Below are 115,343 nucleotides of genomic sequence, written 5' to 3' on the forward strand. Positions count from 1 at the left end.
GTGTTAATGCCTTTGATTTAAATCGCGCTTTAGAAATCGATCCTAACTTCTTAGGCGAAGATGCCCACGAACATGACGAAACAGTTTATTCTGTAGCTTTGGTAGAACAAGGCGCAATCGATGGGCAAAAATTAAACAATTGGATGACCGAGTTACTACGTACTCAAGGCCCCGATATTTTCCGGATGAAAGGCATTTTAAATATTGCCGGGGAAGAAAATCGCTTTGTCTTCCAAGGTGTGCATATGATCTTTGATGGCAGACCCGATCGCCCTTGGAAACCCAACGAAACTCCCAAAAACGAACTAGTTTTCATCGGTCGTAACCTTGACGAAGCCAAACTCAAACAAGATTTCTTAGCCTGTTTAGTTTGAAAATATTGCTATAGGGCATGGGGCATAGGGCATAGGGCATTGTGTAATAGATAATTTTCCTTTCCCCCTTTCCCTTTCCCCCTTCCCCTTTTCCCAATCCCCCATCCCCAACCTATGAACCCCACAACCAGCAAAACCCAGGAATTTGAAGAATACTCTTCGGGACTGTTATCAGATTATGTTACTGCGATCGCTTGGTCGCCTGATGGCAAAAATTTAGCGGCAACTTCTGCGGCTGGGGAGGTGATCATGTGGAATGATGCTGATTTAATTACCTTGCAAGCTGCGAATGGTAAATCAGCAGACTGCATCGCCTTTTCCCCAGATAGCAATTTCTTGGCTATTGGCGGACAGGATGGACAGGTAAAAATTTGGCAAGGCGATCAATTAATTACCACCTTAGAAAATGCCCCTGCCTGGGTTGATAAACTAGCTTGGAACCACACTAGTAACCAACTAGCTTTTAGTTTGGGGCGTTATGTGCAAGTTTGGGATGCAGAGACTAATGATATTGTGGTTACCCTAAATTTTGATAACTCATCAGTCTTGGGGATTGACTGGCGCAAGGATGGGCAATACTTAGCCATTAGCGGTTATCAGGGTGTCAAGATTTGGCAAACTCAAGACTGGGATGATGAACCATATATTTTATCCATGCCTACAGTTAGTGTAGCTATGGCATGGTCACCCGATAGCAAATTCCTCGCTTCTGGCAATATGGATCGCAGCGTCACCGTTTTGGAGTGGGGGAACCCCGACCCTTGGGTAATGCGCGGCTTTCCTGGTAAAATTCGCCAATTAGCATGGTCAGAAGCTACCACCCAATTAGGCGCGCCAATCTTAGCCTCCTCCAGCGTCGAAGGTATTGTAGTTTGGGAAAAGCTAGAAGATGATTCCCAAGGCTGGGAAGCGCGAGTATTAACTAACCATGTAGAAGTAATATGTGCGATCGCATTTGCACCAAACAGCTTCCTTCTCGCTTCCGCCGCAGCTGATGGCTGGCTATGTCTATGGGATAAAGCCCAAGAAGTCAGTCAAATTCTTACAGGTGTATCAGCAGGATTTTCTTGCCTAGCTTGGCATCCCCAAGGTAATTATCTGGCAGCAGGTGGCGAACAAGGAGAATTACTTATTTGGTCAAAAGTATTGCCTGATTAAGCATTTCGGTATAAATTAAGTAATACAAAACAATAGCATACTTAAGTGTTTGTATTAGCATATCCAGGCTAATGTAGTGTATCGATAAGAATCTATCTTATCAAAGGTTTATTTCATAATTGTTTTACTATCAAGCCTGTTCAAACAGGTTTAATTTGTATAACCAAAGACTTTAGCTTTGATGCTGAAATCTAGGCAACAATTGAGAAATGTACCAGTCATTGATTTTAGTAATCGTTGTTGAACTATCCTCTATCAAAACTAGTCTGTATTTGCCAATTTATGAACATACTCAAATTGATTTTGCTGGCTTTTCCTGTTGTTCTAGCTTCTATCATGTGGGTAGCTAATCCAGCACAAGCATCTAGTCTAAAATCTGCATCTACTATACAAGTCACCTTAGTAGTATCTGCACAACAAAGCTCTGAATTAGTAGCTCCCAAAGTGGCTCCAGCTCCTCATACAATTCTAGATCAAGCTGGTTGCAGCTGTGCTAGTTGCACTCAGTCTAAATTTGATTTATTACAAGGTAAGCTACCTGCTGTCGGTATTTAATAACATTAGTTTTAAATAGGATTCATATTTGATTTTTGGAATTCACGTAGGGGAGCCAGTCGCTAGGGCGATGAGTGCAGCCACACGTGCAGTAATGCAGCCCATACTTGGGGAAACCCCAAGTAGAGGGACTGCTGCTCCCATAGCGTATGCGAAGGATTCACCCGAAAGAATTTCCCAGCTTAAGGCGGTTTTAAAGTTCTTATTTACAAATTAAAAGGTGGTTTGAAAGAGGTCACGAGTTCAATCTTCTTGGTTGAAAATAGAATTAGTAAGTAAACTCAACAATGATGATATTTAATGTGTTAAGAGCAGCAGTTATTTTGTCAGTGAACAAGTAATGCTTGTTAGCAGAAATTTGTCAGCACGGATAAAAAATCCAGACATCGATAGGAGACAAATTTAGATAGCTTTTACATAGCTTGTAATAAAAGCCCGTGACGAGGATTGAACTCGTGACCTCACCCTTACCAAGGGTGTGCTCTACCACTGAGCCACACGGGCAAACTTAAATTTGATTTTGAGTTAAGAGCTATAATCTTGTGAGCTTTACCAATCTCTCAGAGATTATAACTCTTACCTGTGAAGTGGTGGGCCGGGCTGGATTTGAACCAGCGTAGGCGTAAACCAACGGATTTACAGTCCGTCTCCATTAACCACTCGGACACCGACCCATTTGTCTCACGATTTATAATATTAGCGCCAATTTTTATAAATGGCAAGGGGTTAGGAAATAAAAAATATTTCATTGCTTTTCAGGCAAGGGGGAGAATATAACAAAGGCAGTCCCGATCAAAAAAGGCGGTGGTAGCTACCACCGCCTTTAAACTAACTCAGGAGTTCGCCTGTTTCTTGCAAGGAATGCAAGCGGCGATAAATACCTTCTTGGCGCAACAGTTCTTCGTGGCTACCCACTTCTACAATTCTTCCCGCATCGAGAACGACAATTTTATCGGCTTCTCGTACTGTACTCAGGCGGTGAGCAATGATAATTGTGGTGCGCGTACCTTGAATTGAACGCATTGCTAATTGAATGGAACGCTCAGACTCATAATCTAGGCTGGAGGTTGCTTCGTCAAAAACCAGCACGTCTGGTTCTACTAGCAAGGCTCTCGCAATTCCTAAGCGCTGTCTTTGTCCACCAGATAATCTCACACCACGTTCCCCAACAACGGTGTAATATCCTTGGGGTAGGTGTTGTACGACTTCATCAACTCTGGCAATTTTACAGGCTTCCTGAACCTCCTCCAATGTGGCATTTGGTCTACCATAGGTGAGGTTATCTAACACAGTGCCGTTGAAGATATCTACTTCTTGATGAACGATCGCTAGTCTGCGTCTGTAATTACCTACATCTAATGTGCGAATATCTTGACCATCAATGAGAATTTGACCTTGTTGCGGATCAAAATAGCGTAACAACAGCTTGACTAAGGTCGATTTACCAGAACCAGAACGACCAACTAAGGCTATTGTTTGGTATGGTTCAATCAATAAATTGATATCTTGTAGAACCAGACGTTTGGCATTATAGCCAAAAGTGACATGGGATAATTCGATTTTGCCGGTAAATTGATAAGGCGATTCTCTTTCGCTAGTTTCAGCTAACAAACTCTTCGCTTCAGCACCAACTGGCTCGTGCAAAAATTCGTGAAACCGTATCATTGAAGAATAGCGCCGCGCAAACACTTCTGCGAGGTTGCTGATAGGCTCTAATTCAGCATAAGCCATGCTGGAAAGAGTTAAAGTCATGACGAAATGACCAAGAGAAATCTTTCCACTTACTGTGGCTGCTAAAGTTAAACCCAAGATTGCAAATACGCAAAACTGAATTACAGTTTTTTGCCAAGTTAGGAGATTTACGTAACTTTTGTGGATGCGATAATCTACTACTTTTAGTTCCCTAGTTAAGCGTTGCTGTTGTCGCTTGAGTTCTTCCGCTTCTGTTGCAAATGCTTTCACCGTTTTGATATTGGTGATAAGTTCAGAAGTACGACTTTCGGTATTTTCCATGTACTTATCTAGGCGGCTTTCATACCCAATTATTCTTTGTAAATCTTTCAAACTGAACCAGAGAATAATTACAAAAGAAATTAGATATAAAGTCGCAATCCGCCAATCAATTAACATGATAAACACAAAAATTCCCAGCACTCGCAGCAATTTAGGAATTAACTGTCCGGCTATTTCGGGATATGTCCATGTGTGATTCGCAATACCTCTAGCTACTCTACCGGCAATACGTCCGGGGTTATTTTCATCATAAAATTCTAGTGGGAGAGTGAGAATTTTAGCGATTGCTGTTTGAGTTTTTTCTCGACGCGCTCTTAATGCTATATCCCAGTGAAACCAACTAGTTAACCAAGGCTGGGTAGGCGCTCTCACAACAGTTACAACAAAAATTATCCCCAGCAATATACCTAAAGATAGATTGTTATTAACTGGGTAATTAATTAGGTTGGAAAAATTTGCGATCGCAGCTGCCAGTGGTTTATCTAATGGTTGACTAGATAAGATGTTTAAAATTTGTCCAATGGCATAAGGTACAACCAAATCAATAATTTCGTAAATGCTGGATGCTGTAATACTGAATATACTCAGCCCCCAGTAGGGACGAAAGTAATGCAGAATATCTCTAAATTTGGTCATGATGCACTCTTTCCAAGGGCGTAAGCTTGAGCTTGGATTTTTATACTACATTTATGCTACAATGTAGTCAAGAGCAACATCACGAAATCATTCTTAAGGAATATTTAGTTATTAAATAGGAGAAAATTCTAGGCGATAACGGTAAAGAGCAACTGGCCTTGAGCCTGCAGTAAAGTAATCTGGATCTTGGGGTGATAAGTAAACAGCAGTTACTTGATCGGCTTCGATTGCTGGATTTGATGTAGAAAGTTTGTGATAGGAAGTTGTAGATTCTACAGAATTGAAATAAGGACGAGAACCACCTTTAAACAGTTGTTGAAAAACTTCTGTAGTGATGAATTTACCATCAGATGTAGTTTCTGTAGCGCGTGCTGTGACGATGGAAACTAGTTGCCGTTCTCCACGTAATAAAGTAATCTGACGATTTGGTGAATCTGGATCTACTTTTACTGATAATACTGCCGTATCACCTAAATAAGCTCGTGCCAAATTCAAGCTATTAAATGCTCTATCAGCTATAAAAGTTTTTGATTTACCATCATCTATCTGCGGAAGTATTTTTAATTGAGCAACAGGTAAATTTTCTTTAATAAATCTTACCAGAAAACTCACCGGCTGATTGAGTTGTTGGCGATTAGCTTCAAATCCAGGTGTAACAATATCTGGTGCTAAAGGTGCAACTAAATCCACCAATGTACTTGTAACTTGCCAAGAACCTCCCATCCATTCAGGATAAGCTAAATCCCCTACTGCTGGTTGCACAGAAGTTAATTTTTCCCATTGGGGAAAACTAGCTAGTCGTTGAGATAATTCCCCTGCAACAGCGTTTCCACTCCAGCCAAAGTACAAACAAGCAACCAAGCACAAACTCCAAATCGCCTTCATTTGTGAATCCAAACAAAATTTCTCTACAGAATAATTGTGTGGTATTTTGCTCGTTTCCAGGATTGCTAATTCAAAAACTCAGTAATTTGTAATTTGAGTTACATTGCTTAAATGCATATATTTGATGGAATTAGGATATAAATTTACATTTCTTGATTTTTTCACATATCTGAATCATGAAAAAGTTAGACGTGTCATCAAGCGACAACAATTGCTTAAGCTACATAAAAAGATATAAAAGCAGCTAAATACTGGTAATTACTGTTTATTCTTGCAAAGTAACTAAATACCGCAGAATATAGAGAATTAATGATGAGTATATTCATTATATATATAGGCAAAATAAGAAAATTTAATAGTTTAATGTTTGAAAAGGAAAATAATACTAGTGTAGAATCCGTTATTATACGGATATCAAAAATTTAGGGTGCAAATATCTGGTGCAATTGCTTTGTAAATTGCATCATTGAGGAAAAATATTTACTGACGTAATTCTCAAAGCAGAAGAAAACTACTGATGTACTCGCAGAGTATATTTGCATTCCTAAAATTCAGTGTGGGTAATGCTTGTTGCCTTACCTTCATAGAAAACAGATTTGCAATTATCTCAACTGTCCCAACGTTTCCTAGTAGCTAGGAAAGTAATATCCTTGCGGAGGTTTAAATGGAAATCCTACGCATTGCGATCGCAGGGAGCGTAGGTGCAGGGAAAACGAGCTTGATTCGCACTATTAGTGAAATTGAGGCCGTTGATACCGATAAAAACAGCACAGATGAATTAGCGCTACTGAAGACCAAAACTACGGTAGCGTTGGATTTTGGGCTGCTCACGCTAGTACCCAATCAAGTAGTTCACCTCTATGGCACACCAGGACAACCCAGATTTGATTTTATGTGGGATATCCTGATTCGCCAGGTTCAAGCTTGCATCCTACTTGTGGATGCTCATCGCCCAGAACATTTCCACTATGGGACTCAGATTCTCGATTTTGTTAACCAAAGGGTGCAGATTCCAATACTGATAGGGCTAACTCATACTGATTATCCCAGAACTGTAGAACCGGAAAAAATAGCGATCGCTTTAGGATTGCCAAATTTAAATCACCAACCACCTTTAATTGCTGTGAATCCTACTCAAAAAGCTTCAATTATAGAGGCTTTAAATCTCATCATCCCGAAAATAATTTAAACAACCATTTTGTAGTAAGCAGATGAGCATTGATGCATTTGGGAAATATTCTCAAGCTCCTCCCAAGAACATTTATCAGAATGTTTTTGATTGCAGATAAAACTGCCAAATTGTCAATAGATTCGCCAACAAATTTATTGGCAAATATTCAACCAGCTTTAGCAATAATCACTGAGGAAGAAAGCATGATTAATATTTCAATGTTACAAGAGGTTCTCCAAAACTTTGTTAGCGGAACATCTAACATTCAAGGTGCAGCTTTAGTTAGTCCTGATGGTTTAGCTTTAGCTTCTGTATTACCAGCAGAAATGGATGAAGACCGGACTGCTGCTATGTCAGCAGCAATGCTTTCTTTAGGCGAACGTATTGGTAGCGAATTAGTGCGGGGCACGATTGACCGGATTGTTGTTGAAGGGGAAAAAGGTTTTGGTATTGTAGTTAGCTGTGGCCCTGATGCAGTTTTATTGGTCTTAGCCAATGCTGCTGTCAAACAAGGCTTGTTATTTCTAGAAATTAAACGTGCCGTTGCTCAAATTGCACCTTTAATTAGCTAATTAACAGCCAAATATAGCTAATATTATGGTTTTTGGATGACATCCAAAAACCAAAACAAATTGCTGCGATAAATTTACGATTTCCAAAGTAAAACTAAATAATTTACTTTCTTTTGAATTGCCAGCCAACATTAATTTTTTGATTATTGTAGGAAAGCTGAACTATGACCTTAGATCCACATAAATTCTTCTCCATTTTAGAACGGCGTGTTGGCTTGACCCCTGAGGACAAAGAATTACTCAAATCGCAGGCAGATTGGGGTTTAGAAATAGCACCAAAGATGGCTGAATATTTCTATGATTACTTGGAACGCGATCCAGAAATGAGTGTGATTTTACATGATGGTAGTGGGCGCATACATCGCCTCCGGGAAACCTTTATTCAATGGTTTCACGAAATGTTTACAGGTATGGATAACTGGGGAGATGTTTACGCCGAAAGACGTTGGAAAATTGGTCTCATTCACGTCCGCATCGGTATTGGCCCACAACACGTTGTTCCTGCAATGGCGACTGTGATCTATGAAGTAGGTAAGCGTCTAACAAACGATGGTAAAAGCGCAGACCTCAAAGATGCTCTTGGTCGTATATGTATGATTGACTTAGCTTTTATTGAACAAGCTTATATAGAAGTATCTTCATCTGCAGTTTTGAAAGAAACAGGCTGGTCAGAAGGTTTGTTTAAGCGTTTGATTAGTACCGGTGCTAAAGCTATGTAATACCCTATCAAATAATGTTTGCTACACATCAATGATATTCTAGAGGGCACGGCAGTGCCCTTACAATCTGTCGCATTCTTTTTTCAAATTGGTATCAACAACTGAAATAAAGAAGATGTTGATAACAACTTATTTGCCCAATTCAGCAAAGATATTACCCACTTCTCCCATTTTGATAAAAATAAGTCAATCATGCTCTATCCTATCCCCAAAGAGTTGACTACGAATGGTTTTGAGGTTGGCTGGAATACACATCTGTCAGAAACAGATAAAGCGTTCATGGGGCAAATATATCCTGGGGTTACTAAGGGAAGAACGATAAGCTAATGGGTATTTAAGTTGCATGATCTGGGCAGGCAAGATGCCCGCCCCACAAGAGTTTGATTAAATTTAATATGCAAGTTAGATGTGTTTTAGCTTACTAGCTTCTGGTCAAACTTTACAGCCAGGGCAAAGTTTGCGATCGCCTAATCAGCTGCACAAACTGATTCTCCAAATAGATGGCAATGTTTTGCTTTACAATCGGTATTCTCAACCCCTGTAGGCAACTAATACTGGAGGATTAATTACGCCGGGTAAGTTGATCATGCAACCGGATGGAAATTTGGTTCTCTACAATACGAGCAATTATCCCCGGTGGGCATCGCAGACATTCGGTAACCCTGGAGCATTTTTCGATATTCAAGACGATGGTAATCTTGTAGTTTACTGCGCTGGTTCTCAAACTCAGACTGCGGATCATGCGTTAAGGGCATCCGCCAGTAATGATATGTGACGCATTCCCACGGATAAATCTGGGGGCTTTTATACCATTTCTCTAAATCCAGGCTACAGATAATTCTCCCCCTGCTCCCCTGCTTCTTCGGTAATCTCGCCTCTTCTGCTCTTTGCTTCATTGTCAAGCAGAAATATGCAAATAATTATGCATTAAATAGCCAGACTTAATAATCAAACATTCAGCATAATACAACACCAGGAAATCAATCAACACCTGCAAAAATTTGAGAAACTCTCAGGAATTTCTCAAAAAATAAATAAGTCTGTATTAAAAAGAGTAACAATATGGTTAGTAATTCAGCAAAAGTTGGTACCCGTAATTTATATGCTTTGCTTGTAGGTATCGATAATTATCCCCAGCCAATTAAGTCTCTCAAAGGTTGTGTAAACGACATTACAGCAATACAAGCCTATCTCAAAAACCAGATTGCTGGTGAATGGCAACTGAGAGAACCCAGAATTCTCACTAATGAGCAGGCTACTCGTGCGGCCATTATTGATGGTTTCCAAAATTATCTTTGTCAGGCTGGTAGTGAGGATATTGCTCTATTTTACTATTCAGGGCATGGAGGCCAAGAAAAGGCTCCAGAAGAATTCTGGCATTTAGAACCAGACCGTTTAGATGAAACTTTAGTATGCTACGACAGCCGTACCCCAGGGAATTACGATTTAGCTGATAAAGAACTTAGATATTTGCTGTTTCAAGTAGCCAAGAAAAATCCCCGTGTCATTGTGATTCTCGATTCCTGTCACTCAGGTTCGGGAACTCGAGATATCCCGCAAGGAGTACGTTTGGCTCCAGAAGATACAAGAGATCGCCCTTTATCTAGTTTTATTTTTGCTGAGGATGCAAGCTTTACAAATCTTCTATTAACTGCATCAGCAGTTAATAAGAAAAAGACAGGGTTAGAGTTGCCCAAGGGAAGACATATTCTATTGGCAGCTTGTCGAGATGACCAATATGCTAAAGAATATCAAGGAGATGATAATCAAACTAGAGGTGCTTTTTCTTACTTTTTTCTCAAAAGCTTAGAGCAAACTAATGGCAGTTTATCTTATTTAGATTTAGCTAGAAATATAGAAGCTTTAGTGAAGGGAAAATTCTCAGATCAAGTGCCTCAACTGGAAGCAACTAACCCAGAAGATTTAAAAGCATCCTTTTTAGGGGGCGCGATTCCCGAACGTCCTTTTTACTTCACTTTGCGCTACAATACTCGCCCTAACGAGCAGGGGTGGGAAATTGATGCTGGGGTAATTCACGGCATTCCCAAACCAGTTTCTGCTGATGAGACTACCCTATTAACTATATTCCCCGTCGGTATTACATCCGAACAGTTAAGCCAAGTGTTAAATGCTCCTGAAGCACGAGTGACTCAGGTATTAACCCAAAAAAGCAAAGTGGAAATTATCCAGGGTCAAGAGCGTTTGGACGAAAATAAAAGTTATTGGGCAGTCGTTACCAGTTTGCCTTTAAAACCTTTAAAGGTTTATATTCAGGGTAATTTAACAGAAGAAATAGGCATAGTCTTAGCAAAGAAAGCTTTAGAAAAGGCTAATTCTGGTCAAAATTCGCTCTACCTGAAGCAAGTTGAAAACCCCGCAGATGCTGATTTTAAGCTTGTAGCTCTCAACGGGCAATACTGGATTAATCAAGATGAACGACCTGTTGTCGCGCCTATTCCCAAACAACGCGGTTATAGCGAAAATGCTGCTAAAGAAGCAATTGAAGCTTTGGAAGCGATCGCGCGTTGGCACAATATTCTCAACTTGAAGAGTCCTCAAAGCAGCGAGATTAAAGCTAGCGATGTGGAGATGCAGATTCATCTGATTGGTTATGAAGGAAAAGATGGCGAGATTAAACCAGTTCAAGACTCAGATAAATCCCTAATCACAGATTCAGAACTGCGCCTAGAGTACAAGTATGAAGATGGGGAGTGGAGAAAGCCATTCATCCAAGTTAAACTACTCAATCACAGCAACCAGAAATTATATGCCAATGTCATCGATTTAGCAGAAGATTATTCTGTAGCAGTTCCTTTTTTTGATGAGAGAAGTAGTGTTGTGCTTCCAGCTCAAACAGCAGAGAGCGCAGGAATTGTTGAAGGATTTGATGATATTAGCTTCTCCATACCAGATGAGTTTTTAGAGCAAGGCATTACTGAATACAAAGATATTTTGAAGCTGATTGTGAGTAAGACTGATTTTAATGCCAGTTTACTAGAGCAAGAGGGACTCAAGCCTCCTATCAGAGGAACGCGAGGAACAGAATCCGAAAGCAGTCTCGACCGTTTAATGAATCGAGTTTATAGCCGTAATGCTGCTCGCGCTGGGAAAAAAATTGACGATTGGATTACCAAAGAAGTGGCAATTACTATTGTCAAGCCACGGGATGCTGAACAACTTCAACCAGGTAAAAGTGCAAAACTCCTGAATGGTTTGATTGAGGTGCAACCCCATCCTAGTTTGCAGGCACAAGTTACCCTAACCACTGTTTCCCAAACGACACGAGATATCGGTAATCTGATCGCTCCACCCATTCTGTGGGATGAACAAGGCGTGATTGAATCGTTTCAATTTACCAACAGTCGCGGTAGCAGTCCAGGGTTGAGTGGGGTGGAATTATTTGCAGTTAATGATGTCAACTCAGTCACCAAAGAAGCACCTCTAACTTTGCTGCTGAACCAAACCTTAGAAGAAGGAGAATATCTCTTACCTGTAAGCTATGATGGGGAATTTTTCTTGCCTCTTGGTGGTGGAGTCAACAAAGGAAAGCAAATAGAAATCAAGCTGGAACGCCTACCTCAACCGACTACAAGTAGCCGTAGTTTGATGGGTTCGATTAAAATTTTCTTTAAAAAGCTCCGCAGTCAAAAATTAGGAAATTCTTATGAATATCCTATCCTCGCTGCTGCTGAGGTGAAACAAACAGAAAATCAGACCGAGGTTATTTACGAAAAAGATCCACAAGCAGTAAAAAACCTAGTTGCTAATGCTCAGAAAATTGTCCTCTACATTCACGGTATTATCGGCGATACTGCAAGTATGGTTGGTAGTATTCAACAGGCAAAAGTAGAGCTAAACGGTCAACTACATCCGCTACGAGAAGCTTATGATTTAGTTTTAACTTTCGATTACGAAAATCTTGACACTACCATTGAAGAAAATGCGCGATCGCTCAAACAAAGATTGGAATCTGTGGGTTTAGGAGCGAATCACGGTAAACAATTACATATAGTTGCTCATTCAATGGGGGGATTGGTTTCTCGCTGGTTGATCGAAAGAGAAGGCGGAAATCAAATTGTTCAACATTTAGTAATGCTGGGAACTCCCAATGCTGGTTCTCCTTGGCCAGCAGTTCAAGATATGACTTTTACTCTTTTAGTGTGGGGTTTGAATCAACTCCCTGAGATAGTTTGGCCAGCAAAAGTTGTGGTTGATTTAGCAGCTAAATCACTAGAGTTTTTAGAAGCTCATGATAATGCACTCGACCAAATGCAACCTGACTCAGAATTTTTCCGTGCGATCGCTAATAACCCAGACCCTCAAGTTCCTTACACTATTATTGCTGGCGACAGGTCTCTGCCAACATTACAGTCTCCAGATCGCTTACGACGATTAATGGCAAAACTGTTGAATCCAGGCGTTAATCAGGTGGTTGATGATTTGGTGTTCGGGGGAGAACCTAACGATATTGCTGTTCGCTTAACCAGTATTAAAAGTGTAAGTGGCGATCGCACGCCGCAGCCAAAAGTTTTACCGAATGTTGCTTGCGATCATCTGACCTATTTCACCACCGCAGCGGGTTTAAAAGCATTGGCGGATGCTCTCCATCCATAGTTACAACAGCCCTTCTGATCCGCTTTGAATCGTCAGAAGGGCATCAAACATCAATAAAATTGCAAATTACTTCACTTTTTCTCCTAAAAAGGAGTATGTTGTGGCAAAGATTAACCGAAGTTTAGCGATCGTCATTGGCATTGACAAATATACCCATATTCCTACACTCAAGAATGCTGTTGCTGACGCTCAAGAAATAGCTAGTGTACTTCAAAAAAACTATGGCTATGAGGTCTTACTTTTACTCAATCAAAGAGCAACTAAAGAAAAACTGGATCAACTTGTAAGCAATCTTAAAAATAAGATTATTGAGTTCGATAGTCAATCAATTCAAGTTAAACCGACCGACCGTGTTTTATTCTACTTTGCTGGTCACGGATTTGCTGAGGAAGCACAAGATAGCGAAGATGGTAGACCGGCTGGTTATTTTATGCCTCAAGATGCAGATGATGGTAATTCCAATACCTGGCTATCCATGCAGAAGCTATATGCAGCTTTCTCTTCCTTAGACTGCCATCATTTATTAATGATTCTAGACTGCTGCTTTGCTGGCAGAATTTCTTGGGTTGGCAAAGGCAGAAATGCAGCACGCTCCCGTAAATTGTATCAACAAAGTTATGAGCATTTTATTAAACATCAAACTCAGCAAATCATCACTTCTGCCGCCTATGACGAGAAGGCACAAGATTCATTTCGTTTTGGACAAAGGGGAGATATTCATGGACATTCACCCTTCGCTTATTTACTGTTAAAAATCCTCCAAGGTAATTCTGATGGAGGTAAAGATAAATTCATTGAGGCAATTCTTGAAGACAAAGTAATTACTGTTCATGAGCTATTTACCTATCTCCAAAATCAACTGGGAAAAATCGCCCAAGGACAAACACCTGCTCTTTCTCAGCCTCGAAAATATGATCAAAAAACAGGTGAATATGTTTTCCTCAAGGGGGAATACCTCTTTCCACTTCACAACTTTAATCTCCAAGACTTAATACCCCTGAAGTTGGATGAAAATACTAATCCCTATAAAGGTTTAGCCTCATTTGAAAAAGAAGATAGTCAGTTATTTTTTGGCAGAAAACGGTTGATTGAAGAGCCAAAAGCAGGTTTGCACACAAAAGTGAGTAACCATCCGCTTACAGTAGTTTTAGGCACTTCTGGCTCAGGTAAATCTAGCTTAGTCAAAGCTGGTTTAATTCCGGCTTTAAAATTAGCAGAAGCATCTGGTCAGCAGCAATGGGTAATTCTTGATCCCATGCGACCTGGTGAGTCGCCATTAAATGCTTTGAACAAGATATTGCCGCAGTCAGGGTCAGCTTCTTTTACTATTCTGAATTTAAATTATCAAGAAAAAAGCAAGGTTATCTATAATAAAATTAACGATTTAATTACTAATAACTCTCAATTGTTATTAGTAGTTGATCAAGCTGAAGAATTATTTACTCTTTGTCAAAATCAAGAAGAACGTACAGATTTTATTAATCTATTGGCTCAGTTATTAAATAATTATCAACAACAGTTACGCATAGTATTAACTTTACGCTCGGAATTTGAACCTCAAATCAGAGATGCCATAAATGAAACCCACTGGCAAAAGCTTTGGAAAGATGGGAGGTTTATTGTAACTCCGATGAACAGGGAAGAGTTACAACAAGTAATCGAAGAACCTGCTGCCCAACGAGCATTATTTTTTGAATCTCCGAAGTTAGTCAACGATTTGATTGACGAAGTTGTCCAAATGCCAGGTGCTTTGCCCTTACTTTCTTTCACTTTGAGTGAGCTTTATTTAAAGTATCTCAAAGCGGAAGAAAATCTCGAAAGGAATGACCGAACAATTACTGAAGCAGATTATCAAGATATAGGTGGAGTTACACGCTCTTTAACCCAAACTGCTGATAAAACCTATGACAAGTTAGTGCAAGAACAAGTTGACGAGCAAACTAAAAAAGCTTATGAGTTAACTATTCGTGATGTTATGCTGCGAATGGTGGCTATTAGTGGTGGTGAACTAGCTCGCAGAAGAGTATTAACATCTGAACTGGAGTATCCAGAACCAAAAAACGAACAAGCAAAAAAAGTAATCGATCGTTTTATAGAAGCGCGTTTGCTTGTTAAAGGAGTGGATGCAGAAGGTCAAAAATATGTAGAAGGTCAAGAATATGTAGAAGGTCAAAAATATGTAGAACCTGTTCATGATGCTTTGATCATAGGATGGGCGAAGATTAAGTATTGGCTGGATGAGAAGCAAGAGATCGTCAAACAAAAAAGTGGGTGGAATCCAATCAAGAATTTGTTGATTGCTAGTAAAATCCCTCTGCCTTTAACATCGAAAAAAAATAGTGGTAAAAGCGATCGCCCTGAGGCTGAAAAGCAATTAAAAGTCAATCTTCCTTTACAAAGAGAAGTTAATACTTCTGCTAACAATTGGCGTAGCAAAAAAAACACTGACGGGAATAGAAAAGCTGTTGGTTTTTTTTGGAATGCTGATCCACGTCTTGATTTACTAAAACAGGTACTCAATTCGGAAAACAACTGGCTTAACAAAGTAGAAGCGGAGTTTGTACAGCGCAGTGTCGAGCGAAAAGTCTTTAATACTCGTCGAAATTGGAGCATTGCGATCGCAGTTATGCTGGGGTTAGGTACAGGTTTAGTATTTTCTTTGATAGGACAGAGAAATGCACTGATAGGTCAAATCAAAGCTACTGGACAATCTGCAGAATCGAACTTACCAAACCAAGAGTTAAATGCTTTACTTGAGAGCTTACGAGCAGGAAAATCTCTTAAAGATTGGCCTGGATACTTATCCTTATTCAAGCCAGAAAGTAAGCTACCGTTTTTAAAACCAGACAGTGAGCTTCAACTGCAAGTGTTACAAACTTTACGAAAGATATTCTATGTAGCTAAAGAACGTAACCGCGTAGAAGTGCCTCCAGACTTTAAGAAGATGTTTTTTACGCCTGATGGTACGTTACTAATTGCTACAGCAGGAAATGATGGTATTGTCCACTTACAAAACTTGAAGGGAGAAAAACTACCCAAAGTATTTTCAGGGCATAAAGATGAAGTAAAACTTGATGTTGATCGGGATGGTCGGTCATTAGCAACTATTGATCAACAAGGAACTGTTCGCCTGTGGAACTTAGAAGGCAAGCTGGAAGAGCCACCAAAGCTTGTAGCCTCTATCCCACAGTCTTCTTATTCCAATGTATATGAACGTGGAATTATTTTCAGCCCTGACGGTAAGAAGCTTGTAGCTTATGTAAATGGGGAGCTTAAGAGCGATACAAGTCTCCCACATACTGTCTATCTGTGGGACTTATCAGGAAATGAACCGAAGCTATTGAAAAAGGATCAACGCATTTTCAGTAGTATTAGCTTTAATACAAAAAACCAGCTAATTGTAGCTACCGACGAATCTAACGATACTCTCCGCTTGTCAAACTTTATGTCTGGAGAAAAGGTGGCGGAGTTCAAAGAATTTTCTGGAACCTTATTTGGCAATCTCGTTTTTAGCCCTGATGGTACAAACTTGGCAGCATATTTGGGAGCAGACTTGAGTACTGCCTACTTTGGAAGTTTAGATGATAAATCGTGGCGTGAGTTTAAACCTATAAACAGAGCTTCAAGTATTATTTTTAATGCCCGTGGTGATCTGATTATTGGTCAAGAGGGTGATGGTATTATCGGTGTTTATAATCCATCTTTGATTAAAGACAGTTTTTCAAACGGCTTGAAATTTGAACTGAAAGGGCATCAAGGTAGTATTCGTGAAGTTATTTCTAGCTCAAACGGCAGCAAATTTGCTAGTCGAGGTAATGATAATACCATTCGCTTGTGGGAAATAAATAACAAGCCAGTGGCAGAGTTAAGCAAAATTCCGAACTTAATAAGTATAAGCATCAGTCCCGATGGTAAGCAATTAGCTGTTGTAGAAAGTGATGGCACTGTCCGTCTGTTGGATTTGAATGCTAAGGAGTTGAAGCGATTTGTAGATTTTCAAGGCATAATTAGCCAACTCATTTTTAGCCCTGATGGTCAGCAATTGGCTGCGGTGGGTAAAGATAATAGGATTCGTCTATTGGATCTGAATGAGAAGGATTTGTATAAATCCCCAACTTTTGAAAAAACAATTAGCCAGTTTATTTTTCGTCCTGATGGTCAGCAATTGGCTGTCGTGGAGAATGATGGTACTATCCATCTGTTGAATTTGAACAATAAAACTTGGAAAACCTTACCCGACAAGGTAAGTCCTAAACATGATGGAACTAGCCGTATCGCTTTTGGCTCGGATGGTAAGCTGTTGGTGGTTAATTCACCATCTACTGACTCTAACCCAGCAGATGCAAACGATATAACTCTAAGTGAACTGAAGGCTGCGAAAGGGAAGGAATTAGTTAAGTTTAAAGGTGCGGTGAGAACCTTCAATAGTATCGGTCTTAATACTCAAGGTAACTTATTCGCTAGTGCGGATATGGTAGATGACAGCAATCCTATCCCTGATATCCATATATGGGATATGTCGGGAAGGCTATTGACTACTTTCAAAGATCAGCGTCAAGGCAAAATCACTAATATAAGTCTTAGTGCTGATGGCAACTTAATGGCTACTCTTGGCAAGGATGGCACTGCAAAGTTGTGGCGGATAGGAGGACTCGATGAACTCATAGAACAAGGTTGTAATTGGGTAAGTGATTATCTAGCCACCCTTGATGAGAACAACAGCGATCGCAAGTTATGCGAAGGTATTAGTGAGCCGGAAAAGCATGGGGAAATCAGCATGGGTGATAAAACCCTAGTGCCAACCCTCACGAGTTTTAACAAACAAGCTGGTGTAGAGGCGATCAGCAATGGTGATTTTGATACAACTATCAAACACTTGCAAGCTTACCTTAAAAATACCCCTAACGATCCAGAAGCCTTAATTTACTTAAATAATGCCCGAATTAAGACTCAAAAATCCTACACTATTGCCATATCAGCTCCCATTGGTAGTGATGTGAATGGTGCTTTAGAAATGTTGCGTGGAGTTGCTCAAGCTCAAAATGAAATTAACCAAGCAGGAGGTATTAATAAAGTACCGTTGCGAGTGTTAATCGCTGATGATGACAACAAAGCCGATACAGCCAAGAAAATTGCCGAAGAATTAGTCAAAAATCCTGACGTAATCGGAGTTGTCGGACACTACGCTAGTGATGTCTCCTTAGCAGCAGGGGAAGTTTATCAAGCCGGAAAACTGACGGCGATTTCCCCTGTCAGTACCTCCGTTAAGTTGACAGGTTTTGGTAATTACATCTTTCGCACTGTTCCCAGCGATTCTGTAGCAGCAAAAGCATTAGCAGACTATATGCGATCAAAGTTAGGGAAGAAGAATGCAGCTGTATTCTATAACTCCAAAAGTGACTATAGCGAATCTCTCAAGTTGGAGTTTGTAAAATTTCTTTCTCAAGAAGGAGGACAGGTATCAAAGGATTTAGTGTTTAACTTATCCGATCCCAATTTTAATGCGGCTCAAAGTGTAGAAAAGTCTATAGAGAACGGTGCTGAAGTTTTAGTATTACTGCCAAATTCTGAGAAACTAGATGATACCATGCAAGTCGTGAAAGCAAACAATCAGCGACTTCCGATTTTGGGTGGTGATGATGTTTATGCACCAAAAACATTACAAATTGGTGCAGCAGATGCAAATGGCATGATTGTTGCAGTTCCTTGGCACATTCTCGCCTCTGACCCCAATTTTCGAGCCACCTCCAGACGGCGTTGGAAAGCAGATGTTAACTGGCGGACTGCCATGTCTTACGATGCTACCATAGCCTTAATTACTGCTCTTCAACAAAACCCCACCCGTGAAGGATTAGCTCAAACCCTTCGTTCACAAGATTTTGTAGCGAAAGGTGCAACAGGGGAGGTTAAGTTTGATGCAAAGGGCGATCGCAGCAATCGGGGAATCCAACTTGTCAAGATTCAAGCTAATCCCCAATCTCGCTCTAAATATGGCTATGATTTTGAGCCTGTACCTTAGTAAGGTTAATGTATGGTGTGAAAGTGCGATCGCTTGCCAACAGATTTACTATGCCTGGTTGCGAAGTGCGAACAACTTACGTCGTGCAAGCCTCGCTCTTTTTGTGACAATGTACAACAGCCCTGTATTAGATTTGCACTTTTGTGCATAGATTAAAATTTTATCTCCAATTAAAATCAGCACATACTTCAATATTTGTATTCTTAAACTAAAAACTTCACCTTATTTAACAGGGTTAGAATTTAATGTCAGTAGTAAGCTTAGAAAAACATCAACTTTTTGGGCATTTACCAGTGGAAAAAAAGCTGAATATTTTGGTTGTCGATGACCATCAATTAATTTTGACTGGGACTTTTGATGTATTAAGTAGACAGTATCCAGAAGCGAATATACTGAAGGCGCAGACAGCCAAAGAGACACTAACTTTACTTCAATCTCAACAGTTTGACTTAATAATGATGGATTTGTCGATTCCCAGTCAGCAAGGGGAAACAGCAGAAATTGATACGGGAATTAAGCTATTGCAAACTTTGCTTAAGGAATATCCAAATCGCAATTTCATGGTGCAAACTAGTTACGTCAAGGCGCTAATCCGGATTAAACACGAGATTGATAATCATCAAGCAGGGTTTGCGATCGCAGATAAAGGATTACCGGAAGCCCAAATGCTGATGCGGGTTAATTTAGCACTTCAAGGTGGCACTCACACCAAAGACATCAAAACAGGTATCGAACTCAAACCCGAATGGTTGGAGGTGTTGCGGTTGGCTTTTGAAGAGAGTTTGACAGATAAAGCGATCGCCGAGCGAATGTATAAATCAGAACGAGCAGTACGCACTTACTGGACGAAAATTCAGGATGTGTTGGGAGTGTATCCCGAAGACTGCAAACAAAGCGGTAAGAATATGCGAATCCAAACCGAAGTTCGTGCCCGTGAAGAAGGTTTAATTGATTAATTATGATGGATGATTAAACCGGAAACAAGATGCAAAGGAGAATCTGGAATCGCATTCGCCAAGAATTGGGATTGTGGTCGCAGGCTGCACCGCCTGGGATAATGGTGCTGGTTGTAGTGATATTGATCCGGATCGCTGGAGGAATGCAATCTTTAGAATGGATGCTTCTTGATACTATGTTACGTCTGCGTCCGATAGAAAAAATCGATGACCGTGTCGTAATTGTAGGTATTGATGAACAAGATATTCAATGGGTTGGACAATATCCGGTTCCAGATGAAAAAATTGCCGAATTACTGACTAAACTGGAAACCTATCAACCATTAGCAATTGGATTAGATATCTTTAAAAACGTTCCTGTAGAACCTGGTGGTGAACAACTCCAACAGGTATTACAGAAAAATCGCAATATTATTGGAATTGAAAAAATATTATCACCAGGAGAAACTCCCCCACCCCAAAATTTGCCACCCGACCAAATTGGATTTGTTGATTTAGCGAATGATGAAGATGGCAAAAATCGCCGTTATTTACTGTATACATCGAATCCTAAAAACTTAACAGAGGATAAATATTCTCTAGCACTAACTTTAATTATCAAGTACTTTAAAAAAAAGGGAATTAATATAAACTCTGGTATAAATGATCCGAATACAATCATGTTTAATCGGGTCGAATTACCCCGCATTACTAAGAATTTTGGTGGATACGTCAATGTTGATGATGGCGGATTGTCAATTTTAATGAACTTCCGCAATAATTCTCAGCCTTTTATTGTTGTATCGCTACAAGATGTTCTCAATAATAAAGTTGATGAGAATTTGTTGCGCGATCGCATTGTGTTGGTTGGCAATCGCAATATGAGCGCAGGTGATTTATTTTATACCTCTGCTGTGCAAAAATTAGAATTAAGAGGTGTAATTTACGGCATTGACTATCACGCTCATGTCATCAGCCAAGTCTTGAGTACTATAATCGATGGTCGCCCCATGTTGCACAGTTGGGTTGATATAGGAGAGTACTCATGGATATTCATTTGGGGTTTTCTGCCGATGGTGATTGGCAGGCTGACTCAATCTGTGTGGGAAAATCTACTGAGTGTTGCTGTAGCTGTACTTTGTCTGTTTGGCTGCGGGTATGTAATGTTATGGGTGTGGGGGATCTGGATTCCTATAGCACCTAATTTGCTGATATTAGCGTTGAATGGTCTTGGTTTGAGTGCTTTTGCGTTTTACCAACATGATCGATTCTTGCGATCGCAAATTAGCGAACGTCAAAATACAATCCACCATACTTTCACCATAATTCATAATGGCCCTTTGCAAACTCTCGCCTATGGATTAAAACATCTGCGCGCTCAAGATATTCCCTACGAACAATTAGTTGGACAATTTGAAAAGCTGGATCGAGAAATTCGCGAAATTGGTGAATTTCTGAAACTTGAAGCATTAACAAAAGAAGAAAGTTTACGTTTGGGTAGCGGATTAATACTGGAATTAAACCGACCGCTTCACGATTTATTATATGAAGTTTATTCTAGTACTTTAGAACGTCAAGATTTTGAAAATTTTAAAACTTTAAAAGTTAAAATCCGCAATTTTGAGCCGATGGATGACAAGTATTTAACTCAAGAAGAGAAGCGGAGAATATGTCTATTCTTAGAAGAAGCTTTATGTAATGTTGGTAAACACGCTCAAGGAGTCAAGCGCGTTCAAGCATCGGGTATATATAGTGTGAATAAATATAAGTTGTCGGTCAAAGATAATGGTTCCGGAATTCAATCAAAGTCAGAAAGTAAAGGTACCAGAAATTCTAAAATCTTAGCCAAACAATTAGGCGGTGAGTTTCGGAGGGAATCGCTTTCTCCTCGCGGAACTATCTGCGAACTTAGTTGGACTCCTATGAGAAGATTTTAAATTTGAGATTTTATATCAATATAAATATTTTAAATATCACTTTAAAAAACTATAGCAATAATAAATATTTGTGAAATATTACAAAAAGTGCATTATTTGTTAAATTCTAACATTTCACAAATGAAATAGCATTGCTATATTTTTGTGTTTCAAAATTTGATTGTAAAAATAAATACTATAAATCAAAGCATTCTAATCTGCCGATGCTGTCCTAACCTAACCAGCAATATATAACAATCGAATACTACTCGGTTAAGGATTTTCAACTCGGAATTTGGCTTGGATAAAAGGTCAAAGGGTAGGAGTTAAAGGTTTTTTCTTGCCCCTTTTCCCCTTAACCGACAAGTGTTGTAAAAATTACTCATTCAGCCAGTGAAATCTCCACAGGGGACAGGAAAAAATCAAGTACGAATGTACTGATTATGTATAGCATTCAAAAGAATAATCACTAGATTTCAATCAAATATTCGATTGCATGAGAATTTTTTCCGAAAAATGTAAAAATCTATCTGTAGTGACTAAACAGCCCTGATTTTAGTTTTTTTCGCGTATTCTATTGCGTTTGCACTGTTAGATAACTATAAAATCAACAACAGCACTATGAGATATCATCATTGGCGAAATAGCCGCAGACTTACAAGCTTAGTTGTGGGAGTGCTTTTCTTGATGACGACATTCCCCGCATTTGCAGAGTTTAAGCCACGCGATCGCAAACCAGCTAGCGGTAATAGTCGTGCAGGTGGTTCACGTGGATGTTCAAATAATGCTCTAACGCAGCTTGCACCGCAGACATTTATTGGGAAAACTGCTTCTACACGTCCAATCTTTGTTTGGTATATGTTAATTTCCCAAAATGTGCAATTCCGACTGTTTGAATTTGATTCAGCAAAAAGTGTCAAACAAATCGGTAAAGTTCAAGAAATACCTACAATAGTGGGAATTAATCAGCTAAAACTTCCCCTAAATTACTCTGAACTCATAGTAGGTAAAACCTATTTATGGCAAATTGCCATTAACTGCAATAATAACACAATTATTAACCATGCAGAATTTACTGTCATTAACTCTCAATCACTTCCTCAGAAAAAATTTACTAGCATTCCAGAAAGTGTAAATTATTATGCTGTAAATGAACTGTGGTATGAAGCACTAGCAGCAGCATTGAAAGTTAGCGATCACGGTAAATTGGGGCCATTAGGGGCACAATTAGTTAAAGAGCTAGCAGAGTCAGAAATGCCAATGAATAGCGACAGTGAAATCAATAGAAAAAATATTCAGCAACGAATTGAATACCTCGAGAAAATCGCTAGCGAAAAAACAGAGAATTAGTAACGCTGCGCGGAAGTCAAAAATTGCAGAGACGCGATTAATCGCGTCTTTGAGTAGAGACGCGATTAACTTTTAAAGCCAATTACCGATGACAATCATGGGTGCCCAATATGCAGGATGATCGTATAGAGGATTGATATTTTCCGAAGAGGGTAATTTTTTAGCATTAATCATTCTAATTTGAGCTGTTTGCAGTGCCTCTGCAATACTCATACCAGCCTGACGATAGTTAGTGTAAAGTGTTTTGACCATTTCGGATGTCGATTCATCGGTGACACTCCACAAAGATGCGATCGCACTTTTCACCCCAACCTGCAATGCAACTCCAGCTAATCCTAGTGTGGCACGGTCGTCGCCCAATGCGGTTTCACAGGCGCTGAGTGTGAGTAGTTCAACGCTATGTGATTTGTTGTTGAGGTTTCGCAGAGATGTTTCTAATTGACTAATAGTCAGTTTTTGGTTTTTCCCTGTGACAATGAAGGTGTCTTCTGGAATGATGCCAAATTGAGCATGACTAGCTATGTGAATAATAGAATATGGGGTTTTTTCTAGCTTCTGCTGAAAACTTTCGGGGATAAAGTTATCGTCAATCAGGGGAGTACGATCGGGGAAGATACTTGCAACAGCACTGACTTCACTGGGAACAGCCAAAAGCCGATCAAAAGTCTTACCATCGATTGTGGCTGCTTGGGTTAAACCCAAAATTAATGCTTTTTGTGTACTGCGATCGCGTAATTTTGGATTGGTAACTCGTAAACTGGGAGTTGTGGCAACTGCATAGGTTTCGATTAAATATTTCTGTTGTTGGCTGTCATAAAGTGCTGCCATTGGTACGCTACGCAAAAACCCATCCTGAATAAATACTAGGGTTTTGACTTTCTGTGATTTGATATCTTCAGCAAAAGGGCGAATGATCCAATCATAAAGCTCTGCGGCAATTGTGGTATCGTAGTTAATCTCTGCTTTGCTAACTAGTCCTTTGCGAAACTCGGCAATTTTTTTCTCTAGAGTTTCACTGCTAACTATTTTATTTGCACCTGGTTGATAGGGGTCTTCAATCCATTTAAATTTGGTTGCTTGATTGGGTAACTGTAACAATATCCCAGTTTTGCCATCTAAAATTATGGAACTTAAAAACCCTGTATTTTGAAACGTGACACTATGATCTTCGAGGAGTTCACCTACTAATTTGGGGTTCAACCCACTCAAAATGCAATCATTGCCAAAATAATTCTGTAATTCTGCCAATCTCAAAGCATCAATGGTATTAACTATTTTTGATAGTTCCTTGGCACGTCGTTCGTCTGTAATTGCTCCTACTCCTAACAACTCCAGCCGCGACTGTGCCAATGTCCGATATAATGGTCTGACAACATCGCGTAAGTCAAACTGTACATCCCGTTCCGCAGTCAAAATATCCTGGCGTATATCTTCTAAAGTATCAAATGCGCGCTGATAAGATGCGATCGCTTCTTGTTTTCGCTTCTGTGCATCTAAAATCCGTCCCGCTTGCCACTCCCACAAATACAAGCTATCTTTTGCACTCAAATTGCTGTCTGCGGCGATAATTGCAGTTCGAGTATATTTTAATGCTTTTTCATAATCTTTCTGGCATTCCCAAAAATGCCCCAAAGCACCGTTAGCATAGGAACTTAAGCGATTATCTGGGATTTTTTTACTAGTTAATACTGAATTTTCTAGCAAATTTAAGGCTGTATTATTACCAGATAAAACCAGATCAGTTGGACAATAGATAAAAGGTGAAGTTACTTTAGCATGGCGCTGCAAGTATGCTAAATCAATTTGTCCATAGACCTTTGTTGCGGAATCTGGCAAATCTTGCAGAACATTTAAAGCATCCGCAAGAGTTTTGGAAAACTCCTCCTCATGAATAAATTGACCGCTTGTCTGGGAAGCCAGCTGAATTAAGTTTAATAATCCCCGCATCTCGGCTACAGCTTGCTTTTGGTTGCGGGCAAACTTTATACTATCCTGAAAATATTGGTAAGCTTTTTGATAATCATCCAAAGACTTTTGCGTCAATTCTTGTTCTTTACTAGAAATACCAGCCTTCATTGCGGAATCGGCTTGTAGTTCTCGCAATTGACCGCGACTTTTGTAAGCATTGCCCAAACTATTGAACACCAAGAATTGATATTCTGGAGTCACTTGTCGCGCTGCGTCTAAATATTTAATTGCTTGGTCGTAACTACCAATTAAGCGATAAGCTTCACCGAGAATCCCCAAAGCTGCAACCCGACCGCGTTGGTCGTTATATTTGGTAGCAATTTGTGCAGCACTATCTGGTGTGCATTCTATGTTCTGGTTGACTTGATATTTTGATTTATCTATTAATTGACCACATAAAAGCGCGATCGCTTTGCGAGGTTGTCCCAAATTGCTGTAAACTTGGGCTAGTTCTGACTTCATGCGTCCCAGTTGCTGGATATTTTCCACCACACCATAGTCACGAATTGCTGCTTCTAGAGATGCGATCGCTTGTTTATTGTCTCCTATTTGTTGGTAAGCACGCGCCAAATTTTCATTTACAACTGCCCTAGCTGAGGGATTATTTTTATACTGATTTAGTACTTCCTGCCAACGTGCGATCGCATTGGCAAAATTCCCCCCATTATAGTCTGTAATTCCTTGCTCAACTAATGCATTTGTATTTGGAGTTTTTGCCGTTACAACTTGTCCAAACAATAAACAAATTACCAGGGTTAGCAAAAATAATGATTTAATAACTTGATGACGATTTAGTTTTTTGTGTTGTTGAATACAAAAATAAATTATTATCTGGCAAAGGTTTTTCATCTTCTGCAATACATGAATATGTTTAAATGCAGAAAGTAATACTTTTAAATATTTATTTTTGGTTTTAATCTTGAAAATATGATGATAAAAGTTATGCTTATTCATATGTATAAAAGCAATATGCTGATATTTCCTGAATGATAGTGTAAGTAGGGTGTATCGCAACAAAGAAAAATACTCATATAAGAAATATCATGGATTTTTGATTTATCCAAGGTAAACTATTTATGAATTCAACACAGTAGCGAAAACAACTCAGTATTAAAAGCATTTTCGACAATAAAACTCATTTACGATTACAGGTTATAGTGCTTTACGCAATATTCCAGGATTCATATTAATTTCCTCCGATACAACTGGCGATGTGCGTAATTTTGAAGCAACATCCCGTCCTTGGAAAAGACAAAAATAACACATACAGTTTTCTGCAATCACGCGATCGCATTCATGCATTAAGCACTGTTTAATATTGCACACAAACAAGCAGGAAAGGTCGTATTTGTCACTAATTAATTAAGAGTAGTATTTATATTCAGAAAGAGCAGAAGGGTTGGCAAATAACCTTAAAAACTCTTTGAACATCTGAAAAATTAAAACATAAAGGAAGAAAATTATGAGTATGAATCTCCAAGTTGCCATTGACAAAGACACCACTGTGATTTCCGAAGAGATGGACAAAGCAACCACCCTGTTCGCCGAAGCAATCTCTCAAATTCTGCCCGATCTAGCTCAGTTATTCCAGCAATATCAGGTATCAGGAGTTTTAAAAACGAAGCTACTACCCGAAACTAGTCGTGGTTGCACATATATAGATGGTCGCGCCATATGTACTAAAGGCTTTCGTCTGGAACTAATGCGTGAATCTGTTAGTTTCGGCGAAACATCAACGCGAGATACTGAGACTGAGCAAAAATTTTGGACAGATATTGAATCAAAATTTCTTGAGATGGTGGATCTTTTAAGTCAATCTATCCAAGAAATGAGTGAAAGTTTTGAAGTTCAATTCTCTATCGAGACAGCCACAGTGAACATTGAACAACCAGTAGTGTGTCAATGGGACAGTAATAAAATTCTTCACTGCTCTTAAACTGTAACTATTCATTCCCTCCCGCTAAAATGCTAAAAATATTTATTTTTCGTTGAGAAGTAGGGGGGAGTGTAAAATGTTGTCTTAAACTGTGAATGTTGCCAATATTGTGTGAACATATTGCTTGTGTGATTCTGTCATTTTTTGTTAGATGTTCCTTCGAGTCAGTGGATGACTATGCTTCAAAGAAATATCAGCAAAGTCCAGATGCTAAAACTCCTAAGTCATTTAGCGATCGCAGGTACCTTTGTTATTTTTGAAGACCCAACCTTTGCCCAAGTAACACCTGACAATACTTTGGGCGTTGAAAAGTCCATAGTGACTTCTAACACTAATAATGATTCTCTCCGTCTGCAAATTGAGGGCGGGGCAATTCGCGGAACTAATTTGTTTCACAGCTTCAGCGATTTCAACATAGCTGAAGGGCAAAGCTTATATTTCCAGAACCCAAGCGGCATTACGAACATTATCAATCGAGTGACTGGGGGCAGTTCTTCAAGTATCGAAGGAACATTAGGTGTATCGGGTGGCACTGCCAATTTATTTCTCCTCAATCCAAATGGGATCATCTTTGGAGAAAATTCCCGCCTCGATGTTAAAGGCTCATTTGTCGCCACAACAGCAACTGCTATTCAGTTTGGTAATCAAGGCTTCTTTAGTAGCTCTACGCCTGATTCCCCGCCTTTATTAACTGTTAATCCATCTGCTTTTTTGTTCAACCAAGTCGCTGCTGCACCGATTGTTAATCGTTCCACTACTCCATTAGAAGAATCGGTTAGACGAGGGTTAAAAGTGCCAGATAGTAAGAGTTTACTCCTGTTAGGGGGTGAGATAAATTTTGCTGGGGGTGGTGTAAATGCGGCTGGGGGACAGGTGGATTTGGGAGCAGTTGCAGGCACAGGAACTGTAGAACTAAGTCTGGATGAGAACCGTTTGCGCTTGACTTTTCCCGCCACGCTTAATCGAGCCGATATTTCTCTAACTAATGGCGCTACAGTCAATACCAGTGGTGAAGGCGGTGGTTCAATCCAGATTTGGGGCAGAAGTGTTTTTATGAATGGCGGTTCTAAAGTTGCGGCTTTTACCCAAGGAGCAAAATCCGGAAGCAGCTTAACCGTGAATGCCTCTGAGTCGTTGGAAGTGAGAGGAATCGTCCCATATGGTAATATAACGACTTTGAGTTTCGGGGATGGAAAGGCTGGCGATCTGATGATCGAGACCCGAAGATTGAGTATTCGAGATGGTGCACAAATCATATCAGGGACACTTGGCAACGGTTCAGCAGGTCAATTAACTGTAAATGCCTCTGAATCTGTCGAGGTAGCAGGTCGAGATAGCAGCACTGGTAGCTCTAGCTTCTTGGCTAGTTTTACGGGCAATGCGGGGCAGGCAGGAAATCTAACCGTCAATACCAGAAGCCTAATCGTCAGGGATGGAGGAGCTTTATCCACGGAATCACTGATTGCATCCGATGATAGAAAGGCTTTCCCAAGAGATGGAGACAGTGGTAATCTAACGATTAATGCCTCTGATTCTGTGGAGTTGAGCAAAGAAGGATTCATTTTTACAAACACTGGAAACCCTAGAAAGGCTGGCAACTTAACGATCAACACGGGTAGGTTGCTGGTTCAAGATGGTAGTGTCATCGGCGCACCAGGCACAGGTTTGGGAAAGGCAGGCAACATCACAGTGCGGGCACGTTCAATCGTTCTGAGTAATCAATCACAAATAGACGCTACAAATGTTAGTCAGGGTGGCAATATCATATTAAAAGTGGGGGATATCTTGCTGTTGCGTGAGAATAGCTCTATTTCCACCAATGCTGGAACGGCTCAGGCAGGGGGAGATGGCGGTAACATCACCTTTGATGGCAAGTTCATCGTAGCAATTCCCAACGAAAATAGTGACATTAGCGCTAATGCCTTCGCTGGAAATGGTGGCAACATCCAAATCAACGCCCAAGGTATCTTCGGTATCGAGTCCCGTGGAAAACCAACTGATAAAAGCGATATTACTGCCAGTTCGGAACAAGGCATTTCAGGTGCAATAAATCTCAATCAACCCGATAACAGTTCAATTCAAAACAGCTTCAGCCAATTATTACCAAATGTAATTGATACAAATGCACTGATTGCCAATAGCTGTATTGCACGTGGCAGTAAGCGACAAGAAAATTCTTTTACCATCACAGGTTCTGGTGCTTTACGCAATAGTCCAGGTGATGCTTTAATTTCAACCTATTCAACTGGTGATGTACGTGGTGTTGAATCCACATCTCGTCCTTGGAAAAAAGGCGAACCCATCATTGAACCACAAGGATTATATCGATTACCTGATGGGCAATTACTGTTAAGTCGGGCTTGTAGTTAAGAGGTTATTTATAAAGTAATACCATTTTGAAAAAAGAACGCAACAGATGGGTAGGTAGGGAACATCCACCATCTTTTGGCATATCAAATATCTTATTGCTGCCCATTAGTGTCAACTTAACACCAAACCCGCTTTGTGCAAAGGTTTTGCCCTCACCCCCAGCCCCTCTCCCTCAGGGAGAAGGGAGCAAGAGATTCAATTCCCCTTCTCTTTCAGGGAGAAGAGGGGATGAGGGCGCGAGGTATTTGTACAACACGCGCCGTATATAGCTTTTAGCTTAAGTTGACACCAATGATTGGTGCCGTGCCCCTACAAAGAATTTATCTGTCGCAAACATAATTTGAATTGGTATAAACATAAAATTACTGTGGGGGAGCTAGTCGCTTGGGAAACTCGCTTACGCAGTGGCTCACCTACTGAAGATTTACTTTATAAATGGTCTCTAACGGAAATATTGCAGATTTAGCAAAGCTAGCAAATAGCACAGTGACGGTTGTCATTGTGCTATTTGTGCATTCATTATGCATTTTTCTGCAATGGTGCGATCGCTTTCATGTATGCACGAGGTAACAATCCTGCAATTAAACAAGCAGAAAAGGTCGCTGCTTAAGCAATTAACAAAGAATATTATTGCTATTAAGAAAGAGCGGAAGATTTAGTCAACAAGCTAAAATATCGCCTTTTCTCAAGACTCTATTCTTCCACATAGAAAATTATGTCTACTACTTCTCACCAATCTATGAAAAACAAACTTGCTCTAATTTTTTTTAGTTCAACCTTAGCTGTAAGTGCTGCTATACCTGCACTAGCTTATGCTGCCCACGAGCATCCTTTCCATCATAATGAGCGGATAAAATCAATGACTCAAATAGAAGGTAACGGATACTGTAGAAATCTTTTCCAACAATTAAAGGCTACAGGCGATCTCGGAGGAGGTTTTGACCCTAATCGAGTTAACCATGTCTGGGCACATATTCAGAATGGAGATTGTATTGCTAATACATAGTTGATTTTTAACTATTGCAGCATTTCAAAATTGGGCATAATTCAATCAGTTATTACGCCCAATTTTGTTGGAAGCATTAATAGTTTAATCTGCTAATGCATCTCAGAGATACCTCTCTACCGAAGACTAGAAAAGCATTTCAAAATTTGCTGTAGATAAAACCCAATTCCCTAATTTTCAGCCATTTTCTACACAACCCCTAATCACCAATCTCTTCTACTTGATACTTTGGAGGCAATATGACAACTCTTTTTCCTGGTCAAAGTCTATACCCAGGACAAAGTCTGCAATCAAATAATCAGATGCACAGGTTTATTATGCAATCTGATGGCAATGTTGTGCTTTATAATGGCAATTTTCAACCTCTTTGGGCAACGAATACTTGGGGAATTCAACCGCGTGAGTTAATCATGCAAGCTGATGGAAACTTAGTTCTTTATGATAGTTCAGGTTCTCCAAGATGGGCTAGTGATACATGGAACAACCCTGGAGCATTTTTCAAGATTCAAGATGACGGTAACCTAGTAGTTTATCGAGCTGATTCTCAAACTGAAACTGTGGATAATGCTTTATGGGCATCAGGTAGTAACGATATATGGGATTCAAGCGGGCAAGGCGGGCAGAATGCTCAAATTCAAGAAATTTTAGCAGCTCATAATAGGTACAGAGCTGAAGTAGGGGTTCCTCCACTGCAATGGTCAGAAAATTTAGCACTAAGTGCTCAACAGTGGGCAAATCATTTGGCAGCCATAGGAACATTGCAACATAGTCGTTCTGGAGAAAACCTAGCACAAGGCAGTACTGGCTTCTTTTCTGTCACGCAGCTAGTAGATATGTGGGGTGATGAAAAGCAGTATTTCAGTAACGCTGCTTTCCCCAATGTATCTAGTACCGGCAATTGGATGGATGTAGCTCATTATACTCAAGTTATTTGGAGAAATACAACAGAAGTTGGGTGTGGTTTAGCAAGTGGCAATGGTAACGATGTCTTAGTTTGTCACTACAACCCAGCCGGAAATGTCACGGAGCAAGAGGTTTTTTAAGCGTTCTCAGTCGAGTGAGGTGCAGATTTGATTTGTCTGTCTATCTATTGTGGGGTAGACATCTCTAAGTGTACCCATCAACTTCATTAGCAAACTCTCTAGAAATAAACAGAAGGAACAATATGCTTTTATTTTTTACAATGCCATTAGATGAAACCTCACAACTAAATAGAGGTAGATTATTTCTCGTAGATGATAATAAAGGAATTGTGGGTAGATGGGTGGCTACAAGTAGCACTGCGGATAAACAAGGTGTAAAAGATTGGAATATTCGCGGTGGTGTAATTCCTGCTACTCATGAATTAAATCCTCCATTGCCTTTTTACTCTGTTGCAGTGAAGCCTGTAGACCTGAGAAATGTTAAAGGTGTAGAAGGTAATGCTTACCCTATTTCACCCTTTGAAGTCAAAACTATTGATGGAGGAACCCGTTCTGACTTGCTGATTCATAAAGATGCAAATGTACCGGGAAGTATGGGCTGCATTGTGCTACCTGAATCAGAATTCACAGATTTTGAGAAAGCCTTTCAGAAATATTGTGCAGGAGAAGAGAGTGTTAAACTTCTTGTGGGCTATACTTATTAAGAGAAAATAAACATCAAACTCTTTAATCTTCTAATCATAACTGAGGCATCTGAAAAACAATCATTATTAGCCTCTTTGCTATCCAAACAAGGGCATATCTGTGCAGTTCTTACAGAGTAACTGATGCCCTAACAGTTTCAAAAAGCCATTTTTAGCAGCGATCCTTGCTAGAAAATGGCTTTTTATTTTTTCGGAAATCTATCAAGTATTACGAAAATCGCTGAATTATATATTTATGTAATTATTAAGCAAATATTGTGGTATTTTAATGAATATTAATCTTGTATAAAAACTTCAACGTTTCATAGATAAACAATGAGTTTTTACCTGCGGATTCAAACGCTATTTTTAACATTACTTGCTTTCCTTAGTATCACTTCGATGGCAACTTTTGCACAATCGAGACCCCCATCAGGTGTAACAATTCCTCCCGATACTCCAGGGAAAGTGGAAGAAACTCTACCCCAAGCAACGCCGAAGCCTCCTTCTCCTACACCATCTACACCAACTGTCCCGATACTTCCATCATCTCCACAAGAAAATCTACCCGACACAATCTTTCCTAGTAGTGAGACTTTCTTTGTCAAAGAAATTCAAGTTAAAGGCTATTCTGTTTTAAAGGATGAAATTTTTAAATTAAAACAACCTTTAGAGAATCAAAAAATTACATTTGAGCAGTTATTGCAACTGCGATCGCAAATCACTGAACTATATGTTAAAAACGGCTACGTCACTAGTGGCGCATTTATTCCCAACAATCAAAATGTCGCTAATGGTGTGGTGCAAATCCAAGTGGTGGAAGGTGAACTAGAGGGAATTGTAATTTCCGGGTTAAAAAGATTACAACTTGCATATGTGCGTTCCCGGATTCAACGCTTTGCAGGCAAACCCTTGAATCAAAAAAGCCTCGAAACAGCGCTGCAATTATTACAACTTGACCCAGCGATTGCAAGAGTTAATGCTGAGTTAACCGCAGGTAGCACTTCTGGAAGCAATATTTTACAGGTGAAAATTACTGAATCACCAGCATTCCATGCAGGAGTTATCTTTGCAAATAACCAATCAGCTAGCGTTGGTTCAGAACAAGGTAGTGTTTTTATTGCTCACGATAATTTATTAGGGTTTGGAGATCAATTCAGTGCTGAATATGGCATTACTGAAGGTTTAGATATTTACAATCTCAGTTATTCTATTCCCTTTAACGCCTTAGATGGAAGCATTGGTATTCGCTACAGCAACAGTAGTAGCCGCATTATCGAAAGCGAATTTCGTGACTTGAATATCAACAGCGAAGGCGAAACTCTTTCTTTTAATGTCCGTCAACCATTAACCTATACCCCGAACAGCGAATTTGCCCTTTCTCTCGCATTCGATTTACGGCGCAGCCAAACCTTCATACTCAATGATATTCCCTTCTCTTTTACCGAAGGCCCCGAAGATGGGAAATCCAGAGTGACGGTGATTCGCTTTTCCCAAGACTGGTTACAACGTAATGCTAATACTGTTTTAGCGGCGCGATCGCAATTTAGTTTTGGGATTGATGCCATAGATGCAACTATCAACAATAGCGGTACTGATGGGCTTTTTTTCTCGTGGGTGGGACAATTTCAATGGGTACAACGGCTGTCTCCCCGCATCTTGATGCTGGCCAAAATTAACACTCAACTTACACCTGATTCTTTACTGACGCTTGAAAAAATTAGCATTGGGGGAGTTGAGACAGTGCGTGGTTATCGTCAAAATCAACTTGTTGCTGACAATGGTGTAGTTGGGGGGATAGAAGTTCGGATTCCCCTGACATCGAATGTTGAAACCCTACAGGTATTGCCCTTTTTTGATATTGGTACCGTTTGGAACAATCGCGATCGCAACCCCGATCCACAAACCCTTGCTAGCTTAGGATTAGGGTTACAGTGGCAACCTATTAGTGGTTTTCTATTGCGTGTAGACTATGGTCTACCATTGATTGTCACAAGCGATCGCGGTAGTTCGCTACAAGATAATGGCTTTAACTTTTCAGTACGCTATCAGCCATTTTAATGCAAGTATGTATGCAAAATTTAGTTTATAAAACGTATTTGCGTTTTATCAGCAGCATAGCCAATAAATTTTGCATATTCGCTTATATCTCCCGGTTTCTCACTACCGAATCGCACTACGCATCACGACTCGTAACAGACAACTTGGGCGTGACATGACCATAATCTCAGCACCTATATTTCTATGCTAGGGAAACCCACGTTTTTAATGTGTGTTTATAGTAGTTAATTCTCCCTTTCCCAAGGGGGAATTCTATGTAAATTAGTAATCTTCAAATATTGTTTGCATAAAATACTGCTTTTTTATTACAATTTGTAAATTTTCTAAGAAAAAATGTAATCTTAATTTCTTTTTTATTGTTATTTTTGTGTTTACTAACACTTTTTTTATAGGTAAAGATTATTGTTTCACAAAATAATGAGCCAACAATAGTATTTTTGTCATAAAACTATAGCAAATTTTTATTTAATTAATTTACTAATTTAAAACAATATTAATTCGCCAAGTTCTTTATTCGCAGGACTTTACAGGTTTTAAGTTATAAAAATATTTTCGCATAAATGATTGTAAATCAATATAAAATATTAAAAATACAATTATCGAAAAATTGATTATACCTATTAGAATAATCATGAAACATTTCTTAATAAAAAATGCCAGCGAAGCATTATAAAAATAATTTGTAAGGGTTGAGAGGGAAAATCAAGTAAATAAAGACTCTAATTTTTTAGGTCTAAATACTTGACTTAAATAACTGAAAATCTTTCTAGAAAAAATGAAAGTATTTTCAGCCTTGACGCTAAAATCTATGTTTCAATCAAAACAAATTTGACTTTTTTTGAAACATGATGAAGCAGTCATAAAACAATAAAAGCTGAATGCTTCATTTTTCACTTAACCCCTCATCAATTAATTACTCAATTAATCAAAATTTAGGAGAATCACACTATGGTGCAAGATGCATTTTCCAAGGTTGTTTCCCAAGCTGATGCAAGAGGCGAATATCTAAGTGATGGTCAGTTAGATGCTCTCATCAACTTAGTTAAAGAAGGTAACAAGCGCGTTGACGTTGTTAACCGGATTTCTAGCAATGCATCTTCCATTGTTGCTAACGCAGCTCGTTCATTGTTCGCTGAACAACCTCAACTAATTGCGCCTGGTGGAAATGCTTATACTAACCGTCGTGCAGCAGCTTGTGTACGGGATTTGGAAATCATCCTTCGCTACGTTACCTATGCGATTTTTGCTGGCGATGCTAGCGTTCTAGATGATCGCGCGCTGAATGGCTTGCGGGAAACCTATTTGGCATTGGGTACTCCTGGTGCTTCTGTTGCGGTTGGTATTCAAAAACTTAAAGAATCTTCAATCGCTATTGCTAACGATCCCAATGGTATTACCCGTGGTGATTGCAGCAGCTTGATTGCAGAAGTTTCTGGTTATTTCGATCGCGCAGCAGCAGCAGTTGCCTAAACATCAAAACACTTTCTATTAGGCCTCTTGCATAAAAGCAAAATTGATTTGAAACAGCAATTTTTGCAAGAAGTCTATTCAACAAATTTTTTGTAAAAGCAATTAGGAGAAGTTCTTCCAATGACTAAAACACCATTAACTGAAGCAGTTGTAGCTGCTGATTCCCAAGGCCGTTTCTTAAGCAGCACCGAACTCCAAGTTGCATTTGGTCGTTTCCGCCAAGCAGGTTCTAGCTTAGAAGCCGCAAAAGCACTATCCAAAAAAGCTTCTAGCCTTGCAGAAGCTGCTGCTAATGCTGTGTACCAAAAATTCCCCTACACCACCACCACATCTGGCCCTAACTACGCTTCTACCCAAACCGGAAAAGATAAGTGCGTGCGTGATATCGGCTATTACCTGCGGATTGTTACTTACGGTTTAGTTGTTGGTGGTACAGGCCCAATCGATGATTATTTGATTGGTGGTTTGGCTGAAATCAACCGTACCTTTGAATTATCTCCTAGCTGGTACATTGAAGCTCTCAAATATATCAAAGCTAATCATGGTTTAAGCGGCGACCCTGCTGTTGAAGCTAACTCCTACATTGATTACATCATCAATGCTCTGAGCTAAGTTGGCTCAATTTAAGTACAGCAGCAAATGGTCGGTTGATAAATCAGATCAATTCGCAGCTATTGGTTCTTAAAAGCTTTTCAGTTTTGTGAAACACGGGTATGAAAATCCTTTGGTAATTATGCAATACAAATGAATAGTTTTACCAAATGATTTTTGGCAGTCATTAATCCTGTTACACAACAACTGAATATCAAGTTTGCAGCCGTAAAAAGTTGCAAATTGCAAAAGCGTCAAGCATTTGTGTAGTAAGCTGAGAAATTTATAAACACAGATTTCATTATGTATTAGCAGTCAAATACAGCTGACTCCAATACTTGTGTTGTCTGGGTAGATAAATTCTCATCTTATTACGCAAGGCTTTTTCTTAATTGTGAAAAAAAATTTATTAACAAATTTTGTAAATGAGGACTTTAGTCCTTTATTTTAAAGCACTAAAGTGCTGATTACGAAGTTGACCATTTTTTAGCTGTAACTTAAAAAATTTTTACCGAGTTTAACGGGTTAGAAAATAAGGAACAGATAAGATTATGGCACCGTTAACAGAAGCAAGCAGATTGGGAATTCGTCCGTTTGCAGATAGTGACAAAGTAGAATTGCGGTTTGTCAAAACCGCAGAAGAAGTACGGTCAGTTATTTGGTCTGCATATCGCCAAGTTTTAGGTAATGAGCATCTGTTTGAAAGTGAACGGCTATCTAGTGCAGAATCACTTTTGCAACAGGCGCAGATTTCTGTGCGGGATTTTGTGAGAGCGATCGCACAATCCGAACTGTATCGCCAGAAATTCTTCTATTCCAACTCGCAAGTGCGCTTCATTGAACTGAATTATAAGCATTTGCTTGGTCGTGCGCCTTACGATGAATCAGAAATTGCTTACCACGTTGATATCTATACTTCTCAAGGTTACGAAGCCGAGATTAACTCCTACATTGATTCTGTAGAGTATCAACAAAACTTTGGTGATTCTATAGTGCCGTACTATCGGGGTTATCAAACTACAGTAGGACAAAAAACTGCTGGCTTTCCCCGTTTCTTTCAGTTGTATCGAGGCTATGCAAATAGCGATCGCGCCCAAAACAAATCCAAAGGGCAATTAACCTGGGATTTAGCAAAAAATTTAGTATCCCCCATCTATCCTGCTGATGCTGGCTCTTTAACTGGCGTATCAACAGGAAATCGTGGTGGTAATACCTATCGGATTCGTACTACACAAGCTGCTTCTCCCAACTCACCACGCATTCGCCAAAGCATTACCGAAGTAGTTGTCCCATTCGATCAGTTATCGAATCGTTTACAACAACTCAATCGCCAAGGGCGCAAGGTAATTAGCATAGCTCTTTCTTAGTTCTGAGTGCGTAGAGGGTTTAGCATTGCTCATTGGTATCAACTTAACACCAAACCCTCTTTGTACAAAGGTTTTGCCCTCACCCCCAGCCCCTCTCCCTCAGCTATCCATTACCCGGATCTTTCTCAACATTTACGAGAGTATTCACTCACGCTTTTTATAACCCTGATTCCTTCGTCATCAATTCTCAATAAAAACCTAATTTTAGCGAGAAGACTAAGAGTTAATCTGTCAAGTATGTTTGACACCTCAGTGTTCAAGATGCCCACAAAATAAGCGTTTCAAGATTGTAAAGAAAGATGTGACTAATGGATAGCTCCCTCAGGGAGAGGGGAGCAAGAGATTCAATTCCCCTTCTCCCTCAGGGAGAAGGGGTTAGGGGATGAGGGCGCGAGGTATTTGTACAACGCCCGCCCTATATAGCTTTTAGCTTAAGTTGACACCAATGAGCATTGCTAAACCCCTAAAAAAATCTTTTTGTGTCAGAATTTTCGTGAATTAACTACTGAGTTATGAGCAAGATTTCAAACTTGGAAATGTTTTTCTTTTGGTAGGCGTTATTTAAACTCACTTACTAATCATAAGAAACCATAACCAAAGTCTGAAAATTTTTCTTTTTTAACTCAGCACTCAGAAATCAGCACTATTTTCAACTCAAAACCCTTCGTTAAGGAGACTTTTAGATGCCAATTACAACAGCTGCATCCAGACTTGGAACTTCTGCATTTAGTAACGCTGCTCCTATTGAATTACGTTCCAATGCCAACAAAGCAGAAATTGCACAGGTGATTGCGGCTATTTATCGTCAGGTTTTAGGTAACGATTATGTGTTGCAATCTGAACGTTTGAAGGGTTTAGAATCACTACTGACTAACGGGAATATTACAGTTCAAGAATTTGTTAGGCAGTTAGCTAAATCAAATCTATACAAATCCAAGTTTTTTTCTAATAACTTTCATAGCCGTGTGACAGAGCTAAATTTCAAACATTTGCTTGGTCGCGCTCCCTATGATGAATCTGAGATTATCTATCATCTAGATTTATATCAAACCAAAGGCTATGAAGCTGACATTGATTCCTACATCGATTCAGCAGAGTACCAGACAAATTTTGGCGAAAACATTGTGCCCTATTATCGGGGATTTAACAATCAACTAGGGCAAAAAACAGTAGGCTTTACCCGAATTTTTCAACTATATCGCGGTTACGCAACAAGCGATCGCTCTCAAATCCCTGGAGCATCAGCTCGTTTAGCTAGCGAATTAGCCAGAAATAGCGCATCAACGGTTATTGCTCCTGCTGGTAGTAACAATGGTTTTGCTTATCGTGCTTCTGTCAAAGGACAAACCCCCAGCACAGCATTTCAAGGTTCGCAAGCTTTCGGTTCAGGAAGGCTGTATCGCGTTGAAGTAGCAGCTATTTCTCAACCTGGTTATCCCAAAGTTCGCCGCATCAACAAAGCCGTAGTTATCCCCTACGAAGAACTATCCAATTATTTCCAACAAGTTCAACGTCGCAATGGCAAAATTGCCAGCGTTACACCGCTTTAGGGGTTGGGGGCTGTGAAAAAAGCAGGGGGCAGGGAGCAGGGAGCAAGGGAGAAATAACAAACACCCAAAACCTAACACCAAACCCCAATTACCCATGCCCAATGCCCATTGCCCCATGCCCCTTTGAATATTGTTCTTGATTGTTAGGATGTCAACATGGTTTATCAAAGTCGGAGTTTTCAAGTAGAAGTTTCAGGATTGCATCAAAATGAGGTGACAAATCAAAACAATTACCCGATTCGTGCTAGCGGTAGTGTGTTTATTACCGTACCTTTTAGCAGGTTTAATGAAGAACTTCAGCGGATTAATCGCTTGGGTGGCAAAATTGTCAATATTCAACCTTTAAATCTGCAAATAGGCGAAAATTAGTGTTCTCTGTTTCCCAATGAGAGGCTATGCTTTGTCTCTCAAAGGGGAATTGCAAATAAAAAAATAATCAATCGCTTTGGTGGGCATGGTGACGTATTAGGCAATTTTGAGCCATTTTGCTCTGCCAAAGCGATTAACTAGTTAACAATTAATTGCGATCGCCACTGGTAGTTTAATACCCAGCATTTTTATCGACTACATTACGCAGGGGTTGACCGTTGTAATATCGTGTAAAATTATCGATAAAAAGTGCGATCGCCCGCTCTCTAGTTTTGGGAGAATGACCAGAACAATGAGGAGTAATAAAGATATTTGGTTGCGTCCATAACTGACTTTCTGGTGGTAGTGGTTCTGTAAAGACTGTATCCAAAGCTGCACCAGCAATTTGACCAGTTTGTAAAGCTTTAATCAGTGCAGGTTCATCAACAATTGCACCACGAGCAATATTAATTAAATAAGCATCGGGACGCATAAGGCTAAATACTTCCTCATCAATCATCCCCTTAGTTTCGTTAGTTAAAGGTGTGGCAATAACTACATAATGCGCTTCACTTAATAGTGGTTTCCATTCATTTGCACCCACTATTTTATCGAAGTTTGGTAATGGTTGCGGATTACGGCGACTACCATAAATATTTAAACCAAAAGCTTGAGCGCGTTTAGCAATTTCTTGCCCAATTCCACCTGCACCAATAATTAATAATGTTTTATCGAGCAGTTCTTCATTTCTAAAGCCTCGTTGCCAACTTTTTTGTGCTTGTAGTTCACGCAATTTAGTAAAATTCTTCGCGTAAGACAAAATATAAGCAATCACAAATTCCGCCATCGGAATAGCATGAAGCCCCGCACCATTGGTTAGCAATATTTCTCTGGCTAAATATTGTGGTGTGAGAATATTATTTACACCTGCATTTGTTGCTTGATGCCAACGCAATTTAGGTGCTGCATCCAGAACTTTTTGCAAAGTTGTTGGTTTTATATAATAAAGCCAACTAAAATAAACCTCAGCATCTGTAGCATCACCATCAATATTGCCATCCACATCAGCCCGCACAAATGTTATATCGCTAGGTAGATGCGGTTTAATCTCATCAGCAACTTCTATAGGAAGAATGAGCTTCATTATCGCTTACTCCATTTATATTTGATTCAAATCTACTTATAAATTTTGATTTTTTATTGCTGTTATTAATAATTATAGTTTCTTAAATTATGTTTAAATATCATCTAATTTATCTAATAAATATAGTAGACTTTCTAAATAAATTCTTCAATGTTGAGCAATTTCCTACTAGCGAGAGAGGCGGTACATATTTACCATCATCAAATCCTGTAGAACGTTTAGGGTTAGCACTGGAAGCTGAAACAAGATTATATGAATGGGTCAGCTATAAACGTTTAGATGCATTATTCTTACATCGTCCTTGGAACTTAGAATTAGAGAAGCTTCCGCCAGAATTGGGAATAATTTCCTATCATCTCCCATTCGATGAGTGCTTAACTGTAGGTTTCAATCCTCGTTTAGCTCAAGTTTTGCAAATGTCTAATTTAGAAGTATTAGGCGAAAAAGAAAATAGAGCAATTGGCATGATTGGCAACATACAGACTCAATCTTTCGTCGAGTTATGTAGTCTTATCACACAAATGTTTGGCAACCCCAAACAAATATTACCAGCAGTTAACGATGATGTAAAACGCATTGCTGTTGTTGGTGCAATGACAGATTTATTAGTACGCGAAGCAGCAAAACGTGGTGTTGATGTTTATATTACAGGACAATTTCGCCAACCAGCGAAAGCTGCAATACAAGAAACTAAAATAGGCGTTATTACAGTTGGTCATCATCGTAGCGAATTATGGGGTTTACGTTCATTATCAGAAGTACTACAAGAACGCTGGCCTAGATTAGAAGTATTTATCTATAATGACTCTGAATCTACTTAGATTGATTATCTTCCAAGAGTTCGCGTAGGATGCGTTAGCGATAGCGTAACGCATCAGCTAAAATTTTTTCAGAAATCAAATCAGATTCCTATATGATGACACTTAATCTACTTAAATTCATCATCTAGCAGGATTATGTAACCAAGTTTCTGTAACATTATCCCAACAAGCATCAACCCAAAGCTTTTGATTTTCATCCCAGTAGGATAATGTTGCTAGATCTACCATTGGAATTTGAATCTCAATCTCTACTGCTGAGGCTAGCGGCCCTGAATCTGCAAAACTAAGTTTGTCATCAAGAATATCCATTATCCATCCTTGATATTCTTGCCCATTGGTTATTTTAAAATAGTGCTTTGTGCCAAACTCCCTAAATTCTTCTAGGATAACTTTTGCATTTTTCATCAAATTTATTTTCTTATCAATCACCACCTTTTACTGAATTGATATTTTAAAACTTTTATTGCTTCGCTATCCAATCATCTAATTTAAAATCAGACTGGGCTAATTTTTGCGAGACTAAAAATTTCTTTGTTCCTTCTAAAAGTTGTACGCCTTGATTGGGTAAAGGTTCTACTGGGAATTGTGTGATGGGAAAAGAAGCTTTCACCACATCAAGAGGATATCCTGATACATCAGCATGAAACTTGTAGTAAGCCTCTGGGTTGGCTTGAATATCTTTCACAGATGCTTGTTTAATCTGATTCCACTTTTGCGGTAAATCTGGATGTTTAGCCAAAAAATCTTCTGTAGCTACCGTAACGCTAGTTCCGCGTAAGTCTGGGTGTTGAATTGCTTCATCAATCACGGGATAGCCTTTTGCTTTTAACAATGGCCCGGTTCCCGTTGACGCTGCGATCGCAGCCACATCTCCCCGTTCTAATGCGGCTTGGGCTTCGCTTGGTAGCATATGGATAACTTTAACGCGATCGCTAATTCCAGCCTTTTGCAATAATCCAATTAAATAGCGATGCATATAAGAACCTTTAGAAGTCGCTACCTTCTGTCCTTGAAGTTCCGCGACAGAACCAGGGCCATTTTTCTTCGCCAATAACCAAGCATTTGTTCCTACTTGTTCTTGACCAATCAAGCGTGTGGGTAAACCTTTGGCTTTACCAACTAATGCAGGTGTATCACCATAAATTCCTACATCCACTTCCCCAGCTACCAAGGCTTCATTCAAGTTCGGCCCATTAGGAAAATTCAGCGTTTTGATTTCTGTAATCCCTAATTTTTGCAATTCTGGTAAAAGTTTACCTTGATGCATTGCCCAACCTGTCGGGCCAGTTGGTGTTTTTACTTTACCGTTAGTAATAAAACCTAAGCGCAATGTGGAAGTCTTAACTTCCGCCTTAGTTGTAGTTGTGGGATTGGGTACTGCTTGAGAAACAGTTTGATTAGAACTGCAAGCAGTAGTAAGAAATAATAAACTCGATACAGCTAGAGTTGGTAGTTTAAGCATGAAAAACGAACCGCAGAGACACGGAGAACGCAGAGAAGAGAACAAAATAAGTTAGTTGATGTGTGTATATGAAAATCAAGAAGCCAGAGTCTATGTAAATTTTTGACTCTTGACCCTTGACTTTGGACTCATTTTGCAGACGTACTATTTCATCTGCTTAAGAATTTGGTGTGTAGAATCTTCTTGGGCAGAGGAAATGCGATCGCGCCCCCAACCTACATTTCTTCGGTAGCTTCCCAAAAGTTCAGCCTCTTTCAGTAATGTTTCATCTACAGAATCCAGAGGATCAACTTGTGGGGCTACATATAAAGCATCCACCGGACAGTACAATTCACACATGAAACAAGTTTGACAATCACTCTGTCTAGCAATTGTAGGTGGTGCATCAGGCACTCTATCAAAAACATTTGTCGGGCAAACATTCACGCAAATATTACATTGAATACACCGCGACGCACTAACTAACTCAATCATACGATTTTAGATTTTAGATTTTAGATTTTGGATTGAGAAATGAGGCGCATTGTTGAACTGACTTTGAGAGGATAATCTTGCATTCTTCTTTGCGCCTCTGCGCCTCTGCGTGAGAAAAACAGATAACTAAGAAGACGCGCCTACCAATTCCTTCTCTATCCCCAATTCCTCACGTCGCACCCAGACTCGATCCAAACCACCACTAACTAAATAGTGTTGCTGATGAACATCCATCTCTGGAAAATCTAGATGCTTGTGCATACCGCGAGTTTCTTTCCGTTCTAAAGCGCTGTTATACATCCATCGCGCTGTAGCAACCATTGCCGCAGCTTCCCGCATCTGAATAATATTTTGCTGATTTCCAGCTTGACTACTACGAATTTCTTGCCAGAGATGATCTAATCTCTGCAATGATCCAGTTAAAGTTTGTTCTGTACGGAAAAGATTGCGATCGTAGGGGAAAACCTCAGCTTGGGTGGCTTGGATAACCTCTTCAGCTTTAATTTGATGTTGGCTACCACTAATCAATCCAGCTTCGCCAACGGCTTCTACAGGGCGCTGAGTTACCCCCTCTCCCAAACTTTGTGCGTATTCAGCCGCAGATTTACCAGCCCAGTAACCAGAAGAAATTGCCCAAGCTGCATTATGACTACCACCACCAGTAAAGCCACCACAAATTAATTCTCTGGTAGCTGCATCACCAGCAGCGTAAAGTCCTGGGACGGATGCAGCACAGCTAGAATCAACAATCCGAATCCCACCTGTACCACGTACTGTTCCTTCTAAACGCAAGGTAACGAGGAAACGTTGGTTAAAGGGATCAATCCCTGCGCGATCAAAAGGTAAGAAGAAATTCGGCTGTGCTTTCCGCATATTTGCCTGCATCTCTTCATTTGCTTTATCCAAAATGGCGTAAACAGGTTGCGTCAAAAGCGTTTGGGCAATTACTGAACGCCCTCTTTGAGAACCTGCACCAGATATAGGCGTGCCATCTTCGTATGTGAAAGTTGCCCAACTGTAAAACAGGGTTTTGGTAACCGAAGAAAAGGCGGGAGAGATGCCATATGCGTTAGAAAACTCCATCCCTGACATCTCTGCACCCGCTTCTGCTGCCATGAGGTATCCATCCCCAGTCAGGACATTGCAACCTAAGGCTTTACTTAAGAAAGCACAACCACCTGTTGCAATGATTACTCCACCTGCACGTACAACCCACTGCTTACCAGTCTGGCGGTTAATTCCAGTTGCCCCAGCAACGGCACCTTTTGCGTCTACTAATAATTGCAAGGCAGGGCTATTGTCTAAAATTGTTACACCCACCCGCTTAATTTGCTTCCGCATCAGGCGCATATATTCTGGCCCCTGAAGACTGCGCCGATAGGGTTTACCCTCTTCATCAACAGGAAAAGGATAACCCCACTCTGCTAATAGGTTGACGTTGGTATATGTCTGATCCAGTACCCGATCCATCCAGGTACGATTGGCTAAAAATCCCCCCAAGGCTTCGCGACTGGCTTTTGCAGCTTCTCTAGCTTCTGCATCAGGAGGTACATACCATACACCATTACCCGATGCTGCTGCACAACCACTCGTACCGCAGTAACCCTTATCGACTAAAACCACCTTGGCGCCAGCAGATGCAGCACTCCAAGCAGCCCACGTACCAGCTGGGCCACCGCCAATTACTAGAACATCTGTCTGTAAATTATGGTCAACATCAATGGTAGATGAATTCTGCGATCGCCAATGGGGACTACTCATTGAATTCCTCGCCTCAATATTTAGCTTATGAACTAAAAAACTTAGATAATCATGCAATAAATATGCCAGTTGCTAACTGCAATGATGTTCATTAGAACAGTTAATCTATGCATATTGTTGTAGCACTGGCATTTACAATACCATAAATTACGGTTAGTCGGTCAAGTTACAGTATTTATTTTCAATAAAAGCCTTGCATAATTTTTTATAAAAATCAAGAGGGTGTTTTGATCAAACTTCAAATCCTCAATAAAAAGCAGAGTTTTTTAAGAAGAATCCCATAAAATTACTGCTTAAAATCGTAGATTTATCCTAAAATCTGCCTATTATCGGTTTTTTATGATTTTGCGTAAAAAATTAAATATAAGTTGAAAATTATAAAATTTTATAAAAAGTTTATTGTGTGGTAGGCACTTTAGTGCTCACCTTAATAGGTTCTAAGCACTAAAGCGCTTACTACAGGTTTGTAGACAATCCCAAAAATTAAATTATCCAATCAGTGAGAGCAAAGACAATAATCAGATTTTTCCTCCTCTGCTTCCTCCGCTAACCCAACGAAGAGATAATTTATTTTTTAGTCCCCAATTATGGTGCTGGATTGGGATAACTTGTATGAACTGCGTCTAACTCTGCTAAAATCTCTGGGTTAAGAACTACATTTACACTTTCAATATTTTCTTGTAGTTGTTGTAGCGTTGTAGCACCAATAATTGTACTACTCACAAACCAGCGACTCCGCACAAAAGCTAAAGCTAATTGAGCAGGTGTTAAATTATGTTTTTTGGCAATTTCCGCATAAGCGGCGACAGCTTCATTGACATTTTGTTTGAGATAACGTTGTCCAAAACCTGGAAATAAAGTTATGCGAGTATTTCCGGGGTTGCTATTTTCTATATACTTGCCTGTTAACAAACCAAATCCTAGCGGACTGTAGGCGAGTAAACCAACATTTGTGTAATGCGAAACTTCTGCTAAAGCGGAATCAAAAACGCGATTTAGCAAGTTATAAGCATTTTGAATTGAGACTACTTTAGGTAATCCCAACTTTTTCGCAGCATGAACAAATTTAGTTACCCCCCAAGGAGTTTCATTACTCAAACCTATATAGCGGACTTTACCGGCTTTGATAACTTCTGCAAAGGCTGCTAATTGCTCAGAAATCTTCACAGTTTCCCGTTCTAACTCTGGTTTATACTCTGTTTGACCAAAAGTTGGAACATAGCGATCGGGCCAATGAATCTGGTACAAATCGATATAATCTGTTTGCAAGCGCCTCAAACTATCATCTACCGCTTGCTGAATATTCTTACTATCAATTTTGATATTTCCGTCCCGCAGCCATTTAAATGGACGACCGGGCCCAGCAATTTTAGTAGCAACAATTAGTTGATCCCGTTGCTGTTTTCTCAACCATTCGCCAATATAAGCTTCTGTTTTCCCTTGAGTTTCGCCACGAGGTGGTACTGGGTACATTTCCGCAGTATCAATAAAGTTCACCCCTTGAGCAATAGCATAATCTAATTGCTGATGGGCTTCTTCAATAGTATTTTGATGCCCATAAGTCATGGTTCCCAAACAAATTTCGGAAACTTTTAAATCACTTTCGCCGAGTTTGTTGTATTTCATAATTTCTGCATCAATTCTCTTAATTACTTTTACAGCAGATTATCAGGTACATGAGGTACCACAATTAAATTCATATATCAATCTTGTGGTGCGGGTATCCTAACCGCTACAGGTGTACCTTGTAAGAGATAAAATCTGCTGGATTTCACCAAAAGTCAAACCATTAAATAATTTGGGATTTTAGATTTGCTATTTTTGGCTTATCCCATACATAAGATTTGGGAAAAATCTTAAAATACTATTAATTTACCGGGTTGCCGGAGTTAACACCAAAAAAGTATACTACCAGACATTAATCATAGAAACAAGTTTATTTTGGGAATTTTAAAAAAATAGAGAGTATGTAACTAAAAATACTCATTCTCTACAGTTTTTCTGAAATACTGGTATCCTGTAATATTAATTCTACTATAATTCGACCAAATTACCGGACTTTAATCGCGACAGGTAATTTGGTAGTAGCTACAAAGTTATTTTCTCTCTCTGAATTTTGTACTTAGAAGAGAAAAATTGTGACGGAGATTTGTAACTCACTCTCCAGCTTTTATCTGGAGTCTGAAAGATAATGACACTGCCAACTTCAAGCATAAAATTTCAAAAAAATTTAACTAAGTTATTTGCTTGATGTCTTTGGCAGTACAGAGGATTTGTCCTAGATCGAATTGTTTGTTCAATCAAAATGAAAAAAATTTTTGGGAATTTATTGCTGACCTTACCAACGTTTGTAGTGCTGCTGTTATTGGCAACTAGCGCGAAAACTCTTGCTCAAGAAGTTCCTGCTCAAAAAGAAGTAGAAACTTCATTAACTAAATTACCATCTGTAAATAAAACTGTGCTTGAGGCTAATTTAACAGCCTCAGCTACTACAGAGACTCAGACAGAATCAAAACCATCTGTCATGGAGACAACACCTTTGAGTCCCATTGCACAAGTTCCAGTTATACAGCCTACAACCTCAACACCAAATAGCGATTTAGGACAAGTCACTTCTGTCTCGCAACTATCTGATGTTCAGCCTACCGATTGGGCATTCCAGGCGCTACAGTCTTTAGTTGAGCGTTATGGGGTAATTGCTGGCTATCCCGATGGCACATTTAAAGGGAACCGCGCCCTCACAAGATATGAATTTGCGGCTGGTTTAAATGCAGCACTTGACCGCCTCAACGAATTGATTGCAACTAGTACTGCTGATTTAGTGAAGCGAGAAGACTTAAATACCCTGCAAAAGCTGCAAGAACAATTTTCTGCCGAACTTGCAACTTTACGAGGACGAGTAGACTCTCTCGAAGCGCGTTCTGCTAAGTTAGAAGCCACTCAATTTTCTACAACTACCAAACTGCAAGGTTTAGCACAATTCTTTCTCGCTGATACCTTTGGTAATCGTGTCGGTACAAACAGAGATAATACCAATACTTTTTTAGGCTATCGTGCAACCCTCGCTCTACAAACAAGCTTTACTGGCAAAGACCAGCTGACAACTAGTTTAACAGCATCTAACTTTGTGGCTTTAGGCGGTGCGACTTCTGTTGGTGGTACACCGTTAACCGGAACTAACCAAACCCGGTTTAATACAGAACGCAGCACTGGTTATGCAGCAGACAGTAATCTTTATCTTGATAGATTGTTCTATCGCTTTCCATTCGGGAAAAACACTACTGTCTGGGTAGGTGCGAGGGCACTGCAACCTGTAACTTTTGCCCCTACTCTTAATCCTTTAGTTGGTAACGCCCAAACTGGAACCCTCTCACGATTTGGACTTTTCAACCCTGTAATTTACCGACCAGGTTTTGACGGCGCTGGTTTAGCTTTTGCCCATAAATTTAGCAATCAACTCCAATTCAATGCAGGTTACATCGTAGATGATGCTCTAGGTAGTAATCCTGGAGGGAACGCCACTAATGCAGGTGGATTGTTTGGTAATGCTTATGAAGCACTAGCACAGTTAACTTTTACCCCTAGCCGCAGTCTAGATATTAGTTTCGCCTACGCTCGTAAATACTTCCCCACTCCGGTGTCTCCTGGCCCCAACGGTACAGTAGTTGTTGCGCCTGGTTCTGGTTATAACATCACTGGTGGTACAGGTACTGCTAACGCTGCTCGTCCTTTTGCTTTAGCACCCACATCCTCCGATAACTTTGGGGTGCAAGTTAACTGGAAAGCTAGTCGTGCTTTCCATATAGGTGGCTGGTTTGGTTATACACAAGCCCATCAAGAAGGCACTAGTAATGATGCAACCATCATTAACGCCGCGCTAACTCTGGCGCTTCCAGATTTAGGTAAAAAAGGTAATTTGGCTGGGTTTGTCTTTGGTATCCCACCAAAAGTTACTAGTAATGATGTAGCTGCTCGCAGAGATAACGATACCTCTTTTCATATAGAGGGTTTTTATACCTATAGATTCAATGACAACATTAGTGTGACACCAACTTTGTTTGTCATTACTAATCCAGAAGCTAATGCTAATAACGATCTAATTTGGGTAGGTGCTCTGCGTACTACTTTCACTTTCTAAGCAAAATCACCCGATTTTGTATTAACAGTTTTAACTAAGTATTCATCTCGAATAATCTTACCTATTCAATGTGCGATCGCAGTTTTATCTCCATAAACTACGGTAACTTGATTAACTTAATGTATAATCAAGGATCTCAGATAGGTAAATTCTGATGATGAGTTCGATTTTTCAGCGTTTGTTCGCCGGATTGAAGATATTCCGATTCACTCAATTTGCGCGTCAAAATAGTATCTTTTCCCTTGTGCGTCTTCCGGTGGCTGGGGCTTTTATTGCTAGCTTATGTCTCAGCCTTTTATTTTCATCTTGCACAGCTAATAATGGCAGCAATAATACTACTTCTGCTAATAATTCTAATCAACCTAAAACATCTGTAGTCAAGTTTGGCTATCAAAAATCAGCAATTCTTCTCAAAAGTAAAGGCGTTTTAGAAAAGCGGTTACAACCTCAAGGTGTTTCTGTACAGTGGATAGAATTTCCTGCTGGGCCACAGCTTTTAGAAGCAATGAATGTTGGTAGTATTGATTTTGGTCATACCGGAGAATCACCACCAATCTTTGCCCAAGCTGCGGGTGCATCATTAACATACATTGCGGGAATTGCGCCTAGCCCTGCTGGTCAAGCTATTCTGGTTCCGCCAGATTCTCCGATTAAAACTGTCACTGACTTGAAGGGCAAAAAAATTGCTTTTCAAAAAGGTTCCAGCGCGCATTATATGTTGTTGCAAGTTTTAGAAAAATTTGGCTTGAAATACAGTGATATTCAACCAATATATCTACCACCTGCTGATGCAAGAGCAGCATTAGTTAAAGGAAGTTTAGACGCTTGGGTAATTTGGGACCCATTTTATGCTGCAGCAGAGAAAGCAATTAATGCTCGTGTTTTGATTGATGGCACAGAAGTGAACAAGCAAGGAGGATATTACCTAGCTAGTCGCAAATTTGCTACCGAAAACCCCGAAATCATTAAGTCAATTTTAGAGGAAATTAAAACTCTTGAAGACTGGTCAGATAAACATCGGGATGAAGTAGCAGCTACACTATCACCTGTGTTAGGCATTGATTTAGAAACAATGCAAAAAGCTACACAACGGAAGAAATTCGGTGTTGTGCCTATTGATAGCAATTTAATTGCCATACAGCAGAAAGTTGCTGATAAATTCTATGAATTGAAATTGATTCCTAAACAAATTGATGTGAAGGAAGCAATGCTTTCACCAGAACAATATGCAGCCTTTTCACCAAAGCTATAGGTATGGCTAATATATAGCAATCCTATTTAATTGGTGACATTTTGTGCTGCTCAGATCCCCGACTTTTTACAAAAAGTCGGGGATCTATCTTTTTATGTTGAACTTGAGAAATTGATGTGTAAAATACTTGATTTCTACCGTTGTTTATGAGAAAGTCTGAATTAAGATAAATACGGTAAATCGATAGATTTTAAGTAATTAATGTTGAGCTAAGAAAGCATACTATTTGTCGCTCTAGATTCGGGACTATGCATTAGTCCTAACAACATACTATAGACAGTCATGCGTTCCGTTAGGTTGCCGCAGGCATCGCACTTTTCACAACAGCATTAAGTGCCTACATGATGGTTAAAAAATCCTAGTACATTGTTATGGCAATCAGTTGAGTCAAGGCTCACAAAAGTTTTTCAATTACGAATTACGAATTACGAATTACGAATTAGTAATTATCTCGACGATTTTTTTATCAGTGGAGACATCTTATGCCAGTAGATCCCTATTCTCACGAGAGTTCTGAACAGGATGCTTTAATTCCTAGTGAAACACCAAAAGTGAAGCGCACCGGACGCTTTTTGTTTGGTGGTGCTAGTAGACGCTCTTTTCTTGGTCGCGTCGGCTTGTTTACAACTTCTAGTGTAGTGGCTGGAGTTTTAGGTTCATCTATTACCTCGAAAAAGGGAGACAACATTGTTCAGGCTGCGGAACCTAAAGCAAAGTCTGACCATAACAACTTACGAGAGAAAGCTTTTCAAGTTCGGACAACAGCAGCAAAGAATAATCGAGAAATTCCTATTCCTCCTCATCCAACGAATGGAGATGAAGAGAAATACGCTAACAAAATTGCTACAGATACAAGGGGATTACCCCATAATCAATTGGGTGAAGTGGATCTAAAGGCCTATCAATCTTTTATTAATGCCTTAAACTCTGGCGATCCCAACGAATACGAAAAAATTATCTTGGGTGGTAAACGGAAGCTGGTACAACCACTCACACCATTAGCAATTAGTTTGAGTGGGGTAAACACCTGCCAATTGGCGATTCCAGTACCACCAACCCTCGACAGTGCAGAGCAAGCGGCGGAATTTCTGGAAATTGCTTGGCAACAACTCTTGCAGGATGTACCTTTTAGCGAGTTCCGCAATGACACAACTAACCCACTGATTCTGGCAGCTGTTCAAGATTTGAATCGGTTATCAGCATTCAAAGGGCCAAAACAGAATGGCAAGGTAACACCAGAACTTCTATTTAGAGGTACAGCAATTTACGCTGATGGTTCTGGTAAAACGACTTACCACACTTTACCAGGTGTAGAAGTCGGCCCTTATGTCTCCCAATTTTTACTAAGACCCATACCTGCGGGAACACATAGTTATGCTCAACTTAATCGTGTACCCGCAGCTATTCCCGAAAATACTTTCCAAACCAATTATGATGAATGGTTGCTAGTACAAAATGGTGGCGATCCTGGTCGCACAATTAAATTTGACTCTACTCGCCGCTACTTTATCAATGGGCGTGATCAATCAGAGATTGCTCATACACCACCACCAGTTTATACAAATGCGGCCTTAATTCTTGTCGCTAAACCAAGCAGTGATAATCCTCTAGGTGGTGGTGTGGGTTCACCTTACAATTCTGGCAATCCTTATAACAAGTCAAAAACCCAAGTAGGTGGTTCGGGAACATTTGGCCCAGGATATGCACAATCTCTCATCGGTTGGGTTAGCCCACACGCAATTAGAGCCGCTTACTGGCAGAAGTACTATGTTCACCGTCGTCTGAGAGCAGAGGCTTATGGTGGGTTAGTTCATAACAATAAGGTGAATAAAACGAACTATCCAATTCACCAAGAAGTATTTAAATCAGAAGCCCTCGATCGCATCTATAGCAAATACAAATCCTATTTGCTACCGCAAGCTTTTCCCGAAGGCGCACCGTTCCACTCTTCTTATCCAGGAGGTGCTTCGGTATCTGCTGGTGCTAGTGTAACAATTCTCAAAGCCCTATTTGATGAGAATTATGTGATTCCGAATCCAGTGATACCCGATCCCAAAGATCCTACCAAGCTGATTCCCTATCAAGGCCCGCCTTTAACTGTAGGTGGAGAATTGAACAAGCTAGCGGCGAATATTGGCTTAGGTCGTGATAGTGCTGGGATTCACTGGCGTACCGATGCGGCTGCATCATTGGCACTAGGGGAAGCGATCGCAATTGGTATTCTCAAAGATGAGAAGTTAACATTCCGCGAAATCTTTGAAGGTTTCACATTCACCAAATTTGACGGTACAAAAGTCACGATTTAAAATTTCGCAACTGCAAATGTGAGTGAGGAACTGGGGAAAAGGGAAAGGGATAAAGGTTAAAGGTGAATGATAGAAAGATGAGGGAGTAGGGGCGTATTTTTTCTCTTGTCTTCCTATCTTCACCTCTACTTACTCTGAAATATTGAGAATATTTAGCCGAAGAATCTCATCATGTTTAAGCTTCGGAAACTTTACCTGCGATCGCGGTTTGTATTGTTGGGTATTGTCTTGGCGATCGCACTTTTTATCTATAAACTGCAAGCCCCAGCTTTATCAACTGATATAGAATTAGGGGAGAAACTGGGCCAAGAACTGATTGCGGCTTGTCCTGTTGTTAACGATCCGCAAAATTTAGCAGCTTTCAACTCATGCGCGGACAAATTAGCTCAGTTAACCATCCTCCGCGATACTATGAATGTGCCATTTTTGTGGGGCGCTCAAAGTCAAGCTGGAAATTACAATCTTAAAAACAATCAAACCACTCAATTTGATCCCTTGGTATGGCGACGTACTTACCTGTCTACATTTATGTTTCGTGGTGAACCATTAGTTGAACAGGTTAACAACTTAATTGTTATACACGTGCCTACTCAGTTCCGCAATCAATTAGATATAGGAGATTTTCCTTATCCATTTTGGCACTCATCAAAAAAGTGGAGTTCCTACCAAAAAACTACTGAGTTACTTTTCTTTCTGCAAGATAAACAACTCAAAGGGGCATTGCGTTCAGCTGTTGTTGATCCAGAACGACCAACGGTAGATCATGCATGGGACGGTAAGTGGATTTGGACAGATACCAATGGCAAACAGCAACCTCATGTAACACTCTATACCCGTTTATTTTCTACATCCAACCCATACGTTGTGAAGGTTGATGCTGCTTATCGAGCATTTGAGGCTAAGTTGCGAGAGCATTCTTGTCTTACTTGTCATAGTCCTGACAACAGTAGTAAGCAAAATCCCTTATTAATCTTAAATTACCCTAATCAGGCGCTGACTTTGCGACATGAAACAGTGCGCCAAATCCAAGAAAAACGGATGCCTCCGCCAAATGGAATTACTGATGAGCGAGAACGACAAAACCTGATTGAACTTGCTCAAACATTTGCCAAAGCAGGCGATCAGGCTCTTGCTTATGAAGGAGAGAAAATCACTGTAGGAAAAAACTACAGACATCCTATTTGATTATTAAAAAAATTCCGTACATTTGCAGCTGAAGTTGATAGGAAAAAATGCCTGTTTTAACCCTGAGATGCTGGATATGATTTCAAAAGGTGAATGCAAAGCGCTCCCTACGCCTGATCCCCTCTTCTAGCTTAAAAGTGCTGAGTAAACATCCCCGCCTCGACTTTCATGGTTGGTGATGAAATTTTTTTCATTGGGACTGCTTCCTAATAGCGATCGCTCATCAATAGTAAACACTTCTGGTTTGACTAGTAACTTATGCCTAATTTTACCGAGTTGCTTAATCATCGTTACGGCAATAGCCCAGTTAATGCAGAGCTACCTGTCAATGACTTCATCTCTTCTCTGTTATCTCACCGTTCAATTCGGGCTTACTTAAGCGATGCTTTACCTACAGGAACCTTAGAAACTTTAGTAGCTGCGGCGCAGTCAGCAGCTACATCCTCAAATCTCCAAACATGGAGTGTAGTAGCGGTAGAAGATCCCAGCCGTAAAGGAAAACTATCTCAACTCGCTAATAATCAAGCCCATATTCGCCAGGCTCCATTATTTTTGGTGTGGTTAGCAGATTTAGCAAGGCTAGCGCAGATTGCGGAAAGTCGGGGATTACCTCATGAGGGTTTAGATTATCTTGAGATTTTTTTGATGGCGGCGATTGATGCAGCTTTAGCAGCGCAAAATGCTGTAGTAGCTGCAGAGTCCTTAGGATTAGGAACAGTATATATTGGTGCGTTACGTAACAAACCAGAAGAAGTGGCGCAGGTTTTAGAGCTACCCAAACAAGTGTTTGCTGTTTTTGGCTTGTGTGTTGGATATGCTGATAGCGCCGTGGAAACAGCAATTAAACCACGTTTACCTCAAACAACTGTATTGCATCGCGAAACTTACAAACTAGCAGACAAAGAAGAAGATATTGCTGCTTATAACCAAGCGATGGAAGCTTTTTATCAGTCTCAGAAGATGAATGTCCCCGGTGATTGGACAGAACATTCCGCTAAACGCGTGGCTTTTGCTCAGTCTTTATCCGGACGCGATCGCCTGCGGGAAGTTTTGCAAAATTTGGGTTTTGAACTACGATAATTTTTCGTAGGATACCTAGTTTTATCTATTAAATTTATTTTCAGCATTAACCCTACTTTCAACAACGAGAAAGTGGGGTTTAATTTTTATGTTTCTGTCTCTGTCTCTTCTGGGAAGGAATAATTTATTTGTTGATAGTCTCTCAAGTATGTAGTTGTCAACACAGTTTGTAAGTTTTTTTGTTAAAAGCTACTTGCCTTTTCGCCCCACCTATGTGAGACTACTATAAACATACTACTAAAATCTGACCAAAATACCGTAGTTTGCTATCAAGCAATGATCAAAAATTAGGCAAATTACTGGTGTAAGTGTCTTCTAAGAAGGTTGTGAGATTACCGAAGTTTAAAGGAGGAAAAGCAGTGTCACTCAAAAAAATCTTGTTGTAATCGTAGTTAATGACATTCTTTTCAGATATTAGCTGAGGTAATTGGTCTTCATACCGCATCAATCAGATGAGAAATAGAGTCACTGTAGACCATATAAGTTTATTTTGCTGGTATTTTTTCTGACTAATAGGCTTCTCTAGCCATCTAGAAACAGTTAGTAAGTTGACTGATATGAGAGGAAAAACAGGAGATTTGTAGAATGACATATCTAGTACGAGGGATGCATTTAAAACTACAAGGATTAACCAAGTCCTTTGGAGACAAGACAGTTTTGCAGAATATTGATTTAGATATTGAGCCTGGGGAATTTGTAGCTATAGTTGGGCGCAGTGGTTGTGGTAAAAGTACGATGTTACGGCTGATTGCTGGGCTGGATGCACCCAGTGGAGGCGGTGTATTTTTAAACGATCAACATTTCCACCATCGGATTAACCCAGAGATTCGGATGATGTTTCAGGATGCGCGGTTACTACCTTGGCAGAGAGTACTATCAAATGTGGAATTAGGTTTATTAGGTACTAACTCAAAAGTGTTAGCAAAGCAAACAGCTTTGCAAGTATTGCGCGCTGTAGGATTAGAAGATAGAGCCCATGAATGGCCATCCGTCTTATCTGGAGGACAACGCCAAAGAGTAGCGTTAGCTAGAGCCTTAGCAAGTAGCCCAGCTTTATTGCTGCTAGATGAGCCTCTAGGTGCATTGGATGCACTCACACGTATTGAAATGCAGCAATTACTAGAGAAATTATGGCAAGAACAAGGATTTACTGCATTACTAATTACTCACGATGTGGAAGAAGCTGTTGTACTAGCAGATAGAGTTTTACTCATTGAAGACGGTCAGATTGGTTTGGATTTAGAGATTAATTTGCCACGCCCACGAGTCAGAGGAGATGTAGCACTAGCTCAGACAGTAGAGAAGATATTACAACGAGTGATGGGTCAGCCGGAGCGCGAACCAGGATTAGCAGCAGACTCATTTACCTTTTCATCTGTAACAGTGTAAGACATTTCCGCTTCATCAGTGATAAATTCCATATCTGTGCAAAAATCGGAAAACTGTTTCTCCTATTCCCAGGTATTTGCAGCTTTAATGATCAGTCTGTAACCGAACAAAACATCATTGCCATCCATATTCTCAGACTATCTTCGTGGGTGGGATAACAATTTTTGATTGCTTTCAATAAAATGTACCTGATGTTTTTCGTAGTAAATAGTTAAATGGAATCCACTACCTACTCTTTCGGTATGGATAGGACTACGTACATTTCTATTTCTAATTATCAGTACAACCATATTGAAGCAAGCTTATTAAATATTTTGCCTCCGCCAGAGAAGTGTTGTGTAAATCTCTATTCTCGCGGACATCACACAGTACTTCTCTTACCTAAAATCAGCGTTCAAATTTGTAATTGATAATTACTCATTGTTGGTTCTTTAAACTTTGCAAAATAGTCGTTTAATTCAACAAATTCAATGGGCGAAAAGTTTTAATAGAGCATCCATCTTAATAATACAATTTTCCATCACAGTAACCCTCTCATGAATCTATCTTAAGGTGGGTAACTCCACCTTAATTACTCAATTTAAAGATTACGAATAAACTATAATTATATTTTTTTAGATGTTCTAAGATTTACTACGCTGCACCCATACTTAACAACATCCCATGACATTTCCACTCAATAGCAAAAAAAATATATATAACCGAAGTCCTTAAGTTAGTAGGTTATGAATTTAGCAAATTGATAGATTTTTCACGATTTTTAAGGCGGAGGAAAGCCAATTAATGCAAAGTCTGAAGCATAAATTTGAATCTTGGAAACGCGGTCATATTACTCGTCGTTCAGCGTTATTTGCTTTAGGTTATAGTTTAGCTTTATCTACAACGCTATTTAGTTGCAGCAAACCAGATAAAACTTCTCAAAAACAAGGTGATTCAGCTTCATCGAATACAGCTACTACAGCTAACACCACAAATACCGCCAGTAACTCTAGCAGCCAGAAAGTTATTAGAATTGTCCGTTCTAAACAACTAACTGCCCTAGCTGTGCTTGAAAAACAAGGTAAACTCGAAAAAAGATTAGCAGACTTAGGATACAAGTTAGAATGGCCTGAATTTGCAGCAGGCCCACAACAATTAGAAGCATTAAATGCCAATGGTTTAGATATTGCTTCTACCGCAGAATCACCCCCAGTTTTTGCCCAAGCTGCGGGAACACCTTTAGTTTATTTAGCTGCTAATTCCTCTGATGGTCAAGCAATTTCGCTTTTAGTTCCTAGCAAATCTAATATTAAAAGCGTTAAAGATTTAAAAGGAAAAAAAGTTGGCTTTCAGAAAGCATCTATTGGTCATTACCTATTAGTTAGAGCCTTAGAGAAAGAAGGACTAAAGCTATCTGATGTCCAGTCAGTTTTTTTACCACCTCCAGATGCTAATGTGGCATTTAACCAAGGTAAGATAGATGCTTGGTTTATTTGGGAACCATTTGTTACGAGAAATGTGCAAAACAAAGTTGGTCGCGTGCTGATAGATGGCGGTAACGGTTTGCGAGACACTAACAATTTCTACTCCACAACCCGCAAATTTTATCAAGAAAATCCAGAAGTAATCAAAGCCTTTTTGGATGAACTACAAAAAGCTCAAATTTGGTCTAAACAAAATCAAAAAGAAATTGCAGAATTACTTGCACCAGTGACACAACTGGATGTACCAACATTAGAAGCAATGCATAGTAAATATGATTTCTCGTTAGTACCAATCACGGAGAAAATCATTACTAAGCAACAAGAAGTGGCTGACAAATGGTATGCGTTGGGATTGATACCTAAAAAAGTAGATGTCAAAGAGGGATTTTTGACACCTGAAGAGTATGCCAAAATTACGCCTCAAGATGTTTTGGCGAAGCAGTAAGTAGATAAGGGAGATGAGGGAGATGAGGGAGAAAAACAATTCAAAATTCTGCCCTATTCCCTCTCACAAATACCAAACACCAATTACCCATTACCAATTACCTATTGTCAAAAGTCAAGAATACTATGCCCACGCTAACGTTAACAGAAGTTAAAATCACGCCATTAGATGCACCTTTGGGTGCTGTAGTTATAGGATTAGATGCGAGTCAAGCTATTGCGCCGGAAATTATTTTGCAACTAAAGCAAGCATTGCGCGATCGCCATATTCTCATCTTCAAAAATCAACAGCTGACTGATGAGCAGTTTTTAAATTTTGCATTCTACTTTGGCTCTCTATTTATACCACCGCAGGATATCCCTGTGTTGGCTTCGGAAACAGGCGCTACACCAGTGATTATTCCTGTTTCTAATGTCGATGGTGGTTATACAGGTACGGGTGAATTAGCTTTTCATGCAGATCACCATTGGACTCCCTATCCCTCTAGCGGTTCTCTACTCTATGCGTTAGAAGTTCCTTCTCAAGGTGGTGAGACTTCTTGGCTAAATTTAAATTTGGCCTATGAGACGTTAGATGAGTTTACGAAGAAGCGGATAGCAGACTTACAGCTGATTACTTACAATCCATTTTTGCGCGATCGCAATGCACCTCGTTCCAACTATCGTTTGGATAAGAGTATCCCATTAATTAGCCCTGTCTATCCCCATCCTCTAGTACGCACACATCCAGAAAGTGGCAAAAAAATTCTATACCTCGATTACGCTACAGAAGTAGAGGTTGTTGGTTTAGAACCTCAAGAGGGAGCAGAATTAATTTCTCAATTACGTCAACATCTTAATCACCCACAGTTTTATTATCAACATAAATGGTCTGTGGGTGACATTGTTTACTGGGATAACCAAGCTACTTTGCACCACAGAACACCATTTGACCCCAGCGAAAGACGGGTATTAAAACGTGTAAGTTTAGCTGGAAGCCGTCCGTTTTAGTCATTGAGGTTGTGAGTGGATAACTGCAATAGTTTTGATTTAATCAATATCATTTTTAAGCTTATTGCAGTTAATCACTCATCTAAAAAGCATATTTTTGAATTTAAATTTTGACATTAATTTAACATTAAATATATGACAACAATTCCTGCTTATGACCCAACTTTATTTGAAGGTGCAGCTTGGTACTATGCTCGTTATCGACCACAGTATCCACCTGTGTTATTTGATTTGCTCACCGAGAAATTTCAGTTAGATGGGCAAGGAAGATTATTAGATTTGGGCTGTGGCGCAGGGTTAATTGCTATTCCTTTACGCGATAAATTCAAAGAAGTTATCGGTTTAGATCCCGATGCTGATATGCTTTTAGAAGCGCAACGCCAAGCAGCAGAAGTAGGCGCAACAAATATAAGTTGGGTAAAAGATAGAGCAGAAAATATTTCTCTTGCTGTTGGTAAATTTCAACTAGTGACAATTGGTAGAGCTTTTCACTGGATGCAACGAGAATTAGTTATAGAACATATCTACAATTTACTTTCTCATAATGGTGGTCTGGCGATTATCAAAACTTATGAAGACCCCTGGAATAGCGAACATCCGTGGAAACAAACTGCCATTTCGGTTGTACAGCGTTGGTTAGGTGAAAAACGCCGCACAGGTCAAGGTGGTCAAGGAGAATGGCAACCTTTAGCAGTTCCCCACGAAGAAATTATAGAGAAATCATCATTTAATCGCCAAGCCAACTATGAAGTTAAATATGAAAAATCTTGGACAATTGACTCATACATTGGCTATTTATATTCCACAGCTTTTTGTTTACCTTCTTTCTTTGGTAATGCGGAAAATAGAAAAAAATTTGAAGCAGACCTGAGAGAATCTCTGCTACAAATAGAGCCTTCTGGAAGATTTACAGAAGAACTTCCTATTACTGTCATAGCTGCTTGGAAAAATTAATCAAGCTTGTTATTTGTCATTAGTCCCTTGTCTAACTATGTCCACATACGCTGCTATCAAGTAATAATACATCATGAAAACTATCTCATCTTCTCCTAATAGCTTTCCATCAAGGCAAACAATGAAAAAGCAAAAATCAAAATATCAATTTCTCAAAAATCGCCAAATTCAATCTTTCATTCCTTGGCTAGTACCCCTATCCATTATTGTTGTCTGGCAATTATTATCATCTATAGGCATAATCCCTACAAGAATTTTACCTGCGCCTTTAAGTGTGCTGGGCGCTGCTATTCATTTAGCTCAAACTGGTGAACTATTTAGAAATATTGGTATTAGTGCTGCTAGAGCAATTTCTGGGTTTTTGGTAGGTGGCAGTATTGGCTTTATTTTAGGTTTAGTAAATGGGATTTCTCCGATTGCCGAGAAATTGTTAGATACTTCTATTCAAATGTTACGTAATATTCCCAACCTAGCATTAATACCCCTAGTAATTTTATGGTTTGGAATTGGGGATGAAGCTAGATTATTTCTTGTATCTTTAGGTGTAATGTTCCCAATTTATTTAAATACATTTCATGGTATCCGGAGCGTAGATTCTGGATTAATTGAAATGGGAAAAGTTTATGGTTTAAATACTTGGGGTTTATTTTGGCGAATTATTCTCCCCGGCGCATTATCTTCTATTTTGGTAGGTGTGCGTTTTTCTTTAGGTATCATGTGGTTGACACTGATTGTTGCTGAAACCATCGCTGCTGATTCTGGGATTGGTTATATGGCAATGAACGCCAGAGAATTTATGCAAACAGATGTTGTAGTATTAAGCATTTTGCTATACGCCTTATTTGGTAAATTAGCAGATGTAATCGCCAGATCCTTAGAAACCTACTGGTTGCAATGGAATCCCAGTTATTTGAAAGGGTAAGCAAAACACTGTTAATTATCTAGGGTTATCCAGATTTGCCACATTTTCAGCTATAATTTATTGGCAATAGAGGTAGCTAATTACTCGCAGTGCGAAGCCTTGAAAGATTTGCAGCATATAGATTTGAAATGAATGGAGAATAGGGAACTCGAATCCCTGACCTCTGCGGTGCGATCGCAGCGCTCTACCAACTGAGCTAATTCCCCTTATCTAAGATTGTAGATAGCGAAATCTGAGGAATAATCTTCAAATTATGCATATTCACTATTTCCTATCTTACCATTTATCTGCGGTTGGTTGTAACTCTTTCTGGGAAAACACTTCTTGCACTCGTTCTAGTTCCAAATCAGTCAAATAATCTACAGTCCAGTTACAACAGCGCTGAAGCATATGGAAGGGGTAAGTATTAGCTACACCAACTACTTGCATTTGCGCTCTTTTGGCGGCTTGGATACCAGCTGGGGTATCTTCAATTGCTAAACATTCTGTTGTTTGTAGATTCAAGTCGGGATATTTTTGGTTGAGACGTGTTACTGCCAACAAATAACCATCCGGTTCTGGTTTACTGGTGGTGATATCGTCACCCGCGACTATGACGGGAAAATATTCAGTTAATTGCGCGCGTTGCAGTACTATATCTATTTCTTGGCGAATTGCACCACTAACTAGCCCTAGTTTGAGATTATGGGAGCGCGCTTGAAATATTAAGTCGTCTACACCTGAGTATAAAGGCAGTTTTTCCAGCTGCTCTAGTTCTTGGACATACATCTGCGCTTTTTGCTGGAGTAACTGAGTTAGATATTCTTCACTGAGGACACGACCGCGATTGTACAACAATTCTTGAAAACAAGCGCGGTCACTGCGTCCTAAAGATGCTTGACGTTCGCTATCCCGTTGCGGTTGCAAATTTTCTTGAATCAGAATCTCATCGATCAAGCGCAGGTGGATTTGTTCATCTTTAATGATGACACCATTAAAATCAAATAAAATCGCCTTTAAACTCATGCCTTTATGCCAAAAACTGGGGAGCCAAGATCCTCTAAATCATTATTATCGATTTTGCCATCTGTTGATTTTGATACGGTCTGCTTTACTGTGTTGTATTTAGTTACATCAACTTTTGATATGGGTTTTACGCCACTAGTTACTTGATGCATCCACCAAACATCTTTGCTTGATAAAGCCAAAAATCCTGCTTGATTCATGCTCTCATGGAGATTGAAAGCAGCATAGTCCCGCAGATAAAGCTCTTCAAACACTTCTTTGAGCCATTCTAACTGACGCAGGGCCTTTTGATTACTATCTAAAATTAATACTTGCCCACCAACTACCAGCAATCGGAAGCATTCGCGCAAAATGGTTTGGGATACGGTGGTGGGGATTTCGCGAAATAATAAAGAAGCTGTCACTAAGTCAAAAGAAGCATCAGGAAAGGCGGTTTTTTCAGCATTACCATGTCGCCACAGTATGTCTAAACCAGCACTTGTAGCTTTATGTTCTGCCATTACCAACATATAAGCAGACAAATCTAAGCCGATGACTTGGGCTTGGGGGAAAGCCTGTTTTAACATCAAGGTAGTTGAACCTGTACCACAACCCAAATCTAGTATGCGTCGTGGCTGGACTTGAATTGCATCAATCACAGCTTGGCGGACAAGGGTTTCATTTGGTGGCAGCAGATATTGCAGAATTGGATCGTAGGAAACTACTACCTTGGGGTGGAGATAACCACCCTCAATGCCACGAAATTTATAGCTACTGTAGTAAGAGGGTAAAATTACATCGTCTCTATGGAAGCGATCGCTCTGTTTTTTCCAGTCAATACTCAAAGCATACCGCTCTAATCCCTCTTCATCAATTAAAAAGCTGACTACAGGGGATATCAAACGTTCCCAGATTTTATGTTGAGGAACCGCCATAGAATTGCGCCAAATCGTGGATAGGTGATGGAAACCACAGTGCTATTATTTACAAATTTTAATATATTTCTCAGAAATCTGCCGTTATTGGGAAGCGATGCCTTCGGCTTCTCTGCTAGGTGCTGTGCCAATGCTAACGCAGATGATAATTCCTGATTCAGAACAGCTTTGATGCTGGAGTTGACATTTTCAGAATACAACTACTACATTTGTAGTATAGCTAATTCAAGCTTCCCACAACTGGTAAAGCTTCCTCATTGTGTGGAAGTTAAGCAAAAACTATATTGTATGTAAATTAATACTATGAACAATGATAAAAATACGTAATTTTGTCTTAAATTTTAAATTACACTCAAGAACTGGAAATTAATAGAATTATGCCCTACGAAAAATTAGAAATTTCCGCACCAACGCCTGTATTATCTTGGGCTAATCACGCTTTGGGTAACGAAGAAACCAAAATGGCTAAGAATGTAGCATCACTGCCATTTGTATTTAAGCACGTAGCTTTGATGCCAGATGTGCATTTAGGTAAAGGTGCTTTAGTCGGTTCTGTACTTGCTACTAAAGAAGCAATTATACCTGCTGCTGTGGGTGTGGATATTGGTTGCGGAATGGCGGCGATGAAATTGCCATTTACTGCTGAAAAACTTGAAGGTAAACTCAAGAAAATTCGCCTAGAGCTTGAAGCAGCAATTCCTACTGGATTCAACGAAAATAAAGAAGTTGAAAAATCTGTTACTAATTGGCAACGCTGGAGTGATTTTAAAGATTTGCATCGTGGTGTGCAAAATCTGGAAAGCAAAGCAATGAAACAAATGGGTTCTCTGGGAGGGGGTAAAACATTGCCCCTTACTGTAGTAATGCAGTAATCAAAACTCGTCCAAATCGGTGAAGGCTGAGATTGCTAATACCGAGGGAAGCGGTAAAACGCCCCGTAGAGAGCAGAGGGACTTGAGCATCCTAAATAATTTAGGATGAAGGTGTGCTCCGAACTATACCGAATAGGAAGGTATAGAATCAAGCAGAAATGCCTTGATCGATTGCAACTTTCATCTATGATATTGTGGTTTAATGAAACCCACTGATATCAATCTTGACAATCCCTATTACGCTTACTTATTTGGCTTCATCCAAACTGATGGACATCTGTACAATAACACTCGCGATCGAGGTCGTCTAAGTATAGAGGTCAACAAGAAAGATGAACATATACTGTGGGCATTCAAGAGCCTCTTACCGTTCAATTCTTCAATTACTGAGCGTGTACGAAAAACTAATTTTAGTAATAATCATACATCAGTTATTTGGAGAGTTTATGATAAACGATTTCGAGATTATCTTGAATTATGGGGTTTACCAAATGGATGTAAATCGGAGTTAATCAAAACTCCTAGTTGTAGCTTCTCAAAAGTAGATTACTTTAGAGGTCTAATAGACGGAGATGGATCGCTAGGGCTAACTTGCAAAGGCTTTCCTTTTCTATCTTTCGTTACTTCTAGCTCACATATTGTTGTTGAGTATATAGAATTAATTAGCCAAATTACAGGCAAAGTAAAGACTTCTAACAGAAATACGAGAGATAGCATTTACAACATAGTAGTGTACAAAGAAGATGCTCAAAAACTAGCAAAGCATTTGTACTATGATGGTTGTCTAGCTTTATCTAGAAAACTCATCAAGGCTAATGAAGTGTTAAATTGGAGCCGTCCTGCTAATATGAGGTGTGTCACAAATAGAAAATTTTGGACACCTGAAGAAGATAAGTACATTACTAATCATCCAATTGAGTCTTCAATGAAAGTGCTAGGCAGAAGTCGAAATAGTATTGAACTAAGACTGTGGAGACTAAATAAGCAAAGCAAGCAATCAGTAACAAATTGAACCATTTTATTGAGGTTTGCCTCGATACAGAGAATTACGTTTGGTTGATGCTACATTCTGGTTCGCGTAATATTGGCAATAATTTGGCGCAGTGCCATATTAATACAGCTAAAGAATTAGCGAAGCTTGCAGATAATAATTTGCCTGATCCAGATTTAGCGCATTTTGTAGCTGGTACTCCAGAATTTGAAGCTTACTGGAACGATTTACAATGGGCGCAGGAATATGCACGTTTCAATCGTGATGTAATGATGGCGCGATTTAAGCGGATTATTGAGAAACATCTTGCAGGTGGTAAAGCAACTAAACCTTTATTAGTAGTAAATTGCCATCATAATTACGCTGAAAAAGAAGTACATTTTGGCGAAGATGTTTATGTAACTCGTAAAGGTGCTGTCCGCGCGCAAACTGAAGATTATGGCATAATTCCTGGTTCAATGGGAGCTAAATCTTTCATTGTTAAAGGTAAAGGTAATGCTCATAGTTTCTGCTCTTGTTCTCATGGCGCAGGGCGTTTAATGTCTAGAAATAAGGCAAAAAATGCCTATACTCTTGATGATTTAATTGAGCAGACTAAGGGTATAGAATGTCGTAAAGATGAAGGCGTATTAGATGAGATTCCTGGTGCTTATAAGCCAATAGACCAAGTAATGGCAAATCAAGCTGATTTGGTGGAAGTTGTCGCTACACTCAAACAAGTTTTGTGTGTGAAAGGATAATCCAAAATTTGATTATAGATCAACACAGTTCAGATAAGCTCATTAGTGATTGATTTGTCACTTGTGGAAAAGCTAGCACAATTGGGGGATTCTCCCCCAAACCCCCGATTGGGGGACGGTTGCGTCCCCCAAACCCCCTCCAAAATTATTGTTTTGTTGTCAATTTATTTTCTTAACTGAACTGTATTGGATTCTAGATTGAAAATTAACTGCTGCGGTTGGCTTGTGTAAGTTTATCTATCGCTATCATTTTTTCAAATTTGTATAACTTTCAAAAGTGGGTAATACCCACTTTTTTAATATATATTTATACGAAAATTGTAAACGAGTAATGACATAAAGATTGTGGATGTTCTCTACCAATCTGTCGCGTTATTTTTTCAAGATAGTATAAGTTAAAGACGAGAATCTGCCTAAAGATATAAATCTTTTGTGTAAAAATTCCTTAGCCTAACTACTAGGCTAATCTAGCCCAAAATCAAAAAATTGCATAAAAACTGAAGTTGCTGCTGGCAATAGCAAGGATATTAATGGCTGATAGCGAAAAGCAGACTATTGTACGCGATATCATCGTCGTAGGTACTTCGGCTGGGGGAGTTGAGGCACTTACTGAGTTAGTTAAATATTTGCCGCCGAATCTGAATGCATCTGTCATTATAGTGCTGCATTTACCTAGTCATAGCCCTAATGTTCTGGCAGATATCCTCAATCGTGGTAGTAGATTACCAGTATTTCTGGCACAAGATGGGCAAGCAATTGAGAAAGGACATATCTATGTTGCGCCATCCGATCGCCATTTGTTGGTGAAAGCAGGATATTTGCAATTGTGGCAGGGGCCAAAAGAAAATGGCTCACGCCCAGCTATCGATCCATTATTTCGCACCGCAGCACGGGCTTATGGACAGCGACTCGTGGCGGTGTTACTCACGGGTTTACTTGATGATGGAACAGCAGGATTGATGGCGGTAAAAATGCGCGATGGTGTAGCTATTGTGCAGCGCCCTGATGATGCATTATATGCGGCAATGCCCAGCAATGCGATCGCTAATGTCGATGGCATTGACTATATTTTGCCACTATCGGAAATCCCATCCACCTTAGCCAAGCTAGCTAACACTCCCAAGGAAGAAGAACCAGAAAAACCTGTAACCAGGGAGATGGAATTAGAATCGGAGATGGCAAATTTTGATATAGAAGAATTAGAAAGTGACGCTATACCAGGGAATCCATCACCCTTTACCTGTCCCGATTGTGGTGGGAGTTTATGGGAAATCGAGGACGGGAAGCTGTTACGGTTTCGGTGTCATGTAGGCCATGCTTTTAGTGCTAAAACTCTGCTAACAAAGCAATCTGATAAATTGGAAGATGCTTTATGGATTGCAGTTAGGGCATTGCAAGAGAAAGCTACTTTGGCAGATCGCATGGCTTCGCGAATGCGCGATCGCAATTTATCTTTAGCAGCAAAAAGATTACAACAACAATCAGAAGATGCTCAACAGCAATCCGAAATTATTCAGGAAGTGCTAAAGATGCTGAATGGTAAGAGTGCTGAGTCTACTTAAAAACAAGCTACGCGTAGCTTACTTTCATAAGTATTCAAATAACCTATTATAAGTGTGTAATCGCTAGGTAAACATTCTGATATCATCAATTTTGTCAAATAAATACAAAATTGATTATGGAAGCCAGCTTTTTGACGGCCGTTGTTTTACCTGTTGCCCTGGCTATCATTATGCTAGGAATGGGTTTATCTCTGATTCCAGAAGATTTCCAACGTATAAAGAAGTATCCGAAAGCTGTCGCCATTGGCTTGATTAGTCAGTTAGTTTTTTTACCGATTATTGCCTTCGTCATTACTAAAGTTGTACCCATGCAACCTGCGATCGCTATGGGGTTAATGATTGTGGCATTATGTCCAGGTGGGGTATCCTCAAATGTCATCACATTCTTAGCTAAGGGTGATGTTGCCCTTTCAGTTACTCTCACAGCTTTTAGCAGTGTAATTACAGTATTTACAATTCCTGTAGTAGGAAACCTAGCATACCAGCACTTTATGGGAGAGACAGCTGCGATCGCTTTACCCATTGGTGCTACTATATTACAAATTTTTCTGATGACGCTGCTGCCTATAGGGTTGGGAATGGGAGTGCGGCAGCTATTTCCAGAAGTTGCTCGTCGTCTAGAAAAAGTAACTAACCGTCTAGCAGTTTCTTTCTTGGCGTTAATTATTCTGCTGCTGATTATTCGTGAATGGAATCGTCTACCTAGCTTTATTGTGCAAGTGGGAGTAGGTGCAGCGCTTTTGAATGTGATTTCAACGTTGGCAGGGTTTTATATTGGCAAGCTATTTAACCTCAATCCGCCGCAGCAAATCTGCATTGCCATTGAAGTTGGCATCCAAAATGGCACGTTAGCGATCGCAATTACTGCTGGGTTACTCAATAATCCTGATATGGCAGTACCAGCAGCGATTTACAGTCTGTTTATGAATGTGACAGCTTTGATTGCGATTAGCTACGGTAGAAAGTTGGCTGCAATCACTCCTGTTCAGCAGCCTGTGGAAAGTCAGGTTTAACAATAGGCAAGGGGGAAAGGGTAAGGGGGAAAGGTTTTGTATTTTCCCCTTCCCCTTTCACCTTTCCCCTTTTTCCCATTACATATACGAGTGTAGACAATTCGTATTAGCGGTTAACTGTACTCATGTCAGAATAGCGATCGCCTGCTGCTGTTCCTTTGGGTGCAACGGCTTCGATTTGGCTTAAATCTTCCTGAGTTAAGTTAATTTCGGTAGCAGCAATATTTTCTTCAAGGTAAGTACGGCGTTTTGTACCAGGAATGGGAACGATATCTTCACCTTGCGCTAATAGCCAAGCTAAAGCTAGCTGACTAGGAGTTACGCCTTTAGCATTAGCGATCGCTTTTACCTTCTCTACTAATTCCAGGTTTTTGTGGAAATTCTCACCTTGGAAGCGGGGAGCATTTCTGCGATAGTCATCAGCTGCGAGATCATCTGGACTTGCGATCGCACCTGATAAAAAACCACGTCCTAATGGACTGTAGGGAACAAAGCCGATTCCTAATTCCCGCACAGTTGGTAAAATTTCATCTTCGGGATCGCGACTCCACAGCGAATATTCTGTTTGCAAGGCGCTAATTGGATGCACTGCATTTGCCCGGCGAATTGTGCTAGGCGCAGCTTCCGAAAGTCCTAAATACCGAACTTTACCTTGCTGTACTAACTCCGCCATCGCGCCTACAGTATCTTCAATTGGCACATTGGGATCTACCCGATGTTGATAATAAAGGTCGATGACATCAACTCCCAAGCGTTGCAGCGAAGCATCACAAGCTTCATGCACATATTCTGGTGTACCACAGACACCCTTCCAGCCGCCATCTTCCGTGCGGACATTACCAAACTTAGTTGCTAAGATGACACTATCTCGACGGTCTTTAATAGCTCTGCCCACTAACTTTTCATTAGTAAACGGGCCATACATATCTGCAGTATCTAAGAAATTCAGCCCCAATTCTAAAGCGCGGTGAATAGTAGTGATCGCTTCTTGCTCATCTCGCCCACTATAAAACTCCGACATTCCCATACAACCTAATCCCAGTTGGGAAACTTCTAACCCTTGTTGACCAAGTTTTCGTTTTTTCATAATATCTCCTATTTTTTATCGGGCATGGGGCATGGGGCATAGGGCATTGGTAATGGGTAATGGGTAATTGGTAATTGGGGTTTGTCATTCGTCATTTGTCATTTGTTATTCCCCTTAGTAACAGCCTTTATGTTTTAGCTGCGATCGCACTGCGGTTTCATCTACCCTATGGCGCGAGACAAAAACAGGGTTTTTGTTGTAACAATCACAATTGATCATTTATTAGTATGAGGTGCAAGTGCGATCGCATCACCTTGGATCGTTAATGTAGAGCATGACAATGCCAATGCATCACCTTGGATCGTTAATGTGAGGCATGACAATGCCAATGTATCGGCTTACATCGTTAATGTAGAGCATGACAATGCCAATGCATCGCCTTGGATCGTTAATGTAGGGCATGACAATGCCAATGCATCGGTTTACATCGTTAATGTAGAGCATGATAATGGCAATGCATCGCTTTGTTATATTTTTTGTTGTAATGGGCACATTAAATATATGATTTTGCTTATATATACTTATGGTAGCCCCAGACCAAAAACGCCGTTTATCGCCTCAAGCAATTAATCAAGATATAACCTCATTTCACGGTTTGCAAACCATCAGCACTTATACTACAAACCGTACTGATGCTTCGGCTGCACATTTACAGCAAGCTTATCAAAATATGTTGGCACAGCAACAAGCCAAAAATGAGCAATCAATTTTATACCAAGCTGCGGCTGATGCGGCTCGATTAGCAGAATGGGAATTTCATAATGCAGTGTTAGCTATGAAAGAAGCCGTACTTGGGCAATACGGAGGAGATAGCGAACAAGCGCAAGCCGTTGGATTCAAGAAAAAATCAGAGCGCAAGCGGCGTATTCGTAATAGTTAAAGCATTAACCTTCAATCCTCTGTGATGCGTTACGCTGCGCTAACGCATCCTACGCCTTAATACGCCTTAAATGTTGAATTTTTTGAATTTTAATTTGCTATGACTAACTATCGGCGAATTGCAATCGCAGGTGGTACTTATTTCTTTACTCAAGTTACTCACGAGCGTTATCCTTGGCTATGTTATGCCAATGCTCGAGCGTTACTGCGACAAGCAATTATCGAAGTTCGCCAAAAATATCCATTTACTATTGATGCGCTAGTACTGCTACCCGATCACATTCATTGTATTTGGACATTACCGCCAGGAGATAGTAACTATGCTAAACGCTGGCGATTGATTAAAACCTACGCCACTAAAAATAAAACCTGCGATTTAGAAATTGATATCAGCATTAATGAATCACGAGAAAAGCGAATAGAAAGCAATCTTTGGCAGCGAAGATTCTGGGAACATTGGATTCGTAATGAGGCAGATTTTATCCATCATTGTGATTACATTCATTACAATCCGGTAAAGCATGGATTTTGTTCTGCACCTAGTGAATGGCCATATTCTAGTTTTCATCGCTTTGTAGCGCAGGGTATTTACCCAGCCAATTGGGGAGAAACACAATCACCAAAATCGTAGGATGCGTTAGCGCAGCGTAACGCATCCCACCAATTCTAAGGAGTATTAGGAATCAATCTGCCACAAGGATAAGTTGCTGCTTGCTGAGATGCATCTTCTGCAACAGCCGCAGGGATTTGATCTGATGGTTGTGATTTAGCAGCGAGATAATCTTGTCGTAATGTTTCCACAATTGCATCACGCTTATCATACAGCCGCTTCAATGGGCGAGATTGACATTGTTTGAGAACATATGCTGTCACCAATGGTAAAGCGATCGTGCTGTCGGTGTAACAAACAATGGTGCTGGGTAACTCTTCCGGGTCAATCTTACCCCAACTTACAGCTTCCGAAGGTGTCGCCCCAGATAAACCGCCTGTATCAGGACGTGCATCGGTAAACTGCACAAAGTAATCATGTCCCCGTTCTTCTAAGCCTAGTACTTCGTGCAGTTGCGGTTGAGTTTGTAGCAAGAAGTTCTTAGGACTACCACCGCCAATAATTACCGCCGCACTTTTACCTTCAGCTTCACGTGCATTGTAGGCGATCGCAGCTGTTTCGTTTACATCAATTGAAGGATCTAATATTAACTGCGAACCTTCCAACGCCAAAGCTGCAACGTTCATCCCAATTGAACTATCGCCAGGAGAAGAAGTATAAATGGGTACGCCATATTCATAGGCTGTAGCTAGCAAGCAGGAATTCTTTACACCCAATTGCTTTTCGATTTCCCAAACATACTTACCTAGCAAATGGTGAAACTCAGCCGTTCCCATGCGCTTTTGGAAAGGTTCAGCTTGCAGAATCTTGCGGATAAACGCATCGGTTTCTAGTAGCACATCGTAACCGAAAATAATGTCATAAATGCGGATAGTTCCTTCCTGGCGAAGCTTCACATCATCCAAAAACGGATTACCAGCGAATAGTTCAAAACCTAAGCCATAGTGCATATCATGATAAAGATTTGCACCAGTACTAATCATCCAGTCAATAAAGCCGTTGCGAATCAAAGGTGCAAGAACAGAAACACCGAAACCTGCTGGTGTCATTGCACCAGAAAGGCTTACGCCTACCGTTACACCATCAGTCAATACATCACGACTCAGCAATTGGCAAATTTCCCGCAACCGCGCCGAGTTGTAAGCAGTGAAGTAATTATCAATCAAATCAACCACACCAATATCTGCTGACATTGGTGTTGGTGCAATTTTTTGACCTAGCTGTTTTGACATTTTGAGAATCCCGAAAAGTAAACGCGCCGAATCTAATGTTAAGCTGTTACGCATTTAAATTGTAGATTTACTTTTCAGGGTTATCCTTCTTACAAAGTTCTGATCGGAGGAAACCTCCGCTCAGACTTTGCGCTTAGTCATTAGTCATTTGTGTTTGCTTCACTCTTCACCCGTCATCTTGTGCCTTTAACTTAATAAAAAGCTTAAGTTAGCAGCTTAAAACCTTTATCTTTACTGGTGCAGTTTCAAGATTGATCGGAAACTTTAGTTAGCAATAGCTAAAGAACCCTAACTTTAGTAGTGCTTTTTCGATAGTATTCAGAAACGTTAAATAGCAATTATGTAGAGATTAAGAAATTATTTATTTACTGTAGGGTGTGTTAGGCGCTGATTTCCAATATGATTTGTCACGAAATAACTAACCTAGCGCCTAACGCACCATCCACTCGGCGGTGCGTTACGGCTAAATTTCATTGTCTCTGTGTCCCAAATACTTTCATAGCCGTAACACACCCTACTTTCTAAATTGTCTCTAAAAGTTAGTTATTAAAATTTAAATGAGGATTAATAACAAGCAGCAATTCTCAGCAGACTTTCGCTTTGCACTGCCCATAGGGTATTACGAACTACAAATTACAAATTAGTATTGAGTTTCTAAATAAATGACAAGTTCAATTAAAATTGTCAGAAACTCACAATTCTGAACTTCCCCCAGCTTCAATGATTGATATTGCCCTAGGCCAGTCTGATGTAGAAATTGAGCGTTGTTTTGCGATCATGCAAGCACTTCGTCCCCATCTCATCGCTAGTGATTTTGTCACTCGCATTAGAAGACAACAACAGCAAGGCTATCGTCTTGCTTATCTAAAAGATGAAGGGACAATCAGAGCAGTAGCAGGATTTAGAATATCTGAAAGCTTATCTTGGGGTAAGTTTCTCTATGTTGACGATTTAGTCACTCAAGAAGGCGATCGCTCTCAAGGCTATGGTAGTAATCTATTAAATTGGTTGGTAGACTATGCCAAATCTCATGCTTGCGAACAATTACATCTCGACTCTGGCGTTCAGCGTTTCGCCGCTCATCGTTTTTACTTCAAGCAGCGTTTAGAAATTAGAGCTTATCACTTTGCTATCAACTTGACTCAGAGTTAACAGTGAGATAATTATTGGCAAGTAATAGATATACCACCAATACTTTTCGGTTAAGGGGAAAAAGGGGAATGGGAAAAGGGAAAGAAACAACCTTTCACCCTTAACCTTTAACCTTTTTCCCATTTGAAACCCTTGCTCCTAGATAGTCCCAAAACAATGATGTTGGTTTAGCGCCATTCACCTTGAAGAGTGAAAGGTGCCCAGAAATAAGGTGCGCTGTAGTCGGGATTGCGCCACATTTCTACTTGTGCCGCCCGTAATGCCGCAGCAGGTTTTAAGCCCTGTTGTAACATTTTGCTATACAACTTCTTCATTAATTCTGAAGTTCCGCGATCGTCTACACTCCACAGACTCACCAATACTCTTGGGCTACCAGCATACATAAATCCTCTTGTCAAGCCAATTAATCCTTCCCCCTTGACTTCTTCACCCAAGCCAGTTTCACAAGCGCTGAGTACTACTAATTCTGCTGGTAGTTTCAAGTTGAAAATATCATGAAGGCGCAAAAAGCCATTTTGAGGTTTGCCAGTTTCATCAAATAGCGACAGTACAACTCCTGATAATTCTGGGTTTTGACTGTTAAGGATGCCATGAGTCGCAAAATGTATGATTCGGTATTGACTCAACTGAGTATCGGTAGCCACTGAACGGTTAGCGGCAAAGTCATAGGCTTGCTTGCGTTCTTTTGCAGGGACTAAAGAGAGAATAGTATCGGCTTCTTGACGGGTAAAAGGTAACCGATCAAAGGCAATACTTGCTTCTCTGGCAGATCTGGATAGTTGTTGTAAGTCTAGGTTCTGATTGCTGCTTGCTGGAGTTGAGGGTTTCACCTTAACCCGCTCATCGTTGAGGGAGAAAATGGGATCAGCAATCACAGCTAAGGCTTTTGGGGCAGGTTTTCGTCCAGCAGTTTCTTGTCTCAGAACAGCCAGTGTTGAGGCTGAGGGTAAGGTAATTATTTCGTGGTTGACTGCTAATGGTTCATAGCTGTTATTGGCGCTAGGTGTATTCAGAGCTGCAAAGGGGATATATTGCAAAGCCCCATCAGCGACTATAACTAAGCGACGCTGTCCTAATTGCTGGGCGACAGGTGCGAGTATTATCTTTGTCAAGGGAGTAGCGGCTGCAGCTGGGCTAGTTCTTTGAATTGGTGAAATTAAAACCTTGCGAAAATTTTGGACGGCGGCGGCAATTTCGGCGCGTTTGGGTAGTTCGTAGCTAGTAATGCTGTTTTTGCTGACAGCCCAAAGATAACTGCGTTCTTCGCCTAGAGCGTACTCTAAGAGTAGGGTGTTGTCATCTAATATTTGTTGCTGAATCTGCTTAAGTGACAGAGTTTGCGGTTGTGTTAAAGCCGCATAGCGGGGACTAGTGGCTCTAATTTTGGCTTGCAGTTGTCGATACTGTTCTAGCAGTGCTTCTGTTTGCTTTTCTAGGTTTTGGATTTCGGTTTTGTTGCCACTACTAGATAATTTCAGCGAGAGTTTTTCTTGAGCATCAAGCTGTTTCTGCAAGCTGCGTTCACTTTCGAGTAATTTAGGATCTATACCTTCGCGAATATCTGCATTAGCTTCTGCTAGTAAATCCAAAAGACTCCGGGCGCGGGCGCGTTCGCTGGCTTGTAAAGCTAAGGCATCGTAACCTTTAGATGGTTGCTGTTTGTGCGATCGCATCAACAAGTCAATGTAAAACTCGTAATATTTCTGAACTGAGGCAAAGTAAGAAGTCCGCAAATCTTGGCTGGTAACTCTGGTGCGGATATCTTCGACGATTTTAATGGTTGATTCGATTTGGTTGCGAGCAGCTTCTAGGTTATTGCGATCGCGTTCACTAACGGCGATATTGTAAAGAGTTTCAGCTTCACCAGTGCGATCGCCTAATTGTCGCAATAGCGCCAGTTCTTGATTGTAATTTTCTATTGCTTGCTGGTACTGCTTTAAGGCATTGTAGACTTTGCCGAGATTACGGAGAGTGTTAGCTTCACCGCTAAGTAAACCTAATGCCCGAAATTTAGAGTTTGCTTGCTGGGAAAAATCTAGAGATTTTTGATAATCTCCTGCTGCTAAGTACACCCTACCCAATAAACCAAGGGCAGAAGCTTCGCTGAAAGAACTTTGCTGTTTTCTTGCCAAGGTTAGCGCTTGGTTGGCAGTATCTAGAGCTTTGGGATAATCTTTCAGTGACTCATAAGCTCGAATCAAACCTGTCAGCGTCGCAAATTCTTGAAATAGCGCTCCTTGTGCGCGCCACAGCTGCAAAGCTTGATTGTAATAATCTAAAGCTTTTTCTGGCTTTGATGCCGAGCGGTAAACATTACCAATATGATCGAGGATTTTAGCTTCCTGAGTGCGATCGCCAACTTTACGGAATTTATCTAGCGCTTGGTTATATGTGTCAACACTTAACTGATAATCTCCCAAGAACTCATATAGTTGGGCGAGTGACGTTAGTGTAGCTGCTTCTCCTGAAAATTCTTTGCTTTGACGCTGGAGAGTTAGCGCTTGGGTGTAAAAGTCTAGAGCTTGCTGATAATTGCCAAAGGATGCGTAAATATCACCAATATTGCCGAGGGTAAAGGCTTCGCGAGAGCGATTTTTTTGGGCGCGTTGGAGAGTTAGCGCTTGGTTCAAGACACCAAGGGCTTTTTGTTGTTGTCCTAATTCATCGTAGACAAAGCTGATTTGGATGAGAAGTTCAGCTTCGGCACTGGCACTACCAGACTTTTGAAAGAGCGATCGCGCTTGATTATAATATTCCAGTGCCTTTTGATAATCGTTAGCAACCACATAGGTGACACCTATACCCATATAAGTAATTGCTTGCTTATTAGGGTCTGGTTGTGGTAGCTGTTTTTGCAGTGCTAGTACTTGGTTTAACGTTTCCCTGGCTTTTTGATTGTCACCCAGTGAACTGTAGAGAGTGGCTATGTTCGTGAGAGTATCAACTTGTCCGGCAATATTCTTTCTAGTTCGCTGAATTTCTAAGGCTTGATTGAAAGCTGTTAAAGCTTTTTGTGATTCACCTAATTGCCCATAAACTCGACCAATTGTTTCCAAAGTGCTAACTTGTCCATCTAAATCCTGACTAGCACGTTGCAGATTTAAAGCTTGATTGTAAAAATCTAATGCCTTTTGGGTTTCACCAGAAGTAAAATAAATTCTGCCAATTCCAATTAATACACCAGCCGCAAAATAGGATTGTTTTTCAGCTTGAAATATAGATAAAGCTTGGTTGTAATATTCTAATGCTTTGGGCTTTTCTTCTAAGTTGTAATATGCGCCAGCAATCGACTGAAGCATAACAGCTTCTCCCAGTCGGTCTTTGAGTTGTCGTCTAATAGATAGACCTTGGTTGAAATATTCCAACGCTTTGGAGTTTTCGCCTTGGACATAATAAATAGTCCCAATGCTTAAAAGCGTAGTAGCTTCCTGAGAGCTATCGCCAATTTCTCGCCAAATTTTTAGTGCTTCCAAGTATTTAGCTAGAGCCTGCTGACGAGAGGCTGGGGTTCCCTGTTGTGACAGTTGGCTTGCTGCTTCTAATAGTTGCTTTGCTTGTGTATCAGCTCTTTGTTGAGCAGGGCTAAGATTTTGGCTGTTAGTGGTAGTTTTTTGCGCTATTTCTACATTTATTGCCCTTGCTGTCATACCTATAGATTCAGACAACAACATCATGCTGATAAAGACAATAAAAGTACGATGGCTAAAAATTGATATAAGCCGCCTGTGCATTAATTTAATTTCCCTTTTGATGATGTTTATTGATGATAAATCTAAATGTAATTCCTACTACTATTGTTAATTTACAAGCCTTAAACACCTATATCAGTAGGATCAACACCACAGGTAAGCAGTCTCCATGAAACAAAGTTCACCGTCAAGCATGAAGAATTTTGAGTCAGCACTTTCAAGCCAGAGGTTCCCACGGTTGAAGATGGTGTAGAACCGCCTATTTTCTGGAGTGCAAAATTTCTGTAGGGAAGCGATCGCTCTTTTCACCATTCCTCCAGCTACAATTACTTGTTTAAAGTACTAATTTATACTTTAATAAATTTTCTCATTCTCTGTATTTAATATAAAGATTGTATAAAATTAATAATTTTAGCTTTCAATACTGCTAATCTTTGCATTAGTTTAGTTATTCTTACTGAACATATTCTTTAAATCTAATAAAAATTATACTTAAATCTAAAATGCCGGAATTGTTATGTCTACGTATGTAAACGACCATTTATATTTACACAACACAAAAACAATATTTTTGCCTAAGGCTTGGATAATTCTCAGAAGAGTTGGCTTGATTGCAATCTGTGAGATGTTTTTACTCGTCAGTATCGTGGCTGAGAAAGCTTCCGCTACACAGATCAGCGCTATTAATCCCAGCCCTTCTACCTGTATCAAAGGTAAGGATGCTTGCGTCCAGAAGATTAGCAATGACACTGTGACAGATAAAGACGAAATTGATATATTTTTGCGGATTGAACCTTCTGCGGGTAATTCCAGCCAGCAGGGTTACAACACAGATGCACTTTTAGGCAAATCTCTCAGCACAGAGAAAGTTTCTCACTCATTAAAAATAAGCGATGTACCAATAGTTAATATCGGTGGTACAGATTATCGTGAGTTTATCTTAAGAATTAACGAGCCAGCTATTAGTAATAACAATCAAGATTTATCAAAAATTGTATTGGAAAAGTTAGAAATTTTTCTAGGAAATACTCCTGATTTAGCTAATTATCCTAATTTTGATGGTAATGCCACCAAAATTTTTGATATTGAGCAAAATTCGGTTCTACTTCAAGATATCAACTCTGACAATACTAGCTATGACTATTTCGTATATATAAAAGACAGTTTATTTTCATCAAAAGCTAAAGAACAAGAAGCCCAGAAATACGTTTACCTATTCTCTCAATTCACTAATGCGGAAGGTGGAGTAGAAGAATGGGCTGTGAGAAAGGAAGATAAAGAAGCTATCATACCGCCCATAATACCCGACGGCAAAGGAGGAGGTGGTGGTGGTACAGGAGAACTTTTATTAGGTTCTGTAATTGCAGGGCTAGGATTACCACAAATTATGGGTGGTGGAAAAGCAAATACTTCTAGTTACATCAGTCTACCAACTGTGAGTGGAAATAGGGTTTTACAAGAAATATCATTTCCACAATCAGAAGCACCAACACCAGACGCAACGAATCCAAGCGATGTACCAGAACCTACAACTTTGTTAGCTTCTTTGATGGGGTTGGGGTTAATAGTTAAAGCAAGGTCGATATCTCGCGATCGCAAAATTGAGAAATAGGAATTGGGTAATTGGTAATTGGTAATTGGTAATGGGAAACGGGAGAGTAAATTACTGTTTCATTTCCCCCGTTTTTTGAGATTAGAAATTGGATGATATTTCGCTTAAATCTCCTTCAGTCATCGAATTAAGCAATGTCCACAGTTGTAAGCTGGTGAAATCTGGTATTGCAATAAAAGCACCAACTTCTAGCAAGATTTTGGGGTCGTGGGTAGAAGCAATACCAAGGGTGCGAATACCAGCAGCCACAGCAGAACGAATTCCTGAGGGTGAATCTTCTAGTGCGATCGCTTGATCTGCCTTAATCCCCAATTGACTCAGAGCAACTTGATAAGGTGTAGGATCGGGTTTGCCGGCTGTGCAATCTTCTGCTAAAACAACTATTTCAAAAGCTTCTTTAATGCCTAAAACTTGTAGCATAAATTCGGCATTTGCCCTAGGAGCATTCGTTACTAAAGCGCGCTTTAATTTATGTGTATCTGTCCATGCTAGTAATTCAGCAAATCCATTTAGAGGCTTTAAATTAGGTGCAAGTTCGCGAAACAGCGCTTCTTTTTCATCGGCAAATTTTAGCCCTTCTGCGTCTGATAATTGTGGCAAAATGTCTTTAACAATTTCTGGGTTTAATCGTCCGCTAATTCTGGATTGGTAAAAAGCCTCATCAATTTCTATGCCATAATCAGCAAGCTTTTGTTGCCAAGCTATGTAGTGTATAGGGTCAGTGTTTACAATAGTACCGTCTAAATCAAAGAGAATTGCAGATAGCATGGTTTTGGTATTATTTAAATATTTGTTAACTTTATTTACATAGTTTACATGATTTTTTTAACTTTAGATTTAATATTGGTTAAAATTCCCAATTTTTAATTGCTATTTTTTTGAGTAATTATTCCTTAATGGTAGAGAGCCAGCATATTCACCGTCGAGTCAATCCAAAATCTAAAATCCAAAATTGTATAACTGCTATGAGAGTTACCTTTTCGGTAAAATAACTTGGCAGCTTTGGAAAAGATAGGTTAATTATCATGGCAGAAGCGCAGATTGGGATTATTGGTGGCAGTGGTCTTTACAAAATGGATGCACTCAAAGATATAGAAGAAGTGCAAATAGATACACCATTTGGCTCACCTTCTGATGCTTTAATTTTGGGAACATTAGATGGCACTAGAGTAGCTTTTTTGGCTCGTCATGGTCGCAATCATACGTTATTGCCATCAGAGTTGCCATTCCGTGCCAATATCTATGCAATGAAGAAATTAGGTGTAAAATACTTAATTTCCGCTAGTGCAGTGGGTTCATTAAAAGCAGAAGCCAAACCACTAGATATGGTAATACCCGACCAATTTATTGATAGAACAAAAAACCGGATTTCAACGTTTTTCGGTGAAGGAATTGTGGCTCATATTGCCTTTGGCGATCCGATTTGCCATAACCTAGCTAGTGTATTAGCAGATGCGATCGCATCCTTGAATTTAGCGGATGTCACTCTGCATCGTGGTGGAACTTATGTTTGTATGGAAGGGCCAGCATTCTCTACCAAAGCAGAATCCAATCTTTACCGCAGTTGGGGTGCAACAATAATTGGGATGACGAATTTACCAGAAGCCAAATTAGCGCGGGAAGCAGAAATTGCTTATGCAACTTTAGCGTTAGTTACAGATTATGATTGTTGGCATCCCGATCATGATAGCGTCACAGTAGAAATGGTAATTGGCAATTTACAGCGCAATGCAGTTAATGCTCAAAAAGTGATTCAAGAAACTGTACGCAGTTTGAGCGAAAATCCACCTACTAGTGATGCACATTCGGCTTTGAAGTATGCAATTTTGACTCCTTTAGATAAAGCACCAACCGCGACAAAAGAAAAATTGGGATTGTTGTTGGAGAAATATTTAAAATAGAGAATTGGTAATTGTAATTGGTAATTGGTAATTGGTTAAAGCCTTTTCCCTTTTACCTTCACTATGTTGATATATTATTCAAGGGTGCGTTAGCAGCGAGAGTACTGCACCTGTAGCAAAGCTTTTTGTGCTTTAAGGCTTACACTTAACACACGCTACATGATACTAGGATTTTTACAGGAATCCTCATACTTGTTGGTTAAAGACAAAAGGGGAAAGGTGCAAGAAAACCTTTTCCCCTTCACTTTTCTCTTGCGGAGACGCTACGCGTAGCTTGCTTCCCCGCAGGGATACACCTTTTCCCCAAACCAAATTCCGATAGATTGGACGTGAGCAAATAAAATCTATCCTAAGACAAAGGCTAAAACAGGACGCTAAATCTAAGCTAATAGGGTTTCCATTCATAAAAGTTCAAAACATATTTCTCTCGCGCGTCTTGCATGGAAACTCCTGAATTTATTCAGGTAGCAACAATGTGCAATCAGTATTTAACAGTATGAGCTTTATCTATTGCACGCTTAATTTAGAAGCAACTTTAGCAAATCAGCATCTTTGCTAACACAAAATTTTCTTTCGCATTGGCTAAATCATCGCTCAAAAGGTAGACATTATGATTGCTGAATTACCAAATTTCAGAGTTGCAGTTTTAGCAACCGATGGCTTTGAAGAAGCAGAACTCATAGAACCTGTACGGGCACTTAAAGAAGCCGGTGCAAGAGTAGAAATTCTCTCCAGCAAAATGGGTCAAATTCAAGCGTTTCGCCATCTTGACAAAGGTATAGCTGTGAATGTCGATCGCTTGCTCAATGAAGCCCAAGCTAGCGAATACGATGCAGTTTTGTTGCCTGGTGGGGCACTCAATGCCGATACCCTGAGAATGGGGCCGAAGGTGCAATCTTTCCTGCAACAAATGCAGCAAGCAGGTAAGCCATTCGCTGCTATTTGCCATGCACCTTGGGAATTAATTTCTGCCAACTTGGTGCAAGGGCGCACCCTAACTAGTTATTACACAATTCAAGATGACATCCGTAACGCAGGTGGTAACTGGCTGGATAGGGAAGTTGTCGTAGATAGAAACTGGGTAACAAGCCGCCAACCAGACGACATCCCCGCCTTCAATCAAGAAATGTTGAATCTATTTGCACAGTTCACACCTGCTGGATCTGGCTCACGTTAATCGTGGGCTGTTTTTCAAAAAGACAAACTACAGCTTGATTAAAGGAAAACATTAATAATGCTCAACAAAATACTCTCTACGGGTTTAGTAGCAATCTCTTTATCTCTGGCGACTGCTTGTGCGCCAACTACCCAGCAAGACCAAAATACATCGCAAGCACCATCAGGTACAGCTCAACCTGTACAAACAACAGAGACTACATCACCAACCACGTCACCAACCACATCACCTGCTACCACAGGGCAAAATAACCTCAGTTCTGCCGATAGGACATTTATGACTCAAGCAGCGCAAGGTGGTTTAGCAGAAGTTCAACTAGGGCAGCTGGCATCACAACGGGGTGCTAACAATACAGTCAAACAATATGCACAGCGTATGGTTCAAGATCATACCCAAGCAAATAGTCAGCTTCAGCAGCTAGCACAGCAAAAAGGTGTAACGCTACCAAAATCCCTCAACAATGAAAATCAGCAAGTTAAACAACAGTTAACAAAGCTTTCTGGGCGTAGCTTTGACCGCCAATACATGAGCCACATGGTTCAAGATCATGAAAAAACTGTAGCCTTGTTTCAGCAGGAAGCTCAAGAAGGACAAGATGCAGAGGTGAAAGCATTTGCCACGCAAACATTGCCCATCCTCCAAGACCACTTGCAACAAGCTCAATCTCTTGCTAATCCTGGAAGTTCAACCAGCACCCCAACACCAGGTACTACTCCGTAAATCGGGACTGGGGAAAAGGGAAAATTATTATAACCCATTACCCAACCCACAATTGCGCTAATTGGGTGGTAATTCCAATGGAATTTCACCCATGAAGCCTTTGCGATAATCTGTTAAAAGATGCCTAGCGGTTCTTTCGACATCACCGCTATAACGATGTTCCGCTAAAGCGTGTAAATAGGCTTCACCTGTATGGGGTGAAGAATCGAGTTCATAGCGCGCTTGTAAGGGTTTTTTTGGTAGTAAATTAGTAGCTACATCTTGAAGATAATTCAGTACATTTACTAATTCTGCTGCTACTAATTGATTATCATAAGAAGCTTCGCCAATATCATCACAAATAGCTAATTTTAATGCTGCTTCTTGGTCTTCTAATTTCAGGGGAATCACACCAGGAGCATCTAATAATTCTAATTGGTCAGAAATCCTCACCCAGCGCAGTTGACGAGTTACGCCCGGACGCGCTGCACTTTCTACTACTCGTTTACCCAAAAGCCGATTAATTAAAGCTGATTTACCAACGTTGGGAAAACCAATTACTACAGCGCGCACAGGACGAGGTAACATTCCGCGATCGCGTCTTCTGTTATTCAATTCTACCCCAGCAGCTTGTGCCGCTTTTAACACGGCTGTTACGCCTTGACCTTGTTGAGCATTAGTAAAAAAAGCTACCTCACCTTGGCGTTTAAACCAGTCAGCCCAAAGCGATCGCACTTGGGGAGAAATCATATCCAAGCGGTTAATCACTAATAGCCGCGTTTTACTTCCCACCCACTCTTCTATTTGCGGGTGATGTGTCGCTAAGGGAATACGTGCATCTCGTACCTCTAGCACCACATCTACCCGTTTTAGCTGTTCTTTTAAATTCTTTTCTGCCTTAGCAATGTGACCTGGATACCATTGGATCACATTTAATTTATAGTTTTGAGTTAAAGCCATTGGTTATTTGTCCTTTGTCATTTGTTATTTGGGCATTGGGCATGGGGCATTGGGCATTGGTAATGGGTAATTGGGGGTTTGGTGTTTGGTGTTTGTAATTAATTATTTCTCCTCTGCTCCCCTGCTCCCTCTGCCTCCTCTGCTCCCTAATCCCCAGTCCCTAGTCCCTAATCCCCAATCCCCTCATGTAAAATCAAGCGATTACCATCAGGATCGTAGGCGTAAATTTCTCTGCCGTGAGAAGCGACGGAAATCTTTCCGGGTGGGGGATAGCCCAAATTGCTAAGGTGAGCGATCGCAATTTCTAAGTTACTTACTTCTAAACACAAACTTATCTTACTTTTGGCTGTAGTTTCAAATTCGGTCTGATGTGGGTTTTTTGGTTGAAAAATACCTAAGCGCAAACCCGAAAGTTGAAACTCCGCATAAACATTAGGGAGCAATTTTGTTGGTTTTTGCTCCAAAAAATTGGTATAAAAACTCACTAAATTATCAAGATTAATTGTTGCTATCGTAACAAGTGCATCAGTATATCCAAAAACCATTGTTAGCTTGTGCTGCTAGAGATATAAGACGGTTCGTAAACCCTCATCTACTTCCTCTTGCAAGTAGTCTGGTAGTGAACCAATACGCTGAACCAAAAACGTTTTATCGACCGTGAAAATTTGCGAGACATTAGCAACAGAATCTTTTGACAAACCCGATACCGCCTGAGGTAACAATACATTACCCGGTACTTCTGCTAACTGAATATTAGAAGTAATAACTACGACAATAACTGTGCTGATACGACTTTGAGTAAAGGTATCATCTTGAATCACTAAAACAGGACGACGATATACCGGTTCTGAGCCTACTGGATCGGGTAAGTTCGCCCACCAAATTTCTCCTCGGTACATTACCAATCCTCATGAGGCAGAGACATAAACTGCATCCTTGCCATCACAGTATCTATCTCAGAAGACTCTTTAGAGTAAATCTGGTTTAGCTTCAGCTGGATTTGATTGCGATTGTACTTTTTCAAGTAAGTTTGTAATGCTTTTGTGTAAAGCTCGCTGCGCGACAATCCTAACTGTTGAGCTAGTGCTTCTGCCTCTTCAAAAACTGAATCTGGCAGTGAAATTGCAGTTTTCATAGCGCTTAATTGTTAATTCTTCTTTGGTTATACCTTGGTTATACCAAAACTACAAGAACTAGCATAAGCTGATACGCACCTAAATCAAATATTCTGGCGTTAGGACTGTCAAAGGCCAAGAGGAGCCAGTCACGTGCGGTGAGACCAGCGTTGCAGGAGGGTTTCCCTCCGTAGGCGACTGGCGCTCGCGTAACGTGTCCGAAGGATTCACCCGTTCGCTGTTCGGCAAAGCCGTTCTCGAAGAGTAAGCGTTCCCGCAGGGTAGGGAGGTTCCCTCCGTTGAGTGAACTGGCGTTCCAGGGTCAAGGGCTAGCTTGGACTTTGGACTCTTGAACGCCAGTTGCTTCAAGTCGGCAAAGCCGCCCAACGCACTGGCTCCTTTTGACAACCTGAGTGCGAAATATACAATTTAAATGCGTAACAGCTTACTCTTGTGATCATCACGAGAATCGCAATCATAGCTGTAAGCATTTTCAATTGGATGCGTCTATTCTGTCCCAGCCAGTGTATACATTAAATTTTTGCCCACGTAGAAATCCAATTAAGGTAATGCCAAATTCTTGAGCGACAGATACAGCCAAATTACTAGGTGCAGAGACAGAACCAGGACTTACGCAACTGGCACAATGCGATCGCTAAATTCAGATTTTTTCTAGGCGAGCGATCGCATTATAATCTGGTACACCTTCTACAGAACGTTTAGTTTTATCGAGCAGTATATTTCCTTCGAGCCAATGCACTTGTAAATTGCTTGGTTGAATAGGCACTAAATAAACTTGTCCTATTAACTCACCTAAATCATTAATTTAGCGATCGCCTTTACTAGCTATCTAAAAATCAATCAAGCGCTTTTAAGCTTTGTTCAGCCAAGATTCTAAAGCGTTGTTTGCTATTTTAGTGACCGCAAGAACGATAAATATACTTAACATCCCACTTTTGTAAAGATTTTTATCTGCATCATACTCAACTACAGATTTAGAGGTATTAGATGTTTGATAGTAGCAGGTACGGTAGAGAGTGCATGTTCTAGCATCGGTATTTTGAGCGATCGCTAAAGTGGCGATAGATGCGATTGAGGCAGCGATAATCAAAGACGCAAAGCGATTCATAAGTTGTAAGCTTAGAAAATCGAGATTCATGACTACACAAGCAAATCAGAGGATTCCTGAAATTAGCTGAAAAATAGAAATTGGCGATTGGGGGCTAGGGATGAGGGTGATTAGAGAAGTTCACAAGGTGAAATAAGCATATTAAATACAAATAAATTTCCCCATCTAAATAGAAAGGGAAACTAAATCCAACAAATAATCAAAATAGAGATGTGAGGCGTAACATTCTTAAATGTGTGATTTATCTCTTCACATTTTATTAAGCTGTTACCTTTTCTGTTTTCTTATTTTGACTGTTTTTCTGCTTCAAAAAGCCGCCAAAACCAATAGCCATTAAGCCAAGCATAGCGCTAGGTTCGGGGACTGATGTAGTATTATTGGGCTTGCTTTGAAACCAATCACTCTTGCTGTTAGGGCCAATAGCTTGAGCGTGCAGAGCAATTGCTAGGTTATTTTGAAGAAAACCATTTTCTATTGTAGATAATGTTGTACCAGGAGTTAAGTTAAACAGAATCTTGAGATTTTCGCCTAGTCCAATACCTTTTGCAACTATCGGTGTATCTGAATCAGCTGAAAAAGCAGATGTCCAGCCAAATTCTCCTGCAGGAGGTTGAGAAGGATTTGCCCAAGGAGAAAAGCTGACGGAAGTATTATTAATTATGCTGTCATAAGTCAATAAGTTAGAGAAGTTAGTACCTTTACCAAAATAGATATCAGTAATTGCTGATTGGATAGAACCTGTATTAGTAAATGTAAACTGAACTTTTCCGTTACTTAATTGATCGACAGCAATATTAAACTGGGAAGCAACATTCAGATTGGTGTTATTGGTAACTTGATTTACGCCCAAATTAAAAGCCTGTGCAGGCATGGAACTTGCAGCAAGAGCAATACCAGTTGTAGCTAAAAGAGCAGGAAATAATGAAGCTACTTTCATATATCAAAGAACTAAAGAACTCTATATAGCCAAAATATCTTGTATATTTCAGTAAATCAACGGTATACCTAATAGCTTTATCGAAATTTTATTCTAGCTATGAGTGTATATCTGTATCTTTACTATTCTATAATTCACATTAACATCTAATATCTTCTTGCTATTCTAGGTATTACAGACATTTGCCTTTCATCTAGAGTGGATTTTTTTTGTAAGAAATCTATACTCACATCAAAATTAGTTTTTAAATAATCAGTAAAATTATCGATGACCAAACCTAGTTGCTTACTGAATATTGTGCAATATGTTGATTTAAAATGGGATTTATAAAAATTTCAATTAAGTAGCAAAATTATATTTTTTGTTATATTTTTTTATGTTTCATTAAGAGCTATGATATTGCAGATAGTATATCCTTCCTAATATGATTAAAATCTATGGATAAGATAGATTAATATCAATACTTGTCGGTTCAGGGGAAAAAGGGAAAGAAAAAACTTAGACTCTTAAGCTTTAACCTTTTCCTCAAAACAAATTTTGAGTTAAAAACGCTTAATTGAGTAGTATTGAGACTCATCTTAATTCACAATTAGCCAAGCCAGATCCGAAAGAGGTGATTTGCATCAATATAGTTAAAAGATTTGTGAATAATAAAATTCCCGACTTCTTAAAGAAGTCGGGAATATTTGTGTTGCAATAGAGCCTTTGGCTAAATTCTGAGGTTATCAAAGTTGAACTTTTTTATTATCATCTTTAAGCTATCTATGGATGTAATAAAACCGTTGGCAACTCACATAATTAGTGAATTTCACTTTCCCAAAAATTAAACTGTAATTTTTACTGGAAGGACTTCTTTTTTAGCATTTTTGCCATTCTTCTTTGTCAATAATCCACCCATACCAAAAGCCATCAGACCAAAAATTGTAGCAGGTTCAGGCACAGATTGGGTAGAAGATAGACTGGTTACATAAGTATCACTACTGTTTCCATTTGGAAGACTGCCGACATGGATACCAACGCTGAGATTACCATTCTTGAGGGCAGTAATGACATCATTGTAATTACCATTGAAACTAACACCTAGGACTTCACCTGATTGCACTGAATTATTGTTACCACCGTCTGTACCTCCGCCAAAAATTGGATTCCATCCTGAAACTAAATTGCTTTGTGACAAGTTTTGAATTTTGGAGTTTTGATTTGTGATGTCGTTGGCGAATTTTACAGTACCAACATTGCCTACATTAACTTGCATATTAGATAGTAAGCTAGATACAGTAGGATTAGCACTGAAAACAAACTGCTTTAAAGCAGAAGTATTAGAATTAGCACTAGTATTCAAAAATTTAAATAAAACTGTATTGGTAGAACTTTGGCTTACATCTATTGAGAAATTGGAATTATATTGATCGCCAACAGTATCACCACCAGCAATGTTATTGAAACCAAAGGTTACGGCAGAGGCTGGCATTGCAGTCGCTGCTAAAGCAACACCTGTTGTTACTACAAGTGCTGAAATAAAAGCAGTGTGCTTATTCATGTGTGTCTAAAGTTATAAGTGTATAGCTCTATTCAAAATATAATTTAATGTTTTAAAAAAAACATCTTATACATGTTGATTTTATCGAAAGTTTAAGTAGGCAAACTAGATATATTTATATCTGCTATTCTAAAGGTTAGGATAAGTAATATCTTGTATTTCTTATCCAGCAAGTGTTTTCCAGATTTGATGCTAGAGAGCAATAGCTTTTTGATTGAGAAACCTATAGTGAAAATTATAGATTAATGCCTTATAAAAGATAAAGCTACGATGAAAAATAAAAATCACCAATTTCTAAATTGGTGACTATATATACTTTTAAATAGTTAAATAATTGATCGTAAGTTAAGTGCTTTTACTTATATATAACAGATAAAACTTCTCTGTTTTAGTTAAAATTAAAAATTAAATCAGTAATAATCTTATTTCTAATGTAATCACACTCATTGCGAGTGGAAGATGTAATAAGCTATGGATGATAATTTAACGGAGATAATATAAAGCGCTATCGCATTCTTTAAAAAGTACAAGAATGCAATAGCTTGTATTAGCGCTACAGTGCTTCTGGTGGAGAAATATCAGGCCCAACCATCACGCGAGTACTACCAGACTTGAGTCCTGGTTTAGCATTAGCTTCCTGTTTCTGGGTTGATTTAGGTAAGGATGAAGCGGGTTGGCTGTCCACATCAACACGAAGCGTTTTATCAGAGTTTGCTTGTGATGATACAAAGGATAATCCTCCTAATGCGCCAGCAACAAGGGCTGTATAGCCTACATATAAATGCATGGGGCGGAGTTCCAGCCCAAATCCACCGGTCGCTTTTTGCGCCTGACACCAAGAAGGTAAAGCTGCTTGTGATGCTGCTGTCTCATGTTTAGGTAAGGAAGCTGCTAAAGCTGTACCATTTAGCCCCAAAGTATTGCCAATAACGCGAATAAAGCCACGAACAAACACATCTTCTGGTAATAGATTTATATTTCCTTTTTCTAAAGCATCCATATGATGAATTGGCACATGACTATGTTCTTTAAGTTGCATTAAAGACCATCCTCTCAATTCTCTTGCTTCCTGAAATTGTTGCCCTATTTGACGCAAAGTAATTGCATACTCTTCATTAAGTGTTTGTTGTTGTTGTTGGGTAGTAGATGGTTTCTGATTGTAATTAAGCCACTTCTTCCATACCTTTTTAGTTAATTTAGATTCGGGTTTATTGACTACATCATCTGTTGTGGCTACCTGTGATGGCAAATTATCTATATTTGTATTGGCTACTGGCTCGGATATGTCTGATTTAATACTTGTTATTGATTGTGATAAATTACTAGAGTCTTCTGCTTCAATATTGGAAGAAATACTAGCAACATCTGCCTGCGGAACGATATTTGTAACTTGTTGATGATGTGTTGCAAATTGCTGAAATGCTAAAGCAATTGCTTCTCTACTGACTGCTTTAAATAAAACCTTGGCTTGCTCAGATGAAGACCCTAGCAACTCTTGTAAAGTACCTAAAGCATTCCTATAAACCTTACTACGGTGTAATTCAGCTTCAATATCAGCAAGCAGCGATCGCAATTGATCGCGAGGAATTTCAATAGGAGGATTTCCGGGGATTGTTAGCAAATATACAGATGTAGTAGTCATAGTTTAAGTCTCTTCCAATACTGGAGCCAAGAGTAGTTCCACCTGTATAATTGCTTCTTGTTTTTGCTGACTGATCCGGATGGTTCTCTGGGAATTTTCTACCCCTGAAAAGGTATTTTTATAAACAAAGTGATTGGTTTACTGAGCATTAAATCTAACTGTAGGTTTGGTCATAAACTACAGCTAGTAACTATGCCACGATAAATGTAATACGCAGTTGTTAGCTGAATAAAAACCTAGTACCGCAAGACGGAATTCAAAATTAAAAATTCACAATTCAAAATTAAGACAGAGTAAGCGTTTTGGACTCAAAATTGGTTTTGGGGAAAGGGTTAAAGGTTAAAGGTTAAAGGTTAAAGGTTTTTTATTTCCCATTTCTCTTTTTCCCCTTAACCGACAAGTATTGATATTGCAAACACAATTAATTCGCTGATGGAAAATCCTTCACCAGCTATGCATTAATTAGCAAAGTATATATTTACCTGATTGATTTACCTGCGAACATAAACTTGTTTTGAAAAATCATCAATCCATTGCAGATATTGCACACCAGCTAAATCTGCTAAATTGTTATGTCCAGCGTTGGGAACTAAAATTAGCTGTTTTGGTTCGGGCGCAATCGCATATAGTTTTTGGCTCATAAAAAACGGCACACTTGAATCTTCCATGCCATGAATAAATAAAACTGGCATTTTTACCATTGGTATTTTTTTTATCGATTCAAACCGTTGTGTCAGGATTAAATTGACGGGAAACATCCGAAACAAGTTCCTGTAAGCTACGACATCTCGAATAGAGGTAAAAGAACTTTCCACAATTAATCCCGCCGCTTCTGGGTGTTTGATAGCCAAATCAATTGCTATTGCACCGCCTAAAGAATGACCATAAATAAAAATATGCTTGGGTGAAATCTTTCGTTGCTGTACTAAATGATTCCAAGCTGTAGCTGCATCCTGATATACTCTGCTTTCGTTGGGAAAGGCCCCTTGGCTGCGACCGTAACCCCGATAATCAATCAGCAATACAGAAAATCCTAGTTGATAAAACCGAGATGCATAGGCAATATTTGCACCAATGTTGATCCCGTTACCGTGGAGAAACAACAAAACTTTGTCATGGGATTTTGTATCAGTTTGTTTAGGTTTAATCCACCAACCGTGGATGCGATCGCCTTTAGCAGTTCGCCCCGGTACTGGTAACCAAACTTCCTCATAAGGAAGATTAAACAACTCTGGTGTTTTTTCAATTACTGGAGAGGGAAAAAATATCAGCCGGGTTTGCTGAATAAACAAAAATATACATACACAAAAATAGGCGATCGCACCAATAATAACTAATCCAATGACCAGCTTGAATAATAAATCAAATGGCAGTTGCAACCTGTTTATGCTCATTTACCCTGATTTGTTAGTTTCTCAGTATCTCGAATAATTCGTAATTAAGACAGCATGAAAAACTTCACCAAATCCGAGGATTGGTGATTTCTGATTATTTTAAGTATTTATGCTTAAATTATTTAATTACGAATTATTTTAATGAGAGGTAATCTCAGTAATATTATATACATTAATTCATATAAGTTTATGATTCTATGAATCTTTTAATCTTTATGCAATAAAAATATTAGGGATTAGCCGAATAATCCTACCTAATCCCCATTACCCCTTATCCCCAGAGGGGGCCCCGAGTTCCCCAATCCCCAATCCCCAATCCCCAATCCCCAATCCCCAATCCCCAGTCCCTATTCCCTATTCCCTACCCACCAATCACTTCTGGCTGACGTAAATGCCAATTAGTAGATTGCTCATAGGCGTAAGCTACTTGAAATAGTTGGTCTTCTCGCAGAACTTTGCCAATTAGCTGCAAGCCAATGGGTAGTCCATTTTCATCGAAGCCGCAGGGAACACTTAAACCTGGTAAACCGGCAAGATTGACAGGAATAGTCATCAAGTCAGTTAAATACATACTCAAGGGATCGGTGGTTTTTTCTCCCGCCTTGAATGCTGTAGTTGGTGCAGTCGGAGAAACTAAGACATCAACTTGTTCAAAAGCTTTTTCAAAGTCTTGCTTAATTAGAGTGCGGACTTTTTGCGCTTTTAGATAGTAAGCATCATAATAACCAGCAGAAAGGGCGTAAGTACCAATCATTATCCGCCGTTTCACTTCTGTACCAAAGCCACTGGCGCGGGTACGAGTGTACATCGACAGCAGATTATCTGCATCAGGAACCCGTAAGCCATACTTTACGCCATCATAACGAGCTAGGTTAGCTGAGGCTTCCGAGGGTGCGATGATGTAGTAGCTGGGTAAACCATAGCGGAAGTTAGGACAAGAAACTACATGAATTTCTGCGCCTAAATGTTGCAGTTGTTCAATGGCTTTGGTAACTGCTTTTTCGACAACGGAATCTAAGCCTTCACCAAAAGTTTCTTTGATGACACCGATTCTAATTTTCTTTCTAGCTTTTAGGTCTGGTTTTAAAGTAGCAGCGTAATCAGGGATTTCTACTTTTAGGGAAGTGGAGTCTTTTGGATCGTAGCCTGCGATCGCACTCAATAATACTGCCGCATCTTCGACTGTGCGTCCAAATGGCCCAATTTGATCCAAAGAGGAAGCGTAAGCCACCAAACCATAACGAGAAACTAACCCGTAAGTCGGTTTCAAGCCTACCACACCACAGAAAGATGCAGGTTGGCGAATTGAGCCACCGGTATCAGAACCGAGAGACACAACACATTCTTCCGCCGCTACTGCTGCGGCTGAACCTCCCGAAGAACCACCGGGAATCCGCGATAAATCCCAAGGATTAGCTGTAACTTGGTAAGCTGAGTTTTCTGTGGAACTACCCATAGCAAACTCATCTAAGTTCGTTTTACCTACCATCACCGCCCCAGCATCCGCCAGTTTTTGCGTTACTGTTGATTCATAAGGCGGCACAAAATTTTCTAAAATTTTAGAGGCGCAAGTGGTGGTAATGCCTTTGGTACACATATTATCTTTGATGCCAATCGGAATCCCTGCCAAAAGCCCAATTTCTTCACCAGCAGCGATTTTAGCATCCACAGCACGAGCCTGCTCTAACGCCTGTTGGGCTGTCACACACAAGAAACTGTGCAATTTTGGTTCTAAAGTTTGAATACGGTCTAAAGCTTCTTGGGTAATTTCGACAGCAGAACGTTCTTTTTTAATTAGTTGTTCGTGCAACTCCCGGATGGATGCCATGATTGCTTCCTTAAGTGACTCAAGTCCTTGATTTTAGTACAGATTTGGGGGGATTGGGCATAGCGCATGGGGCATTGGGCATTGGGCATTAGTTATTTCTCCCCTGCTCCCTGCTCCCTGCTCCTCTGCTTTTTTCAGTCCCCAATCCCTATTTTCGTGTAAAAGTATAGCAGTGTTCGCCGTGAAATAGATTGTGTAGTATGGGCATTGTTTGGCTTACAATCCTGATTAATTGATAAATTAACGCATTTATATAGATTGCTGACGGGAGTATAGATAAATGGTCAAAATAGTTACACGGAGAGCTATAGGCGCAGCAAATGTCTATGACATTGGGGTGGAACAAGACCATAATTTTGCAATTAAAAATGGTTTGATAGCTTCTAATTGTTTTAATAAATCTCACTCCACAGCTTATGGATATGTCACATATCAAACAGCATATTTAAAAGCTAATTATCCTTTGGAATATATGGCTGCACTGTTGACGGCTAACAGTGGTGATACTGACAAAGTGCAAAAATATATTGCCACTTGTATGAGTATGGGTATTCAAATTGAACCGCCAGATATTAATCGCTCTGGGGTAGATTTTACGCCAGCAGCAGACAAAATTTTATTTGGATTTTCCGCAGTCAGAAATGTGGGACAAAATGCGATCGCCTGTATTCTGGAAGCTAGGGAAGAAAGCGGTGAGTTTAAATCACTGGGGGATTTTTGCGATCGCATAGATTTACGTGCTGTCAACCGCCGTACTTTGGAGTCACTGATCTCTTGTGGTGCTTTTGACAAAATCCAACCCAACCGTCACCAGTTAACCCAAGATTTGCCCCTAGTATATGATTGGGCACAATCGCGCGCTAAAGACAGAGCTAGTGGACAGGGCAGTATTTTTGATTTATTAGGCGGCTTTGCTTCTACAAATAGTAAAAACGGCAATAATGCTTTTGAAATTGCCCCCAAATCTCAACCTGTTTCTGATTTTCCTCCACAAGAAAAATTACGGATGGAAAAAGAACTCTTAGGTTTTTATGTATCAGATCATCCTCTCAAATCAATTAAGCAATCGTCTTTAGTACTAGCGCCAATTAATCTTTCCCAACTTGGCGAACAACGAGATGACATGATGATTTGTGCAGTTGTCATGCTCAATGGGGTGAAAAAAGTAATCACCAAAAAAGGCGATCCAATGGCAATTTTACAAATCGAAGATTTAACTTCCCAGTCAGAAGCCGTTGTTTTTCCTAAAAACTATGAACGGATTAGTTCTTTACTACAAGTAGATGCAAGATTGATTATTTGGGGAAAAGTAGACCGCAGAGACGACCAAACGCAATTTATTGTGGAAGATGCTGAACAAGTTGAAACAGTAAAACTAATTATGGTCGAACTCACCCCCATGCAAGCAGTCAATATTGAAGAACGCGATCGCTTAAGAAATGTTTTAAAGGAACAAGCAGGCGAAAAAGAGAAAGCCAAAATCCCTGTAATTGGAGTTGTGCAATCAGGAAATTCTCGGCAATTAGTCCGCTTTGGTAGGCAATTTTGGGTACAAGATTCTCTCAGTGCTGTGATTGCTCTCGAGAATGCGAGATTCCCAGCTCAAATTAAACCTTTGACTGGTAGTTAAAGATACAACACTAGAACTTCATCAAGTTTGATTCATGATGTGCTTCCAGTTATTATACTGATAATTGCTGGACTAGCTTGACATACGATTTACTACAGCGTCAACAGTAGATAGCCTTAGACAAACGGCAATCGATTTAAATTTTTTGGTTACTTCTGCGGATGATAACTTCCTCTTTTGCATGGTATCTTTTGATGCCATGCCATATAGGCAATAATCAGGGGAAGGAGATCAGACTTGATGATGGTAACTGAGTTACATAAATTTGTATCATATTGTAGAAAAATACAGCCTCAAACTCAAGAAGATATCAAAAAATTTTTTGAGGGTGTGCTTTTTTTCCCTTATGATAAAGAACTGCTATTACAAGCTTATTTATTCCTGAACCTGAATAAGTTATTTCCTTCCTGCTCAGAATTATTATTATTTGAAAAATCGCCAATTGCAGATTACACTGATTTGGGAAAATGTGATTTTGTCTATTTGACAAATCGCGGTAATCTATTTTTAATAGAAACTAAATTTATTGACACGGAAGCTACAGGTGCAACCGAAAGAAAAAGAAGGAATAAGCACAGAAACAAGGTTTTTGACCAAGTTATTACCTTGAAAAGCCGATTTAGTGAATACTGGAATATTAGAAATGACCAATTAGAATGTGGCGTTTTTACAACCGATCCAGAAATAGATTGGCGTGGTAACGATGCCAATGTCATAACTAAATCTATAACTATAGACAATCTTGAAGAATGGCGAGTAAATTATAGAAAGTACAATCAATTTGACAATCATTAATTTATTTGGCTGTGGATGTTATCAGTTTCATTTATTGAAAATATTTTTATTAACCCGATAAATTCAGAATACAACCGTACAAGCCAGCACTAAATTTAATATTTGCCATTTAAAAAGCAAATCTTTAAACCTGATTGTTTAACTTGTTCCCCACGCCAAATTTTAAGTTTAAAATTCTCACCCTTGTAGTATTAAAACTACATTTTCAAATCAGGCTCACTCCACACAGTAATTTTTGTTTACAACTTCACCACAATTAAAGTAGTATTTTTGTACTAATAACCTGTTAAAATGCCTTAACAGCTAGTTAGTCTTGTTAAAAAGTATGAAAGAATACAAAACAACACCTAACCTGGCAATTGTGCCATTTCCCACAAAAGCAGCAAAGACAGCGATCGCACCATTGCAATTGCCAAAAGACGATATAAGTGATGAGTGGCAGCGTTTATTATCGCAAGTACAATGCATCAATCAAATGGCTGCACAGTTAGAAGCGATGATTTTAGAATTCAAGGCGATCGCCAGCAAATTACAAGAGAAAAGCAAGCCGCATCAAAGCACTTGTCAGTATTTACCTTTGGCTATCCCTTGGGTGAGACAACAGTCAGATGAGTCATTTATTCTCACAACCCGCAAAATTGATTTATTTCAAGCCGAAAAAGAAGCGCAACAGCTAGCACAACAACTGCGTCAGCAAAGCCGTAGCAAAGAATTGCGATCGCAGTAAGGAATCAAGGCAGGGGGCAGGGAGCAGGGGGCAGAGGGGACTAAGATTAGTGTTATATCCAGAAAAATGATTGATTTTTGGGATTTCCCTAATATAAGGATGATAACCAAATACAGTTCAGTTAAGAAAATTAATTGATCACAAAACCAAAAAACCAATTACTCAACAAAAAAACAGAACAATAATTTTGGAGGGGGTTTGGGGGACGCAACCGTCACCCAATCGGGGGTTTGGGGGAGAATCCCCCAATTGATCTGACTTTTTTAATAAGTGAAAAATCAATCCCTAATGAGCTTCACCCAAGCGTACTGGGTAATCACCCTAATCAACAAATCTTAAAGTTCTCAGGGTGCAACTACAGCCCAACCAATAAACTGTAAAAGCTATGCTGATTAAAGTGGTACTCGATACCTCTAATTTAGAGGTCGTAGTGCCACTTGCTATTGTTAGTCAGGAAAAACTATCCTACTGGCAAAGCGCAAAGCTGAAATTGCCCTAAGATTTGCACTCACGAAAATGAGGTAAGGAAAAAGTGTTAAAAACTCTTTTGGTAATCGCCATTGGTTTCTTACCCTCCCTGTTCTCCTTATGGATAATCCGTAAAACTCATGTACGGACGAGGTTAAGGATGAGACAAGCCGCTATTAATGGCTCAAGGCTGAGAGCAAGACAAATTAGGCAGATTGAAGGCGATCGCTATTATTTAGAAGGCGTAGGTTATCTGGTTGGCGATATTAGCTGCAAATTTAATGCTCGTTCCGGACATATTCGCTGTGCTGTGAATCCCAATGGCCCATGTCAAGGATGTCGTCACTATGAACCGAGAGAATTAGCTGAGAACGAATCGAAAGAATATGCGTAAATATATATAAGATTTCCAATTAATAATTACGAATTACAAATTACGAATTATTAATTATCCCCTAATGCTATACTTTGTCTTAATTTAATGGGTTCTGATGGATAGCACCCATCAGACGTAAGGGGGAAAGTTCGGTGTAAATCCGTCGCTGTCCCGCAGCTGTAATCTCTTATTGAGTAAGTCAGAATGCCCGCCTATTAGTTATTGTGGAAACACATCTGCGAGGTACAGATGCGGTCTTATTTAGTATTGTTGCAAATAATTTATCCAGATCTGCCAACAAAGCGGCGGATATTGTTTGTTAAATACCAGAGTAGCGATCGCTCAACGAATTTTGATTGCCTACACTGTATTACTTAACAACTATGGATTTATTTAAAAAATTGAGCCAGCTTTTATCAGTAGCTAAATACCAAAAATGTCAAGATGCCTATAGCTGTGTAGCCAGTATAACTATGTGGCAATTTTGACTAATGTAAAGTTGTACTGCTACCACCTAGATTTATGCATCATATTATGTTGCATAGTCCTAATTGCTCTAGCTAATTAGTCAGAATTTGGATACTATTTGAAATCTGCTGAAACATCAAAATGAGAAAAAATCGCCTTAAGCTACATTTAGTTTTATTAGCATTAGGCAGCTTGTATTTTATAGTAGGCTTACCTAAACCTGCCTATGCGATGCACATTATGGAAGGCTTTTTACCAGTGCAGTGGGCAATTTTTTGGTGGGTAGTCGCCTTACCATTTTTTGTTTTAGGATTGCGATCGCTAACTCGGATTACCCAAGCTAACCCGCAGCTGAAATTACTCTTGGGGTTAGCAGGGGCTTTTACATTTGTGCTATCAGCTTTAAAACTGCCTTCTGTTACAGGTAGCTGTTCCCATCCTACAGGCACAGGGTTAGGCGCAGTCTTATTTGGCCCTTTGGCGATGTCAGTTTTAGGTAGCTTGGTGCTGTTATTTCAAGCTTTGTTACTTGCACATGGTGGTTTGACAACATTGGGAGCTAATGCTTTTTCAATGGCGATCGCGGGGCCATTTGCAGCTTACTGGGTATATCAACTGACAATGCGGCTAACTGGTAAACAAAGAATCGCCATATTTTTAGCAGCCGCTTTAGCAGACTTACTCACTTACATTATTACTTCTTTCCAGCTAGCTCTAGCTTTTCCTGCACCTGTGGGTGGCTTTATTGCTTCATTTACCAAGTTCGCGGGAATTTTTGCGATTACTCAAGTACCCTTGGCAATTAGTGAGGGTTTGCTGACAGTCCTAGTGTGGAACTGGCTACAATCATACAATCCTCAAGAATTAGAATTATTGAAATTAATTAAACGGGAACCCCAAACTAATGAAACAGTCTCATAAGGGATGGAATAACTGGTTTTTGGTGATTGCAGTGATTGGTTTAGCAGTCGCGCCGTTAATATTAGCACGCGATGCCGAATTCGGTGGTTCCGATGGCGAAGCTCAAAAGGCGATCGCGCAAGTAAAACCAGGATATGAACCTTGGTTTCAACCCTTATTTCAACCACCTAGCAAAGAAATAGAAAGTTTATTATTTGCATCCCAAGCAGCTTTAGGTGCTGGAGTTATTGGTTACGCTATTGGCTTATATAGAGGACGTTCGCAACAGCAAAGAGATCAAGAATGACGCTGCAACTAGACAGTTTAGCCTACACCAACCGACTCAGACATATACCACCAGAGCATAAAATAATTTTTGCGATCGCTACTCTTATAATTTCTCTTTGTACCCATCCATTAGGACAAATTCTCATTGCTTTGTGGATGGGTATTTGGATAGTTATCTACGCTAAAATTCCTGCTAGCATTTACTTGAAACTATTAATAGTCGCCAGTTTTTTTTGGTTAACCAGCTTACCAGCGCTGATACTCAATAGCACTTCTCTTGCTAATTCAGCCAGTGTGCTACCAGACTCATGGTCAGGATTAATGCTCGGACAATATTATTTTTACATTAGTCGTAGTGGTAGCGAACAAGCATTAGCAATTTTCACCAGAGCATTAGCTTCTATTTCTTGCCTATATTTCTTAATGTTAACTGTTCCTTTCACAGAAATATTACAAACTCTGCGCCGCATTGGATGTCCTATGCTTTTGACAGAACTTTTGTTGCTGATGTATCGGTTTATTTTCATTCTGTTAAGAACAGCTAATGAGTTGTGGACTGCTCAACAATCTCGTGATGGCTACCGGACTTGGCGCATTAGTATGAAGAGTTTAGCATTACTAATTGGGCAATTATTACAACGAACTTTACAACAATATAATCAGTTCTCTTTAGGATTAGAAGCACGCGGTTTTCAAGGTGAATTCCGAGTATGGCATCCTCATCGCTATCGTCCCCAACCGCGATATATCATAGAAGCAATTTTTGGCTGTGCATTATTAATCGCATTACAATTGTCTCAAGATGCAGGAATATTTACTCGAATTTGAGCAAGTATATTATAAATATTCAGGCTCACAGCAATCGGCTCTTAATGGTTTAACTCTGAGAGTACCTAAACACAAAAAATGTGCATTAATTGGTCAAAATGGTTGTGGTAAGACTACCCTATTTTTATTAGCTAATGGTTTGTACAAGCCTAACTCTGGAATGGTACGTTGGCGTGGTGAAGCCTTTAATTATAACCGTCATTATCTCAGTAATTTAAGACAAAAAGTTGGCTTAATATTTCAAGATCCAGAGCAACAATTAGTAGCAGCTACTGTTGAAGAAGATATTTCCTATGGTTTATGTAATTTAGGTTTACCGACAGCAGAAATTCAATTAAGGGTTGAGCAAGCTTTAGTTGAATTTGGCTTAACATCTTTAGCAGAAAAACCTGTACATCATCTCAGCTTAGGTCAAAAAAGGCGAGTTTCTATAGCAGATGTGATGGTGCTGCAACCAGAACTATTAGTATTAGATGAGCCAACTGCATATTTAGATGTCAAACATACTCGCAACCTAATGGCAACATTGAAAAAAATTCATCAAGCCGGAACTACTTTATTAATGGCAACCCACGATTTAGATTTAGTTTATCGCTGGGCAGATTGGGTTTTTGTGATGGATAAAGGGCGGCTAGTTTTAGAAGGTAAGCCTCAGGATGTATTTATGCAACGTGAACTGTTAGAAGAATTAGAGTTAGGTTTGCCATTAATATATGAAATGTTATTTGATGGGTTATCGCCTGAAGAATCAGCAGTTATTCAACGCATACAACAAAGGATATGGGAAAGAAATGAGTTAGATAATTGGTAATTGGTAATTGGTAATGGGTAATTGGTAATTTGAAAAATATCTTATTTATTATATCTTCATTAAGAAAAATCTCAAGGCACTACCAATAATCTCACGTGCCGCAACCTTCGCAGTAATATACCATTTATTTGATAGTCATTTGATAGTCAATTTAGCTTATCAATAACCTTTAAATAGTACTAAAGTACTTAATTTTAGCTGTCTCAAGATAAAAAATAAATCCCTGAAACCTTTGCTTTAAGCAGTTTTCAGGGATTTAAGCTGTTTACGGGACTGGTGCGTCTCGAACGCACGGCCTAGCGCTTAGGAGGCGCTCGCTCTATCCAACTGAGCTACAGCCCCAATGACGAAGCATTTATTATGATAGCAGTAGTTTTAACTAGACTGCCAGCTATCATCCCAAGAACCACCACCAGTTTCTAAACCACACAAAGAACTTTGTGCTTTGAGGATAATTCGAGGTTTGCCGTTAGTGCGATCGCGCAATTGTAAATCTAGTTTTCCTTTCATAGTATCTCGACAACAGTAAACTAAACCCTGCGCTGTCGGCGCTCGTAAAGGCGTACCAGGTAAATCTGTGGTTCCAATTAACTCTACTTCATAATCTGCGTTGTGTGCTTGCATTTGCCATCTACCCCAAGGTTGAATATTCCATTGAACTTTGGAGTTCCAGGGTACAAATTCATAAAATTTGCCTTGATAATGCACACCAATCATCGCTACAGATTCCATCCACCACAGCACACCTCTTCGTCCGCCACCTGCAGTTAATGCTAAGTCGGGTTCGTTGTGGAAGCTATTACAATTTAACCAAAACCATTTTTGCGGAAAAGCACCACCCCAATTTTTCTCTCCATAGGCTGGGGCGTTGGTGAATTCATAGATTTTGCCATTCCAATCAATCCAACCGCTAGCTAAACCATGAGCCATTAAAATTTGCCATCCGGGTTCAAAAATCTGCAAAAATGACAGCCAGCCAGCAGTGGATTGTTGCAGACTTCCATGATTACCCCAGGCATATACTGGCTTAATTTCGTACTGCCAACGACAATAATTCCCTGTAGCAGGGTCGCTAATTATGCCTTGATTTAAAGTAGCAGTAGCTTGATAGCCTTGTTGAACATGGCGTTCAAACTCTTGTGGGAGAAGGTAGAAGCTTTGGGTGGGTAAATCTGTTTTCCCCCAATGACCTAAACCTAAAACATCCCGACTAGCCCAAAATTTTTTCACATCAGGAAAAGTCCGGCAAAGATACTCATCTTGTGGCCCCAGAATTTGCGCTGCGCCACCACTGTGAGGTTGATTACCGATGGGGTCTTCAATTGAGTACATGAAGGCAAAAGTTTCACCACAGTCGGGTAAGGTAACTCGATAATACCAACCTTCAAAAAAGCGGCGGTTACTACCATCCCAGTGATAACCAGAATGGGGTGTTTGGGTGGTGTCGAGAAAGTTTCTGGGAATACTAAGCATAGTTTCAATATGTTGGCTATTTCCCAGTATGCACAAAAATGTCTATTGACTAGTCTGACTGAGTGATAGCGATTGCTATGGCTGTAGCAGGGTTATCACTAGATAGTAGTGAGAAATTTATACTCAGACTATGAGGTGTTTAGCTAAAACCCAAGAAATTTTTAGAAATCGCTAGCATAGATGTATATGGTTAACTATTTCTTCGGTTTACCCGATGTCTAACGATAAGCAGCGATCTAATCTACACCTCGATATCAATTATCCTTTTGAAATTTTGGGGCTGAAACCTGGTGCATCACAAGCACAGGTAAAGCAAGCTTACCGTCAGTTGGTGAAAACTTGGCATCCCGATCGCTTTGGGGATGAAAAGCAGAAACGGGAAGCAGAGGCAAAAATTAAACAAATTAATGCAGCTTATAACCTGATCAAGTCTCAAGGGTTAGCTACGACTGTTGAACAGCCAGCTGCGCCCAAACAATCTACCCAAGTATCTACTAATAGCTGGAATGCGGAAACATTCTACAATTTGGGAGTGGAGAATGCCAGTCAAGGGCGATATGAAGACGCGATCGCAGATTTTACACGTGCAATTCGCCTTAATCCTCGCTATATTAAAGCCTACAAATATCGTGGATTAGTTTGCTCTCAATTAGGGTTTGAGTATAGAGCCACTTCTGATTTAAATAAAGCCGCGCAACTAGAATTAGATTTGAGGATGCCCAAAACTGCTTACAAATCAGAATACTCAAGACGGTCAACCGCATCAAGACAAACATCACGGTCTAAACCACTAGTAAAAAGATGGTGTCAAAAATTTAAAAATTTATTCAATTTCAATTTGTTTTAGAAATTGAGAATTTTTTAATTTTTCTTATTTTCTGATTGCTCTGATTTATTACTACTAGATTCAGATTTCAGCCGATTGTCAAGTACTTCTTTTGGTTTTGGAGGCATAGCTGTAAAACGAATCAGAAAATAACTGTCATCATCAGCAGATCCCTTCAACACCTTGGCATAGATATCGCCTTCCCCGGACGCAATTTCTGGTGCGTTTAACAATCTCATCTTGAGGTTACTTAAAGAATCCAGCGAATTAGGCGATCGCAATATTGCACCATGCTCGGATAATTTAACAAGCTCTCCCTTAAATATGGTACCTACTGCGTGTTTACCTTCCAAAATTGTATACTCAACAGAAATTTCTTCAGACAATTTCAGCAGATTGTCATCAGATTTCGGCAAGTGAAGATTGTACTTACCACCAATGCCGCCAATGTCATAAATTGTAATCGGAGCTTTAATTCCTTTTGGTTCTACTCGTAATTGTCCATCAATTCTAATGTTAATATAGGGGTCAGTATTGGCATCTTTCAAAGTTTCTTCAGAAATCAAAATTTGACCACCAACTGTATAAGACTCAATCCGAGAAGTTAAGTTAACATGACTGCCAACAACTGAATATTTAGCACGCTTTTGTGAGCCAACATTACCTGCAACAACTTCACCTGTATGAATACCAATTCCCATTTCGATAATTGGTAAATTCATTTGTTGATTATGTTCATTTACAGGTTTCATCGCTAATTGCATAGCAATAGCACAAGCAATTGCTCTTTGGGAATCATCTTCGCGACTTACAGGCGCACCAAACATGACAAAGATACCATCACCAATAAATTCATTAATCGTACCGTTGTAATGGTTGATGACATCCGCCATTGCTCCCAAATAAACATTGAGAATTGCTACTACTTGTTCGGGTGGTAAACGTTCAGAAACAGCAGAAAATCCTCTTAAGTCAGACATTAAAACGGTGACTTTTTTCCGTTCTCCACCTAGCTTGAGTCCCGAAGGAGTTTCTAATAAATTAGCAACTACCTCATCTGTGACGTAGCGACCAAAAGTACGGCGCATTTCCGCAGCACTGCGCGCAATATACTGAGTGACTGCGATCGCAGAGCCGGTTAAAGCAAATAGAGGCGGTACAATAGGAATCCACCAAGCAAAAAGAAAAGCTAAATAACTCCCACCAATCAAACAAGTAGTTGCTAATATAATACTGCTAGTAGTATTGGTAAGTGAAAATTTCTTAGTTTCATGAATAATATGTCGATGTTGCCAACACAAAGTTGCACCAACTATCGACCAGAATAAAATCCACAACCATTCTATGGGTTCAGCTAATGTCTTAATTTGTGGGCGACCCTCCAAAGCCGAACTTAAAATTTGACTAATTAAATTGGCATGAATTGCAACACCAGCCATGCGTACAGGCGCACCAATCAATTTACTACTATATGGTGTCCAAAATAGATCATTCAAACTTTCAGCTGTAGCACCAACTAAAACAATCTTTCCTCGCATCAAATCTGGTGCAGTCCGCTTATCTAAAACATCATTGATAGATACTCTTGTGAACCGATCAATTCCCCCTCGGTAGTTTAAAATAATTTGGTAGCTGCTATCATCCGCTCGGAAGTAACCACCATCATTACTTTCAAAATTAGGAAAAATACCTTTACCTAACTGCAAATAGTTAGGATTATTTTTTGCTGGTTTTTCAGTAATTCCTTGTGGTTGCAAATATAATAAAGCTAATTTTAATCCAAAACTTTCCAAATTGTTGCCATCAGGCAAACCCGCATACAATAAAGCTCGGCGTATCTTACCATCTTTATCTAATGGAAAGTCATTTGCTCCTACTTGATTGAGTTTTTTTAGTTCTGGAGGTGGTTTAACTGGAGAACTATCAGAGGTATTAGATAATTTTTCTACTCCAATCAAGTTAGGGGTAGTATTAAATATATTTACTAAGTTCTGATGGCCAGGATTTAAAGGTAAATCTCGATAAATATCAAGACCGATGGCTAGAGGTTTTTGCTGCTTAATATTATTTAAAACTTGAGCAAGTACGTTATCATTTATCGGCCATCCTTTTAATTTCCGGATGTTTGATTCATTAATCTCAACTATGATAATGCGCTCATCAACAGGCTGTTGTGGACGTAACAGAAAAAACTGATCTAGCGCGGTCAACTCTAAGAATTCCAGCAATCCCATAAACCGCAGGATAATCACAATAACTGTCACATTGGGTACTGCTAGCAAAACTCCGCGCCATTGCCATAATAGCTGTTTTAGCTTGGCCCGCATACTATATAAATCCTAAATTACGAGTTTAAAATATGATTTGCGAATCAAGACCGAGAAATGACTGACTACTGACAAAACTTGAGAACACTATTTTGCATCAAAGAATAGTTCGATTACGCAAATGTTTCATTTTCTGTTTTGTTTCTTTGCAAAGCTTATTAAACACCGATTTTGTTTTCAACTCTTTAAAGCATATTCATGTTGGGTCACAGCAGTGCTGTACCCGTAGATTTTGCTCTATGTAGTTAAAAATTCACGTATAGTATTTTACTATAACGCAAATAATTTTATATAATAGATTACAGCATGAGTAGGCAAGATGCTCGCTCTACAAGAGTTATATGATAAATCCTCTACTCTTTATACTTAATAATTTGTTGTAATTATATAAACAGGCGGTTAAGAGTTTAACAATGCTAAACCCCTACGAAAAATCTATATTTATCAGGATTTGCGTGAATTGGGAGTTCAAATAATACTTACGCATTCAACAATATTTTTAAACCAGATTAAATTCTGCCATTGCTTTAGGAAAGTTTTTATTTTCATGTCCAGAACGGCTAAGTTTAATAAGAGCAAACCGCTCTAAAGGGGTTAAAGATTCCCACTGTGATGTTGTTAGTGTGATACCAATTTCTTGAGCTTGTTCTTGAACGCTAGTAGGTAAATTAGTAGAGTCCATCCAAGCCGGATGAGATTCAATTGGTAATTTTGTAGGTAATGTACCTGTGCGGTTTAAAATTAATTGTTCAAGATATTGACTATAAGATTGGATTTCTGCCTCAGTATCACAAGGTAATTCCACTAAAGCTTCACGTTCAGCTTGAGACATTTGATTCCAATCAAATAATTTGAGTTTAATACCACAGGTATCTAGTTTGTAGCGCACCTGCATAGGTATACATCGCAGGGATGTCACGAAATCTGCTTCAAATTCAAAAAAAATTTTATTTGTCATTTGTCATTTGTTATTTGTCATTTGGTGTTTGGTGTTTGGTGTTTGCTAAGATTCAAAAGCCAAAATTCAAGGTTATTTCTGCCTTGATGCATTTTGCTAATACCCAATCACAAATCACCAGTTACAATATATTTCTGAATGAAGTTATCGGGAATTACTAAAGCGAATTATTAAATAACTAATTGATAATGCTAAAACTGCAACTCCTAAACCAATAATATCAATCCCTGTCACTTTTTCCAAGTCAAGAATAATAATTTTTCTGGCAACAGCGATTAAAGAAGTAACAATAACTAATTCTACTTGAACAACGTGTTTTCTAAGATATGCAGTGATATTTTCTAAAATTTCTAAAGCAATCAAAATATTTAAAAATAATCCAAATATTTTAAATAAAGTTGTGTTAAAGGTGCCATAAGGTACGTCAAATAACTCTTTAATTAGAAAAACAGCCAAATCCCAGATGGCGGCTAAAATTACCACGACCATAAACAAAGATAGTACTTTAGAAACTAGCACCTCAATGTTTTCAATGAAGTGCATAAATTTCTCATCCTGCATCTTCTCTGGTTTGGGATTGCGGATTTTTGATTTGCGATTCTGAAAAATCGATTGATAATCATATTTAGCAATCCATTTCTCGTAATCCTTTTTTAAGTTTGTAGTATCTAATACTTGTTTAAGAATCTTTTTCATCTACTACACCCTATGTAACTTTTAAATTTTCACAACGCTTGATATTAAGTAATTTGTGTTATAAAAAAGCACAAATTTCAACTAATTATTTCAGCTATTATTGGCATATATTGGCGGTTAATGACTCTTATCCCCAGCCTATTAGTCCCAAGTCAACAGTCAAAATATAAAATAAAAATCCTATAGATTTATCTATAGGATTAGAAAAAATAATCATAACTATTGACTATTAACTATAGGTTAAATTATCAACTTACTGTTGAGTTATCTATTTAGCAGCTTACCATTGTGAGGACTGGAGTTGATAATTTTTGAGTGTAATTTCTGCAGAAATCGGTGTTAGATCCACAGCACAAGCTTTTAGTTCTGGTTGTAGAGAATCGGGACAAGATTCTGGATGAGTGAGTGCATTCGCTTCAGCTTCATCGGCCCATAGCGCCCCCCAGTGCATAGGGACAAACACTGTACCAGGTGCGATCGCTTTGGTAATTTTGGCAGGAAATTTCGCTTTACCTCGACGCGATCGCACTTCTAACCACTGGTTATCTGTAATTCCCAAACTAGCCGCGTCACGGGGATGAATCTCAATAAACGGTTCCGGGTGCATAGCGCGAATTTTTTCAATGCGACCAGTACGGGTTTGAGTGTGCCAATGTCCGTACAACCGCCCAGTAGTTAGCACAAAGGGATAATTAGGATCTGGCGGTTCCGCCAAACCCCGTGAATGATATGCACCAAACCGCGCCCTACCATCGGGGGTATGAAAGCGTAAATTTGTATAAAGCCTTTTTGAGTGCTGAGTATCGACAGGCGACTCAGCATTATTGGAGGGAAAAGGCCATTGGGTGGGGCCTTGTGTTTGCAATAGCTCGTGACTCATACCCGTCATGTCGCAGGGGCGATCGCGTGTGAGTTGGACAAATTCGGCGTAGACTTCAGCAGAGTTAGCAAAGGCAAATTCTTTGGTAAAACCTAATCGCCGTCCAACTTCCGCAAAAATTTCCCAATCGGCTTTCGCCTCCCACCAAGGAAAACGGAATGCTGGACACAGAGTTACTCGGCGTTCAGAATTGGTCATTACGCCAGTTTTTTCGCTCCACTGTGCAGCAGGTAACAGCACATGAGCATAGGCAGAGGTTTCTGTGGGATAGTAGGCATCTTGGTAAATTGTGAAAGGCGATCGCAACAATGCTTTCTTCGTCCGTTCCAAATCTGGCATACTGACGGCGGGATTAGTTGCAGCAATCCACAGTAACCCGACTGTGCCATTTTCTAAGCCAGTAATCATATCCCAAGCCGTCATCCCCTGTTCAGAAGAAATCTGTCCTGGCTTCAGTCCCCAAAAATTTTCTACTTCTGCGCGATGCTGGGGATTTTTCACCAAGCGATAACCGGGTAACAAATGCGATAAACCGCCAGCTTCCCTTCCCCCCATTGCATTTGGCTGACCGGTTAAAGAAAAAGGGCCGGAACCGGGTTTACCAATCTGTCCCGTCATCAGGTGCAGATTAATAATAGTTCTGACCTTTGCTGTACCTTCACTTGATTGATTTATCCCCATCGACCACATAGACAACACTCTTTGAGATTGTCCCCAGTAGCGCGCTGCGGTTTCTAAATCTGCAACGCTAATTCCGCAGCGATGCGCCACCACATCTGGAGAATAGTGACGAATCACTTCTGCATAGGCGGGAAAGTTACTAGTACAGTCATCAATAAATCCCACATCTATCTGATTCCAGCGCATCAACAAGTGGGCGATACCATTTAATAAGTCAATATCTGTACCTGGGCGAATCGCTAAATGTAAATCAGCATTTTCTGCGGTGGGTGTGCGCCGGGGATCGACCACAATCAATTTGACTTTGCGATTTTTTTTGCGATATTTCTCCAGTCGATTAAAAATTATGGGATGACATTCGGCGGTGTTAGTCCCAATTAAAAATGCACAGTCAGTTAACTCTAAATCTTCATAGCAACAGGGAGGGCCATCTGCGCCAAAGCTTTGAATGTAGCCAGCCACGGCGCTAGACATACATAAACGCGAATTTGCATCAAAATTATTACTGCCCAGACAACCTTTCATGAGTTTCTGAGCAATATAATAATCTTCAGTTTGAAACTGTCCAGAACCATACATACATATAGCTTCTGGCCCCTGAGTGAAGCGTACTGTTTGAATCCGCTTCGCAATTAAATCAAAAGCTTCCTCCCAACTGGCGCGACGAAAATCTTGATCCAATGATTCTCTAATCATTGGATATTGCAGTCGATTTTTATCTAAAGACTCAGCAATTGTCGCGCCTTTCACACAAACCATACCTTGGCTAGATGGGTGCGCTTTATCGCCCCGTACCCGCCAAATTGGAGTTCCTTGACTATCCCGATTAGTCGCTTTACCGTGTTGTGCTGGGGGCGAAACTTCCAGCCCGCAGCCAACACCGCAGTATGGACATAGGGTTTTGGTAAATTCACTCATGGTAGTTGTGGGAGGTTAGGATTTAAACGCAAAGGAAGGCGGAGGTTAATGTGATAGAGATACAGAGTAGCGTCGCAAAAGTTTGAGGGGTTGAGAAACGAACCGCAAAGGCGCGAAGTACACAAAGGAAGACAAAGAGGAAGAGAAATGAATAAGGTGCAAAATTAATACGATAGACCACCATTAGCTTATTCTTCAGCCAAAATTGGTGCGGATGGTGCTACTGTTTCGGTTGATTCACTTTCATAAGCACCAGCAAAGGAACCTTGAGGTTCTTTGAGGAAGAAGCCGCACATAAAAGCGCAAATTAAGGCGGCGATACCCATTGTGGTAAACAGTGTTGATGCGTCCGTTAAGCTGAAAATTGTCAGATAGACTACGCCACCAAAATTACCGTAAGCACCGACATTCCCAGCGATTTGTCCGGTAGCTTCTTTTTTAATCATGGGGACAATACCGTATGTTGCACCACAGCCAGCTTGAGCAAAGTAAGCGGCGAACATCGTGACTGCGATCGCTAAGGGAATTGGCCAGCTGCTATTAATAAAATGTGCCATTAAATAGCCAACACCAATACCAGCGCTAATAATTGTCATTGTCCATTTGCGGGAACCAAATTTATCGGAAATTAAACCACCGCTAGGACGGGAAACTAAGTTGAGGAAGGGATAGGTAGCAGCAATCATTCCAGCTACCACGTGTTCTAAAGCAAAGGTTTTCTCAAAAAATGCTGGTAGCATTGATACTGCTGCGAGTTCGCTACCAAAGTTAGTAACGTAGGTGAACTCGAGTAAAGCAACTTGACTAAATTGATAGCGTTGAGCCGCAGGGTAAGTTTTTTTGCCAATCAGTAAGTCTTTGTTAACTTGGTAAGCTTTGTAAGTTTGGTAAGCAAATAATCCTGCTAACACCAACCAAGTTAAATACATTTGGGTTTGATTGAGGAAGTGAATATTCTTTTGTTCCAGCCGCCAAGCTAGTAAACCCAAAGCGAAAATTAAACCAAAATTTGACGCAATCATCGCCCAGAAGCTTTTCACGCTGGTGACTTCCAAAGCACCATTCTTCTTGGGTTTCTTGTAAACTTTGCCAGCAGGTGTATCTTGAACAGTGTTGTAATAAATTACGCCATAGATAGCAGCAATTATCCCAGTGAGTGCGATCGCTAATCGCCAGTTGGAACCACCATCAGCTAAAAAGCCTGTCGCCACAGCAATCATTGGTAGGGCGAACTCTGCACCAAAAGCCCCAAAGTTACCCCAACCGCCATAGATACCTTGAGCACGTCCCATCTCTTTAGGCGGGAACCATTCCGCTACCATGCGGATACCGACGACAAACCCAGAACCAACAATTCCCATCAGTAAACGACTGATGACTAATTGATGAAAGTCTTGTGACAGCGCTGTTGCTAAACAAGGAACAGCAGCAAACATCAATAGTATTGAGTAGGTGATTCTCGGGCCAAAACGATCCAGCAACATCCCAATAATTAACCGCGCTGGAATTGTTAAAGCCAGATTACAAATGCCCAAAGTCTTAATTTGCTCAGGTACTAAATGTAATTCCTTACCAATCGTGGTTGCAAAGGGAGCAAAGTTGAACCAACAGACAAAGGTGAGAAAAAAGGCAAACCACGTCTGATGTAAGATGCGATAACGATCCCTGAATGAAAATAATCCTTTAAGCATTGCAATCTTCCTTTGTGAAGCGGATAAATAAGTTCGTTGTCAGGACATTTGTCTAGGATTTTGAAGCACCAGGGGATATTTTTAGAGTAAATAAATACTTAAGCTTACCGAGTTTTTACTCATCATCATGAGCAAAGCGGCGATAGAGGAAGTCTAGAGCGTAGTTTCTGAGGTTGTAATATTCTGGGTCTTCCATAATGCGGCGACGATTGCGGGGGCGGGCAAAGGGAACCTCTAAGATTTCGCCAATTTGAGCAGCAGGCCCGTTAGTCATCATCACTACTCTGTCTGCGAGAAACAGCGCTTCATCAATATCATGGGTAATCATTAATACAGTAACTTGATGCTCTCGCCAAATTTGCAGCAATTCCTCTTGCAATTCTTCTTTGGTAATTGCGTCTAACGCACCAAAGGGTTCATCGAGAATCAAAACTTGGGGGCGAATTGAGAGGGCGCGGGCGATCGCAACTCGCTGTTTCATCCCGCCAGAAATTTGGCTGGGCTTTTTGTCAGCCGCTTCTGTGAGTCCCACCATTGCTAAATGTTCTCTAGCGATCGCTCTTTTTTCGGCTTGGGACTTTTTGGGAAATACTGAATCAATCGCCAAGTAAACGTTATCAAATACACTCAACCAAGGTAGGAGACAGTAGTTTTGAAAAACCATCATCCGGTCTGGGCCGGGTTCCGTGATTGGTTGGTCTTGCAAGAGAACAATACCTTCGCTGGGAGTGTTAAATCCAGCTACCATATTGAGCAGCGTAGATTTACCACAACCAGAGTGACCAATAATACAAACAAATTCCCCTTCCCGAACTTTCAGGTCAACGCCATCCAATACGGTGTATGGGCCTTCGGGAGTAGGATATATTTTGCTGACACCTTCAATTACCAGAAAATCATCTGCTTTTTGCTTTAGTAATTTATTAACCTGACTTTGATTGTGAGTATTTTTGGCGAGTTGCATAAGAATTTGGTAATGGGTAATTGGTAATCGGTAATTGGTAAAGGCGGATAATCTATAAACTTTTGAGTACAGACGCGATTAATCGCGTCTCTGCAACTCTTGACTAAATAAACACTTCTTCCACGCGAATTGGTCGCTTAATTTCTAAACCTTTGAGATATTCGATTGGTTCGGAAGGGTTAAAAACTTTCCCATCAAATAAATGAATCGGGTCATCTTCGCCGATATCGAGTAAGCCGAGATCCCGCGCGGCTGTACCAAAAATATCTGTACGACAGACTCTTTCAATGACTTCAACCCAGTTTTTCGGGAAGGGTATTAAGCCCCAGCGCGCCATTTGAGTGACCATCCACAACAGTTCGGTGCGGTTGGGATAGTTGGTTTGATGCAGGTAAAACTGGTTGTAGCCTGTCAGTTCTTGAGGTGCTTTCCCGTCGCCGCGATTGTAGGGGTCGATAAATCCAGGGCGGATGTATGCAGGGTCAATATTCAAATATTCAGAACGGCTGAGTAATTCCAGAATTTCTTGGCGGTTGCGGATGTCGTCGCAGTATTGGCAAGCTTCTAATAAAGCTTTGATTAGGGCGAGATAGGTTTGGGGGTGTTTTTGCGCCCACTCTTCCCGCACTCCCAGGACTTTTTTCGGCTGTCCTGACCAGATTTCTAAAGCTGTGGCTGCAACAAAGCCTAAGTCTTGTTCAACTGCAAGGTAATTCCAAGGTTCTCCTGCACAGTAACCGTCAATATTGCCAGCTTTGAGTTGCGAAACCATTTCGGTGGGTGGAATCACTGCCAAACTGACATCTTTATCAGGATCTATACCACCAGCAGCCAACCAATAACGCAGCACGAGGTTCTGCATAGAGGTGGAATGAACCACACCCAAGGTCATAATTTGGTCAGGATTTTGGTTAATTGCCGCTTTTAAGCTAGCTAGGTCGCGGACACCTTGGTTATATAAATTTTTGCTTAAGGTGATAGCGTTAGCATTACGCGAAAGATTTAAAGCATTAATTACGGGAATGGGTTTTTGCTCCCCAGCGCCTAAAGTTAATGCTAAAGGCATTCCGGCTACCATTTGGGCTGCATCTAATTTACCCGTCACTACACCTTTAGCGATTTCTTGCCAGCTACTTGCACGACGGAGGGTGATATTTTCTAAACCATATTTAGCAAAGAAGCCTTTTTCTTGAGCAACGATTAATGGTGCAGCATCAGTAAGAGGCATAAAGCCAATTTCCAGATTGGCTTTTTCTAAAACATTCTCGGATGTACTCACGGCTACTGGAGTTTGCTGCATCCGGCGTTTTTTCGCCTGTTTTTGCTGGTTGAGGAAGTAAATCATCTCATTCCGCAGATTGTAGTAACTGGGATGTTTGACTACTTCCAAACGCTGACGTGGACGGGGAATTGGGACTTCGAGAATCTGGCCAATATGGGCTTCTGGCCCATTGGTAAGCATGACAACGCGATCGCTTAACAATAGGGCTTCGTCTACATCGTGCGTTACCATCACGCAGGTAACGTTGTGTTCGTTGCAAATTTTCATCAGTTGTTCTTGCAAACTCCCTCTGGTTAAGGCATCCAAGGCCCCAAAGGGTTCGTCTAGCAGTAACAACTTCGGACGAGTAGCCAAAGCACGTGCGATCGCAACCCGTTGTTTCATCCCCCCCGATAATTCTTTAGGACGTTTATTAGCTGCTAGGCGCAGCCCTACCATGTCAATATGTTCTTCAACAATGCCCCGACGTTCACCTTTGGGTTGATTCTTATAAACTTCATCCACAGCCAAAGCGATGTTTTCGCGGACTGTTAACCAGGGAAGCAGGGAGTAATTTTGAAAAACTACCATGCGATCGGGACTTGGTTCTCTGACTTCTCGCCCTTCTAAAGTCACGCCTCCAATACTGGCTCTATCCAAACCTGCAATGATATTGAGTAAGGTAGATTTACCGCAACCAGAATGTCCAATTAGAGAAATAAATTCCCCTTGTTTGATTTTTAATTCAATATTTTTCAGAGCGATATATTTATCGCCATTTGGTAAATCAAAGATGCGGTCAACGTGATCAACTTCCACAAAAGTAGTCATTTGTCTTTAGTCCTTAGTCATTTGTCATTTATTATTTGTTAAGAGCCAATAATCTACTTTTGATTTTTGAATTTGAACTATTGACTACTTTTGCTCTGCAACCACTTTGCTGGCGATAAAAGCTACCAATCTATCCAGCATTAAACCAACTAAACCAACATATATCAAAGCGATAATAATCTCGCTCATATTGGTTTCTGTAGTAGTGTTGTAAGCATCCCAAATAAACGAACCAATACCCACACCACCAACTAACATTTCAGCCGCAACAATTGCTAACCAAGATAAACCAATCCCAATTCTTAACCCTGTAAATATATAAGGTACTGTGGCGGGAAAAACTATTTTAAAGAAATACTTTGGCCCTTTTAATTTTAAAACCTTAGCTACATTAATGTAGTCTTGGGGAATTTGCTGTACACCAACTGTAGTGTTGATAATAATCGGCCAAATCGATGTAATGAAAATTACGAAAATTGCTGAGGGATTAGCTTGTTGAAATGCTGCGAGTGAAATAGGTAGCCATGCTAGAGGCGGTACAGTTCGCAATACTTGGAAGATAGGATCTACGGCATTATAAACTAATTGATTTGCACCAATTAATATTCCCAATGTAATACCGACAATTGTTGCCAGAGAAAATCCTAAACCGACTCTGCCTAAACTACTTAGAATCTGCCAACCTAAACCTTTATCGCTTTCGCCATTATCAAAAAATGGATGAATAATAAAAGGATTCCAAGTTTCGGAAACTGTTTCAATTGGCCCTGGTAACTTAAAGTTAGGATTTAAACAAAGTAGTTGCCAAATCACCAAAAAAATCGCTAATGCTACCAGTGGCGGTACAATTTTTTTCCAGAATAATTTATTAAGCGCCTTTTGAGACTTTTTTCTGTGAATCCGACTACCAGCAATAGCTGTCATTTTTGTATTACTCCAGGGCAGATTTAGTTAATTTCAAAAACAATTTTGTGGAATTTCGTAATTCTGAATTCCGAACTAGGAATTACGAATTACGAATTGTTATCAGACTTTTTTGATTTTCAAACTGCTGAGATATGCTTCTGGTTTCTCTGGATCAAATTTCACACCATCAAAGAAAGTCTCAACTCCTCTAGAAGTACTAGTAGGAATCTCAGCATCAGCTACACCAATTGCTTTCGCGGCTTTTTTCCACAGGTCTTCTTTATTTACCTGATCGACAATTTCCTTCACTTTTGTATCTTTTGGTAGATAACCCCAGCGAATTTCTTCAGTTAAGAACCAAGTATCATGGCTCTTGTAAGGATAAGAGGCATTATCTGCCCAATACTTCATGCGATCGCCAAAATTTTGCTGTGTGCGACCATCACCGTAGTCAATATTGCCCTTCGCCCGTTCTAAAATATCTGCGGCTGCAACGTTAAAGTATTTGCGATCGGCGCAGATTTTGCACATTTCCTCTTTGTTTTCTGCTTTATCGCACCACTGTTGCGCTTCTAAAACTGCCATTAACAATGCTTGGGCGGCGTTAGGGTTGTTATCGACCCACTCTTTCCGCATTGCAAAAGCTTTTTCGGGGTGATCTTTCCACAACTCACCTGTAACGAGGGCTGTATAACCTAATTTTTGGCTGACCAATTGAGCATTCCAAGGTTCTCCCACACAAAAGGCATCAACTGTACCAACTTTCATATTGGCTACCATTTGTGGTGGTGGTACAGGTTCTAACACCACATCTTGATCGGGATTGATCCCGCCAGCCGCTAGCCAATAGCGCATCCATAAATCATGAGTTCCACCAGGGAAAGTTATGGCTACTTTCATCGATTTCTTATCAGCTTTAGCTTTATCCGCAGCAGCTTTCAGCCCTTTACTTTCTAAACCTACTTTCAGGTCTTTAAGTTTATTA

90 protein-coding genes, 4 tRNA genes, 4 pseudogenes and 1 riboswitch (2 of these 99 only partly in view) are annotated in these 115,343 nt (G+C 39.9%); of the genes and pseudogenes, 56 read left to right on the plus strand and 42 right to left on the minus strand.

Features of this window, described 5'->3' with window-relative positions:
• The 3 genes from AACU25_RS00675 to AACU25_RS00685 form a co-directional block, all read left to right on the plus strand.
• On the plus strand, positions 1 to 374 hold the end of the coding sequence (locus AACU25_RS00675) for a CobW family GTP-binding protein (protein ID WP_096573451.1). It extends 598 nt beyond the left edge of the window; the window shows 374 of its 972 coding nt (coding positions 599–972); the start codon falls outside the window, past its left edge; its stop codon occupies positions 372 to 374.
• A 114-nt stretch (positions 375 to 488) separates the two neighbouring features.
• A complete protein-coding gene (locus tag AACU25_RS00680; protein WP_096573452.1) occupies positions 489 to 1,532 on the plus strand; it encodes a WD40 repeat domain-containing protein in 1,044 nt (347 codons plus the stop codon).
• 282 nt (positions 1,533 to 1,814) lie between these two features.
• Positions 1,815 to 2,087, plus strand: coding sequence for a hypothetical protein (locus tag AACU25_RS00685; RefSeq protein WP_096573453.1), 273 nt, complete (start codon positions 1,815 to 1,817; stop codon positions 2,085 to 2,087).
• 432 nt (positions 2,088 to 2,519) lie between these two features.
• Here AACU25_RS00685 and AACU25_RS00690 read toward each other — a convergent pair.
• The 4 genes from AACU25_RS00690 to AACU25_RS00705 all read right to left on the minus strand — a co-directional run bounded on the left by AACU25_RS00690 (position 2,520) and on the right by AACU25_RS00705 (position 5,621).
• Positions 2,520 to 2,591: transfer RNA gene (locus AACU25_RS00690), tRNA-Thr, on the minus strand.
• A gap of 84 nt (positions 2,592 to 2,675) precedes the next feature.
• A tRNA-Tyr gene (locus AACU25_RS00695) sits at positions 2,676 to 2,761 on the minus strand.
• A 154-nt stretch (positions 2,762 to 2,915) separates the two neighbouring features.
• Positions 2,916 to 4,736: an ABC transporter ATP-binding protein gene (locus tag AACU25_RS00700; RefSeq protein WP_096573454.1), complete on the minus strand. Its 1,821-nt coding sequence runs from the start codon at positions 4,734 to 4,736 to the stop codon at positions 2,916 to 2,918.
• 111 nt (positions 4,737 to 4,847) lie between these two features.
• The gene (locus AACU25_RS00705) at positions 4,848 to 5,621 is read right to left on the minus strand and encodes a DUF6816 family protein (protein WP_096583407.1); all 774 of its coding nucleotides are present in this window, start codon (positions 5,619 to 5,621) and stop codon (positions 4,848 to 4,850) included.
• 664 nt (positions 5,622 to 6,285) lie between these two features.
• On the opposite strand from AACU25_RS00705, the gene AACU25_RS00710 reads away from it, so the two are divergent.
• The 10 genes from AACU25_RS00710 to AACU25_RS00755 all read left to right on the plus strand — a co-directional run bounded on the left by AACU25_RS00710 (position 6,286) and on the right by AACU25_RS00755 (position 22,917).
• Positions 6,286 to 6,810 carry a GTP-binding protein gene (locus AACU25_RS00710; protein WP_096573455.1) on the plus strand — a complete coding sequence of 175 codons (525 nt, stop codon included), beginning with the start codon at positions 6,286 to 6,288 and terminating at the stop codon, positions 6,808 to 6,810.
• Between the two features lie 80 nt (positions 6,811 to 6,890).
• On the plus strand, positions 6,891 to 7,364 hold the full coding sequence (locus AACU25_RS00715) for a roadblock/LC7 domain-containing protein (RefSeq protein WP_321206628.1): 474 nt from the start codon (positions 6,891 to 6,893) through the stop codon (positions 7,362 to 7,364).
• Between the two features lie 164 nt (positions 7,365 to 7,528).
• Positions 7,529 to 8,083: a protoglobin domain-containing protein gene (locus AACU25_RS00720; protein ID WP_096573457.1), complete on the plus strand. Its 555-nt coding sequence runs from the start codon at positions 7,529 to 7,531 to the stop codon at positions 8,081 to 8,083.
• A 406-nt stretch (positions 8,084 to 8,489) separates the two neighbouring features.
• Entirely contained in the window at positions 8,490 to 8,627 is a 138-nt protein-coding gene (locus AACU25_RS00725; RefSeq protein ID WP_190445687.1) for a hypothetical protein, read from the plus strand.
• A 42-nt stretch (positions 8,628 to 8,669) separates the two neighbouring features.
• Positions 8,670 to 8,858, plus strand: a complete 189-nt coding sequence (locus tag AACU25_RS00730; RefSeq protein ID WP_096573458.1) for a hypothetical protein — start codon at positions 8,670 to 8,672, stop codon at positions 8,856 to 8,858.
• 287 nt (positions 8,859 to 9,145) lie between these two features.
• A complete protein-coding gene (locus AACU25_RS00735; RefSeq protein WP_096573459.1) occupies positions 9,146 to 12,697 on the plus strand; it encodes a caspase family protein in 3,552 nt (1,183 codons plus the stop codon).
• A 100-nt stretch (positions 12,698 to 12,797) separates the two neighbouring features.
• Positions 12,798 to 18,716 carry an nSTAND1 domain-containing NTPase gene (locus AACU25_RS00740; RefSeq protein ID WP_096573460.1) on the plus strand — a complete coding sequence of 1,973 codons (5,919 nt, stop codon included), beginning with the start codon at positions 12,798 to 12,800 and terminating at the stop codon, positions 18,714 to 18,716.
• Between the two features lie 245 nt (positions 18,717 to 18,961).
• A complete protein-coding gene (locus AACU25_RS00745) occupies positions 18,962 to 19,672 on the plus strand; it encodes a response regulator transcription factor (RefSeq protein WP_096573461.1) in 711 nt (236 codons plus the stop codon).
• A 29-nt stretch (positions 19,673 to 19,701) separates the two neighbouring features.
• Complete coding sequence (locus AACU25_RS00750; RefSeq protein WP_096573462.1) at positions 19,702 to 21,588, plus strand: sensor histidine kinase; 1,887 nt, start codon at positions 19,702 to 19,704, stop codon at positions 21,586 to 21,588.
• A 600-nt stretch (positions 21,589 to 22,188) separates the two neighbouring features.
• The gene (locus tag AACU25_RS00755; RefSeq protein WP_321206627.1) at positions 22,189 to 22,917 is read left to right on the plus strand and encodes a DUF928 domain-containing protein; all 729 of its coding nucleotides are present in this window, start codon (positions 22,189 to 22,191) and stop codon (positions 22,915 to 22,917) included.
• A gap of 72 nt (positions 22,918 to 22,989) precedes the next feature.
• Here the strand turns inward: AACU25_RS00755 and AACU25_RS00760 are convergent, their stop codons facing one another.
• A complete protein-coding gene (locus AACU25_RS00760) occupies positions 22,990 to 25,734 on the minus strand; it encodes a CHAT domain-containing protein (RefSeq protein ID WP_321206626.1) in 2,745 nt (914 codons plus the stop codon).
• A 613-nt stretch (positions 25,735 to 26,347) separates the two neighbouring features.
• On the opposite strand from AACU25_RS00760, the gene AACU25_RS00765 reads away from it, so the two are divergent.
• The 11 genes and pseudogenes from AACU25_RS00765 to AACU25_RS00815 form a co-directional block, all read left to right on the plus strand.
• Positions 26,348 to 26,821, plus strand: coding sequence for a hypothetical protein (locus AACU25_RS00765; RefSeq protein ID WP_096573465.1), 474 nt, complete (start codon positions 26,348 to 26,350; stop codon positions 26,819 to 26,821).
• Between the two features lie 207 nt (positions 26,822 to 27,028).
• The gene (locus tag AACU25_RS00770) at positions 27,029 to 29,191 is read left to right on the plus strand and encodes a two-partner secretion domain-containing protein (protein ID WP_190445686.1); all 2,163 of its coding nucleotides are present in this window, start codon (positions 27,029 to 27,031) and stop codon (positions 29,189 to 29,191) included.
• 715 nt (positions 29,192 to 29,906) lie between these two features.
• A complete protein-coding gene (locus AACU25_RS00775; RefSeq protein WP_190445685.1) occupies positions 29,907 to 30,197 on the plus strand; it encodes a hypothetical protein in 291 nt (96 codons plus the stop codon).
• Between the two features lie 239 nt (positions 30,198 to 30,436).
• A complete protein-coding gene (locus tag AACU25_RS00780) occupies positions 30,437 to 31,240 on the plus strand; it encodes a CAP domain-containing protein (protein ID WP_096573468.1) in 804 nt (267 codons plus the stop codon).
• Positions 31,241 to 31,362: 122 nt separating this feature from the next.
• Entirely contained in the window at positions 31,363 to 31,824 is a 462-nt protein-coding gene (locus AACU25_RS00785; RefSeq protein WP_096573469.1) for a hypothetical protein, read from the plus strand.
• Between the two features lie 315 nt (positions 31,825 to 32,139).
• Complete coding sequence (locus tag AACU25_RS00790) at positions 32,140 to 33,864, plus strand: ShlB/FhaC/HecB family hemolysin secretion/activation protein (protein ID WP_096573470.1); 1,725 nt, start codon at positions 32,140 to 32,142, stop codon at positions 33,862 to 33,864.
• 948 nt (positions 33,865 to 34,812) lie between these two features.
• Positions 34,813 to 35,334, plus strand: coding sequence for a phycocyanin subunit beta (locus AACU25_RS00795; RefSeq protein ID WP_199347224.1), 522 nt, complete (start codon positions 34,813 to 34,815; stop codon positions 35,332 to 35,334).
• A 120-nt stretch (positions 35,335 to 35,454) separates the two neighbouring features.
• Complete coding sequence (gene cpcA / locus AACU25_RS00800; protein WP_096573471.1) at positions 35,455 to 35,946, plus strand: phycocyanin subunit alpha; 492 nt, start codon at positions 35,455 to 35,457, stop codon at positions 35,944 to 35,946.
• A gap of 530 nt (positions 35,947 to 36,476) precedes the next feature.
• Positions 36,477 to 37,292 carry a phycobilisome linker polypeptide gene (locus AACU25_RS00805; RefSeq protein ID WP_096573472.1) on the plus strand — a complete coding sequence of 272 codons (816 nt, stop codon included), beginning with the start codon at positions 36,477 to 36,479 and terminating at the stop codon, positions 37,290 to 37,292.
• A gap of 683 nt (positions 37,293 to 37,975) precedes the next feature.
• Positions 37,976 to 38,842 carry a phycobilisome linker polypeptide gene (locus AACU25_RS00810; protein ID WP_096573473.1) on the plus strand — a complete coding sequence of 289 codons (867 nt, stop codon included), beginning with the start codon at positions 37,976 to 37,978 and terminating at the stop codon, positions 38,840 to 38,842.
• A 156-nt stretch (positions 38,843 to 38,998) separates the two neighbouring features.
• Positions 38,999 to 39,190, plus strand: a pseudogene (locus AACU25_RS00815) (phycobilisome linker polypeptide); the annotation flags it as partial.
• Positions 39,191 to 39,383: 193 nt separating this feature from the next.
• Here AACU25_RS00815 and AACU25_RS00820 read toward each other — a convergent pair.
• Positions 39,384 to 40,334 (minus strand): D-2-hydroxyacid dehydrogenase, encoded by a 951-nt coding sequence (locus tag AACU25_RS00820; protein WP_096573475.1) that lies wholly within the window; start codon positions 40,332 to 40,334, stop codon positions 39,384 to 39,386.
• A gap of 89 nt (positions 40,335 to 40,423) precedes the next feature.
• Here AACU25_RS00820 and AACU25_RS00825 point away from each other — a divergent pair, with 89 nt between their 5' ends.
• A complete protein-coding gene (locus AACU25_RS00825) occupies positions 40,424 to 41,155 on the plus strand; it encodes a Nif3-like dinuclear metal center hexameric protein (RefSeq protein ID WP_096573476.1) in 732 nt (243 codons plus the stop codon).
• Between the two features lie 120 nt (positions 41,156 to 41,275).
• Here the strand turns inward: AACU25_RS00825 and AACU25_RS00830 are convergent, their stop codons facing one another.
• The 5 genes from AACU25_RS00830 to AACU25_RS00850 form a co-directional block, all read right to left on the minus strand.
• Positions 41,276 to 41,584 carry a hypothetical protein gene (locus AACU25_RS00830; protein WP_190445684.1) on the minus strand — a complete coding sequence of 103 codons (309 nt, stop codon included), beginning with the start codon at positions 41,582 to 41,584 and terminating at the stop codon, positions 41,276 to 41,278.
• A 31-nt stretch (positions 41,585 to 41,615) separates the two neighbouring features.
• The gene (locus AACU25_RS00835) at positions 41,616 to 42,617 is read right to left on the minus strand and encodes an ABC transporter substrate-binding protein (protein ID WP_096573478.1); all 1,002 of its coding nucleotides are present in this window, start codon (positions 42,615 to 42,617) and stop codon (positions 41,616 to 41,618) included.
• A 144-nt stretch (positions 42,618 to 42,761) separates the two neighbouring features.
• Entirely contained in the window at positions 42,762 to 43,091 is a 330-nt protein-coding gene (locus AACU25_RS00840) for a 4Fe-4S dicluster domain-containing protein (RefSeq protein WP_096573479.1), read from the minus strand.
• A 126-nt stretch (positions 43,092 to 43,217) separates the two neighbouring features.
• Positions 43,218 to 44,852, minus strand: coding sequence for an FAD-dependent oxidoreductase (locus AACU25_RS00845; protein WP_096573480.1), 1,635 nt, complete (start codon positions 44,850 to 44,852; stop codon positions 43,218 to 43,220).
• Between the two features lie 585 nt (positions 44,853 to 45,437).
• Complete coding sequence (locus tag AACU25_RS00850; protein ID WP_096573481.1) at positions 45,438 to 46,478, minus strand: NADP(H)-dependent aldo-keto reductase; 1,041 nt, start codon at positions 46,476 to 46,478, stop codon at positions 45,438 to 45,440.
• A gap of 679 nt (positions 46,479 to 47,157) precedes the next feature.
• On the opposite strand from AACU25_RS00850, the gene AACU25_RS00855 reads away from it, so the two are divergent.
• From AACU25_RS00855 to AACU25_RS00870, 4 genes are all read left to right on the plus strand, one after another.
• Entirely contained in the window at positions 47,158 to 48,990 is a 1,833-nt protein-coding gene (locus AACU25_RS00855; protein ID WP_190445683.1) for an iron uptake porin, read from the plus strand.
• Positions 48,991 to 49,144: 154 nt separating this feature from the next.
• Positions 49,145 to 50,242 carry a sulfonate ABC transporter substrate-binding protein gene (locus AACU25_RS00860; RefSeq protein WP_096573482.1) on the plus strand — a complete coding sequence of 366 codons (1,098 nt, stop codon included), beginning with the start codon at positions 49,145 to 49,147 and terminating at the stop codon, positions 50,240 to 50,242.
• Between the two features lie 482 nt (positions 50,243 to 50,724).
• Positions 50,725 to 52,548, plus strand: a complete 1,824-nt coding sequence (locus AACU25_RS00865; RefSeq protein WP_096573483.1) for a vanadium-dependent haloperoxidase — start codon at positions 50,725 to 50,727, stop codon at positions 52,546 to 52,548.
• 171 nt (positions 52,549 to 52,719) lie between these two features.
• The gene (locus tag AACU25_RS00870; protein ID WP_096573484.1) at positions 52,720 to 53,733 is read left to right on the plus strand and encodes a hypothetical protein; all 1,014 of its coding nucleotides are present in this window, start codon (positions 52,720 to 52,722) and stop codon (positions 53,731 to 53,733) included.
• A 126-nt stretch (positions 53,734 to 53,859) separates the two neighbouring features.
• On the opposite strand, the gene AACU25_RS00875 is transcribed toward AACU25_RS00870, so the two are convergent.
• Positions 53,860 to 54,021, minus strand: a complete 162-nt coding sequence (locus tag AACU25_RS00875) for a hypothetical protein (protein WP_190445682.1) — start codon at positions 54,019 to 54,021, stop codon at positions 53,860 to 53,862.
• On the opposite strand from AACU25_RS00875, the gene AACU25_RS00880 reads away from it, so the two are divergent.
• The 6 genes from AACU25_RS00880 (at position 53,992) to ssuC (ending at position 60,975) form a co-directional block, all read left to right on the plus strand.
• Positions 53,992 to 54,813: an NADPH-dependent oxidoreductase gene (locus AACU25_RS00880; protein WP_096573485.1), complete on the plus strand. Its 822-nt coding sequence runs from the start codon at positions 53,992 to 53,994 to the stop codon at positions 54,811 to 54,813. The genes AACU25_RS00875 and AACU25_RS00880 overlap by 30 nt on opposite strands.
• A 585-nt stretch (positions 54,814 to 55,398) precedes the next feature.
• The gene (locus tag AACU25_RS00885) at positions 55,399 to 56,202 is read left to right on the plus strand and encodes an ATP-binding cassette domain-containing protein (RefSeq protein WP_096573486.1); all 804 of its coding nucleotides are present in this window, start codon (positions 55,399 to 55,401) and stop codon (positions 56,200 to 56,202) included.
• Positions 56,203 to 56,985: 783 nt separating this feature from the next.
• On the plus strand, positions 56,986 to 58,110 hold the full coding sequence (locus AACU25_RS00890) for an aliphatic sulfonate ABC transporter substrate-binding protein (RefSeq protein WP_096573487.1): 1,125 nt from the start codon (positions 56,986 to 56,988) through the stop codon (positions 58,108 to 58,110).
• Positions 58,111 to 58,235: 125 nt separating this feature from the next.
• Positions 58,236 to 59,099, plus strand: a complete 864-nt coding sequence (locus AACU25_RS00895; RefSeq protein WP_096573488.1) for a TauD/TfdA dioxygenase family protein — start codon at positions 58,236 to 58,238, stop codon at positions 59,097 to 59,099.
• Between the two features lie 135 nt (positions 59,100 to 59,234).
• Positions 59,235 to 60,053 (plus strand): class I SAM-dependent methyltransferase, encoded by an 819-nt coding sequence (locus AACU25_RS00900; protein ID WP_096573489.1) that lies wholly within the window; start codon positions 59,235 to 59,237, stop codon positions 60,051 to 60,053.
• A gap of 121 nt (positions 60,054 to 60,174) precedes the next feature.
• The gene (gene ssuC, locus AACU25_RS00905) at positions 60,175 to 60,975 is read left to right on the plus strand and encodes an aliphatic sulfonate ABC transporter permease SsuC (RefSeq protein ID WP_096573490.1); all 801 of its coding nucleotides are present in this window, start codon (positions 60,175 to 60,177) and stop codon (positions 60,973 to 60,975) included.
• A 133-nt stretch (positions 60,976 to 61,108) separates the two neighbouring features.
• On the opposite strand, the gene AACU25_RS00910 is transcribed toward ssuC, so the two are convergent.
• The 3 genes from AACU25_RS00910 to AACU25_RS00920 form a co-directional block, all read right to left on the minus strand.
• Positions 61,109 to 61,181 (minus strand) — tRNA-Ala (locus AACU25_RS00910).
• Positions 61,182 to 61,251: 70 nt separating this feature from the next.
• Positions 61,252 to 61,980 carry an HAD family hydrolase gene (locus AACU25_RS00915; protein ID WP_096573491.1) on the minus strand — a complete coding sequence of 243 codons (729 nt, stop codon included), beginning with the start codon at positions 61,978 to 61,980 and terminating at the stop codon, positions 61,252 to 61,254.
• Complete coding sequence (locus tag AACU25_RS00920) at positions 61,977 to 62,894, minus strand: class I SAM-dependent methyltransferase (RefSeq protein WP_096573492.1); 918 nt, start codon at positions 62,892 to 62,894, stop codon at positions 61,977 to 61,979. The genes AACU25_RS00915 and AACU25_RS00920 overlap by 4 nt, the downstream gene beginning before the upstream one ends.
• Positions 62,895 to 63,271: 377 nt before the next feature.
• Here AACU25_RS00920 and AACU25_RS00925 point away from each other — a divergent pair.
• The 5 genes and pseudogenes from AACU25_RS00925 to AACU25_RS00945 form a co-directional block, all read left to right on the plus strand.
• Positions 63,272 to 63,733 (plus strand): annotated as a pseudogene (locus AACU25_RS00925) (RtcB family protein); the annotation flags it as partial.
• 235 nt (positions 63,734 to 63,968) lie between these two features.
• Positions 63,969 to 64,778 (plus strand): LAGLIDADG family homing endonuclease, encoded by an 810-nt coding sequence (locus AACU25_RS00930; RefSeq protein ID WP_096573493.1) that lies wholly within the window; start codon positions 63,969 to 63,971, stop codon positions 64,776 to 64,778.
• Positions 64,778 to 65,497, plus strand: a pseudogene (locus AACU25_RS00935) (RtcB family protein); the annotation flags it as partial. The gene AACU25_RS00930 and the pseudogene AACU25_RS00935, both read left to right, overlap by 1 nt.
• A gap of 530 nt (positions 65,498 to 66,027) precedes the next feature.
• Positions 66,028 to 67,059 (plus strand): chemotaxis protein CheB, encoded by a 1,032-nt coding sequence (locus AACU25_RS00940; RefSeq protein WP_096573494.1) that lies wholly within the window; start codon positions 66,028 to 66,030, stop codon positions 67,057 to 67,059.
• Positions 67,060 to 67,175: 116 nt separating this feature from the next.
• Positions 67,176 to 68,072 carry a bile acid:sodium symporter family protein gene (locus AACU25_RS00945; RefSeq protein WP_096573495.1) on the plus strand — a complete coding sequence of 299 codons (897 nt, stop codon included), beginning with the start codon at positions 67,176 to 67,178 and terminating at the stop codon, positions 68,070 to 68,072.
• Between the two features lie 106 nt (positions 68,073 to 68,178).
• On the opposite strand, the gene AACU25_RS00950 is transcribed toward AACU25_RS00945, so the two are convergent.
• Complete coding sequence (locus AACU25_RS00950) at positions 68,179 to 69,159, minus strand: aldo/keto reductase (RefSeq protein WP_096573496.1); 981 nt, start codon at positions 69,157 to 69,159, stop codon at positions 68,179 to 68,181.
• A gap of 523 nt (positions 69,160 to 69,682) precedes the next feature.
• On the opposite strand from AACU25_RS00950, the gene AACU25_RS00955 reads away from it, so the two are divergent.
• Both AACU25_RS00955 and AACU25_RS00960 read left to right on the plus strand, forming a co-directional pair.
• Positions 69,683 to 70,039, plus strand: coding sequence for a hypothetical protein (locus AACU25_RS00955; protein ID WP_096573497.1), 357 nt, complete (start codon positions 69,683 to 69,685; stop codon positions 70,037 to 70,039).
• Between the two features lie 99 nt (positions 70,040 to 70,138).
• Positions 70,139 to 70,669 (plus strand): REP-associated tyrosine transposase, encoded by a 531-nt coding sequence (locus tag AACU25_RS00960; RefSeq protein WP_096573498.1) that lies wholly within the window; start codon positions 70,139 to 70,141, stop codon positions 70,667 to 70,669.
• 35 nt (positions 70,670 to 70,704) lie between these two features.
• On the opposite strand, the gene AACU25_RS00965 is transcribed toward AACU25_RS00960, so the two are convergent.
• Positions 70,705 to 71,880 (minus strand): homospermidine biosynthesis protein, encoded by a 1,176-nt coding sequence (locus tag AACU25_RS00965; protein WP_096583413.1) that lies wholly within the window; start codon positions 71,878 to 71,880, stop codon positions 70,705 to 70,707.
• A gap of 720 nt (positions 71,881 to 72,600) precedes the next feature.
• On the opposite strand from AACU25_RS00965, the gene AACU25_RS00970 reads away from it, so the two are divergent.
• Positions 72,601 to 73,032 carry a GNAT family N-acetyltransferase gene (locus AACU25_RS00970; protein WP_096573499.1) on the plus strand — a complete coding sequence of 144 codons (432 nt, stop codon included), beginning with the start codon at positions 72,601 to 72,603 and terminating at the stop codon, positions 73,030 to 73,032.
• Positions 73,033 to 73,199: 167 nt separating this feature from the next.
• On the opposite strand, the gene AACU25_RS00975 is transcribed toward AACU25_RS00970, so the two are convergent.
• A complete protein-coding gene (locus tag AACU25_RS00975; RefSeq protein WP_096573500.1) occupies positions 73,200 to 76,763 on the minus strand; it encodes a CHAT domain-containing tetratricopeptide repeat protein in 3,564 nt (1,187 codons plus the stop codon).
• Between the two features lie 475 nt (positions 76,764 to 77,238).
• Here AACU25_RS00975 and AACU25_RS00980 point away from each other — a divergent pair, with 475 nt between their 5' ends.
• Positions 77,239 to 78,333: a hypothetical protein gene (locus tag AACU25_RS00980; protein WP_190445681.1), complete on the plus strand. Its 1,095-nt coding sequence runs from the start codon at positions 77,239 to 77,241 to the stop codon at positions 78,331 to 78,333.
• A gap of 81 nt (positions 78,334 to 78,414) precedes the next feature.
• Here AACU25_RS00980 and AACU25_RS00985 read toward each other — a convergent pair whose 3' ends face one another.
• Complete coding sequence (locus AACU25_RS00985) at positions 78,415 to 79,101, minus strand: HAD family hydrolase (protein WP_096573502.1); 687 nt, start codon at positions 79,099 to 79,101, stop codon at positions 78,415 to 78,417.
• Positions 79,102 to 79,358: 257 nt separating this feature from the next.
• Here AACU25_RS00985 and AACU25_RS00990 point away from each other — a divergent pair, with 257 nt between their 5' ends.
• The 3 genes from AACU25_RS00990 (at position 79,359) to AACU25_RS01000 (ending at position 82,131) form a co-directional block, all read left to right on the plus strand.
• Positions 79,359 to 80,234, plus strand: a complete 876-nt coding sequence (locus AACU25_RS00990) for an S-methyl-5'-thioadenosine phosphorylase (protein ID WP_096573503.1) — start codon at positions 79,359 to 79,361, stop codon at positions 80,232 to 80,234.
• Positions 80,235 to 80,844: 610 nt separating this feature from the next.
• Positions 80,845 to 81,411 (plus strand): type 1 glutamine amidotransferase domain-containing protein, encoded by a 567-nt coding sequence (locus AACU25_RS00995; RefSeq protein ID WP_190445680.1) that lies wholly within the window; start codon positions 80,845 to 80,847, stop codon positions 81,409 to 81,411.
• Between the two features lie 57 nt (positions 81,412 to 81,468).
• Entirely contained in the window at positions 81,469 to 82,131 is a 663-nt protein-coding gene (locus AACU25_RS01000) for a DUF4142 domain-containing protein (protein WP_096573504.1), read from the plus strand.
• A 57-nt stretch (positions 82,132 to 82,188) separates the two neighbouring features.
• Here AACU25_RS01000 and ylqF read toward each other — a convergent pair whose 3' ends face one another.
• The 12 genes and pseudogenes from ylqF to gatA form a co-directional block, all read right to left on the minus strand.
• Positions 82,189 to 83,070, minus strand: a complete 882-nt coding sequence (gene ylqF, locus AACU25_RS01005; protein ID WP_096573505.1) for a ribosome biogenesis GTPase YlqF — start codon at positions 83,068 to 83,070, stop codon at positions 82,189 to 82,191.
• Between the two features lie 167 nt (positions 83,071 to 83,237).
• Positions 83,238 to 83,615 (minus strand): VOC family protein, encoded by a 378-nt coding sequence (locus AACU25_RS01010; protein ID WP_096573506.1) that lies wholly within the window; start codon positions 83,613 to 83,615, stop codon positions 83,238 to 83,240.
• Between the two features lie 15 nt (positions 83,616 to 83,630).
• Positions 83,631 to 83,969 (minus strand): type II toxin-antitoxin system PemK/MazF family toxin, encoded by a 339-nt coding sequence (locus AACU25_RS01015; protein WP_096573507.1) that lies wholly within the window; start codon positions 83,967 to 83,969, stop codon positions 83,631 to 83,633.
• Positions 83,969 to 84,205 carry a hypothetical protein gene (locus AACU25_RS01020; protein WP_096573508.1) on the minus strand — a complete coding sequence of 79 codons (237 nt, stop codon included), beginning with the start codon at positions 84,203 to 84,205 and terminating at the stop codon, positions 83,969 to 83,971. Before AACU25_RS01020 ends, AACU25_RS01015 begins: the two co-directional genes overlap by 1 nt.
• Positions 84,206 to 84,678: 473 nt before the next feature.
• Positions 84,679 to 84,807, minus strand: a pseudogene (locus AACU25_RS01025) (formate dehydrogenase accessory sulfurtransferase FdhD); the annotation flags it as partial.
• A 39-nt stretch (positions 84,808 to 84,846) separates the two neighbouring features.
• On the minus strand, positions 84,847 to 84,972 hold the full coding sequence (locus AACU25_RS01030; RefSeq protein WP_321206625.1) for a hypothetical protein: 126 nt from the start codon (positions 84,970 to 84,972) through the stop codon (positions 84,847 to 84,849).
• Positions 84,973 to 85,056: 84 nt separating this feature from the next.
• On the minus strand, positions 85,057 to 85,344 hold the full coding sequence (locus tag AACU25_RS01035) for a hypothetical protein (protein ID WP_096573509.1): 288 nt from the start codon (positions 85,342 to 85,344) through the stop codon (positions 85,057 to 85,059).
• A 229-nt stretch (positions 85,345 to 85,573) separates the two neighbouring features.
• On the minus strand, positions 85,574 to 86,251 hold the full coding sequence (locus tag AACU25_RS01040; RefSeq protein WP_096573510.1) for a PEP-CTERM sorting domain-containing protein: 678 nt from the start codon (positions 86,249 to 86,251) through the stop codon (positions 85,574 to 85,576).
• Between the two features lie 823 nt (positions 86,252 to 87,074).
• Positions 87,075 to 87,791 carry a PEP-CTERM sorting domain-containing protein gene (locus tag AACU25_RS01045; protein ID WP_096573511.1) on the minus strand — a complete coding sequence of 239 codons (717 nt, stop codon included), beginning with the start codon at positions 87,789 to 87,791 and terminating at the stop codon, positions 87,075 to 87,077.
• Between the two features lie 553 nt (positions 87,792 to 88,344).
• Entirely contained in the window at positions 88,345 to 89,433 is a 1,089-nt protein-coding gene (locus AACU25_RS01050; protein WP_096573512.1) for a helix-turn-helix domain-containing protein, read from the minus strand.
• A 491-nt stretch (positions 89,434 to 89,924) separates the two neighbouring features.
• Positions 89,925 to 90,827 (minus strand): alpha/beta hydrolase, encoded by a 903-nt coding sequence (locus tag AACU25_RS01055; RefSeq protein WP_096573513.1) that lies wholly within the window; start codon positions 90,825 to 90,827, stop codon positions 89,925 to 89,927.
• Between the two features lie 361 nt (positions 90,828 to 91,188).
• The gene (gene gatA, locus AACU25_RS01060) at positions 91,189 to 92,655 is read right to left on the minus strand and encodes an Asp-tRNA(Asn)/Glu-tRNA(Gln) amidotransferase subunit GatA (RefSeq protein ID WP_096573514.1); all 1,467 of its coding nucleotides are present in this window, start codon (positions 92,653 to 92,655) and stop codon (positions 91,189 to 91,191) included.
• Positions 92,656 to 92,935: 280 nt separating this feature from the next.
• On the opposite strand from gatA, the gene AACU25_RS01065 reads away from it, so the two are divergent.
• The 8 genes from AACU25_RS01065 (at position 92,936) to AACU25_RS01100 (ending at position 99,946) form a co-directional block, all read left to right on the plus strand.
• Positions 92,936 to 94,285, plus strand: coding sequence for a helix-hairpin-helix domain-containing protein (locus AACU25_RS01065; RefSeq protein ID WP_096573515.1), 1,350 nt, complete (start codon positions 92,936 to 92,938; stop codon positions 94,283 to 94,285).
• Between the two features lie 240 nt (positions 94,286 to 94,525).
• Positions 94,526 to 95,080, plus strand: a complete 555-nt coding sequence (locus AACU25_RS01070) for a hypothetical protein (protein ID WP_096573516.1) — start codon at positions 94,526 to 94,528, stop codon at positions 95,078 to 95,080.
• Between the two features lie 325 nt (positions 95,081 to 95,405).
• Positions 95,406 to 95,807: a hypothetical protein gene (locus AACU25_RS01075; RefSeq protein ID WP_096573517.1), complete on the plus strand. Its 402-nt coding sequence runs from the start codon at positions 95,406 to 95,408 to the stop codon at positions 95,805 to 95,807.
• Positions 95,808 to 96,339: 532 nt separating this feature from the next.
• A complete protein-coding gene (locus AACU25_RS01080) occupies positions 96,340 to 96,669 on the plus strand; it encodes a DUF6464 family protein (protein WP_096573518.1) in 330 nt (109 codons plus the stop codon).
• A 72-nt stretch (positions 96,670 to 96,741) separates the two neighbouring features.
• Positions 96,742 to 96,881: riboswitch (cobalamin riboswitch) on the plus strand.
• Between the two features lie 379 nt (positions 96,882 to 97,260).
• Complete coding sequence (locus AACU25_RS01085) at positions 97,261 to 98,040, plus strand: energy-coupling factor ABC transporter permease (protein ID WP_096573519.1); 780 nt, start codon at positions 97,261 to 97,263, stop codon at positions 98,038 to 98,040.
• Positions 98,024 to 98,326 carry an energy-coupling factor ABC transporter substrate-binding protein gene (locus AACU25_RS01090; protein ID WP_096573520.1) on the plus strand — a complete coding sequence of 101 codons (303 nt, stop codon included), beginning with the start codon at positions 98,024 to 98,026 and terminating at the stop codon, positions 98,324 to 98,326. Before AACU25_RS01085 ends, AACU25_RS01090 begins: the two co-directional genes overlap by 17 nt.
• Entirely contained in the window at positions 98,323 to 99,135 is an 813-nt protein-coding gene (gene cbiQ / locus AACU25_RS01095) for a cobalt ECF transporter T component CbiQ (RefSeq protein ID WP_096573521.1), read from the plus strand. The genes AACU25_RS01090 and cbiQ overlap by 4 nt, the downstream gene beginning before the upstream one ends.
• Complete coding sequence (locus AACU25_RS01100) at positions 99,110 to 99,946, plus strand: energy-coupling factor ABC transporter ATP-binding protein (protein ID WP_096573522.1); 837 nt, start codon at positions 99,110 to 99,112, stop codon at positions 99,944 to 99,946. Before cbiQ ends, AACU25_RS01100 begins: the two co-directional genes overlap by 26 nt.
• A 268-nt stretch (positions 99,947 to 100,214) precedes the next feature.
• On the opposite strand, the gene AACU25_RS01105 is transcribed toward AACU25_RS01100, so the two are convergent.
• Positions 100,215 to 100,288: transfer RNA gene (locus tag AACU25_RS01105), tRNA-Arg, on the minus strand.
• Positions 100,289 to 100,321: 33 nt separating this feature from the next.
• A complete protein-coding gene (locus AACU25_RS01110; protein ID WP_096573523.1) occupies positions 100,322 to 101,419 on the minus strand; it encodes a tocopherol cyclase family protein in 1,098 nt (365 codons plus the stop codon).
• Between the two features lie 214 nt (positions 101,420 to 101,633).
• On the opposite strand from AACU25_RS01110, the gene AACU25_RS01115 reads away from it, so the two are divergent.
• Positions 101,634 to 102,266: a J domain-containing protein gene (locus tag AACU25_RS01115; protein WP_096573524.1), complete on the plus strand. Its 633-nt coding sequence runs from the start codon at positions 101,634 to 101,636 to the stop codon at positions 102,264 to 102,266.
• Between the two features lie 14 nt (positions 102,267 to 102,280).
• Here the strand turns inward: AACU25_RS01115 and AACU25_RS01120 are convergent, their stop codons facing one another.
• From AACU25_RS01120 to AACU25_RS01160, 9 genes are all read right to left on the minus strand, one after another.
• Positions 102,281 to 104,572: a CHASE2 domain-containing protein gene (locus AACU25_RS01120; protein ID WP_096573525.1), complete on the minus strand. Its 2,292-nt coding sequence runs from the start codon at positions 104,570 to 104,572 to the stop codon at positions 102,281 to 102,283.
• Between the two features lie 499 nt (positions 104,573 to 105,071).
• Positions 105,072 to 105,530 carry a nitrate reductase associated protein gene (locus tag AACU25_RS01125; protein WP_096573526.1) on the minus strand — a complete coding sequence of 153 codons (459 nt, stop codon included), beginning with the start codon at positions 105,528 to 105,530 and terminating at the stop codon, positions 105,072 to 105,074.
• 144 nt (positions 105,531 to 105,674) lie between these two features.
• Positions 105,675 to 106,091, minus strand: a complete 417-nt coding sequence (locus AACU25_RS01130; RefSeq protein WP_045872720.1) for a phosphate-starvation-inducible PsiE family protein — start codon at positions 106,089 to 106,091, stop codon at positions 105,675 to 105,677.
• A gap of 415 nt (positions 106,092 to 106,506) precedes the next feature.
• On the minus strand, positions 106,507 to 108,705 hold the full coding sequence (locus AACU25_RS01135; protein ID WP_096573527.1) for a molybdopterin oxidoreductase family protein: 2,199 nt from the start codon (positions 108,703 to 108,705) through the stop codon (positions 106,507 to 106,509).
• 188 nt (positions 108,706 to 108,893) lie between these two features.
• Positions 108,894 to 110,396 carry a NarK family nitrate/nitrite MFS transporter gene (locus tag AACU25_RS01140; RefSeq protein ID WP_096573528.1) on the minus strand — a complete coding sequence of 501 codons (1,503 nt, stop codon included), beginning with the start codon at positions 110,394 to 110,396 and terminating at the stop codon, positions 108,894 to 108,896.
• A 115-nt stretch (positions 110,397 to 110,511) separates the two neighbouring features.
• Positions 110,512 to 111,360 (minus strand): nitrate ABC transporter ATP-binding protein, encoded by an 849-nt coding sequence (locus AACU25_RS01145; protein WP_096573529.1) that lies wholly within the window; start codon positions 111,358 to 111,360, stop codon positions 110,512 to 110,514.
• Between the two features lie 103 nt (positions 111,361 to 111,463).
• Entirely contained in the window at positions 111,464 to 113,452 is a 1,989-nt protein-coding gene (locus AACU25_RS01150) for an ABC transporter ATP-binding/substrate-binding protein (protein ID WP_096573530.1), read from the minus strand.
• Positions 113,453 to 113,536: 84 nt separating this feature from the next.
• Entirely contained in the window at positions 113,537 to 114,376 is an 840-nt protein-coding gene (gene ntrB / locus AACU25_RS01155) for a nitrate ABC transporter permease (protein WP_096573531.1), read from the minus strand.
• Between the two features lie 102 nt (positions 114,377 to 114,478).
• A protein-coding gene (locus AACU25_RS01160; protein WP_096573532.1) for a CmpA/NrtA family ABC transporter substrate-binding protein crosses the window boundary here: on the minus strand, positions 114,479 to 115,343 show its 3' portion. It continues 461 nt past the right edge of the window; only the last 865 of its 1,326 coding nucleotides appear in the window; its start codon lies off the right edge, out of view — the gene reads right to left on this strand; the stop codon is at positions 114,479 to 114,481.

It is taken from the genome of Tolypothrix tenuis PCC 7101, assembly GCF_963874875.1.
GTDB lineage: Bacteria > Cyanobacteriota > Cyanobacteriia > Cyanobacteriales > Nostocaceae > Aulosira > Aulosira tenue.

What these genes read in the sequence shown, in the direction of transcription:
- AACU25_RS01010 (WP_096573506.1), bottom strand. Translation starts at nt 83,615, where the DNA reads ATGGTTTTTGGATATACTGATGCACTTGTTACGATAGCAACAATTAAT.
- AACU25_RS00875 (WP_190445682.1), bottom strand. Translation starts at nt 54,021, where the DNA reads ATGATTAAGCAACTCGGTAAAATTAGGCATAAGTTACTAGTCAAACCA.
- AACU25_RS00735 (WP_096573459.1), top strand. Translation starts at nt 9,146, where the DNA reads ATGGTTAGTAATTCAGCAAAAGTTGGTACCCGTAATTTATATGCTTTG.
- AACU25_RS00880 (WP_096573485.1), top strand. Translation starts at nt 53,992, where the DNA reads ATGCCTAATTTTACCGAGTTGCTTAATCATCGTTACGGCAATAGCCCA.
- AACU25_RS00970 (WP_096573499.1), top strand. Translation starts at nt 72,601, where the DNA reads ATGATTGATATTGCCCTAGGCCAGTCTGATGTAGAAATTGAGCGTTGT.
- AACU25_RS01020 (WP_096573508.1), bottom strand. Translation starts at nt 84,205, where the DNA reads ATGAAAACTGCAATTTCACTGCCAGATTCAGTTTTTGAAGAGGCAGAA.
- AACU25_RS01045 (WP_096573511.1), bottom strand. Translation starts at nt 87,791, where the DNA reads ATGAATAAGCACACTGCTTTTATTTCAGCACTTGTAGTAACAACAGGT.
- AACU25_RS00710 (WP_096573455.1), top strand. Translation starts at nt 6,286, where the DNA reads ATGGAAATCCTACGCATTGCGATCGCAGGGAGCGTAGGTGCAGGGAAA.
- AACU25_RS00750 (WP_096573462.1), top strand. Translation starts at nt 19,702, where the DNA reads ATGCAAAGGAGAATCTGGAATCGCATTCGCCAAGAATTGGGATTGTGG.
- AACU25_RS00745 (WP_096573461.1), top strand. Translation starts at nt 18,962, where the DNA reads ATGTCAGTAGTAAGCTTAGAAAAACATCAACTTTTTGGGCATTTACCA.
- AACU25_RS00775 (WP_190445685.1), top strand. Translation starts at nt 29,907, where the DNA reads ATGTCTACTACTTCTCACCAATCTATGAAAAACAAACTTGCTCTAATT.
- AACU25_RS00730 (WP_096573458.1), top strand. Translation starts at nt 8,670, where the DNA reads ATGCAACCGGATGGAAATTTGGTTCTCTACAATACGAGCAATTATCCC.
- AACU25_RS00980 (WP_190445681.1), top strand. Translation starts at nt 77,239, where the DNA reads ATGTCTACGTATGTAAACGACCATTTATATTTACACAACACAAAAACA.
- AACU25_RS01110 (WP_096573523.1), bottom strand. Translation starts at nt 101,419, where the DNA reads ATGCTTAGTATTCCCAGAAACTTTCTCGACACCACCCAAACACCCCAT.
- AACU25_RS00845 (WP_096573480.1), bottom strand. Translation starts at nt 44,852, where the DNA reads ATGAGTAGTCCCCATTGGCGATCGCAGAATTCATCTACCATTGATGTT.
- AACU25_RS00720 (WP_096573457.1), top strand. Translation starts at nt 7,529, where the DNA reads ATGACCTTAGATCCACATAAATTCTTCTCCATTTTAGAACGGCGTGTT.
- AACU25_RS00705 (WP_096583407.1), bottom strand. Translation starts at nt 5,621, where the DNA reads ATGAAGGCGATTTGGAGTTTGTGCTTGGTTGCTTGTTTGTACTTTGGC.
- AACU25_RS00770 (WP_190445686.1), top strand. Translation starts at nt 27,029, where the DNA reads ATGCTAAAACTCCTAAGTCATTTAGCGATCGCAGGTACCTTTGTTATT.
- AACU25_RS00780 (WP_096573468.1), top strand. Translation starts at nt 30,437, where the DNA reads ATGACAACTCTTTTTCCTGGTCAAAGTCTATACCCAGGACAAAGTCTG.
- AACU25_RS00795 (WP_199347224.1), top strand. Translation starts at nt 34,813, where the DNA reads ATGGTGCAAGATGCATTTTCCAAGGTTGTTTCCCAAGCTGATGCAAGA.
- AACU25_RS00865 (WP_096573483.1), top strand. Translation starts at nt 50,725, where the DNA reads ATGCCAGTAGATCCCTATTCTCACGAGAGTTCTGAACAGGATGCTTTA.
- cbiQ (WP_096573521.1), top strand. Translation starts at nt 98,323, where the DNA reads ATGACGCTGCAACTAGACAGTTTAGCCTACACCAACCGACTCAGACAT.
- AACU25_RS00685 (WP_096573453.1), top strand. Translation starts at nt 1,815, where the DNA reads ATGAACATACTCAAATTGATTTTGCTGGCTTTTCCTGTTGTTCTAGCT.
- AACU25_RS00860 (WP_096573482.1), top strand. Translation starts at nt 49,145, where the DNA reads ATGATGAGTTCGATTTTTCAGCGTTTGTTCGCCGGATTGAAGATATTC.
- AACU25_RS00835 (WP_096573478.1), bottom strand. Translation starts at nt 42,617, where the DNA reads ATGCTTAAACTACCAACTCTAGCTGTATCGAGTTTATTATTTCTTACT.
- AACU25_RS01115 (WP_096573524.1), top strand. Translation starts at nt 101,634, where the DNA reads ATGTCTAACGATAAGCAGCGATCTAATCTACACCTCGATATCAATTAT.
- AACU25_RS00885 (WP_096573486.1), top strand. Translation starts at nt 55,399, where the DNA reads ATGACATATCTAGTACGAGGGATGCATTTAAAACTACAAGGATTAACC.
- AACU25_RS01015 (WP_096573507.1), bottom strand. Translation starts at nt 83,969, where the DNA reads ATGTACCGAGGAGAAATTTGGTGGGCGAACTTACCCGATCCAGTAGGC.
- AACU25_RS00965 (WP_096583413.1), bottom strand. Translation starts at nt 71,880, where the DNA reads ATGTCAAAACAGCTAGGTCAAAAAATTGCACCAACACCAATGTCAGCA.
- AACU25_RS01100 (WP_096573522.1), top strand. Translation starts at nt 99,110, where the DNA reads ATGCAGGAATATTTACTCGAATTTGAGCAAGTATATTATAAATATTCA.
- AACU25_RS01130 (WP_045872720.1), bottom strand. Translation starts at nt 106,091, where the DNA reads ATGCAGGATGAGAAATTTATGCACTTCATTGAAAACATTGAGGTGCTA.
- ssuC (WP_096573490.1), top strand. Translation starts at nt 60,175, where the DNA reads ATGAAAAAGCAAAAATCAAAATATCAATTTCTCAAAAATCGCCAAATT.
- AACU25_RS00930 (WP_096573493.1), top strand. Translation starts at nt 63,969, where the DNA reads ATGAAACCCACTGATATCAATCTTGACAATCCCTATTACGCTTACTTA.
- AACU25_RS00975 (WP_096573500.1), bottom strand. Translation starts at nt 76,763, where the DNA reads ATGCACAGGCGGCTTATATCAATTTTTAGCCATCGTACTTTTATTGTC.
- ntrB (WP_096573531.1), bottom strand. Translation starts at nt 114,376, where the DNA reads ATGACAGCTATTGCTGGTAGTCGGATTCACAGAAAAAAGTCTCAAAAG.
- ylqF (WP_096573505.1), bottom strand. Translation starts at nt 83,070, where the DNA reads ATGGCTTTAACTCAAAACTATAAATTAAATGTGATCCAATGGTATCCA.
- AACU25_RS01150 (WP_096573530.1), bottom strand. Translation starts at nt 113,452, where the DNA reads ATGACTACTTTTGTGGAAGTTGATCACGTTGACCGCATCTTTGATTTA.
- AACU25_RS00955 (WP_096573497.1), top strand. Translation starts at nt 69,683, where the DNA reads ATGGTAGCCCCAGACCAAAAACGCCGTTTATCGCCTCAAGCAATTAAT.
- AACU25_RS00900 (WP_096573489.1), top strand. Translation starts at nt 59,235, where the DNA reads ATGACAACAATTCCTGCTTATGACCCAACTTTATTTGAAGGTGCAGCT.
- AACU25_RS01055 (WP_096573513.1), bottom strand. Translation starts at nt 90,827, where the DNA reads ATGAGCATAAACAGGTTGCAACTGCCATTTGATTTATTATTCAAGCTG.
- AACU25_RS01145 (WP_096573529.1), bottom strand. Translation starts at nt 111,360, where the DNA reads ATGCAACTCGCCAAAAATACTCACAATCAAAGTCAGGTTAATAAATTA.
- cpcA (WP_096573471.1), top strand. Translation starts at nt 35,455, where the DNA reads ATGACTAAAACACCATTAACTGAAGCAGTTGTAGCTGCTGATTCCCAA.
- AACU25_RS00985 (WP_096573502.1), bottom strand. Translation starts at nt 79,101, where the DNA reads ATGCTATCTGCAATTCTCTTTGATTTAGACGGTACTATTGTAAACACT.
- AACU25_RS00820 (WP_096573475.1), bottom strand. Translation starts at nt 40,334, where the DNA reads ATGAAGCTCATTCTTCCTATAGAAGTTGCTGATGAGATTAAACCGCAT.
- AACU25_RS01090 (WP_096573520.1), top strand. Translation starts at nt 98,024, where the DNA reads ATGAAACAGTCTCATAAGGGATGGAATAACTGGTTTTTGGTGATTGCA.
- AACU25_RS00950 (WP_096573496.1), bottom strand. Translation starts at nt 69,159, where the DNA reads ATGAAAAAACGAAAACTTGGTCAACAAGGGTTAGAAGTTTCCCAACTG.
- AACU25_RS00890 (WP_096573487.1), top strand. Translation starts at nt 56,986, where the DNA reads ATGCAAAGTCTGAAGCATAAATTTGAATCTTGGAAACGCGGTCATATT.
- AACU25_RS00895 (WP_096573488.1), top strand. Translation starts at nt 58,236, where the DNA reads ATGCCCACGCTAACGTTAACAGAAGTTAAAATCACGCCATTAGATGCA.
- AACU25_RS01050 (WP_096573512.1), bottom strand. Translation starts at nt 89,433, where the DNA reads ATGACTACTACATCTGTATATTTGCTAACAATCCCCGGAAATCCTCCT.
- AACU25_RS00960 (WP_096573498.1), top strand. Translation starts at nt 70,139, where the DNA reads ATGACTAACTATCGGCGAATTGCAATCGCAGGTGGTACTTATTTCTTT.
- AACU25_RS00990 (WP_096573503.1), top strand. Translation starts at nt 79,359, where the DNA reads ATGGCAGAAGCGCAGATTGGGATTATTGGTGGCAGTGGTCTTTACAAA.
- AACU25_RS01120 (WP_096573525.1), bottom strand. Translation starts at nt 104,572, where the DNA reads ATGCGGGCCAAGCTAAAACAGCTATTATGGCAATGGCGCGGAGTTTTG.
- AACU25_RS00760 (WP_321206626.1), bottom strand. Translation starts at nt 25,734, where the DNA reads ATGAAAAACCTTTGCCAGATAATAATTTATTTTTGTATTCAACAACAC.
- AACU25_RS01125 (WP_096573526.1), bottom strand. Translation starts at nt 105,530, where the DNA reads ATGACAAATAAAATTTTTTTTGAATTTGAAGCAGATTTCGTGACATCC.
- AACU25_RS01135 (WP_096573527.1), bottom strand. Translation starts at nt 108,705, where the DNA reads ATGAGTGAATTTACCAAAACCCTATGTCCATACTGCGGTGTTGGCTGC.
- gatA (WP_096573514.1), bottom strand. Translation starts at nt 92,655, where the DNA reads ATGGCATCCATCCGGGAGTTGCACGAACAACTAATTAAAAAAGAACGT.
- AACU25_RS01070 (WP_096573516.1), top strand. Translation starts at nt 94,526, where the DNA reads ATGATGGTAACTGAGTTACATAAATTTGTATCATATTGTAGAAAAATA.
- AACU25_RS01035 (WP_096573509.1), bottom strand. Translation starts at nt 85,344, where the DNA reads ATGAATCTCGATTTTCTAAGCTTACAACTTATGAATCGCTTTGCGTCT.
- AACU25_RS01075 (WP_096573517.1), top strand. Translation starts at nt 95,406, where the DNA reads ATGAAAGAATACAAAACAACACCTAACCTGGCAATTGTGCCATTTCCC.
- AACU25_RS00785 (WP_096573469.1), top strand. Translation starts at nt 31,363, where the DNA reads ATGCTTTTATTTTTTACAATGCCATTAGATGAAACCTCACAACTAAAT.
- AACU25_RS00855 (WP_190445683.1), top strand. Translation starts at nt 47,158, where the DNA reads ATGAAAAAAATTTTTGGGAATTTATTGCTGACCTTACCAACGTTTGTA.
- AACU25_RS00700 (WP_096573454.1), bottom strand. Translation starts at nt 4,736, where the DNA reads ATGACCAAATTTAGAGATATTCTGCATTACTTTCGTCCCTACTGGGGG.
- AACU25_RS00810 (WP_096573473.1), top strand. Translation starts at nt 37,976, where the DNA reads ATGCCAATTACAACAGCTGCATCCAGACTTGGAACTTCTGCATTTAGT.
- AACU25_RS00920 (WP_096573492.1), bottom strand. Translation starts at nt 62,894, where the DNA reads ATGGCGGTTCCTCAACATAAAATCTGGGAACGTTTGATATCCCCTGTA.
- AACU25_RS01000 (WP_096573504.1), top strand. Translation starts at nt 81,469, where the DNA reads ATGCTCAACAAAATACTCTCTACGGGTTTAGTAGCAATCTCTTTATCT.
- AACU25_RS00850 (WP_096573481.1), bottom strand. Translation starts at nt 46,478, where the DNA reads ATGAAATACAACAAACTCGGCGAAAGTGATTTAAAAGTTTCCGAAATT.
- AACU25_RS00805 (WP_096573472.1), top strand. Translation starts at nt 36,477, where the DNA reads ATGGCACCGTTAACAGAAGCAAGCAGATTGGGAATTCGTCCGTTTGCA.
- AACU25_RS00755 (WP_321206627.1), top strand. Translation starts at nt 22,189, where the DNA reads ATGAGATATCATCATTGGCGAAATAGCCGCAGACTTACAAGCTTAGTT.
- AACU25_RS01040 (WP_096573510.1), bottom strand. Translation starts at nt 86,251, where the DNA reads ATGAAAGTAGCTTCATTATTTCCTGCTCTTTTAGCTACAACTGGTATT.
- AACU25_RS00945 (WP_096573495.1), top strand. Translation starts at nt 67,176, where the DNA reads ATGGAAGCCAGCTTTTTGACGGCCGTTGTTTTACCTGTTGCCCTGGCT.
- AACU25_RS00725 (WP_190445687.1), top strand. Translation starts at nt 8,490, where the DNA reads ATGTGTTTTAGCTTACTAGCTTCTGGTCAAACTTTACAGCCAGGGCAA.
- AACU25_RS00765 (WP_096573465.1), top strand. Translation starts at nt 26,348, where the DNA reads ATGAGTATGAATCTCCAAGTTGCCATTGACAAAGACACCACTGTGATT.
- AACU25_RS01085 (WP_096573519.1), top strand. Translation starts at nt 97,261, where the DNA reads ATGAGAAAAAATCGCCTTAAGCTACATTTAGTTTTATTAGCATTAGGC.
- AACU25_RS00995 (WP_190445680.1), top strand. Translation starts at nt 80,845, where the DNA reads ATGATTGCTGAATTACCAAATTTCAGAGTTGCAGTTTTAGCAACCGAT.
- AACU25_RS00915 (WP_096573491.1), bottom strand. Translation starts at nt 61,980, where the DNA reads ATGAGTTTAAAGGCGATTTTATTTGATTTTAATGGTGTCATCATTAAA.
- AACU25_RS00870 (WP_096573484.1), top strand. Translation starts at nt 52,720, where the DNA reads ATGTTTAAGCTTCGGAAACTTTACCTGCGATCGCGGTTTGTATTGTTG.
- AACU25_RS00825 (WP_096573476.1), top strand. Translation starts at nt 40,424, where the DNA reads ATGTTTAAATATCATCTAATTTATCTAATAAATATAGTAGACTTTCTA.
- AACU25_RS00790 (WP_096573470.1), top strand. Translation starts at nt 32,140, where the DNA reads ATGAGTTTTTACCTGCGGATTCAAACGCTATTTTTAACATTACTTGCT.
- AACU25_RS01065 (WP_096573515.1), top strand. Translation starts at nt 92,936, where the DNA reads ATGGTCAAAATAGTTACACGGAGAGCTATAGGCGCAGCAAATGTCTAT.
- AACU25_RS00840 (WP_096573479.1), bottom strand. Translation starts at nt 43,091, where the DNA reads ATGATTGAGTTAGTTAGTGCGTCGCGGTGTATTCAATGTAATATTTGC.
- AACU25_RS00940 (WP_096573494.1), top strand. Translation starts at nt 66,028, where the DNA reads ATGGCTGATAGCGAAAAGCAGACTATTGTACGCGATATCATCGTCGTA.
- AACU25_RS01140 (WP_096573528.1), bottom strand. Translation starts at nt 110,396, where the DNA reads ATGCTTAAAGGATTATTTTCATTCAGGGATCGTTATCGCATCTTACAT.
- AACU25_RS00680 (WP_096573452.1), top strand. Translation starts at nt 489, where the DNA reads ATGAACCCCACAACCAGCAAAACCCAGGAATTTGAAGAATACTCTTCG.
- AACU25_RS00715 (WP_321206628.1), top strand. Translation starts at nt 6,891, where the DNA reads ATGTTTTTGATTGCAGATAAAACTGCCAAATTGTCAATAGATTCGCCA.